The organism is Janibacter massiliensis (assembly GCF_900289115.1).
GTDB lineage: Bacteria > Actinomycetota > Actinomycetes > Actinomycetales > Dermatophilaceae > Janibacter_A > Janibacter_A massiliensis.
Map to the genome: position 1 here is coordinate 2066649 of NZ_LT985196.1, position 113831 is coordinate 2180479.

A 113831-nucleotide genomic window follows, 5' to 3' on the forward strand; every position below is an offset into this window, starting at 1 on the left:
GCGGCGCCTGCGGATGCCCCGGCCGATGGTCGAGCGCGGCGCCGCCGTCGACTGATCGTCGTCGCCGCGCGCCGCTAGGGTGACGGCCATGAGCGAGCGCTACACGTGGGACTACCTGGATGCCGGCGGCGACCTCGTCACGGGGGCCGAGGGCCCCTCGCACGCGGCCTTCCCCACCCAGGCCGACGCGGAGGCGTGGTTCTCGGAGAACTGGCAGGCGTGCGTCGACGCCGGGGTCGCGGAGGTCACCCTCCGTCGGGACGGCGAGGTGGTGTACGGCCCGATGAGCCTGGCCGCCCCGGAGTGACCTCGCCCTGACGGCCGGGTCGGGACGGCCTCCCACCTCAGGCCTCGCGGACGCCCACCTCGACGAAAGGCGGCCGGACCACCTCGGCCTCGACGGAGCGACCCCGCACGTCGACGCTCACCGTGTCCCCGAGCGACACCGACCGGTCGAGCAGGGCGAGCGCGATCCCCTGCCGTCGGGTGGGCGAGAAGGTGCCCGACGTGACCACGCCGACCTCTGCGCCGTCGACGTCGACGCGGCAGCGGCTGCGCGGGATGCCCCGGCCGGTGACGACGAGCCCCCGCATGACACGACACTCCTTGGCAGCCCGCTGAGCCGCGAGCGCGTCCTTGCCCCAGAACGTCGGCTTGTCCCACCCGACCGCCCAGGACGAGCCGGCCATCACCGGCGTGATCTCCGGTCCGAGGTCGTTGCCGTGGAGCGGGTATCCCATCTCGGTGCGGAGGGTGTCCCGGGCGCCGAGCCCGCACGGCAGGCCCTCGAGCTGCGCGCCCGCGGCCATGAGCGCGTCCCACAGCGCGCCCGCGCCGTCCCAGGCGGGCACGAGCTCGTACCCCTTCTCCCCCGTGTAGCCCGTCCGGCAGACGATGAGCGGCGCGCCCTCGTGGTCCACCTCGACGAACGACATGTAGTCGTGGTCGGCCGGCAGGCCGAGGGCGCGCAGCAGCTCGTCGCTGCGCGGGCCCTGGACGGCGACGACCCCGTACCGGTCGTGGAGGTTCTCCACGGTGATGCCCTGCGGCGCCGCCGCGGCGAGGAGCTCGACGACGCGGGAGGTGTTCGCGGCGTTGGGCACGAGGAAGACGTCTTCCTCGGACCGGAGGTAGGCGATGAGGTCGTCGACGACGCCACCGTCCTCGCTGCAGCACAGCGTGTACTGGGCCTTGCCGGGGGTGATCCGTCGCAGGTCGTTCGTCAGGCACGCGTTGACGAAGTCGGCCGCTCCCGGTCCGGAGATGCGCGCCTTGCCGAGGTGGGAGACGTCGAAGACCCCCACCCGCTCCCGGACCGCGGTGTGCTCGGCGACGACGCCCCCGCCCGGGTACTCGATCGGCATCTCCCAGCCTCCGAAGTCGGCCATCTTCGCGCCGAGCGTGACGTGCCGGTCGTGGAGGGGCGAGGTCTTGAGGGTGCCGGTGCTGTCGGTCATGCCGCGAGGCTATCCCCCCGCCGCGCGCGCCCTGTGCGCCCGGTCACAAGGGGCGTTAGGGTGCGCTGACACCCCGGACCGACCCCCTCAGGAGCGCTCGCGTGACCCTCGTGACCTACACCCCGAAGCCCGACCTCGACGGCGCGACCGACGTCCTCGTCCTCGGGGTGGCACCGGACGGTGACGGGGCCCGACTGGTCCTCGGTCACGCCCTCTCCCGGCGTCCCGCGGCCGCGCTGCTGGCCGCTGCCGCCACCGTCGGCGCGACGGGCCGGGCCGGGCAGGTGCACGTCGTCCCGGCGACGGCAGGCCTCCGGGCGAGCGCCGTCGTTCTCGTCGGTCTGGGCGAGGCGCCCTCGCCCGCGACCCTGCGCGAGGCGGCCGGTGCTGCGCTGCGTGCCGCGACGGCCCTGCCGGCGTCCTCCAGCGTCCTCGTCGACCTCCCGGCCGCCGACGCGGACGCGCTCGAGGCCGTGACCGAGGGCGCGCTGCTCGGGGCCTACACCTTCACGGCCCACAAGGGCGACCGTCGCGGGGGCGGTGGCATGAACGACCGCGGTCCGGCCGGGGTCGCCGAAATCACCATCGGGGGCGGCCTGCGGGTGCGCGAGGGGCGTGACCGGGTCGAGACGGCGCGGGTGGCGGCCGAGTCCGTCGCCTGGGCGCGGGACCTCGTCAACACGGCGCCGAACGTCCTCTACCCGCAGTCCTTCGTCGACCGGGTCCGGGAGCGGATCGCTGCGGACGACGCCCCGGTCGAGCTGCGGGTCATCGACGAGAAGGAGCTCGAGGAGCTCGGGTGCGGGGGCATCATCGGTGTCGGCCGCGGGTCCGCCCGCCCGCCGCGCATCGCGGTCCTCAGCTACCGGCCGCGTCGGTCCACCGGCCACGTGGCGCTCGTCGGCAAGGGCATCACCTTCGACACCGGCGGCATCTGCATCAAGCCCTCGGCGGACATGTGGCAGATGAAGTCGGACATGGGTGGCGCCGCGGCGGTCGCCGGGGCCGTCCTCGCTGCCGCGCGCACGGGGCTGCCGGTCGCGGTGACGGGCTACCTCTGCCTCGCCGAGAACATGCCCGACGGGAACGCGCAGCGGCCGGGCGACATCGTGACGATGCGTGACGGGATGACCGTCGAGGTCCTCGACACCGACGCCGAGGGACGGATGGTCCTCGCCGACGGCATCTGCCTCGCTGCGGAGGAGAACCCCGACGCGATCATCGACATCGCGACCCTCACGGGTGCGTGCATGGTCGCCCTCGGGTCCCGCACCACCGGGGTCATGGGCGCGGCGCCGGTCACCTCCGACATCCTCGAGGCGGCCGGGCGCGCGGGCGAGGACGCGTGGGAGCTCCCGCTGCCCGCCCACCTGCGCCCGAGCCTGGACTCCCCCGTCGCCGACATCGCCCACAAGGCCGGACGGATGGGTGGGGCGCTCACCGCCGGCCTCTTCCTCAAGGAGTTCGCGGTCACCCCGGACGACCGCACGCCGATCCCGTGGGCGCACCTCGACATCGCCGGACCGTCGTTCAACGCGGACGCGCCGTGGGGTCACGTCGGCAAGGGCGGCACGGGCGCCGGGGTGACGACGCTCGTGCGGTACCTGCGCGACCGGGCCTGACGCGCGAGCCGCCCACCCGACGTCGGCGCCCACCCCTAGGGTGGCCGCGTGACCGGAACCGATGACGACATGAGCGACCGTCCCACCTCGGGCATCGTCGAGCGCGGCGCGGCCAGCGCCCGCCGCCGGCTGCGCGCGGCGGCCAACGTCCTGCCGGACCCCCTCAGCCCCGCCGTGCACGACCAGCTCCGGCGAGCCCTCGACGCGGAACGGGAGCGCACCGCCAAGCTGGAGCGCACGGTCCGACAGCTCGAGGACAAGGTCGGGCGCCGGGATCGGGCGCTCGCCGCAGAGGCCGATCGACGACGCTTCAACGGCGAGCGCGTGATCCGGTACGCGCGTGCCTACCGGGGCCTGCGTGCCGCCGGTCTCGACGTCGAACCGGCCACCCTCGGCGAGCCCTCCCCGGACGCGCCCGACCCGAAGGAGCGGGCCGTCGCCGAGCGCTCGGTCCGGGATACCGTCCGGCTGAGCGCCTTCCTGCACGTCCTCGCCCGCGGTGAGGGCCTCGAAGCCGCGATCGCCGACCTCGTCCGTCTTGTGCCCGGTTCGACCGAGTCCGGCACCATCCGACGCGTCGCCGAGTGGATGCACGCCAACGAGGCCACCCGGACGGCCGGTCTGCTCGGCACGGGCCTGCTCGCCCACCGCAGCGGGTTGCCGCAGTTTGCGTGGGAGCGGCTGACCGAGCTGCCCGATGAGGTCTGGCTCGCCCACGCCGTCGACGAGTACGTCCTCCTCGCCGGCGAGTTCGACCGGGACGAGCTCGTCCGTGCCGTCGGACTCCTCACCGCCGCCGAGGCATCCCCGCTGCCTGCACGCACGTGGAACAACGTCCTGCGGCGCTGCATCGGGTACGACCTCGTCGAGCCGGTGCCGACGCTCCTGGCACGTCTGTCCGAGGCCGTCGCGCTCGCCGAGGCCTCCTCGGGCGTGGACGCCGACGCGCTCGCCCGCGATCGGGCCGACCTGGAATGGGCCCGCCGCTGGGTCCCGCGAGTCGTCGCTGGCGCCCCGCCCGAGCCCGAGCTCGCAGAGGGCGCTGTCGCGTTCGGCGTCATGGGGTACGACCAGCCCGACCTGCGCAGCACCTCGACCAACATCGGTGACTACGTCCAGACCATCGCCTCCCTCGCGCACCTGGCGCGCCAGACCGGCGTCCGCTTCGGCGACGACGAACTGGGCCGGTTCGCCGCCAGGCTGCAGCAGAGGGTTTCTCGTGCCCTGCGGGTCGAAGGGCCCGAGCGCGAGGTCGCCCTCTTCCAGGTCGACCGGGACGCCTCGCACTGGTCGGCGGTCCCAGACGGGACGTGGCTGCTGGCCTTCGGCTGGTACGCCCACCGCATCGGCGGGGTCCGGCACGACTTCCCGTTCACCGACCGAGTCCGACCGATCTTCGTCTCGTTCCACGTCAACCGTCGCACCATGCTCGACGAGACGTCGATCGAGTACCTGCGGAAGCACGCGCCCATCGGCTGCCGGGACTGGACGACGGTCGACATCCTGCTCGGGCTCGGCATCCCGGCGTTCTTCTCCGGATGCCTCACGACGACCGTCCGGTACGTCAAGCCGGACGACGCTCCCCGTCCGGCGCCGGACGCCCCCGACCTCTACGTCGACGCGCCGGCACCGAAGGGCGCGGAGACCGTCCGCAACGAGCGCCCGGAGGTGGCCACCGCCTCGCTCGCGGAGAACTTGGACGTCGCGCTGGCGAGCCTCGACCGCTACACCTCCGAGGTGGGCAGGGTCATCACCAAGCGCCTGCACTCCTACCTGCCCGCCCGGGCGCTCGGCCGCGAGGTCGACTTCGTGCCCGGCAACCCCGCGGACATCCGGTTCCACGGGCTGGCGCCCCTCACCGATGCCGAGGTCCACGCGATGGGTGCCGGCATCGCCGAGATCCTCGAGCCGCCCATGTGGGCGATCCTCGCCGGGGAGCCGGAGGAGGAGGTGCGGCGCCGGTGGGCGGAGGCCGTCGAGCCCCTCGTCGTCGCCGCCAAGGAGCGGCACGAGGCAGACGTCGAGCTCCCCTCGATGCTCGACACCGCAGCCGCGGCCGCGGCGATCCGCGCCCGCCGGGTCCGCGTCGAGCGCACCGCTGCCGGCCCCCAGGGCGAGGAGCTGCACGTCGTCCTGGCGCTCGATGGCAACCTCAAGGCGCAGTTCCGGGTCGTCGTCGACGCCATGGTCCGCAACACCACGCGCCCGCTCGTCCTGCACGTCCTCTGCCGCGACCACGACCAGACCGACATCGACGCGCTGGCGCGTCTCTTCCCGACGATCACCTTCGACTGGCTGCCGTGCGATGCGGTCCAGTACGGCGAGATCCGGTCGATGATCCCCCACATCACCGTGTCGACGATGGATCGGCTCCTGCTGCCCGAGGTCCTCGACGACGTGCCGCGGGTGATCTACCACGACATCGACACGCTCCCGCTCGGGGACCTCGCCGAGCTCGACGAGGCCGACCTCGAGGGCCACCCCCTCGCCGGACGGGACTCCGAGGTCTCGCAGATGCGCTCCGGGTACGAGGCGATCTTCGGCCCGGCCTCGCGCACGGGCCTGGACCCCGAGGTCGCCGCGGACCTCATCCGCCGGGAGACGGCGCGCCACCCGTTCGACTTCGTCGGGTTCAACGCCGGGATCCTCGTCATGGACCTGGACCGGATGCGCGCCGACGACTTCTGCCGACGATTCGTCCCCTACGCCTCGTGCTTCGGGATGCACGACCAGCAGATCCTCAACCTCTACACCGGGGCGAACCGAGCCTCCCTCGAGCCGAAGTGGAACGCGCGCCCCACCCAGGAGACGGTCGTCGATCCCGCGATCATCCACTGGGCTGGTGCGCGCAAGCCGTGGACGCCCGACTACGTCCCCCTCAAAGAGCTGTGGACCGCGCAGGAGGCGATGCTCGAGGAGCGGGAGCGAGCCGCCGGTGTGGCGCCCGCGTGCGCGGAGCAGTCGACAGAGGCGGGGGTGTCCCACGACACACCCGCACGTGAGAGGGTGGACTCCGAGGCCGTCGCTCCCGGTGCTCCGGGGTACGACGTCGACCCGAGCGACCGAGGAGAATGAAGTTCATGTCTGAGCGCGTGACCATGCCGGCCCTGGGCGAGTCCGTCACCGAGGGCACCGTGACCCGCTGGCTGAAGTCCGTCGGGGACGAGGTCGCCGTCGACGAGCCGCTCCTCGAGGTCTCCACCGACAAGGTCGACACCGAGATCCCCTCGCCCGTCGCGGGGACGCTCCAGGAGATCCTCGTCGAGGAGGACGAGACCGTCGAGGTCGGCGCCGATCTCGCCGTCATCGGGGACGGCCCCGCGGCCGACTCGGGGTCGTCGGACTCCGCGGACGCGGAGGCCGCCCCGGCCCAGCAGGCGGCCGACGCCGCGCAGGACGAGGCGCCCGGCGAGCCCGCCCAGGAGCAGAGCGCCGACGAGCCCGACGAGGCGCCCTCGACCGAGCGCGCGGAGCCCGCCGAGAAGCCGACCGCCGACACCGGCGACGCCGGTGGCGAGGGCACGACCGTCCAGATGCCCGCCCTCGGCGAGTCCGTCACGGAGGGCACCGTCACCCGCTGGCTCAAGGCCGAGGGCGACGAGGTCGCCGTCGACGAGCCCCTCCTCGAGGTCTCCACGGACAAGGTCGACACCGAGATCCCGTCCCCGGTCGCGGGGACGCTCCGCACGATCCTCGTGCAGGAGGACGAGACCGTCGAGGTCGGTGCCGACCTCGCGGTCATCGGCGGCGGCGACTCGGCGCCCGCGGCGCAGGCGTCGGAGGCCCAGGCGTCGGAGGCCCAGGCGCCGCAGGCCGCCGAGGAGACGGCCGAGCAGCCCGCCGAGCCGCAGGGTTCGGACGAGGACAGCGCCGCCGAGGCGCTCCCGGCCGACGGCGAGGCGGGCGACCCCGACGACTCGCCAGCCGGCGACGCCGACCCGGAGCAGGACTCCTCCCGCGAGGGCGGCCCCGCCGACCCCACTGAGCGGAAGCAGTCCCAGCCCCAGGCCCCGGCACCGCAGGCGCAGTCCACGCCCAACACCCCGCAGGAGTCTGCGGACCGGAGCGATGCGTCGGCCTACGTCACGCCGCTGGTCCGCAAGCTCGCGGCCGACAAGGGCGTCGACCTCGCCTCCGTCGAGGGCACGGGCGTCGGTGGCCGCATCCGCAAGCAGGACGTCCTCGACGCGGCCGAGAAGGCGAAGGCGGCGAGCGCCCCGGCGCCGGCCGCGCAGCAGGCGGCCCCGGCCCAGGAGTCGGCCGCGCAGCAGGCGGCCTCGACCGGCGACCGCAACCGCTCCACGGTCGACCCGGCCAAGCGCGGGTCGCGGGAGAAGATGAGCCGGCTGCGGAAGGTCATCGCGCAGCGGATGGTCGAGTCGCTCCAGGTCTCGGCGCAGCTGACGACGGTCGTCGAGGTCGACATGACGAAGGTCGCTCGCGTCCGGGACCGGGCGAAGGCCGAGTTCGAGCGCCGCGAGGGCACCAAGCTGTCGTTCCTGCCGTTCATCGCGCTGGCGACGGCCGAGGCGCTCAAGGCGCACCCGGGCATCAACGCCAGCGTCGAGGGCGACGAGATCGTGTACCACGGGGAGGAGAACCTCTCCATCGCCGTCGACACCGAGCGCGGGCTGCTCACGCCGGTCGTCAAGCACGCGGGCGACCTCAACATCGCCGGCCTCGCACGCGCGATCGCCGATGTCGCCGACCGCACCCGGACGAACAAGATCACCCCCGACGACCTCTCGGGGGGAACGTTCACGATCACCAACACCGGCAGCCGCGGCGCCCTCTTCGACACCCCGATCCTCAACCAGCCGCAGGTCGGCATGCTGGGGACGGGCGCGATCGTCAAGCGCCCCGTCGTCGTCACCGACGCCGACGGCGGCGAGACCATCGCCGTCCGGTCGATGATGTACCTCGCGATGTCGTACGACCACCGGGTCGTCGACGGTGCGGACGCCGCCAGGTTCCTCGGGACGGTCAAGGACCGCCTCGAGGGTGGTGCGTTCGAGGTCTGATGCACGTCGTCGTCGCCGGCGCGTCCGGCCTCATCGGTTCCGCCCTCGTCGATGCGCTGCGGGCCCGCGGCGACGAGGTCACCCGCCTCGTCCGGCGCGAGCCGACGAGGGCGGACGAGCGCCAGTGGGACCCGAGCGAGGGCGCCCTGGACCCGGCGCACCTCGGCGACGCGGACGCAGTCGTCAACCTGTGCGGGGTCGGCGTCGGCGACCATCGCTGGACGTCGTCGTACAAGGAGCTGATCCGTTCCTCCCGGGTCGAGAGCACGACGCTCCTCGCGCGGACGCTCGCGGCCCTCGCGGCGCAGGACCAGGGGCCCACCCGGTGGCTCAACGCCTCGGCCGTCGGCTACTACGGCGACCGTGGCGACTCGGTCCTGTCGGAGACGTCGGGACCGGGCGACGGCTTCCTCGCCGACGTCTGCCGGGACTGGGAGGCAGCGACCGCCGAGGCCGCGGACGCGGGGGTGTCGGTCGCCGTCCTGCGGACCGGGATCGTCCTCGCACCCGACGGCGGCGCGCTCGCCAAGCTGCGTCGCCTCACGCGGGCGGGTCTCGGTGGCCCGCTGGGGTCCGGCAAGCAGTGGTGGCCCACGATCAGCCTCGTCGACGAGGTGGGGGCGATCCTCCACCTGCTCGACCGGCCCGAGATCACCGGCCCCGTCAACGTCGTCGGCCCCGCCCCGATCCCCCAGCGGGACCTCGCGCACATGATCGGGCAGCGGCTCCACCGCCCGACCCTCATCCCGGCTCCCTCCCCCGCCATGCGACTCGTCGCGGGCGAGTTCGCCGATGATCTCCTCGCGAGCCAACGGGCCATCCCGTCGGTGCTCCTGGGCAGCGGTTTCACGTTCGAGCACGGAACACTCTCCGACGCCCTCACATGGGCCCTCGAGCTGGAGCAGCCGCCCCAGGAGGAGCCCGAGACGCCGGCCGACGACTCCGGCAGCTCCGAGGCGTGACCGGCCTCAGCGGATCGCGCTGATCCGCCAGGCTCCGTCGTCGAACCGCAGTTCGAACGTGAGCCGGCGGCCCGGTTCCGCGCGGACTGCCTCCCGCGTGCCGTCCGCGCCGAGCCGCGCGTGCTGCGCCGTCGCGACGACGGCGGTGACCGTGGCCCGTCCACCGGCCGGTCCCCGGATCGCCCGCGACGCGTCGACCGTGAAGGCCACCCCGGAGTAGCGGGTGCCCGTGCGGTCCAGGCGGCGCAGCAGCGCGCGGTCGGTCCGTGCCGCCGGAGAGCCGTCGACGGTCGTCCGAGCCAGCATCTCGGGGCTCCCTGCGTTCATCGCCTCCGCCCGCAGCCGGGCCAGGGCCGCGATGACGGCTCCCGGCCGACGTCGTGGCGCGGAGCGGTCGGACAGGGCAGGCACCGTGCCGCGAGGCTGCGCGGACGACCGTCCCGTCGAGGGCGGGCCGGACGCCGGCGGGCTCGCTGGGGACGGCGCCTCCGCGGACGCTGCTCCCGGCGGGGCCACGGCCGGGGTCGCCTCGGCTCGCGAGGCGACCCGGTCCCACGGCACCGCCGCGGCGCCGACGAGCATCACGGACGCCACCAGGATCGCGGCCCTGCCCGACACCACCCGGCGCGCAGCCGACGGGGGCCCGCTGCTCTCGGCGCGGCGGGTGCGGGCGCGTTCGGCCCTCCGTCGCTCGCGACGAGTCATCGGGACCTCGACCGTCGGGACAGGGTCGTCCCACCACCGACCCGGCCCGGCCGGCTCCCCGCGGGAGCCCTCCCGGATGCGCCGCGTCAGGCCTCGGACCGCACTCTCCCCCACGACGAGGCGGATGGGCTCGGGCTCGGCGGCGTCGAAGACCGCGGTCGCGACGTCGGCCGCCGACGGACGGTCGGCGGGGTCGGCCGCGAGGCACCGCCGGATCACCTCGACGAGCGGGACCGGGACGGGCGCGTGGATGAGCTCGGCCAGGTCCTTGCGGGCGGGTGCGAGGGCGGGGATCGCGCCGGTGAGGCAGTACCACCCGAGCACCCCGAGGGCGTGCACGTCCGACGCCGCCACGGGGTCTCCCCCGGCCTCCACCTCGGGAGGGGTCCACCCGTCGGTCCCGAACGTCGGGCCGGGGGCCTCGCCGACGAGCCGGGGCACGCCGAGGTCGGCGACCACCGGCCGGCCTGACAGGTCGAGCAGGACGTTTCCCGGGGTGAGGTCGCCGTGCACGATCCCCGTGGCGTGGAGCCCGGCGACGGCGCGGGCGACCGGCGCGAGGACCGTCACCGTCTCCCCGGCGGACAGGTGGCCCCGGGCGCTCACGGTGTCCGCGAGGCTGCCGCCCTCGGCGAGATCGAGCACGAGCGCGATCCGCCCGCCGGGGAGACTGATCGTCTCGTGCAGCCGGACGACGTGGTCGACGGCGAGGTCCTGGAGCACGGCGAACTCCCGTATCGCGTGCTCGCTCGCGTCGGCCGCGACGATCTTGATCGCGCGGGCGCCCCCGTCCGCGGAGCAGCACCCCGCCCAGACGTGGCTGGTGCCGCCGCCGCCGATGTACCGGTCGATCTCGTACCCGGGCACCTCCGGCGGCTCGTGGCCGTCCGGTCGCCCCGGCGTCGTCCTCGTTCCCTCTTCGCGTCGCACGTCTCCACGGTGCCGGACCTGACCCGTCCTGCCGGGCGGTTGTCCACAGGCCCGGCCGGCGGCAGCCAGCGCTATGACCTGCGTCACGCACACCTAGGATGCCGGTCATGCGGATCGAGCACCTTGGCTTCTCGCCGGACACCGTCGACTACACGCAGGCGTGGGACGAGCAGCGTCGGATCCACGCGGAGGTCGCCGACGGGCTGCGGGAGGACACCGTGCTGCTGCTCGAGCACAGGGCCGTCTACACCGCCGGCAAGCGGACCGAGCCGCACGAGCGGCCGTTCGACGGGACCACGGTCATCGACGTCGATCGCGGGGGGAAGGTGACGTGGCACGGTCCCGGCCAGATCACGGGGTACCCGATCGTGCGGCTGCCGTCACCGGTCGACGTCGTCGCGCACGTCCGGCGCCTCGAGGAGGTGATGGTCCGCACGTGCACCGAGATCGGCGTCGCGGTCGACCGCGTCGAGGGCCGCAGCGGCGTCTGGGTGCTCGCCGACGACCGGGGGCCGGACCGGAAGGTCGGGGCCATCGGCATCCGGGTGAGCCGGGACGTGACGATGCACGGGTTCGCGCTCAACTGCGACCCAGACCTGTCGTGGGCCGACAACGTCATCGCGTGCGGGATCGCCGACGCCGGGGTGACCTCGCTCAGCCGGGAGCTCGGTCGGGACGTCCCCGTCGCGGAGGTGCTGCCGGTGCTCGAGCGGCACCTCGTCGACGTCCTCGCCTGAGGGGTTCGGGGTCGCAGCGGGGCACGCTCGCGCCTGGTCAGTGCAGGTGCGTCCACGGCTTGTCGAGCCGGAACCGGCGGCCGCTCAGCTCCGTCGGCTCGATCTCGACGACGACGTTCTTCACGGTCGGCACCCACGGTCGCAGCGGCAGCGACTCGGCACGGTAGACCTCGTCGCCCTCGAGGACGCGGGCACGGCCGCGGACGATGACGCTGGCCGCGGTGTCGTCCGTGTAGTCGTCGATCTCGAACGCGACGTCGGCGTTCATGACGACCCCGAGCAGCTTGTTGCCCTCCGCCGTCCGGAAGAGCATCGTCCGGTTGTCGACCGCGTAGTTGATCGGCGTGATGTGGACCTCGCCGGCCAGGTGGAAGGCGAGACGGCCGAACTCGTTCTCCTTGAGCATCTGCCAGCACTCGTCGGCGGTCATCACGCCGATGGGCTCGTCCACCGTCAGCTCGGCGTTCCTGGGGTTCTCGCTCATGTGGCGTCCTTCCCACGGGCGCGGCCGACCCGGCGTCGGCACGCGGGCTCCGGCCGGGCTTCCGGCCTCGGGTCCAATCTAGCGCTCCCGCCCGGTGCCGTGGGGGCGGCCCGACGGCCCCGCCCGCGGCCCCGGCGCGTAGGCTGGAGTCCCTGTCCGGCGACCCCGGACCGCCCCCGAGTTCCGCAGGAGAGCACGTGACCGTCGCCCCCGAGGGCCGTCGTCTGCTCCGTGTCGAGGCCCGCAACGCGCAGACCCCGATCGAGCGCAAGCCGAGCTGGATCCGCACGACCGCGAAGATGGGCCCGGAGTACACGCAGATCCGCTCGCTCGTGAAGGGCGGCGGGCTCCACACGGTGTGCGAGGAGGCGGGCTGCCCGAACATCTTCGAGTGCTGGGAGGACCGCGAGGCGACCTTCCTCATCGGCGGTGACGTCTGCACGCGGCGGTGCGACTTCTGCGACATCGCGACGGGCCGGCCTGCGGCGCTCGACCTCGACGAGCCCCGACGGGTCGCCGAGTCGGTCCGCCAGATGGGGCTGCGGTACTCGACCGTGACGGGCGTGGCCCGCGACGACCAGCCGGACGGTGCGGCGAGGCTGTACGCGGACACGATCCGGGAGATCCACGCGATGAATCCGACCACCGGCGTCGAGATCCTGCCGCCGGACTTCGGCGCGCGGCCGGAGCTCGTGGGCCAGGTGTTCGACGCCCGGCCCGAGGTCTTCGCCCACAACCTCGAGACCGTGCCGCGGATCTTCAAGCGGATCCGCCCGGCGTTCACCTACGAGAAGTCGCTGCGCGTGCTGACGATGGCGCGCGATGCGGAGCTGGTGACGAAGTCGAACCTCATCCTCGGCATGGGTGAGCGCGAGGACGAGATCGAGGCCGCGATCCGCGACCTGCACGACGCCGGCTGCGACATCCTCACGATCACGCAGTACCTGCGGCCGTCGCCGACGCACCACCCGATCGACCGGTGGGTCAAGCCCGAGGAGTTCCTCCACTGGAGCGACCTGGCCGAGGAGGTCGGGTTCAAGGGCGTCATGGCCGGGCCGCTCGTGCGTTCGTCGTACCGTGCCGGTCGGCTGTGGGCGCAGGCGATGCGCCGCTGGGGCCGACCCGTGCCCGAGCACCTGGCCCACCTGGCCGAGAACTCCTCCCCCGCCCGACAGGAGGCCGCGTCCCTCGTCGCGGCCGGATCGACAGAGAGCTGAGCCGACCCACGATGGCACGCAAGGACACGAAGGCCCCGAAGAGCACGGGCGCGACGGCCGCCACCAAGGGCGCGAGGAAGCCACCGGCAGCGGAGGGGACCGACGGCGCGGGCAAGAAGCAGAACCCGCTCAAGCAGATGGTGACGGTCTACCGGACGATCAAGCCGGTCGATCCGCAGATCGGCCTGTGGATGGTCGGCGCCGCCGTCGTCGTCCTCCTGCTCGGCACGCTCATCGGATCCTTCTTCGGGCCCTGGTGGGTCGGGCTGCTCATCGCTCTGCCGTTCGCGGTCGTCGCCGCGATCGTCGTCCTCGGCCGCCGCGGTGAGAAGGCGGCGTACAAGCAGATCGAGGGCCAGCCGGGGGCGACCTCCGGGGCGATGGGCTCGCTGCGCGGGTGGTACACCGACCAGGAGCCCGTCGCGGCCGAGGCCCAGCGCGGCGGCGACCTCGCGAGCACCGCGCTGGTCTTCCGCGCGCTCGGCCGGCCGGGTGTCGTGCTGCTCGCCGAGGGTCCGCGTGGTCGGGCGGAGAAGCTGCTGGCCAAGGAGAAGAAGAAGGTCGAGCGCGTCGCGCCCGGCGTCGCGGTCCACACCTTCCACGTCGGCACCGGCGAGGACGACCTGCCGGTCTCGAAGATCACCCGCACCCTGACGCGGCTCAAGCCCGTGCTGAGCAAGGACGAGATGGCCGTGGTCAACAAGCGGCTGCGGTCGATCCCCGGGATGCGGCAGAACATCCCCGCGGGCGTCGACCCGACCCGTGCCCGGATGGACCGACGGGCGCTGCGAGGCCGCTGACCCCGCAGCGCCGCGTCGGGTCCACCACCGGGGTCAGGTGGTCGGCCCGACGGGTCGGTCGCCCCTGATCGTCACGCGGGCCATGACCCTGGGCTGGGTGTAGTCCCTGTTCGCATAGTGGGCCGTCGAGCGGTTGTCCCACACCCCGACGTCCCCGACCGCCCAGCGGTGCCGGATGGTGTGCTCGGGCTTGGTCAGGTGTGCGTAGAGCAGGTCAAGGATCCCCCGGCTCTCGGCGTCCGAGACGCCGACGATGTGCGAGGTGAACCCCGGGTTGACGAAGAGCCCGCGCCGCCCGCTCACGGGGTGCACGCGCACGACGGGATGCTCGACCGGCGTCAGGCCGGTGACCGTCCGGCCGTCCCACTCGTTGCCGCGCCCGCCATGGCGGCGCAGGTAGGCCCCCCACTCCCGGTTCCCGTCGTGGACGGCGGTCAGCCCGTCGACGAGGCGGCGCACGGGCTCCGAGAGGGACTCGTAGGCCAGCTGCGAGTCGGCCCAGCTCGTGTCGCCGCCGGTGTCCGGCAGCCGCACCGCCCGCAGCACGGAGGCCGCCGGAGGGGTCTGCATGAAGGTCACGTCGGTGTGCCACTCGTCGGAGAACGAGAACTCCGGGTCCGTGCTGTCGATCGGGTAGATCTCGGCGTGGGCCGCGGCGGTCGCGGCGACCGGGTGGCCTGCGGTGGGCTTCCCGAGCCGGGAGGCGAACGCGACCTGGTCGGCGTCGGCGAGGTCCTGCCCGCGGAAGAAGAGGACCTTGTGCTCCACGAGGGCGCCGCGGAGCTGCTCCATCTGGACCTCGGTCGGACGCCGAAGGTCGATCCCGTGCACGATGGCGCCGAAGCCTGGCCCGAGCCGTTCGAGCTCCAGCCCGGCTCGGAGGCTCGGGGTCGCGGGCGCGGTGGCGATGGTGGTCATGGCGGTCCTTTCGTCGAGGCTGGTCTGATCAGGCGGCGGCGGCGCGCAGCTCGGCGCTGACGATCTGCCGGAGGGCTGCGAACTGCGGGTGGGAACGGACGGCGAGCGGGTCGGTACCGTCGCGCGGGAGCGGGACCGGGACGTCGAGGGCGATCCGACCCGGTGAGCGGGACAGCACGACGATGCGGCTCCCGAGGAAGACCGCCTCGTCGACGCTGTGCGTCACGAAGATCGACGTCCGGTCCCGGCTGGCGCTCGAGCCGCGCAGGTCCTCCTGCAGGCGCTCGCGGGTCAACGCGTCGAGCGCGGCGAACGGCTCGTCGAGGAGCAGCAGGTCCGAGGGCACCGCGAGCGCGCGGGCGATGGCGACCCGCTGCTGCTGACCGCCCGACAGCTCCCACGTCCTCCGGTGCGACACGCCCGGCAGACCGACCTGCTCGAGGAGGGCCTCCCGCTGGGCGGTGCGCTCGTCCGCCGGGACTCCCCCGGTGGCGAGAGCGAGGTCGATGTTTCCACCGACGGTGCGCCACGGCAGGAGCCTCGGCTGCTGGAAGACGATGCCCGAGCGGCCCGGTCGAGCGGCCGCGCCATCCACGAGGACCGTCCCTTCGGTGGGGTCCTCGAAGCCGGCCACGAGGCGCAGCAGCGTGCTCTTCCCACATCCGGACGCCCCGACGACGACGACGAACTCGCCCCGCCGGATGGTCAGGTCGACCGGTCCGAGCGCCGTCGTCGCGGTCCGGCCGGAGCCGTACCGATGGACGACCCCGCGCGCCTCGAGCACGGGCGCGTCGTCGTCACTTGCCGAGGACACCGGGGAGGCCCTTCGTGTAGATCGCCTTGCGGAAGACGTCCTCGGCTGGGGCTGCCGGGATCTTGTCCAGTCCGGCGAGGAACGTGGCGGCGTCGTGGAGGTTCTTCGCGACCGCACCCGGCGCGCCGTCCGTGCCGAGCCACGTGGCGCTGGTCTGCTCCTGCGGCGAGAGGAACACTCCCTGGGACAGCTGGCCCGAGGCTTCCTCCGGGGTGACGCCCAGCTCGGCGGCCACCGCCTTCGCGGCCTGATCCGACTTCTCCCGGATGAGCGTCGTGGCCTCGGTCTGGACCTTCCGCCACGCGTCGATGACCTCTGGGCGCTCGGCGGCCAGCGTGTTGCTCACGACCCCGAGGTCGAGGGTGGGCTTGCCGCCCTTGGCCAGCTCGGCGCTGGTGACGAGAGTCTTGCCGTCCTTGCGCAGCGTCTCCAGGACCGGCAGCCACACGTACGCGGCGTCGATGTCTCCCCGCTTCCAGGCCGCGAGGATGTCCTGGGGCTGGAGGTCGACGAGCGTGACGTCCGTGTCGGACAGGCCCTCGCGATCGAGCGCGGCGAGGAGGCTGTAGTGCGCCGTCGAGGCGAACGGGGTGGCGATGCGCTTGCCCCGCAGGTCCTTCACTGACGACACCCCGGCTGCGTTCCGCGCGACGAGTGCCTCGTTCTTGCCGGCCACGTCGAGGATGTAGGCGACCGAGTACGGGATGTTCAGCGGCTCGGACAGACCTCGGGCGACCGGGCTGGAGCCGATCGCCCCGATGTCGACCGCCTCGGCGATGAACGCGGTGTTGATGCTGGCGCCGGAGTCGAAGGCCTTCCACTCGATCGTGTAGTCCGGGAGGGCCTTCTCGAGCAGCTTCTGGTTCTTCACGATGAGGTCCCCGCTGGGGAACTTCTGGTACGCGATCCGGATGACCGTCTTGCTGCCCTTGCCCTTGCTCGAGCTCGTGGAGGAGGTGGAGCAGCCGGCGGCACCCAGCCCCAGAGTGAGGACCGCGGCGGTGAGGGCCGAGCGGCGGGTGAGCTGGGGCGAGGGCGTGGTGGACACGGTGTTTCCTTTCGGTGGATGGATCTTGGAGGTCATGGGTCAGGAGTTGCCGCGCCACGGCGCGACGCGGTCGGCGACGGCGGCGATGGCACTGTCGATGAGCAGGCCGGAGAAGCCGATGGCGAGGATGCCGACGACGACGACGGCGGTGTTGTTGTAGGCCTGCGCGTCACGCACCATCCCGCCGATGCCCGGCAGCCCGTTGACGGTCTCCGCGGCGACGAGGGACGAGTAGGCGATCGCCACCGAGAGCCGGATGCCGGTGAGCACCTCCGGCAGCGCCGACGGGATGACGACGTGCCGTACGACGCCCGCGCGCCCGAGGCCGATCGATCGGCCCGCCTCGAGGAGCGAGCGGGGAGCCCCCAGGACCGCGCCCGCGGTGACGACGGCGACCGGCGGGAGGGCGGCGATGGCCAGCAGGATGACCTTGGGGGTCTCGTCGATGCCGAACCAGATGACGACGAGGCTGAAGTACGCCAGGGGCGGGAGGTTGCGGACGAAGGTGAGCAGGGGTTCGACGGCGATCCGCAGCGGTGCGACGACACCCATGAGCAGTCCGAGGATGAGGCCCCCCGCGATGCCGAACCCGGCGCCGAGTCCGACCCGCTGCAGACTCACCTCGAGGTGCTGCCACCAGGTGAGGCCGTTGTATCCGCCGCTGGCCGGGCTGGAGAGGTCGACGAGCGTCTGCCAGACGAGCCCGGGCGATGGCCGGAGGGTTGGATCCGGCTCGCCGGCGGCAGAGACCGCCCACCACAGGAGCACGAGGATCGCTGCCGACAGCAGGCGCAGCCCGATCCGTCCGAGGAGCGGCGGAACACCGAACCGGGGTCGGGACGCCGACGGGGACGCGGGCCGGCGCGTGGGGCGGTGCGGCTCGACACCGGCGGGCGTGGCCAGCTCGACGACGGTGGTCCCGCGCGTGGATGGCGTCGTGGACATCTGGGCTCCTCGGAGGTCGCAGGTGGTGGCCGCGTGCACTTGCCGGTGCGGGCACCGGCCTGGTCGTCGTCCCGGTGCACCCCGCTGCATCAGAGGGTTGCCGCCCAGCCAGCCGGGTCTTGACGCTGGGGCTCGTGACCGATGCATAACGTAATACATGGTCAGCGATAACGCCACCTTATCCCTATGGGCGTGTTCGACGTCGCTCGCGGAGCGAAGGTGAAGGGTGGGGCCGCGACCGGCCCGCAGTTCTCGCCCGGTAGGTCCGGGGCCGACGCCTCAGGCCTGGCCGGACTCCTGGGTCCTGCGGAGGATCGTCCCCGCGGCCATGTCGTGCAGCCCTCGGCCGTTGCCGTCCATGACGACTGCCGGGACGAGCAGGCACAGGAGCACGGCGCGGATCGTCGACTGGACCAGGGTGGGCCGAGCGCGACCGGGCGCCACCACGCCGAGCCCGATCAGTCGATGGCCGAGCGTCCCGCCGGCAAGGGCGACCAGCACCGCGTTCTCCACCAGCAGGACGACCAGCGGACCTAAGGAGCGCCACTCCGGTGGCATGTCCCACACCCGCGCGACGAGCCCGAAGGCGATGAGGTTGCACGCGGCCCAGTCGATGGCGAGGGCCAGCACCCGACGCCCGAGCTGCGCGTGGCCGGGGTCGGTCGGCGCGGCGGCGTCGGAGTCGTCGGTCGTCACGGATGAGGACCCTAGCCCGCCGACCGACGATCTCACCCTCCGACCGCGGGGTTCTGGAATGTGAGACGGCTCGCGCCTGTAACACGGCCGAAACACGCGGGTCACGGCGGAGACACGGCCCGAACGTAAGGTGGACACCGACCACGACGACCCACCCCAGGAGGATGGTGTGTTCACCGACGCCGCCGAGGTGCTGGCCTACATCAAGGACGAGGATGTCAAGTTCGTCGACATCCGCTTCTGCGACCTGCCCGGCATCATGCAGCACTTCAACGTCCCGGCCGAGACGCTCGACGAGGACTTCTTCACCGAGGGCCAGATGTTCGACGGTTCCTCGATCCGCGGCTTCCAGGCCATCCACGAGTCGGACATGAAGCTCGTGCCGGACCCGAAGAGCGCCTACCTCGACCCGTTCCGGGAAGAGAAGACGCTCATCATGAACTTCTCGATCGTCGACCCGTTCACCGGGGAGCCCTACTCGCGCGACCCGCGCAACATCGCGGCGAAGGCCGAGGCGTACCTGAAGTCCACCGGGATCGCCGACACCGCGTTCTTCGGCGCCGAGGCCGAGTTCTACGCCTTCGACGACGTCCGGTTCGAGACGAAGGCGCAGAGCAGCTACTACCACATCGACTCCATCGAGGCCGCGTGGAACTCCGGCCGCGAGGAGGAGGGCGGCAACAAGGGGTACAAGACGCGGTTCAAGGGCGGGTACTTCCCCGTGCCGCCGGTGGACCACTTCGCCGACATCCGCGACAAGATGTGCCTCAACCTGAACAAGGTCGGAATCACCGTCGAGCGCAGCCACCACGAGGTCGGCACGGCCGGGCAGCAGGAGATCAACTACCGGTTCAACACGCTGCTCCAGGCCGGCGACGACGTCATGAAGTTCAAGTACGTCATCAAGAACACGGCGTGGGAGCTGGGCAAGACGGTGACGTTCATGCCCAAGCCGATCTTCGGTGACAACGGCTCGGGCATGCACACCCACCAGTCGCTGTGGAAGGACGGTGAGCCGCTGTTCTACGACGAGCAGGGCTACGGCGGCCTGTCGGACATCGCGCGCTGGTACATCGGTGGCCTGCTCAAGCACGCCCCCGCGCTGCTCGCGTTCACCAACCCGACGGCCAACAGCTACCACCGCCTGGTCCCGGGCTTCGAGGCCCCGATCAACCTCGTGTACTCGGCCCGCAACCGCTCGGCGTGCATCCGCATCCCGATCACGGGCAACAACCCGAAGGCCAAGCGCGTCGAGTTCCGCATCCCCGACCCGTCGGCCAACCCCTACCTGTGCTTCGCGGCGCAGATGATGGCGGGCATCGACGGCATCAAGAACCGCATCGAGCCGCCGGAGCCGATCGACAAGGACCTCTACGAGCTGCCCCCCGAGGAGCACGACGCGATCGAGCAGGTCCCGACGACGCTGCCCGAGGTGCTCAAGGCCCTGGAGGCCGACCACGAGTTCCTGCTCGAGGGCGACGTCTTCACCCAGGACCTCATCGACACGTGGATCGCGTGGAAGCGCGAGAACGAGGTCGCGCCCCTGCAGCTCCGTCCGCACCCGCACGAGTTCGAGATGTACTTCGACATCTGATCGAGCGGTGAACGCGAGAGGGTCGGTGCCACGGAGTGGCGCCGGCCCTCTCGCGTGGTCAGCGCCTGACATGTGCATCACCTGCTGAGGGCAGGCCGAACGTCCGTGTGTGCGAAGTCCTCACCCTTGTACAGGAGCGGCTCGTCGGCGGTGATGGCGGCGGCATAGCTGAAACAATCGCCAAGGTTCAGGCCAGCCGGGTGCCCGCTGCCCCGTCCGAAGTCTCGATAGGCCGCCCGCGCGACGCGGGCTTCCTCCGCAGCGACGTCCCGCACCCTGACCCCCAGGACGCGCAGGAGCTCGTCGAACCGACGGCGACCGGCCGGGCTGGCTCGCCGGTCGACGACGATCCCGCACTCGACGTACGTAGCGGCGGAGATGGACAGTGACGTCGCACCGAGGAGGGTCTCCACCAGGAGGTCTGCGTCGGACTCGCCCATGACGATCGCCACCAGGGCCGACGTGTCGACGATCATCGAGGCAGTCCGTCCGAGTCATACAGGTCGGCCAGATCGGCGTGCGCCCCAGCGAGGTCCTCGGGACCGAACTCGGCCTGGAGCTGCGCGATGAGGGTGCGCGCCCGGTCGTTGGCGTCGGTGGTACGCACCTGCGTGGCCCCGGCGAGGAACCGCTCGAGAGCCTCCTCCATCACCGACACCTGGGTGCGGCCGGTCGCCTCGGCAGCCCGCCGCGCGAGCTCCTGCACCTTGGGATTCTTGATGTTCAGCGCCATGCACCCACGATACACCCGTGATACACCTCTACACCCTCCTCGTGCCCGTTGTCAGGATCGAGCGGAGACGGCCGCTGGCGGGACGGGATTGGTCACCGCGGCGCGCCGGTACCAGTCGAGGCAGAGCAGGGCGATGAGCACGACGTCGATGTAGTCGCCGCCGTAGTACATGAGCTGCGCACCGGCCTGCGCCTCGCCCGTGGGAACCCCCGCGGGCGGGTGGGCGTAGATGCGCTTGGCGAGGATCGAGTGGAGCGCGAGGAAGCCGATGAGCACCCCGGCGCGCAACCGATGGCTCGTCGGGTGCGCGACCGGGTCGACCTGGAGGATGGCCGCGGTGAAGACCCATCCGGCGAGCAGAACGTGCGCGTGGATGACGAGGTGCCACACGTTCGAGGTGTGCATCCAGCCGTGCAGCGAAGTCGTGTAGAGCAACCAGAGGCCACCGACGTTGAGCGTCGCCGCCGTCACCGGGTGTGCGATGGTGCGGACGTACGGGCTGGCGAGCACCGCCGAGAGCGAACGGGCCGCCCGCACGGGCAGCCCGCGCAGCGCGACCGTGACGGGTGCGGACAGGACGAGCAGCAGCGGCCCGGCCATCCCGAGCAGCAGGTGCCCCCACATGTGGGCGACGAAGTCGTGGGGCGCGGCGGAGCCCAGCGGCCCGACCGCGACCAGGCCGCACACCACCCCGGCGACGCGCACCCGGTGCGCCACACCGGCCATCGTCGACCCCGCCGGGCGCCCGCCACGACCGCGGCCAGGTAGGCACCGAGCAGGACGAGCAGCGCCCCGCCCAGGACGACCGCGGTCAGCGGGATCGACGACCCCGCCGCGTGCTCATGCACGGGCCGCCCCGCGACCGCGCGACCCCGACCGCCACAGCCAGGTTCCGACGACGATGAGCGCGATGGCGACGATCAACCACACGACGTCATAGACGACGAGGTTGTCGACCGGCTCGTACGGGCCACCACCGGGGGTGGTGATCGGGATCGGTTCGTACCGCAGCTGATGGACGCGGAGCAGCTTGTGGTTGATCGTGCCGTCGAACAGCTGGAAACCGCCGGCCCCGATCGCGACCGCGGGCCACCACCGCGGCAGCCGGGGACCCCCGCGCCGCCGGACGTCGGCGAGGAGGAACAGCCCGGCGACCGCCGTGAACCAGCCGAAGGCGTGGAACAGGCCGTCCGAGACGAGACCCACCCGGGTGGTCGACCGGTCGTAGAAGTGGTGCCAGTGGAGCAGCTGGTGGAAGACCGTCTCGTCGACGAAGGCGGCGACCCCGATGCCGAAGAGCACCCCGGACGTCAGCAGGCGGCGGGCGAGGGCGTCGGAGCGGGCGGGCGGGGCCGTCATGACGTCGACGGTAGTGAGGCGTGGAGCGGGCCATCACCCTCCGTAGGGTGGGTCGACGGCGTGGGCGTTCGGCGCACTCGCGGCCCGGCCCGGTTCGCCGGAGACGGTCATCGTCGCCGATGATGGGCGCGCACGCGGCTCGAGACGGAGGGTGGCGGATGAACCGCAGGGAGATGGTGGGGGCGTTCCTGGCCATCGTCCTTCTCGTTCCCTGCCTGCTCGCGGGTTGTGCCCGCTCGGACGACCCCGGTCCCCGGCCGGTGCGCGAGACCCAGACCGCCACGCAGAAGCCCGCCCGGTCCGTCTCCCGCGACCGCGCGCCGCGCCGCCAGGCACCACGCCCTCGGTACAACCGTTGGGCTGGCAACCCGGCGATCAGGCCCGCGATCGAGGCCGCGGTGGACGATGTCGCCTCCATCTACCCTTCGCAGGACCACCGGCTCGCGGAGGCGGCAGAACCCTCGACACGATCCTTCGGCGAGGGTCCGGTCAAGGTGTACCTCGTCGGCGACTCGATGATGGCCCAGTGGTGGACGCCGCTGTCCACGATCGGGAGCAGGCACGGATGGCGCCTCTACCCGCGCACGAGGTCCGGCACGGCGTTCGCCTTCCTCCGGGAAGGGACCACGCGCTCGTCGAGGGCGTACTCGGCGAAGGTGCTCGCGCACGTCAGGCGTGACCGCCCGGACCTCGTGCTCATGTCGACGACCTCCCGGGTGTCGGCCGAGGGCATCCGTGATGCGAACCGCAGGCTGCGGAAGGCCGGGGCGGGGAAGGTCATCCTCGTCGCCGACACCCCGAAGCCCGATCCCTCCGAGGCCCGCCTCGCCGATGGGGTCCCGGCATGCCTCGCGACCGCGCGGCGGGAGAAGCTCAACGCCCGCACCTACTGCGGTTTCGGCCGCCGCGGGACGAAGGACTGGGACGGCAGCACCACCCCCGCGATGCGGGAGGCGGTCAAGGGCACCGACATGGAGCTCGTCTCGATGAACGACCTCATCAACCGCGCCACCGTTCACGGGGGCACGTCGGCGCCCATCATCGACAACACCATCGTGCTGCGGGACAAGACACACCTGACGAACACCTTCGCCGTTCGCACGGAGAAGTCCCTCGAGGCCCGTCTCCGGCGGGCCGGCGCGTTCGGCATCGACGGCGACCGCGCCGGCTGACCGCCTGCCCGGGCTCGAGCACCGGCCCCCGGGCTACGGCCGGAGCGTTGTCGGACCTCGCCGGTAGGCATGTCCTTGTGATGACGACCACCCGCGACGCGCACGTCGCAGACGCCTCGGAAGTCGCCGCCGACGCCCGGCTCACCGACGCCACCTTCGCCTCGATCGTCGAGCACACGTTCCGTGAGGGTGCACGCCTCGTCCCGGCGGCCCCAACGAGCGACCCAGCCGAGGACCCGACGCCGTGGGTCGCCGGTCCGACGGCGGACGACGAGTGGAAGGACTCGCCGTCGATCGGCGCCAGCGCGTTCCAGCAGCGGTGCCGGCAGGTCGCGCTCCTCACCGCCGAGGACGAGGTGATGCTCGCCAAGCGGATCGAGGCCGGCGTCCTCGCCCGAGCGGCCCTGGATGAGCCGGTCGAGCGGAAGCGAACCGAGCGACGAGCCCTGGAGCACGTGGTGCGCGAGGGTGACGAGGCGTTCGAGCGCATGGTCCTCGCCAACACCCGGCTCGTCGCCAGCCTCGCTGCGAAGTACCTGCTCCGCGCGCACGGGGGCATGACCTTTGACGACCTGCAGCAGGCGGGCATGTTCGGCCTGATCCGGGCGGTGCAGAAGTTCGACTACACGGCAGGAACCAAGTTCTCCACGTATGCCACGTGGTGGATCCGGCAGGCGATCGGTCGGGCCGCGGACGACGAGGGTCGCCTCATCCGCTTCCCGGTCCACGTGCTCGACACGGCTCGAGCCATCGACGCTGCGCGCCGGAACGCGGGGCTCACGTGGGACGAGGCAGTGCGGACGCCCGAGGCGCTCGGTGGAGCGAGCGCGCGCGAGGTTGCCACTGCGGCGACGACCCGCCACCGGCATGTCAGCCTCGAGACGCTCGTGGAGGACCTGGACGTCGAGGACGACGCCGACAACCCGGTCGACCTGCTGGTCTCCCGCCTCGGGGCGGAGACGCTCCTAGCTGCGGCGTTCGAGCATCTCGAGGGCACCCCCGGTCTTGGCGTCAGGGCCGTCGAGGTGCTCCAGATGCGGTTCGGGATCACGACGGGTGAGCCGATGACGCTCGAGGCCATCGGCCAGCACTTCGGCGTGACGCGCGAGCGCATCCGTCAGATCGAGAAGAAGGCACGTGAGGTCCTCGTCGAGTGGGCCGAATGCCAAGGGTGGTCCGAGGTCGCGTGAACGAGCGGGCGGCCCAGCCCTCTCGTCGTCGGGCGGAGCCGCGCCTCGGACGGGTGTCCTGATCTGTGGGGCAGCGAGGCGCCGCCGACCCTGCGCTCGCCGCCGGACCTCACGCCAGCGGGGGGCGTTCGTCGTGCGTGCCGACGTGCCACAGCTCGACCTCGCCTCCGGGTAGCACCCAGTAGTGCAGCCGCCGGGCCGATGCGCTGTTCGTCTGGAGGTTGACGCGCCACATGACGGCGTCGTCCGTGGAGCGACGGACCCCGGGCGCGTTCCCGCCGTCCGCCTCGCGGTACTGGTGCAACTCCCGCCCGGGCAGATCCTTCGCGCGGTCGGTCACGACCTCGACGACGACATCGGCGACCTTCGCCTGCTTGATGCCCTGCAGTCGCTGGAGCGCATCGATGAAGTACGGACCGATCCGGAAGTCCGGCAGCGGCAGCGATCCCTGCTCCCCCACGGGCGTCCGCGACGCCCAGGACGTGAGCACGTCGTACCGGAAACCCTGCTCGGCATCGGCGAACTGGGGGCCGGCCGCTGCGCTCGGAGAGCCCTTGGCCTTGCGAAGCATCGTCCGCTGAGCCTGCAGCTGCTCCTTCTGCCGTTCCACCTGCACGCTCAGTCGCGATCGTTCAGCCCCAAGAAGCGCGATCTCCGCCGCCAAGGCGGCGTTCTCCTGCCGCAGGGCGGCAACCTGCGCCTCGAGCGCGGCCGTGGCGGCGTCAGGCCGTGGAGCAGGCACCCCGGGCTGGTCGGCGGGGATCGGAGCCACGGGCGCGGCATCGGCCGCAGGGACGGACGACGGGGCGGGGTTCACCGTCTCGGGCGGGGGCGGAACGGCGTCGTCGTACCGCCCTGACCGGTCGAGCAACCGCGGGGTCGGCGCAGGTCGCGCGAGGGCCGTCGGCACCACGGGCTCGGGGTGCACCACGGCGGGCGCGGCTGGGTTCGGCGGCACGGACGCGTCGGTCTCCGTCGTCGCTGTCTCCACCGCGGGAGGTGCGTCGACCGGCGCCGGCTCGTCCTCCACCTGCTCGACCGCAAGGAGGCTCGCCTCGTCCGTCGGCGGCATCAGCCACGGCGGGCCACCGGGCAGCAGGCTGGCCGCGGGCACGGGCTCCTCGTCGTCGTCGACGTCCAGCATCGACAACGACCACCGCGCCCCGGCGGTCGTCACCCGCGCGACGACAACCTCTCCTCTCGACAACAGCGCACGCAGGTCGTCGAGGTCGTTCCCGGTGATGGCGTCACGCGTGACCGTGACCGCCTGCCGCGGATGGAGGAACAGCTCGGCCTCCGCTTCTACGACCTCGCCCACCTCCGCGAGGACGACGTCCCCCACGCCGTAGCCGTCGAGCGCATCCCGCGGCGCCAGCACCGCCCTGCGCACGTCGAGCCAGCCCGTGCGGGAGTCGTGCAAGCCAGCCACCGCCTGGCCTACCCGGAACTGTCGCTCGATGGCGACCGCTTCCACCGCGAGCGCCGGTGCGATGGAGGCGACGCCCCCGGAACCCAGCTCGATAATCGCCCTCCCCGCGATGATGCCCTTGACGACACCCGTGACCTCACGGCGCCGCGCGGGCGGCCCACCCCCGATGAGCCCCGCCTGTGCAGCCATCCCCACCGCGTCGTCGATGAGCAGCTCGGTCGCACGTGCGCCCTCAGCCTCGCTGAAGGCGAACCGCAGGGGTGACAGGCTCGGCCTCGACGCCCACTCCAGCCCGATCGGATAGACCCTGCCGGCGCCGCCGTACACCTGCGTCATGGGTGGCATCGCGGCGGAGAAGGACCACGTGAACGGGCCGGTCGGCATGAGGACGACCTCGGCCAGGCCGTCGAGCTCACGTTCGATCATGCTGACGTCGATCCACGGCTCGGTGCGTCCCGAAGAGGTCGTCACCACGACGATCGGCTTCTTGCGGTCGACCCCGTTCAGGCGGGCGGCCAGCGCACTCGCCGCGGCGTCGTCCTCGACCCTCTTCATGGGTGCGAACCTAGCGGTGACCCCCGACAACGAGCGTCCGAGCCCGGCCGGCCGCGCTGCTCACGCCAGGCGGCGTAGGGCCCGGCGGAACTCGCTGTTCGGGCGTGCGTCCGGGAGGACTGCGCAGACCTCCCGCAGCGCCCGGTCGGGCTCGACGCCACGGAGCATCGCGTACGCCGCGGCGACCGTCGGCGTCCTGCTCTGCCCGGCAACGCAGTGCAGGAACACGACGTGGCCCTCGTCGCGCAGGTCGGCCACCGTCCGCGCCGCGTCCCGCAGCACGAAGTCGAGGTTGGGGTTCGCCTCGGGGTCGGCGCTGTCGACGAGGCGGAAGCCGACGCCGGTGAGGTCCTGCCGGATCTGCTGCGTCCCGATCCGGCACAGGCTCACGACCGCCGTCACCTCCGGCGCGAGGCCGTCGAGCGCCACCGCGTTCCCCAGCCACACCCCCTCGTCGAACGGGTGCTGCACGATCGTCGGCCGGTCACCCCAGGACGAGTAGTCGATCCGGTCGGTCCCCGGCCATCCCTGCGAGACCGGACCCCCAGCCGCCAGGTGCGCGAGCTCGACGAGCCGCTCCCCCGTCAGCCCCGGGTACCCGTGCAGGATCCGCCGCCACCGCGCCGGCACGGCCGACGCCCCCCACCGAGCGCCCAGGAGGGCCCCGGCGATCGCCGCGACCGTGTCCGTGTCGTGCCCGATCCCGATCGCCCGGGCCAGCGCGTCCTCGAGGTGGGCCCGCGGGTCGTCCTCGGGCACGGGCGTGTGGTGGATCGCCGACCACGCGGCCTGGAACGCCGTGACCACCCAGCCGTTCGGCGTGAACCGCTCGGGCTGCTCGTCCTCGGCCTCGTCGATCCGCTCGCCCCAGTACGCGGCCGCCTCCGCGTCGAGCTGCTCGAGCCCGGCCCGGACGTCGAGGTCGCCGCGCAGCACCGCGCGGCGGATCGCGTGGCACCACAGCACGCACGCCTCGCCGGCCCGCGGATCGGTGTGCGTCAGGGCGCTGACGGCGCGTGCTGCCTCGGTGAGCCCCTCCGGGTCGTCGAGGAACGGCGGTGCGACCGCGGCGGTCCGCATGAGCGACCCGTTGCCGGCCGTGCGCCCCGTCCGCTCGTGGAGTCGAGCGGCGGCCGACGTGAGGTCGGCGCCGGTCGGGTTCCTGCCGACCGCCCCCAGCACCGACCGCGTCTGGATGCCGATGTCCGGCGGGTGCGACCCGGCCCACTCGGCGAAGCGGGCCGCCACCGCGTCGAGCCCCTCGGCGCTGCGCAGGTCCACCCCGCTCGCCGCGACGTCGAGGACGCACCACGTCATCGACGTGTCGTCCGTCCACTCCCCCGGCTCGAAGTCGCCGAGCCCGCCGCCGATCATCCGTGGACCCTCCGGTCCGACGGTGGCGCAGCCGAACTCGTACCCCGCGCCGAGCGCGTCGCCCGCGGCCGAGCCGAGGACGGCGCCGCACGCGCGGTCCATCTGTGCAGTGGTCAGCTTCATGCTCATCCCTCCCGCCCGCGCACTCGCAGCGCGAGGTCGGCTCGGTTCCGGTCGATCGCCGCGAACACCCCGGCCAGCGCCCCGACGAGGTGGTCGGGCACGAAGGGCGACGACGGCAGGTCCACGGCGAGCCAGACGTCCCGCCCGCGCAGGTCGAAGCGAACGAGCGAGTGGTCCCGGTTGAGGATCGCGATCTCGGTCGCGGCCGCCCTGCGGGAGTACACCCCGTGGACGACGCGGGCGAAGACCCGCACGACCAACGAGTCGCCGATCGGCCCGACCCAGACCCTCTGTCCCGCGTGGTGGAGCACCACGTCCCCGTCGTCATCGACCTCCGGCTCCGTCTCGTAGAGCTCGCGGACGATGTCGACGAGCCGCGCGCGCAGATCCGCGGTCGTGAGGACGTCGTGAACCACGGTCGCGTCCTGCTGGTGCTCGACCGTCACCGTCTCGGTCGCCTGGATGCCGAGGTCCTGCGCCTCGTCGGCGACCGGCCCCCACGCGCGGTAGGTCAGCAGGCCCGGGTCGGGGATGCCGTACCCGTCGCGGAGCGCCAGGAGCATCTCCCGGACGATCGGGCTGTGGTCGTCGGCCGCGCGGAAGGTGGTCCATGTGTGCGCACCGTCGCTCATCCAGCCGAGCGTGGGGAGCATCTTGGCCACCTCGGGTGCCAGGCCGCCACCGCGGATGTCGCCGCGCAGGCCCTTGACCGACGGGTTCGTCGCGAGGACGACCGAGGCGTGCCGACCGCCGCCGGGCAGCTCGACGACGAGTCGGCTGGGCTCGTCGTGACCGACGGCGGACATGAGCCACCCGACGAGGTCGTGCTCGAGGTGGATCCAGTCGTACGACACCGGGGCGTCGTGATCGGCCGTGGGCCGATCGGGAGTGGAACGGGTCATGCCGCACCTCCGTGCTCGTGCGGTGCATCCCAGCACCGATCTTTTGGACGTGTCCCACGCTAAAGTAGAGGTGTGACAACGCTCCGCGGACTGGACGACTACCCCCGTCCCGGGCTGGCGGTGGACCTCGCGATCCTCACCGTGACGCGCCCCTCGGCCGACCCCGTCCTGCGCCTGCTCGTGCAGGACCGCGACGGCCCGGCCGGTCGTGCGCTCCCCGGCGGATTCGTCCGCGAACGGGCGACGATCGCCGAGACCACCGCCGACGTGCTGCGGCGCAAGGTGGGGATCGAGGCCGGATCTGCGGTCCGCCCCCGGCTGCTGCGACTCTTCGACGATCCCGGCCGGGACGACCGCAGCTGGGTGATGTCGGCCGCCCATGCCCTCACGCTTCCCGAGCAGGCGGTCGCGGGCGCCCGGGGCGACCTGGTCCGGGTCGAGCCCGATGGGACGCTCGAGGGCGAGACCGGGCTGCTGTTCGACCACGACGAGATCGTGCGCGCCGCCGTCGACGACCTGCGCGCACGCTACGAGATCCGCCAGCGCCTCATCGGTGTCCGCCCGGACCCGGACGGGTTCCTCCCGGAGCCGTTCACGCTGCTCCAGCTGCGACGCGTCCACGAGGCCGTCGTCGGGGACCGTCTCCACAAGGACAACTTCGCGCGCCGGATGAAGGAGTGGCTCGTGCCCGAGGTCAAGGGCGGCCGGGTCCAGTCCACCTCCGGTCTGCGCGGCCGCCCCGCCGCGCTGTTCCGCCGGGCACCACAGCCCGCCGGACATGCAGAAGATCGCCGAGCAGGCACAACCGGCCCCATCAAGCCCTTCTGCATGCCCGGCGGGTGAGGAACAGCCCTCGAGGCCTCAGGCGATGTGCTCGTCGGCGACGCTGAGCGCCGCGTCGAGGATCTCCAGACCGCGTCGCAGCTCGTCCTCGCTCGTCGTGCACGGCGGCACGACGTGGGTGCGGTTGAAGTGGACGAACGGCCACAGCCCGCGCTCCCGGCACGCCGCCGCGAACGCCGTCATCGGCGCGGCCGCCGGACCCGCGGCGTTGAAGGGCACGAGCGGCTCCCGGGTCTCGCGGTCCCGGACGAGCTCCACCGCCCAGAACATCCCCAGGCCGCGGACCTCGCCGACGCTGCGGTGCCGCTGCGCGATCTCGCGCAGCGACGGGCCGATGACCCGCTCGCCCATGTCGCGGACGTGCTCGAGGACACCCTCGTCCTCCATGATCCGGATGCTTGCGACCGCGCTGGCGCACGCGAGCGGGTGACCGGAGTACGTCAGGCCGCCGGGGAACGCCCGATCGGTGAAGGTGTCCGCGACCGCCCGGCTGATGACCACGCCGCCGAGCGGGACGTAGCCGGAGTTCACACCCTTGGCGAAGGTGATGAGGTCCGGCGTGACGTCCCAGTGCTGGATGGCGAACCACTCGCCGCAGCGTCCGAACCCGGCCATGACCTCGTCGGCGATCATCACGATGCCGAACTCGTCGCACAGCGCGCGCACGCCCGCGAGGTACCCCGGCGGCGGGACGAGGATCCCGTTCGTGCCGACGACCGTCTCGAGAAGGATCGCGGCGATCGCCTGCGGCCCCTCGACCATGATCGTGTCCCGCAGGTGGGCCAGCGCCCGCTCGCACTCCTGCTGCTCGTCGGCCGCGTGGAAGGCAGAACGGTAGGCGTACGGGCCCCAGTACCGGACGATGCCCGGGACGCCCGGCTCGTTCGGCCAGCGACGCGGGTCACCGGTGACGGCGATCGCCCCTGCCGTCGCGCCGTGGTAGCTCCGGTACGCGGCCATGACCTTCTGCCGGCCGGTGTGCAGCCGCGCCATCCGCAGCGCGTTCTCCGTCGCCTCGGCCCCGCCGTTGGTGAAGAACACCATCCCGTCGTCGAACGGGCTCTTCTCGACGATGAGCCGTGCGGCCTCGGACCGGGCGTCGTTGGCGAACGCCGGGCTGATCGTCGTCAGGCGGCCGGCCTGCTCCTGGATCGCCTCGATGAGCCGGGGGTGGTTGTACCCGATGTTGACGTTCACCAGCTGGCTCGAGAAGTCGAGGTAGCGGTTGCCGTCGTAGTCGGTGAAGGAGGAGCCCTCGGCGCTCGCGATGGGCAGCGGGTCGATCGATCCCTGCGCCGACCACGAGTGGAAGACGTGGGCGCGATCGTCACGGCGGACACGGGCCTGGTCGGCCTCACGGACGTCCTTGAGGTACGGGGACTCGGTCATCGCGATCACCGGGTCCGCGGGAAGCCGAGGTCGATCGTCGAGGTCGCCGGGTCGGGCCAGCGCTGCGTGACGACCTTGCCGCGGGTGTAGAAGTTGATGCCCTCTGGCCCGTACATGTGGGTGTCGCCGAAGAGGCTGTCCTTCCACCCGCCGAACGAGTAGTAGGCGACGGGGACGGGGATCGGCACGTTGATGCCGACCATTCCGACGTGGACGTCGTGCTGGAACGCGCGGGCGGCACCCCCGTCGCGGGTGAAGATCGCCGTGCCGTTCGCGTACTGGTTGGAGTTGATGAGCTCCAGGCCCTCCTCGTACGTCTCGACGCGCACGACCGACAGCACCGGGCCGAAGATCTCGTCGGTGTAGACGGTCATCTCGGGCGTGACGTGGTCGAGCAGGGTCGTCCCGAGGAAGTAGCCCCCCTGCGGGTGGTCGCCCGTCCGCCCGTCCGCGACGAGCGTCGCGCCCGCGGCCTCGCCGGCGTCGATGTACCCGCGCACCTTGTCGCGGTGCTCGGCGGTGATGAGGGGCCCCATGTCGGTGCCCTCGGCGGCGCCGTCGCCGACCCGCAGGCCCGGCAGGCGCTGGGCGACCTTCGCGACGAGCTCGTCGCCGATGTCCCCGACGGCGACCGCGACGGACAGCGCCATGCACCGCTCCCCCGCCGCGCCGTACGCCGCGGACACGAGGGCGTCGGCGGCCATGTCGAGGTCGGCGTCGGGCAGGACGAGCGCGTGGTTCTTCGCGCCGCCGAGCGCCTGGACGCGCTTGCCGTGGCTCGTGCCGGTCTCGTAGATGTACTTCGCGATCGGGGTGGAGCCGACGAAGCTGATCGCGGAGACGTCGGGGTGGGTCAGGAGCGCGTCGACCGCCTCCTTGTCGCCGTGGACGACGGTGAAGACGCCGTCGGGGAGCCCGGCCTCCTGCCAGAGCCTGGCGATCCAGTTCGCGGCGCTCGGGTCCTTCTCGCTCGGCTTGAGGACGAAGGCGTTGCCGCAGGCGATGGCGTTCGCGCACATCCACAGCGGGACCATCGCGGGGAAGTTGAACGGGGTGATGCCGGCGACGACGCCGAGCGGCTGGCGCATCGAGTACACGTCGACGCCGGTCGATGCCTGCTCGGAGAACCCGCCCTTGAGGAGGTTCGGGACGCCCGTGGCGAACTCGACGTTCTCCAGCCCCCGGGCGATCTCGCCGGCGGCGTCGGAGAGAACCTTGCCGTGCTCGGCCGTGATGATCGCGGCGAGCTCGTCCGTGCGCTCGTGCAGCAGCTGCCGGAACGCGAAGAGGACGGCGCTGCGTCGGCTGAGGCTCGACTCGCGCCAGGCGATCGCCGCCTCCTTCGCCGAGGCGACGGCGGTCGCGACGTCGTCGGTGCTGGCGAGGGCGACCTCGGCGGTCTGCTCGCCGGTGGCGGGGTTGTGGACGGGGGCGGTGCGGCCGGAGGTACCGGAGGCCTCAGCGCCGCGGATCCAGTGCGGGATGAGCGTCGTCATGGGGCGACCATAGGGGTGGACGGGGGATGTTCGCCACAACGGAATCCGTCGAATTGGCGCGCACTTGCACGGTTCTCCAGCATGATCCTCCGCTGGAGCGACGGACTTCGGCGGATTTCGGGCCGGTGGCCACGTGTTCCCAACCGAGCGCCCGGTACCGTCGGGGCATGAGCGACGAGGGCCAGACCGCGGGCACCGATGACGACCGGCTCGCGGCACTGCGGGAAGCCGAGGCGAAGGCGTTCGCGATCTTCGACGCGGTGGAGTCGCGGGGGTTGATCCGCGGGGGCCGGTCGGAGCGGGAGATGTCCGACGAGATCCGTGACATCGCCAAGGGCGAGCTCGGCACGCGCCGGTTCTGGCACAAGCGGATCCTGCGTGGCGGTCCGAACACGGTCCACCCGTACTCCGTGAACCCGCCCGAGCACGTCCTGGGCGAGAACGACATCTGCTTCGTCGACCTGGGGCCGGTCTTCGCCGAGTGGGAGGCCGACATCGGACGGACGTACGTCGTCGGCGACGACCCGGAGATGCACGCGATCGCGGAGGCGGCCGAGCGGATCTGGGTGGAGTCACACTCCGCGTTCCTCGCGGCGCCGGGCATGACCGGGGCCGAGCTGTTCGCCGACGTCCGTGCGCGGATCGCGGAGGCGGGCTACGAGCACGCGGAGAAGCACGTCGGACACCTCATCGGGTCATTCCCGCACGCGCGGATTCCGGACGACGCGAAAGCGAACTATCTCGCCCCGGGCAACGACCGACCCCTGCGGGGCGCCGGCCCCGACGGACGCCGGCTGTTCTGGATCCTCGAGGTCCACCTGCGGCACCGCTCCGGCGCGTACGGCGCGTTCGTCGAGCGTCTGCTCGACGACCGCGGACGATGACGAGATCCCACTCGCTCTGCTCGAGCTGGGCGCGCAGGTCCTCGTTGCGGGAGAGCTGGTCCATCCGGGCGATGAGGAGCGGGTGCTTCTCGAAGACGGAGGTGTGCATCGCCGCGGTGACGGACTCACGGGTGAGGATGTCGAAGGAGAGCCCGAACTTGAGGAACAGCTCGTCCTGCCACTGCTCGACGAGCCCGCCAGGCGCGACGACGAGGCAGCGCTTCACGTCGTCGCGGAGCAGGAGCTCCTTGATGTAGAGGCCGGCCATGATCGTCTTGCCCGCGCCGGGGTCGTCGGCGAGGAGGAATCGCAGCGGGGTGCGGGGGAAGAGCTCGCCGTAGACGGCCCGGATCTGGTGCGGGAGGGGCTCGATGTTGCTCGTCGCGACGGCGAGCATCGGGTCGTAGAGGCCGGCGAGCTGGATCCGCTGGGCCTCTGCGGCGAGCTTGAACTTCTCCGGGTCTGCGTCGAAAGGCGCACCGGCGGCGTGGACATGCGCGAGGGCCGCCTCGTCGGAACGGAAGAGCACTCGCTGAGCGAGGCTCCCCTGCGGATCGGTGTACGTCAGGCGGACGGCATCGGGGCCGTACGACTGCGCTGCGACGACGGTCACCAGGCCGCCGGGGACGACCCCTGCCACCCGCATGTCGGGCCGAATGTCTTCCAACCGCACTCGTCGTCCTCCCTGATTCTGACACCGGACACGCTCTCGTTACCGCACCTCAAAAGCGAAACCCAGCCGATCGATGAGCTCGCCGTAGTTCTTTTCGAGATACTTCTTTGCGGATCCCAGGTAGGTGAACTGGGTGATGACGTCGAAAAAGATCAGCTCAAAACCGAGCCCCTCGAGAAACTCCACCGGTTTGGTGAACCCGCTGACCGCCCTGCAATGAAACGCGTCAAGGATCTCTTCGCTCCTTCCTTCGCCCCTGAGGACTGAGCAACCGCTGAAGTGAATCGTCTTCTCCGCGAGACCCCGGCCGCTCAGCTCGTCAGCGAGCTTCACGAGGTCGATGTCATCCTTCCCGATGGAGATGCCCCCGGGATAGCCGTGCATACCGAAGTACCCGATCTCGAACTGGCCGTGCTTCTTCAGGCTCCACTTGCGGAGGGCCTCGACGAGGTCCGCGCGTCGGTTGATCTGCAGTCGGACGAAGTTCGCCGCCTGCGACTGGCCTAAGGCCTCGAACAGCGGGAGGACCGTACGCCGGTCGGCGACATCCGATGACCACGGCGCCTCCATCGCCCAGATTCCGGGCACCTGACGCTTCACGTTCCATCACCCCTGGGACTCCAACCGCGGACAGCGGACGTCCCGAACCTAAACCCTCCGGGATTCATCCGCCGTCGGCTGCGGATCGCTTTCCGCGCTCTAGTCCAACGGTGTGGCCGCAGTCGCGGCAGCGGGAGTCCCACGTCGCGGGGGTGATGACGCAGCCGCCGAGCTCGAGGTTCGGGTCGCGCTCGACCGCCTCGGCGGTCTCGACGGTCGGCAGGCCGAGCACGCACCGGACGACGGTCTCCGAGCCGCACTCCTCGCAGGTGACCGTCATCGGGCGTCGCCGTCCTCGACGAGGCGCACCAGCTCGGTCAGCCCGGCCCGGAGCTCCCGCGCCAGCCCGGCGAGGCCCGGGTCGTCGGCGGCTCGCGCCTCGTACGTCTCGACGAGGGACCGGTAGTACCAGAGGTGGTCCTGCGGGTCCGAGGTGCGGAAGCGCTGCCAGAACACGGGCCCCTCGGTGCGGAGGTCGGCGATCGTCGCGCGCAGGTTGTTCAGCTTGTCCGCGGCGCTGACGAGCTGAACGTCGACGGGCTCGTCCCCGAGCGAAGCGACGTACGCCCGCTTCCGCTCGTGCCAGGGCGGCTTGGCCTCCCCCGCCGCCGGCATCGCATCGGACAGCGCCCGGACGATCCCGGCGACCTCGCCACCGAACTCCGCCTCGACCCGCGCGAGAGTCTCCTCACCACCCTGGTCCTCGGCCGTGTCGTGCAGGAGCGCCGCGCCCACGTGCTCGGTCCGACCGCCGTGCTCGAGGACGAGCGCCGCGACGCCCCACAGGTGCGCCATGTACGGGATGTCGGTGCCCTTGCGGGCTTGGTCTCCGTGCTCGCCCAGGGCGAAGGTGAAGGCCGACTGGACCGTGTCCCAGTCGATGTGCCGCGGTGCCGTCATGCCACTCCCTCCCGGAGCGGGACCCTGCGCCCCGTCCTCGATCTCGAACCTACGGGGCAGGTCCGACAACGGTGATGCCTCAGCGCCCCAGACCGACCGAGGCGAGGGCGACGAGCCAGCTGACGAAGCTGCCGACGAGGAAGTACTGGGTCAGGGCATGGATGCGCATGTCCGGCGCCGCGCCGTCGTCATCGGCCCGGCTGCTGGACTGCAGCTCGGGGAAGCGGATGAGGCCCTTGGCCGCGATGACCAGGCTCGCCGCCGTCACCTGCCCCGCCAGCCCCAGCCCGAGGATGAGCACCCGCTCGAGCGGACCGAGCAGACGCCCGCCGCGGATCTCCTCCGACGGCTCGGTCCCCGGCGGCCGCAGCGCACCGATGCTGCGCAGGACGAGCCGGACGACGAGGTTGCCGGTGCTCAGCTGGACCAGCAAGAGACCGGCGACGAGCAGCGCCTTCGTCGGCGTCGGCACGTGCGCTCCGGGCCACTGCACCCCCTGCAGCCACCGCGCCAACGGCCCACCGAGGGGCGACGCCCCGCCGGACAGGGCGAGCAGGAGCAGGAGCGTCCCGCCGAGGACCCCGAGAGCCGCACCCGCCGGGACCCGGTCCTCCCGGGCACCGGCCGATGTCACCCGCCACGCGACGACGCCGACGACGGTGATCGCCAGCGCGAGCAGATCTCGTGGGTGGACGAGCCCGCCGGTGAGGTGCAGGACGATCGCGACGGCCACCCCGGTCGCCGCGCTCGCGCTGGTGACGAGCGTCGCCGGACGCGGGTGCCGGTCGTCCGACAGGACGGACCCGACGAGGTCGGCCAGCCCGATCGCGACGAGCGCCACGGCGAACCAGGTCACGGCAGCCCCGCGAGATCGGTCGCGACGACGCGCAGCACGTCGACGTCCGCGCGGGTGGCGCGCTGCGACACCGCCGACTGGCTGATGCCGAGCCGGTCAGCGATGTCCTGCTGCCGTTCGCCACGCATGAGACCTCCCAGGACCGATCGTGCGGTGTCGGGAAGTGATCCCACCACGGCGTCCCGACAACGGACGGCGACGTCGGCCGCCCATGCGACGGGATCGTCCTGCGCGGCTCGTACCCCGGTCCGCACGCCGCTCGACCCGGGGCGCGTGGCCGTCTCCTCCGCGGCCTGGAGCGCCTCTCGCGCGGCCCACCACGCGGGCCCGTCCTGGACGTTCGTCGCGGCGTCGAGCACCTCGAGGGTCCCGACGCCGATGCCGGCCCGGGCGTCGTGCTCCGGCAGGAGCAGCAGCCGCACCCGCCACGCGGCGTCGATGGCCCCACCGAGGGTCGCGTAGACCCCTTGGGCCTCGTCCCCGACGACGACCGCCAGCGGCTGGATCGCGCCCACCTCCTCGTTGACCTGGTTCAGTGCCGCAGCGAACCGGTCGTGAAGATCCTTCCGGTCCGACGCCTGGCGCGAGCGGACGAGATCGAGGATGACGGCGACGCGTCGCTCGGGGGTGGCCACGAGCAAACCGTACCTGATACGGGCATAGATATCAGGTCATCGCTGATATCGGGCGGGGAATCATGCCAACGCTCATATCGGGGACGCCATCAGGCGCTGAGCCCCAGCTGGTCGAGGACGAACGCCCACTCCCACGCAAGCTGGTGCCAGGCGTCGTACCGGCCGCTGCGCCCGCCGTGCCCGGCCTCCATCTCGGTCCGCAGAAGGATCGGCCGCTGCACCGGGTCGTTCGTCACCGTCTCCCGCAGCCGGGCGATCCACTTCGCCGGCTCGGTGAAGAACACCCGGGTGTCGTTGAGCGAGGTGGTCGCGAGGATGGCGGGGTACTCGACCGGTCGGACGTTCTCGTACGGCGCGTACCCCTTCATCACCGCGTACACGGCCGCGTCCTCGAGCGGGTTGCCCCACTCCTCCCACTCCCCCACGGTGAGCGGCAGCTCCGGCCGGAGGATCGTCGTCAAGGCGTCGACGAAGGGCACCGCGGCATGGACCACGCGGAAGAGTCCCGGGTCGAGGTTGACCGCCGCGCCGATGAGGAGACCGCCCGCGGACCCGCCCTCGGCGGCGAGGCGGTCGCGGGCGACCCACCCGGCGTCGACGAGGTGACGCCCGCAAGCGACGAAGTCGGAGAAGGTCGTCGGCTTGGCGTTCAGCCGGCCCTGCTCGTACCAGGCGCGGCCCATCTCGCCGCCGCCACGCACGTGCGCGATGGCGAAGACGACCCCGCGGTCGAGCAGGCTGAGCCGGGCGACCGAGAAGTAGGGGTCGGAGGAGATCTCGTACGAGCCGTACCCGGTGAGCAGACCGGGCGCGGTCCCGTCGGGCTCGACATCCCGCCGCCGGATGACCGACAGGGGCACCTGCGCGCCGTCCTCGGCGGTGACCCACTCGCGGGTCGCCACATAACGCTCGGGATCCCAGTCGCCGCGCACGGGCTGGCGGCGCAGCAGCGTCGACCCACCCGTCGTCAGGTCGACGTCGTGCACCGACCGCGGCCCGACCCACGACTCGTGGACGACGCGCACGACGGGCGAGGCCGCGTCCGGGGTGTCCGAGGCGCTCGTCGAGGCCAGCGGGTCGCCGAGGTCGACGATCCGCACCTCGTCCGGCGCGATGGCGCGATCGGTCACCGTGGGCAGCAGCGCGAGGGCGGGCACACCGTCGTGCCGCAGCCCGAGGACGAGCGCCCGGTCGAACGCGTCGACGCCGGTGAACCGCTGGCCGGGCTCCGACGACAGGAGCGGCACCCACGCCTGCGGGCCGGTCGCGTCGATCGGCGCCCACGCGAGGTCGCCGTCGGGCCGGTCGGCGGTGTGGATGACGTAGAGCCCGTCGTGGTGCGGCTCGATGTCGTACTCGACGCCCTCGCGGCGGGGGGCGACGCAGCGGAAGGGCGCCTCGGCGTCCTGCGAGTCGAGCAGCCACACCTCGCTCGTGTCCTTCGAGCCGAGCGACAGCACGACCCACCGCTCGTCGCGCGAGCTGCCCAGGCCCATCCAGAACCGCTCGTCGCTCTCGTGGAAGACCTCGACGTCGGCCGCACGGTCCGTACCGACCCGGTGCCGGTGCACCCGGTGCGGCCGCCACGCGTCGTCGACCTCGACGTGGAAGAGGTGCTCCCCGTCGCCGGAGAACGCGAGCCCGTACCCCGCGCCGGTGATCGCCGTGTCGAGGACGTCACCGGTGGCGAGGTCGACGACGGTGACGTCGAACCGCTCGTCCCCGGAGAGGTCGACGGCGTACGCGAGCCGCCCGTGGTCCCGGCTGACGACGAGACCACCGAGCGAGAAGAAGTCGTGGCCCTCGGCGAGCGCGTTGCCGTCGACGAGGACGACCTCGCCCGGCAGCCCCTGACCGTCGGCGGGCACGGGGACCGGGTCGCCCTCCGTCCGGGGCGCGCGGCAGTGCACCGCGTACTGCTGACCCTCGACGGTGCGCGAGTAGTACCACCACGGCCCGTCGGCGACAGGGACGGCGACGTCGGTCTCCTGCACCCGGGAGCGGATCTCCTCGAAGATCGCCTCGCGCAGCGGAGCGAGGTGGGCCGTGCGGGCCTCCGACCACGTGTTCTCGGCCTCGAGATGGGCGAGGACCGCGGGATCGTCCTTGTCCCGAAGCCACTCGTACGGGTCGTCGACGACGTCGCCGTGGTGCTCCCGGCGGTGCTCGCCGCGCGCCGCGACCGGCGGGGTTGGCCCGGCCGTCACGCGGACACCCCCCGCGGGCCGAGCAGCGCCTTGAGGTCACCGAAGAGGGCCTCGGTCGCGTCGACGTTGTAGTCGGTGCTCAGCCGCAGCAGCACCGACCGGCCGTTCTGGACGAGCCGCACGTGGACCTCCGTCGACCCGGGATGCTGGGCGAGGATCGACCGCAGCTCCGCGATCCGCTCCTCGGTCGCGCGGTGGGTGTCCATCGTCAGGACGATCGGTGGCCTGGGCCCGTCGCTCACGTCGAGGACGGTCAGGTCCTGCGCGTGCAGGGCCACCGAGTCCTCGTCCCGCTTCACCCGTCCCCGGATGGAGCAGACGAGATCGGCCTGCAGGATCGTCGAGACCGTGAGGTAGGAGCTGGGGAAGAAGAGGCACTCGATCGAGCCCTCGAGGTCCTCGAGCGTGACGATCGCCCAGAGGTCGCCCTTCTTCGTTCGCTTCAGCTGCAGCCCCGTGACCAGGCCCGCCACGGTGACCGTCGACCCGTCCGGCCTGCCGGCCTCGGGATCGGTGAGGGCCGCGACCGTGAGGTCGGCCGCCCGGTGGATGACGTGCTCGATGCCGAACAGGGGGTGGTCCGAGACGTACAGCCCGAGCATGTCCCGTTCGTGGGCGAGCTTCGTCGCCTTGTCCCACTCGAGGTCGGGGATCGGCGGCAGACCAGCGAGCGAGTCGGTCCCGGAGTCGTCGTCCCCGCCGAACATGTCCCACAGCGAGTCCTGGCCGATCGCCTCCTGCTTCTTCACGGCGACGAAGTGGTCGACGTACTCCTCGTGCCGGATCGTCACGCCCTGGCGGGGATGCCCGAGCCCGTCGAACGCCCCGCCCTTGATGAGCGACTCGATCGTCCGCTTGTTGCACACGACCGCCGGGCACTTGGAGAGGAAGTCGAGGAAGGAGGTGAACGGCCCCTGCTCCTCGCGGGCGGTGACGATCGCGTCGACGACGTTGCGCCCGACGTTGCGGATCGCCTCGAGCCCGAAGCGGATGTCGGAGCCGACGGCGGTGAAGTTCGCGACCGACTCGTTGACGTCCGGCGGGAGGACCTTGATCCCCATCCGTCGGCACTCCCCCAGGTACAGGGCCGACTTGTCCTTGTCGTCCCGCACGCTCGTCAGCAGCGCGGCCATGTACTCGGCCTGGTAGTTCGCCTTGAGGTAGCCGGTCCAGTACGAGACGACGCCGTACGCCGCGGTGTGGGCCTTGTTGAACGCGTAGTCCGAGAACGGCAGGAGGATGTCCCACAGGGTCTTCACCGCGTCCGCGGAGTAGCCGTTGTCCAGCATCCCCTTCTCGAAGTTGACGTACTCCGCGTCGAGGACCTCCTTCTTCTTCTTGCCCATGGCGCGCCGGAGGAGGTCGGCGTTGCCGAGGGTGTACCCGGCGAGCTTCTGGGCGATCTCCATGACCTGCTCCTGATAGATGATCAGGCCGTAGGTCATGCCGAGGATCGGCGTCAGCGCCTCGGTGAGCTCGGGGTGGATGTAGTCGACCGGCTGCTTGCCGTTCTTGCGCAGCGCGAAGTTCGTGTGCGCGTTCGCGCCCATCGGGCCCGGACGGTAGAGCGCGAGCGCCGCGGAGATGTCCTCGAAGTTGTCCGGCTGCATGAGCCGCAGCAGGGTCCGCATGCCGCCGCCGTCGAGCTGGAAGACGCCGAGGGTGTCACCCCGACCCAGGAGCCGGTAGGTCGCCGGGTCGGTCATGTCCTTGCTCAGCGCGTCGAGGTCGATCTCCTCGCCGCGGTTCTGGCGGACGTTGTCGATCGCGTCGTCGAGGATCGTCAGGTTCCGCAGACCGAGGAAGTCCATCTTGACCAGCCCGAGCTCCTCGCAGCTGGGGTAGTCGAACTGCGTGATGACCTGCCCGTCCTGCAGCCGCCGCATGATCGGGATGACGTCGATGAGCGGCTCGCTCGACATGATGACGCCGGCAGCGTGGACGCCCCACTGGCGCTTCAGGCCCTCGAGACCCTTCGCCGTCTCGATGACCTCGGCCGCCCCCGGCTCGCTCTCGACGAGCGCGCGGAAGTCGACGCCCTCGCCGTAGCGCGGGTGGCTCTCGTCCCAGATCTTCGACAGCGGGACGCCCTTGCCCATGACGTCCGGCGGCATCGCCTTCGTCAGCTTCTCGCCCATGGCGAAGGGGTGCCCGAGGACGCGCCCGGCGTCCTTGACGGCCTGCTTCGCCTTGATCGTGCCGTAGGTGACGATCTGCGCGACCCGCTCGGAGCCGTACTTCTCCGTGACGTAGTGGATGACCTCGCCCCGCCGGCGCTCGTCGAAGTCGACGTCGAAGTCGGGCATCGACTTCCGCTCGGGGTTGAGGAACCGCTCGAAGATGAGGCCGTGGGGCACGGGGTCGAGGTCGGTGATGCCCATCGCGTACGCGCACATCGACCCGGCACCGGAACCGCGTCCCGGGCCCACCCGGATGCCGTTCGTCTTCGCCCAGTTGATGAAGTCGGCGACGACGAGGAAGTAGCCCGGGTACCCCTTGCCGACGATGACGTCGATCTCGAAGTCCGCCTGCTTCTGGGCGTAGTCCGGGACGCCGTCGGGGAAGCGCCGCCGCAGGCCGGCGTTGACCTCCTTGATGAACCAGCTGCGCTCGTCCTCACCCTCGGGGCAGGGGAAGCGCGGCATGTACCGCCCCTCCCCCTCGGTGAAGGAGACCTCGCACATGTCGGCCACGAGCAGGGTGTTGTCGCACGCCTCCGGCAGCTCGCGCCAGATCTCGCGCATCTCCGCGGGCGACTTCACGTAGTACCCGTCGCCCTCGAAGCGGAAGCGGCCCTGGTCCAGCAGCGTCGAGCCCGAGTTGATGCACAGCAGCGCGTCGTGGGCCACCGCGTCGCCCTTGCGGGCGTAGTGCAGGTCGTTCGTCGCGAGCAGCGGCAGGTTGAGGTCCTTGGCGAGCCGGAGCAGGTCCTCCCGGACGCGCCGCTCGATCTCCACCCCGTGGTCCATGAGCTCGCAGAAGTAGTGCTCCGCGCCGAAGATGTCCCGGAACTCGGCGGCGGCCGCGAGGGCCTTGTCGTACTGCCCCAGGCGGATCCGGGTCTGGATCTCCCCCGACGGGCACCCGGTCGTCGCGATGAGCCCGTCGCCGTAGGTCGAGAGCAGCTCGCGGTCCAGCCGCGGCCACTTGGCGTACACCTGGTCGAGCGAGGCGATCGAGCCCATCTTGAACAGGTTGTGCATGCCCTGGTTGTTCCGGGCGAGCAGGGTCATGTGGGTGTACGCGCCACCGCCGGAGACGTCGTCGCCCGGACGGGTCCGCTCGTCCCCCCACTTCACCCGGGTCCGGTCGCTGCGGTGGGTACCGGGCGCGACGTACGCCTCGAGCCCGATGATCGGCTTGACGTCGTACTTGCGGGACTTGGACCAGAACTCGTACGCGCCGAAGAGGTACCCGTGGTCGGTCGTCGCGATCGCCGGCATGCCCATCTCCTGGGCGATGGAGAACATGTCGTCGATCCGCGCCGCACCGTCGAGCATCGAGTACTCGGTGTGGTTGTGGAGGTGGACGAAGTTCTTCTCGCGGGGCAGCTGATCGGACATCGGGCCGATCCTACGGCGACCCCTCCGACAACCGGTCGATCGCCGTCTGGAGGTCCTCGGGGTACGTGCTCTCGAACTCGACGTACCGTCCCGTCCCCGGGTGGACGAAGCCCAGACCCATCGCGTGGAGCCACTGGCGCTCGAGGCCGAGGCGGGCGCCGAGCGTCGGGTCCGCCCCGTACAGCGGGTCGCCGACGCAGGGGTGACGCAGAGCCGCCATGTGGACGCGGATCTGGTGGGTGCGTCCGGTCTCGAGGTGGACCTCGAGCAGACTAGCGTGGCGGTAGGCCTCGAGCAGCTCGTAGTGGGTCACGGCGTGCTTGCCGGAGTCCATGACGGCGAACTTGTAGTCGTGCCCCGGGTGGCGGCCGATGGGCGCGTCGACGGTCCCGACGTGCGGGTCGGGCAGTCCCTGGACGAGCGCGTGGTACGTCTTGTCGACCGTCCGCTCCTTGAAGGCCCGCTTGAGGACGCTGTAGGCGAGCTCGCTCTTGCACACGACCATGAGGCCCGATGTGCCGACGTCGAGCCGGGAGACGATCCCCTGGCGCTCGCTCGCGCCGCTCGTGCTGATCCGGTAGCCGGCCGCGGCGAGCCCGCCGAGCACCGTCGGACCGGTCCAGCCGACGCTCGGGTGGGCGGCGACCCCGACGGGCTTGTCGACGACGACGATGTCGTCGTCGTCGTGGACGATCCGCATGCCGGGGACCGGTTCGGCGACGACCTCGAGGGTCGGGCTCGTCGGCGCGCTCGGCAGCTCGACCTCGAGCATCGCCCCGGCCACCGCCCGGGCGGACTTGCCGACGACAGCGCCGTCGAGACTCACGCGGCCGTCGGCGGCCAGGGTCGCGGCCTGCGTGCGGGACAGCCCGAAGACCCGCGCGAGGGTCGCGTCGATCCGCTCGCCGTCGAGGCCGTCCGGGACGAGAACGGTGCGGTGGTCACCCATGCCGATCCCCCGTCGCGGTGGTCTCGTCGGCGGCCTGCCAGCGCCAGGCGACGTACGCACCGGCGAGGACGATCGCGATGTCCGCGAGGTTGCCGACGAAGAGGCCGCCGTAGTCGAGGAAGTCGACGACGTGCCCGCGCCCGGGGCCGGGCGCCCGGAACAGGCGGTCGAGGAGATTGCCGAGCGCGCCCCCCAGGACCGCGCCGAGCCCGACCGCCAGGGAGCGGTCCGTCGTCCTGCGCAGGACGACGACGAGCGCGACGGTGATCGCGGCCGCGATCAGGGTCATGAGAAGCGTCGATCCGGCCCCGAGGCTGAAGGCCGCCCCGGGGTTGCGGATGAGCCGGAGCATGACGAGATCCCCCAGGAGCGGGCGCGCCCGCTCGTCGAGCGCGGTGAGCGCCCACGCCTTCGACCCCTGGTCGAGAACGAGGACGAGCAGCGCGCAGGCGAGGGCGGCGCCGAGGGGGGACCGGGCGCTGGAAGGACGAGACGCGCTGCGGTCGGTGCCGGGGGTCGCGGCAGAGCTCGCCGGGCGGTCGGTGGTCAGTGGCGTTCCTGCTTCGTCTTGCATGGCACGCACAGGGTCGCACGCGGGTTGGCCTGCAGCCGCATCTTGCCCACGGCACCGCCGCACGCCTCGCACCGACCGTACGTCCCGGCCTCGATGCTCTCCAGCGCCCGGGTCGCCTGGTCGTGGAGGGCCCGCGCGTTGTTGGCGAGCGAGATCTCCTGCTCGCGCTCGAAGGTCTTCGCGCCGGCGTCGGCCTGGTCGTCTCCCGCGCCGTCCCCGGTGTCGCTCATGAGGACGAGGATGTCGCGGTCGTGGTCACGGATCTCCGTCTCGAGCCGGTCGAGCTCGGCCACGAGCTGGGTCTTGACCTCGGCGAGCTCGGTCCTGGTCCACGGGTCCTCCCCCTCGCGCACCAGGAGAGACGTGGCCGTCGTCTTCGACGGCTTCGCCACCGACGCCCTCGCCGTCTTCTTGGCGGTGGTCGACTTCTTGGTGGTCGACTTCTTCGCAGTGGCCGGCTTCTTAGCGGCCGACTTCTTCGCGGTGGTCGGCTTCTTGGCGGCCGACTTCTTCGCGGTGGTCGGCTTCTTGGCGGTCGGCTTCTTGGCGGCCGACTTCTTCGCGGCCGACTTCTTCGCGGTGGTCGGCTTCTTCGCCGCCGGCTTCTCGGCGGCTGACTTCTTCGCGGTCGTCTTCTTCGTCGCCGACTTCTTCTCGCTCGACGCCTTCGCCACCGCAGTCTCCTCCTGGTTCGCGTCCGTCGGCTCCGCTGTCCGACGCGATCGGACGAGCGAGGCCGCGGCCCCCACGAGTGACGACACGGACGTCCGCCTGATGGCCATCGGTGCCGCCTCTCCTCTGATCCCGCGTACCGCGGGCGTTGGGGCCCGAGGATAGGGCACGAGGCGGAGGTCGGGGCGCCTGACGTCCGGCGAGTCCGGCATCGGCGCGGCCAGCATGACGAGAGGGGCCGATCCGTGGTCGGATCGGCCCCTCTCAGGACGGCGGCGCCGGGCCGCGACGACGTCAGCCGTTCTGGCGGCTGTCCTCGGGTGCGGCGTCGAGAACCCGCAGCTGACCCGTGATGAACTCCTTGAGACGGCCGCGGTAGTCCTGCTCGAAGCTGCGCAGGTCGTCGATCTTCGACTGCAGACCGTCCCGCTCGCGGGTCATCTCCCCGACGATGCGCTGCTTCTGCGTCTCGGCGTCCTTCACGAGCGTCTGCGAGGTGCGCTGAGCCTCCGACACGAGCTGGTCCCGCTTGGTCGTGCCCTCGGTGACGAGCTGGTCCCGCTTGGTCGTGCCCTCGGCGACGAGCTGGTCGCGGTTGGTCGTGCCCTCGGCGATGAGCTGGTCGCGCTTCGAGGTCGCCTCGGAGAGCATCTGGGAGCTCTGGGTCTTCGCCTCGGCGATGAGCTGGTCGTGCCGGGCCTGGCCCTCGGCGACGTGCTCGTCGTGCAGGCGCTGCGCAAGGGCGATGAGGCTGTTCGCCTCTCCGCTGGGGGCCGGCGCGGCTGCGGGCGCGGCGAGGGCGGCGGGCTGCTCGGGCTGCGACTCCCGAGCGCGGCGGGCCTCGACCTCGGCGGCCTCCGCGTCCTGCTTCGCCTTGGCGATCCGCGCCTGCGACTCCTGCTCGGCCTCCTGCGCACGGGCCTGGACGACGCGCATGCGCTCCTGGGCCGCACGCTCGGCCTCCTCCGCACGGCGGTTGATCTCGGCGATCCGGGCCTGGGCGTCGCGATCGGCCCCGGCGACGGCGCCCTGGGCCTGCGAGCGGGCCTGCTCCCCCTCCTCGGTCGAACGGAGCCGCGCCTCGAGCTCCTTCACCCGGGCCTCGGCCGCCTCAGCGCGGCTCTCGGCGGCGTCCGCGCGGCGGACCGCGTCATCGATGGTCCGCTGACCGTCGGCGAGTCGCTTCTCGGCCTCGGCCCGGCCGGCGCGCTCCTTGTCGAGCACACCGCGGAGGTCGTCGAACTTGGCCTGCAGGTCGGTGTGCGACTGGCGGAGGGCGTCGAGCTCGCGGGTGTCGGCGACGGCGGCTGCGGCGGGAACGGCACTGGCGGCCCCACCCCGTCCGACGCCCGATCGGAGCTCGTCGCTCTCCTTCATCATCCGACGCATCTCGGCGACGATCTCGTCGAGGAAGTCGTCGACCTCGCGCTCGTCGTACCCGCGACGGAACTGGGTCTGGGTGAAGGTCTTGTTGAGGACATCCTCGGGCGTCAGCGCCATGTCGTCTCCTCGAGGCTCAGGTGGGACGGCCCGTCGAGGTGGGGTCCCGAGATTGGTGATGCAGGTGTGGTTCGTACAAACATTAGGTCATCCGGGCAGCCGGGGGACGGTCGGGCCGCGAGAAGGGTCACAGACCGACGAGGAACCACAGCACGAACGTCAGGAGCAAGAAGCTCAGGTCGAGCTGGACGGAACCGATCCGCAGGGGCGGGATGACCTTGCGCAGGGCGCGCAGCGGCGGATCGGTCGCCGTGTAGACGCCCTCGGCCAGGACGAGGACGACGCCGCGAGGGCGCCAGTCGCGCGCGAACACCTGGATCCACTCGAGCACGAGCCGGATCAGGAGCAGCACGAGGTAGAGGTACAGGACGAGACGGACGACCGCCCACACCTCAGCCACGACGGACCCCGGGACCGTGATCCGCGGTCAGCTCTGGTTAAAGATCGTGCGGTCGGCCCGGACGGCGCCCGGCTCCTCGGCGGCGACCTCGATGTGGGCCGGCGAGAGCAGGAACACCTTGCTCGTCACCCGCTCGATCGACCCGTGGAGACCGAAGACGAGCCCGGCGGCGAAGTCGACGAGACGCTTGGCGTCGGCGTCGTCCATGTCCGTGAGGTTCATGATGACCGGGGTGTTGTCGCGGAACGACTCGCCGATCGTCTTCGCCTCGTTGTACGTGCGCGGGTGGATCGTCGTGATGCGGTTGAGCCCGCCGACCTCGACGTCGCGCACGACCGCGCTCACCGGCGTGCGCCGCAGCTGGGTCACCTCGGCGGTGTGGCCATGGTCGTCGTCCTCGTGGCGGTACGCCCCGTGGCCGCGGTCGTCCGCCTCGGCGTGGGTGTCGTACTCGTCGTCGTAGTAGTCCTCGCGGTCGCGCTCGTCCTCGGCGAAGCCGAGCCAGACCATCGTGTTGCGCAGTGCTCCGGCCATCGTCCTGACTCCTTGGGCCATGTCGTCTCGGTGCGGTCTCCGTCTCGGCCGCACCGCCACCCGTGCGCGAGCGACGTTACGCGTGAGGCGGACGGGAACCGAGGATTGCGCTGCCGACACGCAGGTGTGTCGCACCGGCGTCGATCGCGGCCTCGAGGTCGCCGCTCATGCCCGCGGAGATCCACGACGCTCCGGGGTGGTCCCGGCGGACCCGCTCGGCCAGGGCGTGGAGGCGCTCGAAGGCCGGACGGGGATCGACCCCCAGGGGGGCGACGGCCATGAGACCGCGCAGCTCGAGCGAGGATCCGGCGACCGTCTCGCACAGCGCGGGGACGTCGGTCGGTGCCGCGCCGCCGCGCCCGGCCGCGGCGTCCTCGTCGAGGTTCACCTGCACGAGGCCGGCCAGCCGACGGCCGGCACGGTGCGCGCCGCGCTCGAGCGCCGGGACGAGCTTGGGACGGTCGATCGAGTGGACGACGTCCGCGTACGAGGCGACGGACCCGGCCTTGTTCGACTGGAGCTGGCCGATGAAGTGGACGGTGAGATCGGCCGGCCGGTCCCGCGGGTCGAGCTTCTCGGCCGCCTCCTGGTCGCGGTTCTCCCCCACGTCCCGCACCCCGAGCTCGTGGAGCACGTCGACGTCGGTGCGGGGGAAGAACTTCGTCACGACGACGAGGGTGACCTCCGCCGGGTCCCGGCCGGCTGCGGCGCACGCGGCGTCGATCCGGCCCCGGACGGCGTCCAGCCCGGCACGCAGCTCCTCGCGGCGCCCGGTCATGCCGAGCGCCGCACGATCACGCCCGCGGTCCGACCGGTCCGCCCGTCGCGGCGGTAGGAGAAGAGGTCGTCGTCCTCCCGGGTGCATCCCGGCACCCAGCGGACGGGGACATCGAGATCGGCGAGCTGCTCGACGACGCCCGCGGCGACGTCGATCGCCGGGGTGCCCGCCCACGTCACGGCGCGCGAGGCCGGGCTGCGCTCTGCGGCGACGTCTCGCATCTGCGCCGGGACCTCGTAGCAGCGCCCGCACACGGACGGCCCGACGACCGCGTGGATGCGCCGCGCCCCGAGCTCGCGCATGGCCTCGACCGTGGCGGGGACGACGCCGGCCACCATCCCCGGCCGCCCGGCGTGGGCCGCGCCGACGACTCCCGCCTCGGCGTCGGCCAGGAGGACGGGCGTGCAGTCCGCGACGAGAACCATGAGCGCCAGATCCGCCACGTCGGTGACGAGCGCGTCGGCGGTCGGCGCGACCGCGGGCTTCTCGCGCACGTGCGCGACCTCCGCACCGTGCACCTGGTCCAGCCCGACGAGCCGATCGCCGGCGACGCCGACCGCCTCGGCCAGCCGCGCGCGGTTCTCGGCCACCGCCGCAGGGTCGTCCTCCACGTGCCCCCCGAGGTTGAACGAGTCCCACGGCGCACGCGAGACGCCGCCCCGACGATCGGTGAAGACCATCGTCAGAGCGGCGTCGTCCTCGCGCCAGCGGATCATGCGACCTCGTGCGGGTCGATCACTTGAGGAAGTCGGGGACGTCGAGGTCGTCCTCGCGCCCCGTCTCGACCTGACGCGGGGGGACGGGGACGTCCGGGCGCGGGGCGCGGACGACCACCGGCGGCTGCACCGGTTGGCTCGGCTCGTTCGACGCCGTCTGCGCCTGCTGCGCCGTGGCCTCGTCGTCGACCGACGTCGGGCGCTGCTGCGGCGCGGGCTGCGCGGCCGGCGCCGGCTGCGGCTGCGCCGGGGTGGTGGGGACCTGGTGCCCGGGCTGCGGCCGGCCCTGGATGCTGCCCAGGGCGCGGTCGTCCTTGCGCTGCTGCGGCGAGCCACCGTCGAACCCGGCGGCGATGACGGTGACGCGCACCTCGTCGCCGAGCGCGTCGTCGATGACCGCGCCGAAGATGATGTTCGCCTCGGGGTGCGCGGCCTCCTGGACCAGGCGGGCCGCCTCGTTGATCTCGAACAGCCCGAGGTCCGAGCCGCCCTGGACCGACAGCAGGACGCCGTGGGCCCCGTCGATGCTCGCCTCGAGCAGGGGCGAGGAGATGGCGAGCTCGGCGGCCTGGATCGCCCGGTCCTCGCCGCGCGCGGACCCGATGCCCATGAGCGCCGACCCGGCGCCCTGCATGACGGACTTGACGTCCGCGAAGTCGAGGTTGATCAGGCCCGGCGTGGTGATGAGGTCGGTGATCCCCTGGACGCCGGAGAGGAGGACCTGGTCGGCGCTGTGGAAGGCGTCGATCATGCTGACGTTCCGGTCGCTGATCGACAGGAGCCGGTCGTTCGGGATGACGATGAGGGTGTCGACCTCGTCCCGCAGGGCGGCGATCCCGCTCTCGGCCTGGTTGGCCCGCCGGCGTCCCTCGAAGGTGAACGGGCGCGTGACGACGCCGATGGTCAGGGCACCCAGGCTCTTGGCGATCTTCGCGACGACCGGCGCGCCACCCGTGCCCGTGCCGCCGCCCTCGCCGGCGGTGACGAAGACCATGTCGGCCCCCTTGAGGACCTCCTCGATCTCCTCGGCGTGGTCCTCGGCCGCCTTGCGCCCGACCTCCGGGTCGGCCCCTGCGCCGAGGCCCCGGGTGAGCTCGCGGCCGACGTCGAGCTTGACGTCCGCGTCGCTCATGAGGAGCGCCTGGGCGTCGGTGTTCACCGCGATGAACTCGACGCCCTTGAGACCCACGTCGATCATCCGGTTGATGGCGTTGACACCGCCCCCGCCGATGCCGACGACCTTGATGACGGCCAGGTAGTTCTGCGGTGCTGCCACGAGGGGGCCTTTCGGTGGTGGGTCCTGCGGGCGCTCCCGGTCCGAACTCTCAACCTCAGGTTCAGGGTTACGGTTTGGTCACGCCCGGTGTGGTGCCGACGTTAGGCAGCCGCCCGCCGACCTGCAACGACCTCGTGCGCGTGTCGCGCCTCGACCTCGACCAGAGCGTGAGTCCCAGGCGCGTGGCCCGACCTCAGCGCGTCACCGGCGTCCGGGGCGCGCTGACGTCGATGACCTTCGGGCGGCCCCGGAGAAGGGTGCGCACCACGTCGCTCTTGAGCGCCGCGTCGTCGCCGGTCCCCCAGATCACCGTCGTCGGCCCGACGGTGAAGGACACCTGGTCCGCCGTGCCGAGGGTGATCTCCCCGACCCGGGCGGTGATGGACGGCGGCAGGGACTCGATGACCGACAGCGCTGCCTTCACGCTCCGTGCGGAGAGCTCGTCGGACCTGCGGTCGGCCGCCACCGTCGGAAGGCCCTTCGGCGCCCGCCGCTCCGTCCGCACCACGGCGCCCGAGCCGTCGACGAGGTCGACCGCTGCCTTCCCGGCGACGACGCGCCGGACGGCGAGGACCGGCTCCCGGGGCGTGACGACGACGCGCAGGCCGTGGGGCCACGCGCGGGAGACCTCGGCACGGGCCACCGTCGGCTCCGCCTCGAGCGCGTCGACGAGGTCCGACCGGTCGACGAGCGCCATCGGGCGGCCGATCTGGTCGTCGACGACGGCACGCACCTGCGGCACGTCCCGCTGCTGCGCCCCGAGGACCTCGACCCGCTCGACCCGGAGGAACGGAGAGGCGAGCAGGAGCCACGCCACGCCGAGCAGCACGAGGACCGCGGTCAGCCCGCCGCCGATCTGCAGTCGGCGGCGGCGGCGCACCGCGTCGGCACGCTCCTCGAACCGCTCGCGGGTGGAGCGGGCCGCGGCCAGCCGCTCCCTCGTCGCCCGGCTCGCGGTCCCCCGGCTCACGGGCGCGCGTCCTCGAGGGCGGTGAGGATCAGCGGGCCGAGGCGGGTGACGTCCCCGGCGCCGACCGTCATGAGCAGGTCACCGGCCCCGAGACGCCCGGCCGCCCGCTGCGCGGCGGCCCACGCCGGAACCTCCTCGTCCTCGAGGACGTGGACCGAGCGCCCCCCGTCCCGCAGGGGCGCCGCGATCAGCTCCGGGCCGACGCCCTCGACCGGCTCCTCCCGCGCGCCGTACACCGGCAGGAGGACGACCTCGTCGGCGGGGGCGAGCGCGTCGGCGAACCCCGGCGCGAAGTCGCGCGTGCGGGAGAAGAGGTGGGGCTGGAAGACGACGACGAGCCGGTGGTCGGGCCCGACGATGTCCTTCGCGGTGCGCACGACGGCCTCGACCTTGCCGACGTTGTGCGCGTAGTCGTCGACGACGGCGATCCCGTCGACGACGCCGCGGCGCTCGAAGCGTCGTCGGGTGCCACCGAACTCCGCCAGGCCGCGCAGCACCCCGTCGCCGTCCGCCCCGACCCCGAGGACGGCAGCGGCCCAGGCAGCCGCGGCGTTGCGGACGTTGTGCTCCCCCGGGACGGTGAGGACGAGCTCGTGGGTCTGCTCGACACCGTCCGCGCGCACGACGAGCACCGCGCGGCTCCCCTTCGGCCCGAGGTCGATGTCCGCGATGTGCACGTCCGCCTCGGGGGCGGTCCCGTAGGTGATGACACGGGCCCCGGCGCCGGGGCCCTCCCCGGAGCGGACGGCCCGGGCCAGGGCCGCCGACCCCGCGTCGTCGGCGCAGGCGACGAGCATCCCGCCGGGGCGGATCGTGCGGACGAAGTCCCGGTAGGCGGCCTCGACGTGCGCGAGGTCCCCGTAGAAGTCGAGGTGGTCGGGCTGGACGTTGGTCACGACGGCGACCTCGGGGCGGTAGCAGAGGAACGACCCGTCCGACTCGTCGGCCTCGACGACGAACGCCTCGCCATCGCGCAGACGCGCGTTCGTGCCCTCGGCCCGCAGCTCGCCGCCGAGCGCGAACGACGGCTCGGCCCCCGCGGCGGTGAGCGCGACGGTCAGCAGCGAGGAGGTCGTCGTCTTCCCGTTGGCGCCGGCGACGGCCAGGACCCGTCGACCGGCGGTGCACGCGGCGAGCGCCTGGGCCCGGTGGAGCACGGGGATGCCGCGGTCGCGGGCGGCGACGACCTCGACGTTCGTCTCCGGGATGGCCGAGGAGATGACGAGGGCGCGGGCGCCGTCGACGTGCGCCGGATCGTGCCCCACGTGGACCTCGGCGCCCCGCTCGGCGAGGTCCGCGAGGGCCGGGGAGTCCTTGGCGTCGGACCCGCTCACGGCGACGCCGCGCTCGAGCAGCGGGCGCGCGCCCGCCGACACCCCGGCCCCGCCGATGGCGACGAGATGGACCCGGCCGGGGGCGTCGGGGTCGGCCACGTCCGCCGGGACGGAGGCGATGAAGTCGAAGCGGGGGTTCACGCCGAGCACGGTCGCTCCTGGGGTGCGGGGAGGGGCGGCACGGTCAGCGCACGGCCGCGCGGACGAGATCGGCGAGGCGGGCATCGCCGTGCCGCTCCCCCATCGCCGCGGCACGCCGCGCCATGTCGGTCGTCGCCTCCCGGTCCAGGAGCAGGGGCACCACCGCGCTGCGCACCCAGTCGGGGGTCACGAGCGCGTCCTCGACGAGCCGGCCGCCGCCCGCGGCGACGACGTCCGCTGCGTTGAGCCGCTGCTCCCCGTTGCCGATGGGCAGCGGGACGTAGATCGCGGGCAGGCCGACCGCCGTGAGCTCGCACACCGTGTTCGCGCCCGCCCGGCCGACGACGAGGTCGGCGGCGGCGTAGGCGAGGTCCATCCGGTCGGTGTAGGCCCGCACGACGTAACGGGCGGCTCCGGGCGTGTCCTCCGGCGGGACGACCTCCTTGCCGGCGCCGGTGAGGTGCAGGACCTGGATCCCCGCGGCCGTGAGGTCGGCGGCGGCACCGGCGAACGCCTCGTTGAGCCGCTGCGCGCCGAGCGATCCGCCCGTGACGAGGAGGGTCGGGCGGTCCGGCTCGAGACCGAAGTGCTCGATCGCCTCCGGTCGGCGGGCGGGACGGTCGAGGTCGGCGATCTCCCGGCGCAACGGCATTCCGACGCGCGTGCCGCCGCGCAGATCGGTCGAGGCGAAGGTGACGCCCACGTGCCGGGTGAGCCGGGCACCGAGCCGGTTGGCGATCCCGGCCCGGGCGTTCTGCTCGTGGACGACGATCGGGGTCCGGGTCCGGCGCGCGGCGAGGTAGGCGGGGGTCGCGACGTAGCCGCCGAAGCCGACGACGACCTCTGCGTCGTTCTCGCGGATCGCCCGGGTCGCGACGTTGACCGCGACCGCGAGGAGCTGCGGGAAGCGCGCGGCGACCACCGACGGGCGGCGCGGCATGGGGACCTTCGGCACGACGACGAGCTCGAGGCCGCGCTCGGGGACGAGCCGGGACTCCAGGCCCTCGGCCGTCCCCAGGACCCGGATCCGGATGTCGGGGCGCTGCTCGCGCAGGTGCTCGGCGAGGGCGAGCAGCGGGGAGACGTGGCCGGCCGTGCCCCCACCGGCGAGGAGGACGGAGCCGGGCAGGCCGGACGGGTGGGGCGCAGCGGCCATCGGGTCAGCGCCTCCTCTTCTTCGGGTCGCGGTTCTTCGACGGGGTGGGCAGGGATGCCGTACGACGGCGAGGGACGGGGACGACGGCGAGGGTGCGCCGCAGCATGCCCCGGCGGACGGCGAGCGCCTCGGCGCAGCCCGGCTCCGCCCGCGCGAAGGACAGGAGGATCCCGGCGGCCAGCATCGTCGTCACGAGGGCGGAACCACCGGACGAGACGAGGGGCAGCGGGACGCCGATGACGGGCAGCAGGCCGATGACCGCCCCGATGTTGACGATGGCCTGCACCGTCACCCACGCAAGGATGCCCGCGGTCGCGATGCGGACGAACTGGTCCTGCGTCCGGCTGACGATCCGGTAGGAGACGAGCGCGAACGCGGCGAACAGCCCCAGGACGAGGAGCGAGCCGAAGAGGCCGAGCTCCTCGCCGATGATCGCGAAGATGAAGTCGTTGTGCGGCTCGGACAACCAGCCCCACTTCTCGCGGCTCTGGCCGAGGCCCACGCCCCACCAGCCGCCGTCGGCCAGCGCGTAGCGACCGTGCAGGGGCTGGCGGCAGGCGCCGAAGGGGTCGCAGCTGCTCGGGTCGAGCCACACGCGGATGCGGGTCATCCGGTTCTCGCTCGTCACCGTCACGAGCGTGATGAGGACCGCGGCGAGCGCGCCCCCGGCGGCGAAGTAGCGACCCGGGACGCCCGCGGCGAAGAGGACCGCGGCGACGATGGCGCACAGGACGAGCGCCGTCCCGAGGTCGTGGCCGAGCATGACGCCGAGCAGGACGCCCGCGGCACCGGGGATGACGAAGGGCACGAGGGCGTCCGTGAGGTTCCCGGCCCGGGATCGCCGACGGGTGAGCATCGTCGCGCCGTAGAGGACCAGCGCGATCTTCCCCAGCTCGCTCGGCTGCGCCATGACGACGCCGAGGTCGAGCCAGTTGCGGTTGCCGTTGACCTCGGCGCCGAACGGGGTGAAGAGGACGAGGGCCTGCAGGAGGATCGTCGCCAGGAGCGCCGGTGGCGCGACCCGCCGCCAGAAGGCCGGCGTGCGGCGGCAGGCCCACGCGATGACGACGGTGCCGAGGGCGGCGAACAGGAGCTGCTTGAGGAAGGTGCCGAACGACGATCCGGACTCCTTGGCCGCGACGACCATGGACGCGGACAGGACCATGACGAGCCCGATCCCGACGAGGAGGGAGACCACGGCGACGACGAGGTAGTAGGACGTCGTCGGCGCGTCCATCCGGGAGGCGACCCGGCCGGCGGGGGCGTCGAGGGTAGCCGAGGGACGGTCACGACGGATGCCGCTGGCGGTCGCGCTGCTCACCGGTCCTCCTCGCTCGTGCCGTCACCTGCCCCGGATGCTCGCGCCACGGCCGCGACGAACGCGTCGCCGCGGGCGCCGTAGTCGCGGAACATGTCCATCGACGCCGCGGCCGGGGCCAGGAGCACCACGTCACCCGGACGCGCGGCACCGATCGCGGCGTCGACCGCGAGGTCCATGCCAGCAGTGTCGGTGGCATCGATGTCGATGACCGGGACATCGGGCGCGTGTCGGGAAAGTGCCGCGGCGATCTGCGCCCGGTCGGCGCCGATGAGGACGGCCGCGCGCAGCCGGGCGCCGTGGGCCTCGACGAGGGGATCGACGTCCGCGCCCTTGAGCAGACCGCCGGCGATCCACACGACGCTCTCGTGCGCCGCGAGGGAGGCGGCGGCCGCGTGCGGGTTCGTCGCCTTCGAGTCGTCGACGAAGGTGACGCCGTCGACCGTGGCGACGAGCGCGGCGCGGTGCGGCTCGGGCCGGAACGCACGCAGGCCGTCCCGGACGGCCGAGGCGGGCACGCCGTGGGCGCGAGCGAGGGCGGCGGCGGTGAGGGCGTCGGCCAGCAGGTGGGGCGCGACGGCCGAGGGGTCGGTGCCCGGCGGCGCGAGGTCGGCGAGCGTCCCCAGCTCCGCGGCGCTCGTGCGGCGATCCTCCACGAACGCGCGGTCGGCGAGGACGTCCTCGACGACACCGACCATCGACAACCCCGGCACGCCGCGGGTGACACCGATAGCGCGGCACCCCTCGACGACCTCGGCCTGCTCGACCATCGCCATCGTCTCGGGCTCGTCGACCGCGTACACGCACGCGACTTCGGTGTTCTCGTAGATCTTCGCCTTCGCGTCCCGGTACGCCTCGAACGAGCCGTGCCAGTCGACGTGGTCCGGGGCGATGTTCAGGCAGGCCGAGGCCCGCGGGCGGAGGCTGTGGCTCCAGTGCAGCTGGAAGGACGAGAGCTCGACGGCGATGACGTCGTAGGGCTCGGGGTCGAGGACGGCGTCGAGGATCGGCGTGCCGACGTTCCCCGCGCTTGTCGCCCGCAGACCGGCCGCCCGGAGGATCGAGGCGAGCATCTGGACCGTCGTCGTCTTGCCGTTCGTCCCCGTGAGCGTGAGCCACGGGGCGGCGCCGGTCTCCGGTCGCATGCGCCACGCGAGCTCGACCTCGCCCCACACCGGAACCCCCGCCTCCGCGGCGGCGGCCAGCAGGGGCTGGTCGGGACGCCAGCCGGGCGAGGTGACGACGAGGTCGAGGTCGTCGGGCAGGGCCGTCGTCGCACCGGGCCCGAAGTCGAGGCGGGCACCGAGGACCCCGAGGATCTCGACGAGCTCGTGCCCGCGGGACCCCGGGGCGGGCTCCTTCGCGTCGACGACGCGCACGTCCGCATCGACCTGGAGCAGCGCGTCGGCGGCCGCCTGGCCGCTGACGCCGAAGCCGGCGACGAGGACCCGCAGACCCGCCCACGGCCCGTCGCGGTGCGTGAGGTCGGTGGTGCGTGTCCTCACCCGCCGACGACCCACTCGGCGTAGAAGAGCCCGAGACCGAGGGCGACGAAGAGGCCGGCGATGATCCAGAACCGGATGACGATCGTCACCTCCTGCCAGCCGAGGAGCTCGAAGTGGTGCTGCAGCGGCGCCATCCGGAAGACCCGCTTGCCCGTCGACTTGAACGAGGCGACCTGGATGATCACCGACATCGTGATGATGACGAAGAGCCCGCCGAGGACGACGATGAGCAGCTCGGTGCGGGACACGATCGCCAGGCCGGCGAGGGCGCCGCCGAGGGCCAGCGAGCCGGTGTCACCCATGAAGATCTTCGCCGGGGAGGCGTTCCACCACAGGAAGCCGAAGCAGGCCCCCATGCCGCACGCCGCGACGACGGCGAGGTCGTGGGCGTCTCGGACGTCGTAGCAGCGGGCGTCGACGGTCAGGGCGCAGTTCTGGTTGAACGTCCAGATCCCGATGAGGACGTAGGCGGCGAAGACCATCGTCGAGGCGCCCGTGGCGAGCCCGTCGAGCCCGTCGGTGAGGTTCACCCCGTTGGAGGTCCCGGCGATCATGAGGTTGGCCCACAGCACGAAGAGCACCAGGCCGACGAAGCCACCGGCCGCGGCGAGGTCGAACCCGGTGTCCCGGACGAAGGAGATCGCCGTGGATGCCGGGGTGATGCCCCGCTCGTCGGGGAAGCGCAGCGCGAGGACGGAGAAGATCACCGCGACGAGGATCTGGCCGGCGAGCTTCTGCTTGCTGTTGAGCCCGAGGCTGCGCTGCTTGGAGATCTTGATGTAGTCGTCGAGTAACCCGACGATGCCCAGGCCGGTCATGAGGAAGAGGACGAGCAGGCCGCTCGGGGTCACCGGGCTCCACACCGCCAGGTGGGCGAGGGCGTAGGCGAGCAGCGAGGCGCCGATGATGACGAGACCGCCCATCGTCGGGGTCCCACGCTTCGTGTGGTGGCTCGTCGGGCCGTCGTCGCGGATGAACTGGCCGTACCCCCGCTTGACGAGGAGCCGGATGAGCATCGGCGTCCCCAGCAGCGCGAGGATGAGCGAGAACGTCGCTGCGAACAGCACGACTAGCACGAGGGAGCCTCCGTGGGGGCGGTGTCGGTCCGGCCGGTCACCCGGTCTCCGAGGAACCGTAGCCCGGCGTCCCTGCTCGACTTGAGCAGGACGACGTCTCCCGGGCGCGTGTCGCGGCGGATGAGCTCCTCGGCGGCGTCGACGTCCGGGACCCAGGTCGTCTCCGTCCCTCCCCCGGCCGCGCCGTCGGCGACCGGGCGGGCGGTCTCGCCGACGGCGACGACCCGGTGGACCCCGAGGTCGCGGGCGAGCGCGCCGGTGCGGGCGTGCTCGGCGTCCGACTCGTCACCCAGCTCGAGCATCGCCCCCAGGACCGCCCACGTGCGGCGGCCGGCGCTCATCGCGACGAGCGCCTCGAGGGCGGCGGCCGCGGAGTCCGGGTTGGCGTTGTACGCGTCGTTCACGACGGTGACCCCGCCCGGCGTCGTCGACACCTCCATGCGCCAGCGGCTCTCCGGCACCGCGTCACGCAGACGGGCGGCGGCCTCCGCGAGGTCCACCCCGCAGGCGCGGGCGACCGCCAGGACGGTGAGGGCGTTGGCCACGTGGTGGACGCCGTGGAGCGGGAGGACCACGGGGACCTGCTCGGTCCCGGCGACGACGGTGAACGAGGGGCGGGCGGCGTCGTCGAGCCGGACGTCGATCGCGCGCAGGTCCGCGTCCGCCGCCCGCCCGACGAGGACGACCTCGGCCGGGGTGAGCGCGCTCATGGCCCGCACCGCGTCGTCGTCGGCGGTGAGGACCGCCACGCCGCCGTCGGCCGCGCTCGGCAGCGCGGCGACGATCTCGCTCTTGGCACGGGCGATGTTCGCGCGGGAGCCGAACTCGCCGACGTGGGCGGTGCCGACGTTGAGCACGGCGGCGATGCGCGGCGGGGCGATCCGGGTGAGGTACTCGATGTGACCGATCCCCCGGGCGCCCATCTCGACGACGAGGAACCGGGTGGCCCCCGTGACCCGGCAGACGGTCAACGGCACGCCGACCTCGGAGTTGAGCGAGCCGACCGGCGCGACGGTCTCGCCCGAGCCGCGCAGCACGTGTGCCAGGAGGTCCTTCGTGCTCGTCTTCCCCGAAGAGCCGGTGATGCCGACGACCACGAGCGCCTCGCTCCCGCGCTCCGGCGCCGCGAGGGTGTCGACGACGTGCCTCGAGAGCGCGACGAAGGCCTCCTGGACGTCGTCGACGACGAGGCACACCGCGCCCTTGACCGGCCGGGTGGTCAGCGACGCCACGGCACCCGCGTCCCGCGCCGCGGGGACGAACCGGTGACCGTCGGTGGTCTCGCCGACGCGGGCGACGTACAGCGCGCCGGGGGTCACCTCGCGCGAGTCGGTGACGACGGGGGCGTCGACGACGAGCTCGCCCTCCTCGGGACGAGCGTCGCCGCCATCGGGTCCGACGATCCGCGCGCCGACGACCTCGGCGATCTCGGTGAGGGTCATGGGGATCACGCGGTGGCCTCCTCGAGGGCGCTGCGGGCGACGGTGCGGTCGTCGTGGTCGTGGACGACACCCGCGACCTCCTGGCCGGTCTCGTGCCCCTTGCCGAGGACGACGACGACCGACCCCGCGCGACGGCGCCCGAGGTCGAGCACGGCGGTGCGGACGGCCTCGGCCCGGTCGGCGATCTCGACGATCTCGGCCCCGTCCTCGACCGACCGCGCGCCGTCGAGGACCGCCGCCCGGATCGACGCGGGGTCCTCGCTGCGGGGGTTGTCGTCGGTGACGACGAGGACGTCGGCACCGGCGGCACCGGCGGCACCCATGCCGGGTCGCTTGCCGCGGTCGCGGTCTCCCCCGGCGCCCAGGACGCAGACGAGGTCACCCCGGGCGCGCGGCCGGAGCGCTGCCAGCGCGCTCGCCACGGCGTCCGGCGTGTGGGCGAAGTCGACGACGACCTCGGGCAGGTCGTCGTCGTCGGCGCTGGTGGTGACCCGCTCCATCCGGCCGGGCACGACCGGCGGGACGAGGATCGCCGGGGCGATCGCGTCGATCGGGGTGCCCAGGACGTGCAGGGCCACCGCGGCCAGCGCCGTGTTGGCGACGTTGAAGTCTCCCGGGAGACCGGACCGGAGATCCAGGGCGGTCCCGGCCCCCTCGAGGACGAAGCCGCCCTCGTCGTCGGTCGGCCGCGCCCGCCAGTCGGCGTCGACGCCGTCGACGGTCGCGACGGTCGTGACCGAGACGGAAGCCGTCGTCGCGAGCCGGCGCCCCCACTCGTCGTCGACGCAGACGACCCCGCGGTGGGACCGCGCGGGGGTGAACAGCGAGGCCTTAGCGGCGAAGTACTCCTCCATCGACCCGTGGAAGTCGAGGTGGTCCTGGGAGAGGTTTGTGAAGAGCGCGACGTCGAAGACGATGCCGTCGACCCGGTGGAGGGTCAGCGCGTGGCTCGAGACCTCCATGACGCAGTCGGCGATGCCCTCCTGCGCCATGACGGCCAGGAGCGCGTGGACGTCCGGGGCCTCCGGGGTGGTCCGGACGCTGCGTACCCGGCGCTCCCCGATGCGGGTCTCGATCGTGCCGATGACCCCCGTGGACCGACCGAGCGCCTCGAGCGCGGAGGCGACGAGGTAGGCGCACGTCGTCTTGCCGTTCGTCCCGGTGATCCCGACCGCGCGCGGACGGTGGGTCGCGGTGCCGTAGACGCGCGCGGCCACCTCGGCGAGGCGGGAGCGCGGGTCGTCGACGACGAGGACCGGCACCGGGGCCCCACCGATGATCTGCGCGCCAGCGGGGTCGGTGAGGACGGCGACGGCACCGGCCTCGACGCCTCCTGCGGCGTACGTCGCGCCGTGCGCGTTCGCCCCGGGCAGGGCCGCGAGCAGGTCCCCCGGGACGACGCCGAGGGAGGACAGGGTCACCCCGGTGACTGCGGTGGCGGCGAGCTGCTCCGCGTCGCTCCCGGCGGCAGGCAGCGCACCGAGATCCGCGGCGATGTCGGCGAGGCGGGCCGGGCTGACGTGGTCCGGGCGCAGGGGTCGGTCTCCGGTCGGCACGAGGGGCAACCCTAGCCGCGGTCCGGGTTGCCCCGGTCGCGCAGCACCTTCGGGTCGTTCGGCGAGGGCGCGCTCGGCAGGACCGTGCGGATGCGAGGCGACCGCGTCCCGGGGGTCGGCGCGATCTGCTCCCGGTGCAGCGCGGCGGTCATCACGTCCCGGAAGACGGGGCCCGCGACGAGACCGCCGTAGTACCCCTTGACGGGGCGCTGGATGATGACCGACACGACGAGCTGCGGGTCCTCGGCGGGCGCGAAGCCGATGAAGCTGGCAGTCTTGCCGGCGTACCCACCGCTCGCCTGGTCGTACCGGTCGGCCGTTCCCGTCTTGCCCGCCACGCGATAGCCGGGGACCCGCGCCTCGGGGGCGGTGCCCTCCGCAGACACGACACCCTCGAGCATGCGGTTGGTCTCCCGGGCCGCCTTGGTCGAGACGACGCGGACGCCCGTCGGCCGCGGCGCCTGCACCCACTCGCCGCCAGGGGCGCGGGAGGCGGACACGAGGGTCGGGGGGAGGCGGACCCCGTCGTTGGCGATGGTCTGGAAGACACCGGCCGCCTGGACGGCGGTCACCGACAGGCCCTGGCCGAACATCACGGTGTACCGCTGGGTGCCGTTCATCTCGTCGACGGGCGTGAGGATGCCGGCGGTCTCCCCGGGGAATCCCGTCCCGCTGGGCGACCCCAGGCCGAACCGTCGGTAGTAGTCGTCGAGGGTCTTCGCCGACATCTTCTCGCCGGCGAGGATCATCCCCATGTTGCTCGACTGGGCGAGCGCCCCCGCGAACGTGAGGTGGAGGGTCCCGTGGGGGTGGCTGTCGCGGAACGAGGTGTCCGAGCGCGGCAGTGTCGGCGGGATGATCATCGGCGTCGACGGTGTGACGACGCCCTCCTCGACGGCCGCGGCGGCGAGCATGACCTTCGCGGTCGAGCCCGGCTCGAAGGTGTCGGTGAAGGCGAGGTTGTCCAGCCGACCCGAGGACGAGCCGACGTGGTTGGGATCGAAGGTCGGGTACGAGGCGAGCGCGAGGATCTCCCCGGTCCTGGCCCGCTGGACGACGACGGTGCCCGAGAGCGCGTCGGTCTCGCGGACCTTCTTGGCGAGCGCGTTCTGGGCGTACCACTGGATGTCGTTGTCGATCGTCAGCCGCAGGTCGCTCCCGCGGCGGCCGTCGACGACCTCGTGGATGCCGGTGGGCAGCCGGTCGCCGTCCTGGCCGATCTCGTACGTCTCGGTGCCGGCCTCCCCCTTGAGGTCGGCGTCCTTCCACAGCTCGACGCCGCCGCCCGGCTTGCCGCCGTCGATGACGAACCCGACGAGGGAGGCCGCGGTCGTCCCCTGGGGGTACTTCCGCTCGCTCTCGCGGGTGCTCGAGATGCCGGGGATGCCGAGCGCGCGGATCTTTCGCCACGTCAGCGGCGAGACGTTCTTCGACAGGATCCGGTAGCGGCTGTCCCCCGTGAGCGCACGTCGCAGGGTGACCTCGTCGATGCGGAGCAGGGGTGCGAGGTCCTTGGCGGCGCCGGCGACGCCGACCGTCCGAAGGCGGTCGTTGACCGTCTTCTCGTACTCGGGCACCGCGGTCTGGTCGGCGGCGACGACCCGTCGCTCGACGCTCTGGGCGAGGACCGTGCCCCGCCCGTCGTAGATCGTGCCGCGCACCGCGGGGATCGCCTGGGTCGCGGTCCGGCCCTGGATGGCCTGCGCGGAGACCGCGGCCGAGTCGAACCCCTGGATCCGGACGAGCTGCGCGGCGAAGATGGACAGGACGAACAGGAGCCCGACGAGCATCCCGCCGATCCGGCGGCGGGTCGGCCGGGGCCGGGCGGCCGAGGGGGACCGTCGCGGGATCGGGCGGCCGCGCGTCGAGCCCGCCCGCGTCGCGGTGGCGCCCTTCGGGACCGTCCGTCGCGGCGCGGCGCGCCCCCGGGCGGGCTTGGCGGACGCCGTCGACCGCCGCACCGGGGTGGCCGGGCGGCGGGCGGTGGGGCGCTTCTGCGTCACGGGACCTCGCGGGTCGAGGGCGGCTGGGTGCTGGTCAGCGGGCGTCGGGGCTCGACGAGCCCGGCTTCGTCACCACGCTAAAGCGGCGGTCGTCGGTCGACGCCTTCGCCACGCCGACGACCGAGTGGTCGGACAGGCGGATGTACGCGGTGGACGTCGCGGGGACCATCCCCATGCCGTGCGCCCGCTCGGCCAGGCGCGCGGGCGCGCTCTGCTCGTCGATCTCCTGGGTGAGCGCCTCCTGCCGGTCGGACAGCTCCGCCGAGCGCGCCTCGAGCTCGTTGTGGCGGAACGAGCCCTGGACGAGGGCCGTGTTGAGCAGGAGGACGGCGAGCAGGCCGGCGACGAGGAGCCCCCCGCACAGCCACCGGAACCACCCGCCGTCGGCAGCGCCGGTCGCGTCGACGACGCGCAGATCACGCCGCGGCCGGGTCCGGCTCGTCCCGGATGGCAGCGGCGCCGGTCGGGCGACGGTCAGCTGGCTCATCGTGCGGTTCCCTTCGTATCGCGCACCCGCTCGGCGGCCCGGAGGCGCGCCGACGCGGAGCGGGGATTGTCGAGCTGTTCGGACTGGGAGGGCGCCTCGGCGCCCCGGGTGAGCAGCCGCAGGTACGGCGCGTGCTCCGGGAGCTCGACGGGCAGGTCCGGCGGGGCGGTGCTCGTGGCGCCGGCGGACAGGACGCGCTTGGTGATGCGGTCCTCGAGCGAGTGGTAGGACAGGACGGCGATGCGACCCCCGGTGCGCAGCCGGCCGACGGCCGCCGGGAGCGCGTCCGCCCAGCCCGACAGCTCGGCGTTGACCTCGATGCGCAGCGCCTGGAAGGTCCGCTTGGCAGGGTGCCCGCCCGAGCGTTGGGAGGCCGCGGGGACGGCCGCCCGGCAGATCTCGACGAGCTCGTGGGTGCGGGTCAGGGGCGCGGTCTCGCGCGCCCGGACGATCCCCTGGGCCACCCGTCGGGCGAAGCGCTCCTCGCCGTGCTCGCGGATGATCCGGGTCAGCTCGTCGACGTCCGCCTCCGCGAGCAGCTCGGCGGCGCTGCGGCCGGTGCTCTGGTCCATGCGCATGTCGAGGGGGGCGTCCTGCGCGTAGGCGAACCCGCGGTCGGCCTCGTCGAGCTGGAGGGAGGAGACGCCGAGGTCGAAGAGCGCGCCGTCGACCTCGGGGATCGCGAGGTCGTCGAGGACGTCGGCGACCTCGTCGTAGGTGGCGTGGACGAGGTCGACGCGGTCGGCGTGGGCGGAGAGCCGCTCCCGAGCGACGTCGAGCGCCTGGGGGTCACGGTCGATCCCGACGAGGCGCGCCTGCGGGAAGGCCTCGAGGACGGCCAGCGCGTGCCCGGCCATCCCGAGCGTCCCGTCGACGTGCACCGCCCCGGGCCGGGAGAGCGCCGGGGCGAGGAGGTCGACGATGCGGTCGCGCAGGACCGGGACGTGCAGCTCGTCGATCGGACGGTCGGTCGGTGCCATCGGTGCTCCTCCTTCGGTCTCTCGTCGGTAGGTGGTCGGGGGTGTGGGCGGTCGTGCGGCCTTCGGTGGCCCCGGCCCTGCCGCGTGGTCCCCATCCGTCCGGTCCGACGCGGGGGAAGACGCGTCGGCGACGAACGGCTGGAGGCCGCACGGCAGGGCCGTGACGATCAGAGGAGTCCGGGCACGACCTCCTCGGACTGGTCGGCGAACGCCTGCTCGGTCGACTCGAGGTAGTCGCCCCAGGCGCCGGAGTCCCACAGCTCGACACGGTTGCCCGCGCCGATGACCGTGAGCTCCTTCGTCAGGCCGGCGTAGGTCCGCAGGGTCGGCGGCACGGTGACGCGCCCCTGCTTGTCGGGGATCTCGTCGAAGGCGCCGGAGAGGAAGACGCGCATGTAGTCCCGGACGGCCTTGGACGTGGTCGGGGCCTGCTGCATCTGCGTCGCGACCCGCTCGAACTCGTCCATCGGGAAGACGTAGACGCAGCGCTCCTGGCCGCGGGTCATGACGAGGCCGCCGGCGAGCCGGTCGCGGAACTTGGCGGGGAGGATCAGCCGCCCCTTGTCGTCGAGCCGGGGCGTGTGGGTCCCGAGGAACACGGTGACCACCTCCCCTTCGACCCGCACCGACACCTCGCTCCGATGTCCTCCACTTTACTCCACTTCTCCCCCGAAGGCACCCAAACAGGGCTCTGATCCCCCACTCATTTGCCCGTCCACCCCCGTCCAGCCGCGAAACGCCGGGCGCGGCAGCCGGTGGAGGACGGTGGAGGGCTCTGCCACAGGTCAGGGGGTTGCAGGCGACGTGGAGGGAAGTGGGGCAGGATGCGGCCCCATGCCGGAGCACGACGCGGAAGGGGACGCGGTGGCCCAGGGGACGGACCCGACCGTGCGGCCTGGCCGGGGTGCATCGCGCCCCGACCGCGAGGAGCGAGCGCAGCGGCTCGGCGAGCTCGCCGATGTCGCCCGACGTCTGCAGGACGCGGTGAACGCCGTCGTCGAGGGGAAGCCGGAGGTCGTGAGGACCGCGGTCACGGTCCTGCTCGCCGGCGGGCACCTGCTGCTCGAGGACGTCCCCGGGGTCGGCAAGACCGTGCTGGCCAAGACGCTCGGGCAGGCCATGGGTGCGACGACGCGACGGATCCAGTTCACCCCCGACCTCCTGCCGAGCGATGTCACCGGCGTCTCGGTCTTCCACCAGGAGCGCCACGAGTTCGAGTTCCGGCCCGGCGCGATCTTCGCCAACGTCGTCATCGGGGACGAGATCAACCGCGCGTCGCCGAAGACCCAGTCCGCGCTGCTGGAATGCATGGAGGAGGGGCAGGTCTCGGTCGACGGCCGCACCCACCTGCTCCCCCGCCCGTTCATCGTCGTCGCGACGCAGAACCCGGTCGAGATGGAGGGGACCTACCCCCTGCCAGAGGCCCAGCGCGACCGCTTCATGGCACGGGTGTCGATCGGCTACCCGTCCCAGCGCAGCGAGGTGGCGATGCTGGAGCACCACGGCGGACGCTCGCCGCTGGCGGACCTGCGCCCCGTGACCGACGCGACGACGGTGGCGCGCCTCGTCGAGACCACGACCTGGGTCCACGCCGCGCCGGCCCTGCGCCAGTACGTCGTCGACCTCGCGACGGCCACGCGCACGAGCAACGAGATCGCGCTCGGCGCCTCCCCCCGGGCGACCCTCCACCTGCTGCGCGCGGCTCGAGCCCGCGCGGCCGTGCTCGGTCGTCCGCACGTCCTGCCGGAGGACGTCCAGGGCGTCGCGGTGCCGGTCCTGGCGCACCGGATCCTGCTGTCGCCCGAGGGGCGGATCGCCGGCCACTCCGCCGAGACGATCGTCGAGGACCTCCTGCGCCGCGTCCCCGTGCCGGCACCGGCCCGCTGACGGCACGTGGGTGCCGTCAGCCGCAGCCTCACCCAGCGAGGCAGGACCGTGCTCGCGTGCGGGGTGGCCCTCGTCCCGTGCGGGTTCGCGCTCGGATCGATCGACCTCGTCCGCATCGGCACGCTCCTGGGCGGGGTGGTCCTCGTGGCAGCGGCGTTCGCCGCGCGGCGGACGCTCGACCTGACCGTCGAGCGTGTCGTCCGCCCGGCACGGGTGCAGGTGGACGAGCCGACGACCGTCACCCTCGTCGTCGCGGCGCCGCGGGGGGGCGCCTCGCCCGCCGTCCGCGCGGAGGAGACGCTCGGTTACGCGCTGGGCGACCGTCCCCGGTTCGTCGTCCCGGGCCTGCGGGGTGACGCGTCGTGCCGGCTGACGTACGGCGTCCGTCCCACCGCCCGGGGCCGGCACCGGCTCGGGCCGCTCGCGGTCGCCCAGGCCGACCCGCTCGGGCTCACCCAGCGCCGCGCGCTCGTCGGGGGCGAGGCGGAGCTCGTCGCGCTCCCCCGGCTGGTCCGCCTCGACGGGCTGCCCGCCGCGGGGGCGATGGCCGTCGGCGAGGGCGCCGCGCGGCACCGGTCCGCGGCGCACGGCCACGACGACGTCACCGTCCGGGAGTACCGGGAGGGCGACGAGCTGCGCCGGGTCCACTGGCCGGCGACGGCGCGCACGGGCGAGGTCATGGTCCGTCAGGAGGATCTGCCGAGCCGACGGTCGGCGACCGTCGTGCTCGACCCCCGCCCGGACCGCCACCTCGGGTCGGGCGCGGTCGGGACGTTCGAGTGGGCGGTGAGCGCGGCGGCCTCGGTGGCGACGCACCTCGCCGGGCGTGGGTTCGACGTCGACCTCGTGGTCGACGACCCTGCCGACGGACCCGGGACGCCCGAGACGATCGTCGACCGGCTCGCTCTCCTCCAGCCCCACGGCGCACGGCTGCCCGAGCTCGTCCGACGGGCGTCGGGACCCCGCTCCGACACCGGTCTCGTCGTGCTCGTCGGTGGCCTCGTCGACGCCGACGACATCCGCGCGCTGCAGCCGCTCGCGACCGCTGGCCGGCGCGCCGTCGCGCTCCTGCCCGACCCGGCCGCGTGGCGGGTCGACGACGCGGAGTCGGCGTCGGGCGGCGAGGCCCTCTCGGCGCTCGCCCGGGCGGGGTGGGTGGTCGCCCGGACCGGGCCGGCGACCGCGGTCGCAGCGGCGTGGGCGGACGCGACCGAGGCCGGGGAGCTCGCGTGATCGCCCGCGCCCGGCCCGGGTCGGCCCTCGTGGCCCTGGTCCTCTCGCTCGCGGCCACCGCGGCGCTCCTGCCGGTGTTCGACGGCCGGGGCTGGTTCAGCCGGTCGATCGGTCTGGCGGTGCTGGTGACGATCACCGGCGTCGCCGCACGCGCGGTGACCCGGCGGTGGTGGGCGGTGCTCGCCGTGCAGCTCCTGGGTCTCGTCGTGGCGTGGGCGTGGACGACGACCGGGTCGCTGTCCCCGGTCGCCGTCGCCGAGAGCGTGGGCGGGCTGATCCGCGACGCCCGGCACACCCTGATGACGTACGCCGCGCCTGCGCCGACCACTCCGGGCGTCGTCGCGGGGCTCTGCCTCGTCACGGGCCTGATCACCCTGCTCGTCGACGGGTTGTCCGTCACCTGCCGGATGCCGGTGCTCGCCGGCGTCCCCGTGCTCGTCGTCCATCTCGCGGGCGCGGCGAACTCGCCCGGCGGCGCACCGGTGCTCGCGTTCGCCGGGGCCGCCGCCGCGTGGCTGACCCTCCTCGCCCTCGACGGCACGATCGAGCTGCGCCGCTGGTCCACCTCGGTGCCGCTCGGCTCCGACGGACGGCGGCGGGACGGGGCCGGGAGCATCACGGCCGCCGGTGCGCTCGTCGCCGCCCTCGCGCTGGCCCTCTCGGTCGCGCTCCCGGCCCTGGCGCCGGAGATGACGCCCCGGTCCGTCACGGACGGTCTCGCGCGTCGCGCTGGCGGGCCCGGGTCCGCAGACGGACCGGTGCGGCTCGAGGACGAGACCGACCTCGCACGCAACCTCACGGCCCGGTCCGAGCGCGTCGTGCTCCGCTACCGCACGAACGACCCGACCCCGGACCCGTTGGCCGTGTCGGTGGCCGCGCTGAACACGTGGGAAGGGGCCTCGTGGTTCGACGGCTTCCGTCCCGGTTCGACCGACGGCCCGACCTCCCCGGCCGGGGCGGGGCTCCCGCCGACCGAGGTCACCCGGCGGCGGGCCGAGGTCCTCGAGAACCACCTCGCTCCTCCTCAGGTCGCAGCGCCCTCCGGGGTGGTCGCGGCGACCGGCCCCGCGCGGATGCGGGTCAGCCCCGCGGGCATCGTCACGACCGCTGGTCGCCTCGACCGGTACGTCCTCACCGTCCGCGACGTCACTCCCTCCCGCTCCCGCCTCGCCAGCCGTGGGACCGGGGACGAGGCCGCGCTCGAGCCGTGGCTGCAGCTCGACCCGGCGTCCGCCACCCGCGTCACCGAGGAGGCCGACGCGGCCGCCGGCGACCGGAGCGACCCGCTCGACGTCGCGACGGCGATCCAGGACCACCTGCGCGGCCCGCCGTTCCGGTACAGCCTCGTGCTGGCGCCGCCGCGCTCCGGCCCCGGGGGCGCGCCGCTCGACCCGGTCTCCCACTTCCTGGAGACCCGGCAGGGGTACTGCCAGCAGTTCGCGGCGGCGATGGTGCTCATGGCCCGGTCCCGCGGCATCCCGGCCCGCATGGTCGTCGGCTTCCTGCCGGGGCGCCCCGACGAGAACGGGGTCCGCACCGTCCTCACCACGGACGCCCACGCGTGGCCCGAGCTGTGGTTCGAGGGTGTCGGGTGGGTGCGCTTCGAGCCGACGCCCGGCGCCTCGGGCAGCTCTCTGCCCCCGTGGGCCGTGCGCGACCGCCGCGCCGACTCGGAAACCCCCTCGTCGAGCCCGACGTCCAGCGACGTCGTCGACCGACCCGAGTCGAGCGCGCCCTCCCGGCGGACCACCGGGCCGGAGGTCGCTGCCGGCACCGCACCCCCCGGCGAGGAGGTCACATCTCCCCGCTCCCCCTCGTGGCCGTGGCTCGGCCTGCTGCTGCCCGTCGCTCTCGTGACCGGGCCGGCGCTGCGACGGGTCGGTGAGCGGCGCGCCCGCTCCCGCGCCGCTGACGCAGCGATGGCGGTCGAGGTCGAGTGGCGCCGTCTCCTGGCACGCCTCGCCGACCTCGGTGTCGTGTCGGACGCGCGGCTCTCCCCCCGGGATCGGGCCGCGGACCTCGCGGGGCGGGCCACCCTGCGCGAGGCGGGGCGCGCACCGCTCGGACGGGTGGTCGCAGCCGTCGAGGAGGCGCGCTACGCGGACCCCGACGAGACGACGATCGACGCCGGGGCGGTCCGGAGGGACGTCGACGCGACGATCGAGGCGGTCACGGCGAACCGGCGCTCGGGCCCGCGCCGCGCTGTGGCCCGGATCCTCGATCGCGACCTGGTGGACCGCTCAGTCGAGGTAGTCGCGCACTAGGGACTGCCCGAACACTGTGCACCGGAACGGATTTCGCCGGATTCTGGACCGGGGTCAGGAGCGCTGTAGTGCGTAATATCCCCGACTAGGGGTGACCCCCGCGACGCGGGAACGTCCGGGGGTCCGACGACAGACATAGGAGGTCTGCCGTGCCCATCACCGTACCCAACTCCGCCCCGTTCGACTGCCCGTCGTGGTGCCGTCGTCACACCGACCCCGAGCAGGACGCTCCGGCTCACGTCGGAAGCGTCACGGTCTGCGGGTTCACCCTCGACGTCGAGCAGCCGCTCGAGGGACCCGGCCGCATCTTCCTGCCCGACGACCTGGTGGACGATCCGGTGCTCTCGTCGCAGGACGCCCTCCGTCTGGTCCCCGCGCTCGTCGCGGCCGCTCTCGCGGTCTCCGGGGGTGCCTCGTGGACGCTCTGACCTGGTACCTCTCCCACGGCTCGCAGGTCGCCAGCATCGGCGCGGTGACCCTGCTGGGGATGCTCGTCGTCGCGATGACGTTCGGGGACCAGCGATGACGCCGCGGGTGAATCTCACCGAGGAGGCCAGGCGAGGCCGGTGCTCGTCCTGCTCCCGACGGGTGAAGAACGACCCCGAGGCGAACGTCGTGTTCGACGCCGGCCGGTTCGCCGGCTTCCTCTGCTCGCGGTGCCAGACGCCCGAGCAGCACCTCGAGGCGACCGTGAACGAGGCGACGGTCGACTACGCGGCCATGACGACGGACGCCTTCGGGCGAGCGATCGCACATGGGAAGGGCGAGCGGCCGTGAGCCCGTCGAGCACTGCGGCCAGGTCTGCTCCGGCGACCTCGACGCTCGTCCCCGTCCCGTGCGCCGGTGACGTCCGGTTCGACCCGTGGGAGCACGTCCGGGCCGCGGGCATCATCGTCTCGGTCCGCGACGACCTGCCCAACGGGTTCTGGGGCGCGACCGACGGGCAGCACATCTGGCTCAACGCCCGCCTCGGGCAGCTCGAGGCGCGCTGCACCCTGACCCATGAGCTCGTCCACCTGTACGCGGGACACTCCACCCGCCAGCCGAAGGCGGTCGAGGATCAGGTACGGCTCACGGCCGCGCTGTGGCTCCTGCCGGACGTCGAGGAGGTGCTCGAGGCGGCCCGGTGGGCTCGGTCGTGGGCCGAATGGGCGCAGGAGTGCTCGGTCGACGAGCCGACGATCCGGTGGCGGATGCGGGCGATGAGCGCCCCCGAGCGGAAGGCGGCCCGAGCAGCGGCACGGGTCGGCTTCTCCGCCTGACCCTCACCCCCGCGCGGCTCTCGACAGGGCATCGGCCGCGCGCGTCACCCCGACACGACAACGGGGACCAGGACGCGAACCAACTCGAACGCCCCCGGTGATTGACCTCTAGGCCTGCGAACCGGCGCAGGTCGCTCGACGCCCTCGGCTGTGCACGGCCGGCGTCGGGTCAGCGGACAGCCTGCTCTCGAATCGAGGGCGGGCTAGACGGCGTGGGCGCGAACAACGCGGGGTCGGTCCTTTGGGGGGGTTCGCCAGTAGTGCGCCCCGGCTCCGGCGGGCGAGCCGTTGACCGTAGCGGCCGCAGGGCCACTCGGCTACCACTCGAGTTCGAGGAGACCGAGCAAGTAATCGTCAACCGCTTCGTCCTCGTTGTCCAAGGCGAATCCGGCCCGTTCGCACCATTTGCGACTGGGCTCATTGTTCGGGTGAACCAGAGCGCTCACCACGACTCGCCGAGACCCGGCCTCTTGAGTCTCCTGCGCGATTCTCTCTAGTGCAAAGTCCATCAGAGCATCGGCGATACGTAGCTGAGGATGCTCCCGACGTGCCTGCAACGACACCCCGCCCACCTGCACGTGTACCGCGTCGATAGCTTCACGCCTCCACGCGATAACCCCGACGAGCCGCCCGTCCAGCTCGGCAAGCAACACCCGTGGGCGCTTCCCTCGCCCGCCGGGCGGACGGAGGGCGCGAATCATGGCTTGTGCCTCCGCCGCCCACGGCTGGTCATACACGCTCCTCCAGCAGGTTTCCGCACTTGGAGAGGGCGCCACAGGGGCGCAGCGAGAACCCTGCAACGCGCCGGTATCCCCTCGCTTCGCGAAACGGAAGGTGAGGGAGACTCCGGTCAACGAGGGAGGTGAAGCGCCCGCTTCGGAGTGCCAACGGACGCCTTGCCGTCGGCCAGCAGTCGCGCTGCTGTCTTTGCGGCTGCATCCTGTCGGCGTCCGTACTCGCGCGCCATGGCGCGATCCTCGCTGCGTTGCGCCGCACGACGCATGAGGGGAGAGGCCCAGCCGGTCGCCCCGGCGGTTCCGATCGCATGACTGGTCACAACTCTCACTCCTTACTCTGTCGTGTAGCGCGTCCATCCGGGCAACGGCCAGATGTCCGTCCCACAAGTGTGGCACACACGCACCACGACCGATACCCGGTGCGCCGGATCAGCCGGAAAGTCGGTCGCGGCAGGGTCAGGCTCCAGGCGGGGAGTCGTAGTAGGCGACGAGCTCTGAGCCAAGGTGCTGCCAGTCGGACCAGCGGGTCTCGGTCCAGCCGCAGAACATCTGCCCCGACTCATCGATGCCCCACCCCTCGTTCGTCAGGTACGGCTGCCACCCGCGATCGACCGGTGCCCACGCGGCCACGATCGGACCGCGGCGGCTCTCGCTCCTGCGGAGCATGTAGATCGGGTCAGGACGTGAGGGACCGAGGAGGCTCGGGAACCGACGGTGCAGGTTCGGGGTCTCCCGCCACGCGTGGCTCAGACCGAACTCGAACCGGAGCTTGTCGGCGGAGATCCAGTCGGTACCAGCGCTCAGTACGCCCAGGGCGAGCCCTTGGGCGAAGTCCTTAGCTTGGTTGTCCGGGGTGCGTCTAGTCATACCTCGACGCTATCGGGCGGTCTCGACAGCGTGTGGAAAAAACCCTCGGGGAGAGATCGGCCCTATGCCGGGAAGTGTCCGGGCCGGGCTGATGGGGGGTCTCCCCCCTGGGGCCTGACGAGCGGCGCGCCCCAGCCGTTGACGATCAACGACCATCGGCTGCCGCCCGGTGCACGGGGCGCGATGGTCTCGACGGCATGAGGCACCCACGGCAGGAACGCCGTGACGCTGCCCCGCTCGCGGGGTGCTCGCAGGACGGTCGTGCGCTCCGGTCCTGGGCCGGGCGGGCAGACGAGCAGGTCCCCGCCTGCGTACTCGTCGGGGTCGGACAGCTGCACCGACAGGGCGAGGAGTCGGGTCGCTGCCGTGGGGTCGACCGACCAGTCGATGTGCCAGTCGTGCTCTGCCCACGGGTCGTACCGCTTCACGATGAGGGACAGTGCATCGAGGTCGAGCCGCCAGTGCAGCGCGTTGATCGTGGTGACGAGCTCGGCCGCGACAGCGACGACCTCGGCCGGGGCGGGCAGCGCGTTGCGGTGCAGCGCGTCGAGCGCGGGGCACCACGACCGGACCGAGCCGATGCCGTCCCCGGTGAGGGCGTGGACCCCTAGCGACCAGGTGGAGACGAACGCCCCCGCGGTCGGGGCACCGGGTTGCCGGTCGAGGCTGGGCTCGTCGGTGACGGCTGAGACGGTGGCGGTGCACACCTCGGGCGGGACGGTCATCGGCCCGTGCGCCCACGCGTCGGCGGCGGTGGCTCCGGTCCTCGAGGACAGTCCGGCCCGTTGCCAGGCGTCCGACGCTGCCAGCCCGTGCAGCTGGGGCAGGGGGCTCATCCGAGCGCACCTGAGTTGCGGCCGACGGTTCCGTCGGGTCCGTCGCTGCGGGTGCGGTTGCACCGGAAGTGAGCAGGGCGCAGCTGCTCGTAGTCATCGGTCCCGCCTCGGTTCGTCGGCACGACGTGATCGACGGTGAACGACAGCGGGTCGGGGTAGCGCAGGCTCAGGTCGATGGGCTCGCGGCACAGGGCGCACGGTTCCCCGGCTCGAACTCGCACGGCTACACGCCGGCGGGCGCGCTCTCGGATGGTCGAGGTTGCAAAGGGCATGGAAGGTGTCTCCGTCCGGGGTGGGGTTCGCGGTACGCCTCTCGGCCAGCGCTGGTCCATCGGGGTCAGCCCGCCACGTCGGCGGTGATCGCAGCGGGGCGGGTGAACGCCTCCACCAGTGCGAGGGCGACGACGCGGTGACCATCGGGGCGGTCCAGCTCGGCGGCCACGGCCTCGGTGACCAGGTACTCGCGCAGGGGAACCCCACGGTGCATCTCGATCTCCACGAGCAGGTCCCGTGCGCGCTCGGCCACGTCCGTCTCGGCCGACTCGTCGTACAGCCTCACCACGACGCACCGATCACAGCGAAGCTGCTCGGCGTGCGTGCGGCGTCCTCGAGAGCGTCCGCGCGCTGCCCCTCGATGAGCGCCCGGTAGTCCTCCCACGCCTGCGACTCCGAACGCGCCAGCCTCGGGGTACCACCGATCTGCACGGCCAGGGCCAGCGGGTTCGGGCCGCGGTGCGTGGCGTTGGGGCCGGTCCGGTCGAGGATCTCGCTCCACTCCGCGCGGGTCCAGGTGTGCGTCCTCCACCACGTCCACGAAGGGATGTCGTTCGTGGTCCGTCCGCCGCCGGCGAGCATCAGACGCCCGTGGGCCTTGGTGAAGTTCAGCAGCGCGGCGTTCCGGCCCGCCACGGTGCCGTAGGTGTTCGCCGGCTCGGGCTCGAGGTCGGCGCGGGCCAGCTCGGCCAGGTTGTCGACGAACCACCGCTCCAGCTCGTCACCCACCGCCCCGAGCCCATCAGCGCAGGCCGCTCCGAGCGCGGCGTGCGCCCCCCGGACTGCTTCGTCGACGAGCTTCTGCGCTTCGGGTGTCCGAGCGCGGGCCGTGGCCGACCTGTCGAGCCTGTCTCGCCAGTCGTCGGCCGCCAGGTCCTCTGCGGTGAACTCCACCGCCGGGGTGCGGGTGAGCTCGGCGGCGCGGTCGCTCACCACCAGCAGGCGCGCAGCCGCTTCGTGGATCGGCTCGGGCACCCGCACGCCCAGCGGGATGACGGCCTTCACGGCCTTCGCGGCGGACGCCCCGATCAGCAGGGTCGCCGACCGCAGACGGTCCAGCGTCTCTGCGAGGGCGATGTGGCGCTCGTCGGGCGCGCTGTCGATCGTGTACGGCTTCGTCTTGCTCATTGGGTGTTCCCTTCCATCTCCGGCGGCTCCGTGCCGTCCGTGGTCATGTGTTCTGCCGCGCGCCTCTCGCGCTCGGCCTCCAGCTCGGCGAAGGTGGGTCGCCACCCGTGCCGCTGGCACCAGTCGACGAGCGCCAGCGCGCGGCGTCGACGGGCAAGGTCGCTGCGGTCCCTGACCCACAGCAGCTCGTCGGGAATCTGGGTCGCCAGGGGTTTGGTCACTTGGCCGCCCCCTTCTTCCTCGAGGTGCCCTTCGTCCGGTCGATCCCGGCCCAGACACCGAACTTGTGGTCCTCCTCGACCGCCACGGCGTGGCACAGGTCCAGCACCGGGCAGGGCTTGCACGCGGTGACGGCCTCGGCGCGGACCTCCGGGTCGTCGTCGGTCCAGGCATCTCCCGATCCCCGCAGGCACGGGACCCTCGTCCCGCCGTCGAACAGCGCGTTGAGGACGTCGGTCAGACGCTCGCGGGCGGTCACGACGCGATCCCTTCGCACGTCACGCACGCGTCGGGCTTGAGATCACTCCCGTGCAGGCGGCACCGGGTTTCTCCGGTTTCGCTCGTTTCGGACTTCCGGGGGGAGGGGAGAGGCTCCGGCAGGTACCGGGACCACGCATCGTGCAGGTCGTCTCGCCGGTACCCCTTCCGGTTGATCGCCTTGATCTGCTTCGGTGCGACGTCGTACTTCTTCAGCCGCCATGCCAGACCGCGGGCATCCAACCCGCGCCCCTTCAGGTCGGCCCACGGGGACTCCTCGAGGGCGGACAGGGCATCGAGGATCTCGTCGGTCCCCATGTAGTCCCGGTCCTCGAACACGGTGCGCAGGTCGGCCAGGAGCTTCACGCCCAGTCCTCCCCGCTCCCCCTGGGATTGCGAAACCAGCGAAACCGCCGCAACCCGAGCCAGGTCGGGCCACCGTCCGCCGGCCGCGTCGGCGATCGCCAGCAGCGGTTCCCACACGTCGGCGTCCCGGTCCTGGACCGACGCCGGAAGCTCGGGCCATGCGTCGGACAGGTCGAGGAACCGGCTTCCGGCCCAGGACCCGAGGCGATCCCGGACCTCGTGCCCCTCGACCTCGTGAAGCCGACGCCGGAACGGCGCGACCCGCTCCGAAGGTGCCCGTCGGCGCATCCTGACGATGACCGACCGGGTGCCGATCGTGTCGGGCAGGTCGTCCAGGCCGGCCAGGGCCACGGCGGCGAACGAGGGGAACTCCTCGATCTCCACGCTGTTGCGCTTCACGACGCACCGGCCCGAGGTCGCCCCGCGCCGGTACCCGCTGTTCAGCAGCCCGCGGACGTCCTCGTTGTCCTTCTTCGCCTTCGGCCCGAACACCGTGTCGATCTCGTCGAACAGCAGGGTCGGACGGTCCTCGTCGGCCAGCCGGCGGATGAGGTAGGCGGGGGAAGCGTTGACCGTCAGCACCGGCCTCGGCACCAGCAGCTCGACGATCTCCAGCGCGCGCGTCTTGCCCGACCCCGGCTCCGGCGACAGGAACGCCAGGCGCGGGGTCGTCTCGAACGCGTCGAGGACGTGAGCATGGGCGCACCACAGGGCCACCGCGTGCCGGGCCTCCTCGCTGGGGAACACGACGAACCGCGTCAGCAGCGCGTCCACCTCGTCCAGCACCGCAGCACCGTCCTGCGGCGCGAACGGATCGATGTCGGGCACGTCGGGGTAGTCCTTCCCGATCAACGCGACCACCGCCGCTCGCGCTCGGCCGCGATCTCCGCGTCTCGGGCAGCGTCACGGGCCGGACGGCTCGCCAGGCCGTGGACGACCCGCATCGCCTCCCGCTGGAAAGTCGCCAGGTCCTCGCGCTCGAGCTCCCGGCCGCGGTCGATCCCCGCCCGGTACCCCTCGAGGTAGACCCGCCAGTCGTGCTCGTCGAGGAGCCGCGGCGGGACGTTCGTGTGGGTCGTGGTCGTCATCGGACCACCCCCTCGATGCCCGAGCGGACAGACCGGCCGCAGGCCGGGCACAGGTCCGCATGCATCCGCCATGTCCCCGAGGGGCGCTCGAGGAGGATCGTCGCCACCGGCCGGACCATCCCGCCCGGCAGGACCACCCGGCACAGGTGACAGCGGGTCGGGCAGTCACACTCCCCGTCGCCGCCGTGCCTGCTGGACTCCTCGCAGGAGGACGACCACAGCTCCATCCCCTCGAAGCCGGCCCTCTCGTGCCGGACCACGACGTCGGTCAGGTCGCGCTCGATCTGCGCGCGAAGCTCCAGGTAGGTGCTCACTCGGCCACCGCCTCGGGCAGCGCGAGCAGGGCGGCCAGGTCCCCGCGGACCGGCGTCACCCTCACCAGGGTCAGCGTCGCGTCCAGCCCGCGCTCACGGGTGCGGGTGACCTTGCGCTCGGCAGCGGGGAGGTTGGTGTAGAAGCTCGAGACGACCGTCCCGTCCACCCGCTCGGCCAGGACGAGGATCGCGTACTCGTGTCGACGCGCCCGAGCCCGAAGATCGGTAGCATTGCCAGTGGATCGCTCGCCCGCGTTCTGGATCGCCGTCCCGTTGCCCGCGGGGCGGCGTTCGTTTGTCGTGGAGCTCATGCGGCACCACCCCCGGCCGCCTCGAGCTCGGCCTCGGCGGCCTGCGCGGCGGCGATCGCCTCGCGGGCGCGGCGGCGGGACTGCGCCGACTTCAGGGCCAGGCGCTGGAAGTAGGCGCGGCGCAGGTGCTCCGCCCGCTTGGGGTCTCCCCCGGCCTCGGCGAGGAACTTCTCCTCGAGCGCGCGACGGGCAGGGGCGGTGCGACCGGATCGGTCGGTGGTGTTCGCCCAAGACGTGTGAGCCGCGATCGACGCCGCAAGACGGCGTCCGGTGTCGTCATTCTGAACTGGCATGACAGCCTGACCCCTTTCGGGTCTACGCCGGGATGCCACTTCCGGGGGCTGTCATTCCATGACGGGCTCAACGTGACGAGAACAGTGTACGGGGCAACCTCGCACCCCGCACCAACCTCCGCGCTACGGCGTGTCGGAGGACTGTCGACGCTTGGCGTTCCTCCGCGCGGCGAGGGACTCGTCCGCCATCCTGCGCAGGTCGTCCTTCGTGAGAATGACCTCGCGCAGGCCCTCGGCGATGTCCTGCTCAATCCGGCTCTTCGGCACGGTCGGCAGGTTCGGCGGGTGGTGGCCGCAGCGGGGAGACAGTCCGAGCACCTCGTCGTCCAGCAGCAGGTGGCGACGCCAGTGGCGGGCGTCCGTCGAGTTGTTCTGCGAGGGCGTCGCGGGGTCCGACGGGTTGAACTCGTTGGAGTAGGAGGCCGCACCCTCTACGAACACGCGACCGATCGGCGCGGGGAACGCGAGGACGTCGATCATGGCGCACCTCCGCTCGCACCGATAGACGATCACGCGGTAGTCCTTGAGCACCTTCGCGGCCCGGACGCGGGCGTAACCGGCGGCGGCCTCACGGTGCAGCGGGCTGTCAGCATGGGTTGCAGGTCGCTCGTTCACAGGTCCCCCAGGTTCAGCCGCTTGGCCTCCTCGGCGGCGCGCTCGGCCGCCTGCGCCTTCGTGTAGCGCATGAGCATGTCGGGGCGGGTCCACCCGGCCACGGCCATGAGCCCCGACTCCGAGCCGCCGGCGCGCAGCCAACGGTGGGCGGCGGTGTGGCGCATCCGGTGGGGATGGAAGCCCTGGACCCCCGCGGCCTCGGCGCGCGCCTTGAGGCTCTTGTGGAGCCCGTCGTACGCCAGCTGCTTGCCGCGATCCCCCAGCCACAGGTCCGGGCTGTCTGCGAGGCGGTGGGCGCGCCGCAGCCGTAGGTAGCGGTCGATCGCCTGGACCGCGTGCGGCCCCAGCGGGACGGTCCGACCCTTGCCGCCCTTGCCCCGCTGGATCGTGGCCACCCCGGCGAGCAGGTCGACGTCGGCAGTCGTCATGGCGACGACCTCCCCGGCCCGTGCGCCGGTCTCGAGCATGACGCGCAGGATCGCCTCGTCCCGGCGGTGGCGCAGCTGCTCGGAGCGGGTGGCGTCCTTCGGCGGCTGGCAGGAGCGCAGCAGGGCGCGCAGCTCGTCCTCGCTGAGCGGGTTGACGACCTTGGAGTCGAGCTTCGGGGCGGTGATCCCGACGAAGGGGTCGGCGGGGACCTCCCCCTCGTCCTCGAGCAGGGCGGTGAACCGACGCACCGCCAGCTGCCTCGAGCGGGCCGTCGAGGCCGCCGCGCCGCCGTCGAGCAGGTCGGCTACCCACGCGCGCAGGGTGCCCCGCTGCAGGGCGTCGTGACCGCCGGCCTCGCACCAGTCGAGGTAGAACCGCACCCCGTCGCCGTACGCCTTGAGCGTCTGCGGCGACTTGCGATCCGCGCGCAGCGACAACGCCCACGACACCGCCAGGGATCGCAGGTCCGCCACGCTCAGGGTCTCCGACACGCCCCCAGCCTAAGCGATATCTCGACTAGGAGCGGTGTGCGGTGCTAGCGTGTCGCTCGTCAGGCACGAAAGCCCCGTGATTCCGGGCCAGACCGCCCGATCCGGCCCGATGCTCAGTCGAGGTAGTCGCGCAGGACCTGCGAGCGGCTGGGGTGGCGCAGCTTGCTCATCGTCTTGCTCTCGATCTGACGGATCCGCTCGCGCGTGACGCCGTAGACCTTCCCGATCTCGTCGAGCGTCTTCGGCTGACCGTCGGTGAGGCCGAACCGCATCTGGACGACACCCGCCTCCCGCTCGGACAGCGTGTCGAGGACGGAGTGCAGCTGCTCCTGCAGGAGCGTGAAGCTCACCGCGTCGGCCGGGACGACCGCCTCGGAGTCCTCGATGAGATCACCGAACTCGGAGTCGCCGTCCTCGCCGAGCGGGGTGTGCAGCGAGATCGGCTCCCGGCCGTACTTCTGGACCTCGACGACCTTCTCCGGGGTCATGTCGAGCTCCTTGGCGAGCTCCTCCGGCGTGGGCTCGCGACCGAGGTCCTGGAGCATCTGCCGCTGGACGCGCGCGAGCTTGTTGATGACCTCGACCATGTGGACGGGGATGCGGATCGTGCGCGCCTGGTCGGCCATCGCGCGGGTGATCGCCTGGCGGATCCACCACGTCGCGTAGGTCGAGAACTTGTAGCCCTTGGTGTAGTCGAACTTCTCGACCGCACGGATGAGGCCGAGGTTGCCCTCCTGGATGAGGTCGAGGAAGAGCATGCCGCGCCCGGTGTACCGCTTGGCGAGCGAGACGACGAGCCGCAGGTTCGCCTCGAGAAGGTGGTTCTTCGCGTTCTTGCCGTCCTGGGCGATCCACCACAGCTCACGCTTGAGCTTGGCGTCGACCTTCTCCCCGGAGTTCAGCTTCTCCTCGGCGAAGAGCCCGGCCTCGATCCGCTTGGCGAGCTCGACCTCCTGCTCGGCGTTGAGGAGCGCGACCTTGCCGATCTGCTTGAGGTAGTCCTTGACCGGGTCGGCGGTGGCACCGGCCGTGACGACCTGCTGCGCCGGCGCGTCCTCCTCGTCGTCGTTGCGCAGGGTGAAGCCAGCGCTCTCCGAGGCCTCCGACTCCGTCGAGTCCTTCGGCTCCTTCACCGTCTCCGACCCCTGGGCCGTGGCCTTCGCCTCCGGGGTCGCCACCTCGGCGTCGAGCGCGGCGAGCTCCTCGGCGGAGACCTCAGCCGACTCATCCGTCTCCGCAGCCTTCGCGGTCTTCGTGGCGGCAGCCTTCTTCGCCGCGGACTTCGTGGCCGCGGTCTTCTTCGCCGCGGACTTCGTGGCCGCGGTCTTCTTCGCTGTGGTCTTCTTGGCAGCCGCCTTCGTGGCCGTCGTCTTCTTGGCCGTCGTCTTCTTGGCCGTCGTCTTCTTGGCCGTCGTCTTCTCTGCCGTGGTCTTCTCTGCGGCCGAGGGCTCGTCGACGGCGGCGGGATCCGTGACGTCCGGCTCCACGGTCACCTGCGCGTCGGCGGTACTCCTCGCCGTCGTCTTCTTGGCGGTCGTCTTCGCGGCCGTCGTCTTCGTGGCCGCCGCTCCGCTCGTAGCCGTCTTCTTCGCGGTCGTCTTGGTGGCCGCGGTCTTCTTGGCCGTCGACTTCGTGGCCGCCGTCTTCTTGGCCGCCGTCTTCTTGGCCGCGGTCGTCTTGGTGGCCGCGGTCTTCCTGGTCGCCGTCTTCTTGGTCGGCTTCATCGCCTCGGCGGACCGGTCCTCCGACGGAGGCAGGACGGTGACGCCCTGCTCCTGCACCGCCGCCATCACGGCGCGGAGCCGAGCGGGCTCCTTGACGCCGGCGGCCTCGGCGGCCGCGCGCAGCTCGTCTCCGGACACCGAGCCCGCCGCGACCCCGTGGCGCATGAGGTCCTGCAGCGCTGCGTGGGCGAATTCCTTCGGGAGGGCCGGGGGGGTCGAACGGTCAGACACTGGCGTCACGGGACCTCTCGTGCAGGGAACGTCCCACCGGCGGCGGCTCCCCGAGGGAACACCACGGCCGACGGGTCACGTCGTGGGGTGCGGCGCCGAACCGGGGATGCCGCCCCCGTGCGCCGCGGTCTCCCACCATTATAAATCTCGTGCCCGCGCGAGGGCACGGCGGGCGTCAGGACTTGACCGCGAGAACGGGGCAGGACGCGTCGAGAAGGATGCGCTGGGCGTTCGACCCGAGGATGAGCTTGCCGACCGGGGTCCGGCGGCGCAGCCCGATGACGATGAGCTCCGCGTCCTCCCGGGCGGCGACGTCGAGCAGGTCCTCCGCGGCCTCGTGCCCCGAGTCCATGCGGACGATCTCGTGCGCGACGCCGCTCGCGGACAGCTTCTCCTCGGCGGCACGCAGCCCCTCGGGGTGGTCGTCCCGGTCCGAACCCCGCAGGACGCCCGGCCCGGACTTGATCGAGCTGACGACGACCAGCCGCGCGTCGCGTCGCTGCGCCTCCTCGATCGCCTTGTCGAAGGCGGCCCGGCCCTCGTTGGTCTCGACGTAGCCGACGACGATGGTCACGGTTCCTCCTGCAGTCGGTCCGGGGACCCCGCCTGGGAGCCCACCTCCGCGACGCTACCGGAGATCGCCCCGCCGGTGGCCCCGGCTCGCGGCCCGGTGCGAGGGACGTGGCGACGGAGGATCGCGTCCAGCTGCGCCGTCTCGGCGAGGAACCCGTCGTGGCCGCGTGCGCTGTGGATCGTCTCCAGCACGCCCCGCTCCCCCGCCGCCGCCGCGATCTGCGCGGACAGGTGCGCCGGGTAGAGACGGTCGCTGTCGACCGCGACAGCCACGACCGGGCCGGTCGCGCCGGCGACGACCGACGCCAGATCCCCGCGACCACGAGTGACGTCGTGCGTGCTGAGCACCTCGGTGAGCAGGACGTAGGTGGCCGCGTCGAACCGCTCCACCAGCCGGGCGCCGTGGTGCTCGAGGTAGCTCTCCACCTGGAACGGCGGACGCCGGCCGGCAGCCGCGCTGTCCGCCGGGCGCGTCGCGTTGGCGAAACGGTCCTCGAGCTCGGCCGCCGTCCGGTACGTCGTGTGCGCGATGGCCCGCGCGATCGCCAGACCGCGCGAGGGATCGGTCCCCTCCCGGAGGTAGTCGCCGTCGCGGTACCCCGGGTCGAGCCGGATCGCGGCCAGCTGGGCGTGTGCCCACGCGATCTGGTCGGCAGTCGCGCGGGCACCGCTCGCCAGGACGATCGCCGTGCCGACGCGCTCGGGATGCATCGCGACCCACTCGAGCACCCGCGTGCCGCCGAGAGAACCACCGAGGACCGCTGCCCACCGGTCGATCCCGAGCCGGTCCGACAGGAGCGCCTCGGCCTCGACCTGGTCGCGCACCGTCAGCGCCGGGAAGCGCCCGCCCCACGGCTGCCCGTCGGGCCCCGTCGACGTCGGGCCGGTCGAGCCGCTGCACCCGCCGAGGACGTTCGCGCAGACGACGAAGTGCTCCCGGGTGTCGACCGGCCCGCCGGGTCCGACGACGCCGGGCCACCACCCGGGCGCGTCGTCGGGTCCGGCGGGGGCGACGTGGCTGTCCCCCGTGAGGGCGTGCTCGACGAGGACCGCGTTCGACCCGTCGGCGGCGAGCGAACCCCACGTCTCGACGGCGAGCCGCACGTCCGGCAGGACGACGCCCGAGGTGAGGCGCAGGTCCCCCAGGCACACGACGTCACGGGTGTGCGGCTCGACGACGCGGGACCCGCGCCGCGGCTGTCCGGGAACCATGTCACTCCTGGGCGCTCGCGTTGCCCGACCACCACGGCCGGGCCAGGTCATCACCCGGGGCACCCCATCGCGAGGAGGGTTGCCGTCCAGCAAGCCGGGGCTGTGCGCTGGAACTCATGACCTGCGCGGGAGTATACGGCGGACGCCGTCGGTGGGCAGCGGTCGACCCGGTGGCGGACGGTCACGCGGCCCGGCTGCGCCCGGCCTCCCGTCGGACCCCGAGGCTGACGAGCTGATCGAGGAGCACGGCGAGCCGGTACCCCGGGTCCACCCGCAGCGCCCGCGCCAGCGCGACCGCGGCCAGCGTCCCGTCGCCGACCCACCACGCGGTGTTCGCGAGCACCGTGAGCACCGGCGCGGCCCAGCGGTCCGGGGTTCGCGCCGCGACGGAGCGCAGCCGCTCGAGAAGGAGCCGGCGTTCGGCGGCCGTGTCCTCCCCGAGCCACGGCCGGTCCGGGACCGCGGCGGAGAAGGCGGGCCGCCACCCCCCGCACGAGGGGTCCTCCCCGCCCACCGGGCAGAGATGCAGCATGAGACCGTCGCGGACCATCGGGTCGACCAGCGCGGCCACCGCGGTCGCGAGGACCTGCGGCGGCACCGCCTCGACCGGCCGGTCGAGCAGCTGGGCCCAAGCCTCGCAGATCGCGGTCCTGCCCTCGTCCGGGACGGCGGCCCCGGTCTCCACGGCACGCTCGTCGGCCTCGACCGCCGCCTCGAGGGCCGCACGCGTCGGACGTGGGTGGACTCCCGCAGCGACGTGGTCGGCGACGGCGGGCACCTCGGCAGGGGTCGGCAGGGGCACCGGCGCGCCGGGGCGGTCCAGACGGTGCAGGTGGTCCCCGTCGACGACCGCGACCGCGCCGACGAGCACCCCCGCGTCTCGCAGGACACGGGCGGCCTCTCGAGCAGCATGGTCGTGCAGCGGCCTCGCACCGACCGGCGCCCCGAGGGCGAGGATGACGACCTCGTCGGGGATCTCGCGCCCGACGACGTCGACGACGGGCGCCATGGCCGTGGCGACGGACGCGTCGGGATCCAGGTCGAACCGGGCGACGAGGTCCATCCGGCCGTCGACGAGGCAGACGACGACGAGGCTGCACCCCGGGTCGTACCCGAGGGCGAAGGGAAGAAGGACGGCGAGCTCGGCGAGCCCGCGAACGGTGGTGCCGACGACGGGGTCGTGCCCCGGGGAGTGAGGTGTCATGCCTCGAAGATTCGGGCCTGCCGGGCCCACCGGGCAGCCCCGGCGAGCGCCCTGTGCACAACGCGGCTCGGGCGGGCCCGCCTGGGTACGACGCGGCCGCGTCAGCGCACGACGTGCGAGCGGACCGTCTCGTCCTTGGGGTCGGCCGATCCCCCGCCCTTGCCCCCGTGCGTCTTCTCCCACTCGAGGAAGGCACCCGTCTCCTCGACGAGCGCGGCGGCGACCCACGACAGGACCATGGCGTCGTCGGCGAGGCCGGCGACGAGCAGGAGGCCCTCCGGCACGACGTCGACCGGTGAGACGACGTAGGCGACGCCGGCCGCGATGAGACCGAGCCGTCCCATGCCCACGCCGCGGTAGCGACCGGACCGGACCGCGGCGACCATCCGCGGCAGCGCGGCGAGCCGCTCGGAGACCCCGGGGCTGCCGGGCTGGGCGAGGTCCTTCACGGCGGCCGCCAGGGTGCGCAGGGCACCGACCTTGGCCATCGTCTTGCGCACGGCGGTCTCCTCTCAGCCCCGACGCGGGAACTCGACCCGCGACTGGTCGGCGATCTTGTTCAGCAGGTAGGCGTCCGTCCCGGCGCCCACGGCACCACCGAGGACCGGGACGGCCCGGCCGAAGCGCTTGAGGACGCCGGTGCCCGTGCGGGACAGCAGACGGAAGCCGACGGCCTTGTTGACCATCATCAGGGCCGGGCCGGGCAGGCGCTGGGCGGCGAGGTTGGTCAACCGGCCCGCGGGGGCGACGACGCCGGCCTTCTTCAGCAGGTCGCTCGAGTCGGCGCCGACGAGGCTGAGCAGGACGGCGGTGCGGATCTGCTCGTTCGTGATGTCGTACCCGCGGATCGCGGCGACCGCGGCGGTCATCCGCGTCGCTACGAGGTAGAACCCGAGGACGTTCGCCGGGAGCGCGACGGGCATCGTGATGAACCCGCCGAGGCTCGTGAGGAAGCCGTTGCCCGCAGCCAGGGTGATGTGCTTGCGGACGATCGCGTCGATCGCCTTCTCGGCGTCCCCGCCGTTCGCGCGCAGCGCCTCGTCGGCGACCTGACGGGCCGGGTCGAACGGACCCCTGCCGTCGATGCCGGCGTCGAGGAGGGTGTCGACGAACTTCGTCAGCGAGCCACCGACGACGCCCGGGTCGTTCGTGGTCTGCGCCCGCTCGAGCGCGGAGCGGGTGTCCTGGACCGGCGTCCGGCCGCGCCCCGTGATCCTGTCGATGATGCCCATGTCAGCTCTCCTGGCGGGCGTGGACGCCGCGCGTCGCACACCCTGCGGTCGGGAACGGATGTCTGGACGATCCTTGCACGGCGAGCCTCAGCGCGGCAGCGGGCCGCCGTCCGTGGGCCCCTCCTGCTCGCCCTCGTCGGCGACCGTGCGGAGGAAGTCCTCGAACTCCGCCCCGAGCTCGTCGGCCGAGGGCAGCGGGCTCGTCTCCGTCCCGAGGAGGTTCTTGCCCGCGCCCTCGACGAAGCGGTCGTACTGCCGCTCGAGAGCACCGACGGCCTCGGCCACCTCGGGGTTCTCCCCCATCTCGGCCGTGATCGCGGCGCGGTTCTCCCCCGCCGCCGTGACGAGGTCGTCGTTGGGGAGGTTGAGCCCGCTCACGTCGACGATCGCGTTGAGCGCCGTCAGCGCCGCGTCGTGGAACTCGGCCTGTGCCAGGTAGTGCGGGACGTGGACGGAGAAACCGACGGCGTCGCGCCCGGCCTCGCCGAAGCGCAGCTCGAGGAGCGCAGCGACGCTCGCGGGCACCTGGACCTTGCCGAAGACCGGCTTGAGGTCCCCGACCAGCCGCTCGTTCGTCGTGTGGGTCGTCATCCCGACGGGCCGGGTGTGCGGCACCGCCATGGGGATCCCGTGGGCCTGGACGACGAGGGTCACGCCGAGGCGGTCGGCCAGCTGGCGGACGGCCTCGATGAACCGCTCCCACTGGTAGTCCGGCTCGGGGCCGTGGAGGAGGAGGTAGGGCTGGCCGTCGCGGTCGCGCAGGCGGTGCAGCACGAGCGAGGGGTCCTGGTAGGCGGCGTAGCGGGTCTCCTCGAAGACCATCGCCGGACGACGGCCGCGGTAGTCGAGGAGCTGGTCGACGTCGAACGAGGCGACGACGGTCACGTCGTCGGACAGCAGGTGGTCGACGAGGATCCGCTGGGTCTGCCCGGCGTCGAGGAAGCCTTCGAGCGCGACGATCATCGTCGTCGCGGCGGGTTCCTCCGCGGGCCGCGGGGTCGCCTGCCCGCTGAAGCCGATCCGGGGCAGCCACGACGACGGCCGGACGTCGGCCTCGAGCCGGAAGAGGTCGGCGGGGTCGAGCACGATGTGCCTCCTGGGGTGTTCGCCGGGGTCTGGTCGGTCAACGGTCGGGTGGCAGCGACCATTCCCCGCGCACGGCGTCGATCGCCTTGAGGACCCGCTTCTCCGACACGGGCCCGTTCGTCCCCAGGTGCTGCGCGAAGAGGGACACCCGCAGCTCCTCGATCGCCGTCGCGATGGCGCGGACCTCGTCGGTGGCAGCGGCCGTGGCCGGCAGCGCGTCGAGGAGGTCGGCGTACCGCTCCTCGACGCGGTCCACGGTCGCCTGGAGGACGTCCTCGCGCGGGTTGGCGGCCGCGCGGGTCAGGCGGTGCTCCATCGCGGCGAGGTACCGCTCGAGGTCGGGCAGACGGGACAGGCCCGTGGCCGCGACGAAACCTGGCCGGACGAGGGACCCGAGCTGGGCGCGCACGTCCGCCGCCGTCGCGCGCAGGACCGCGTTGTCGGTGCGCCGCCCCATCGCGTCGAGGGCGAGGGTGACCCGTCCCGCCGCCGCGAGCACGGGCTGCACGCCGCGCACCACGGCCAGGACGCGGGCCGCGGCGTGCGTGCGCACCGCCGACAGCGCCGCGGCGAAGGCCTGATCGTCGCGCACCTCCCGCTCGGCGTCGGGGCCGACGATGTCGTCGACGGCGGCCTCGAGGCAGTCCTGGAGCAGGGCCGGGACGCTGCCGTGCGGGTTGTGGGCCAGCGCCGCCTTCTGCGCGTTGTCCAGGTGGGAGAGGACCCGCTTCCACGGCGGGGTCGTACCGAGGACGAGCAGCCGCCGCACGCCCCGGCGGTGAGCGGCGACGGCCTCGCTCTCATGGGCCAGGACCCGTACCGCGACGCTCTCCCCCTCGTCGACGAGCGCCGGGTACCCGACGACCTCGTGGCCGCCGGTCCGGGAGGCGAAGGTCCTCGGCAGCTCGCCCATGGTCCACGAGGTCAGCCCGGCCCGCTCGAGGGCCCGCCCCGCCCGGGACACCCGGTTCTGGAGGTGCCCGCCGAGGCTCTGGCGCAGCGCTGCGAGATCCTTGCCGCTGCCGAGCACGCGCCCCCCGCCGTCCTCGACGGCGTAGGTCATCCGCAGGTGGGCCGGCAGCCGCTCGGGGTCGAGGTCGTGCGGCGAGACCGGCACCCCCGCACGCTGCGTGAGGATGCGGGCGAGCTCGACGACGAGGGGTTCGTCGTCGGCGTGGTCGGGGCCGTCCGGGCCCGTCGGCCGTGCGGCCTCGGCGCGGGCGATCTCGGCGCACGCGGCGCGGGCATGGTCGGGCGCCGGGACGACGTGGCGGCGGATCGGCTTCGGGAGCGTCTTGATGAGGGCCGTGAGGAGGTCCTCACGCACCCCCGGGACGAGCCTGTCGAAGCCGGTGTCCGGCACCTGGTTGAGGACGGCGACGGGGATGTGGACGGTGACCCCGTCGTCCGGCGCGCTCGGGTCGAAGCGGTAGGTCAGGGACAGCTCGAGCTCGCCGGTGCGCCACGTGCGGGGGAAGTCGCTGCCGGAGATCTCGCCGGCAGCGTCGGTGAGGAGGACGTCCTCGGTGAGGGTGAGCAGGTCGGGGGCGGTGCGGCGGGCGGTCTTCCACCAGCTGTCGAAGTGGCGCCCGGACACGACGGACGCGGGGATGCGCGTGTCGTAGAAGGCCATGATCGCCTCGTCGTCCGCGACGAGCCCGCGCCGTCGGCTGCGCTCCTCGAGCTCCGCGGCGTCCTCGACGAGTGCCCGGTTGTGGGCGATCACCTCGTGGCGGGTGTCCCAGTCGCCCACGACGAGCGCGTGCCGGATGAACAGCTCCCGTGCGAGGGCGGGGTCGATCCGGGCGAGCTGCACCGTGCGATCGGTCGCGAGCGGGACGCCGTACAGGGTGACCCGCTCCGTGGCGACGGCGGCGGCCTGGCGCCGGGACCAACGCGGCTCGGAGTGCTGGCGCTTGACGACGTGCGCCCCGAGGCGCTCGGCCCAGGCGGGGTCGATGCGGGCGTTGGTCCGGGCCCAGACCTTCGTCGTCTCGACGAGCTCCGCCGAGACGACGAACGCCGGCTGACGCCGGAAGAGGGCCGAGCCGGGCTGGATCGAGAAGCGCGCGCCGCGGGCGCCCAGGTAGTCCCGCCGCTGCTCGTCGCGCACCCCGACGTGGCTGAGCAGACCGGACAGCAGGGCCTGGTGGATGCGGTCCCAGTCCGGCTCGGCGTCGCGCTCCGCGGTCGCGGCGCTCGGGTCGATCCCGTGCTCCTCGCACGCCGCCCGCAGCTGGGTGTGCAGATCCTGCCACTCGCGCACCCGTAGGTAGTGCAGGTACTCGCGCTGGCACATCCGCCGGAACGCGCTGCCCGACAGCGCCCGCTGCTGCTGGCGCAGGTATCGCCACAGCGCGAGGTACGAGGCGAAGTCGGAGTGCTCCCGGGCGAACCGCGCGTGGGCCTGGTCGGCCTGCTCCTTCTTGTCGACCGGGCGCTCGCGCGGGTCCTGGATGGACAACGCGGCGACGATGACGAGGACCTCCGCGACGCAGCCGAGGCGGTCGGCCTCGACGAGCATCCGCCCCATCCGCGGGTCGAGCGGCAGCCGGGCCAGCGCGCGCCCGACGTCGGTGAGGCGACGGCCGCCGCGACGCTCGTCGGTCTCCCCGACCGCCTGGAGCTCCTCGAGGAGGCGCAGGCCGTCGGCGACCTGACGGGAGTCCGGGGGGTCGACGAACGGGAACCGGGCGACGTCGCCGAGACCGAGCGCCGTCATCTGCAGGATGACGCTCGCGAGGGAGGTGCGCTGGATCTCCGGATCGGTGAACTCCGGCCGGGCCGCGAAGTCGTCCTGCGAGTACAGCCGGATGCAGATGCCGTCGGCGACGCGGCCGCAGCGCCCGGCGCGCTGGTTCGCGCTCGCCTGCGAGACCGGCTCGATGGGCAGTCGCTGGACCTTCGTCCGGGCCGACCAGCGGGAGATGCGCGCAGTGCCCGTGTCGACGACGTAGCGGATGCCCGGGACGGTGAGGGAGGTCTCCGCGACGTTCGTCGCCAGGACGATGCGGCGTCCGGTGTGCGGGGCGAACACGCGGTGCTGCTCGGCAGCCGACAGCCGGGCGTACAGCGGGAGGACCTCCGTGCCCGGGAGGTTCGCGCCCGCGAGCGCGTCGGCGGCGTCGCGGATCTCCCGTTCGCCGGAGAGGAACACCAGGACGTCCCGGGGCCCGCCGGTGTCGGGCTCGGTCCACAGCTCGGAGACCGCGTCGACGATCCCGGCGACCTGGTCGTGCGGCTCGCCGGCCGCGTCGTCCGCGGTGTCCTCGCCCGCCAGCGGCCGGTACCGGATCTCGACGGGGAAGGTCCGGCCGCTCACCTCGATGATCGGCGCCGGGGTGCCGTCGGGGGCCGCGAAGTGCGCGGCGAACCGCTGCGGGTCGATCGTGGCGGAGGTGACGATCACCTTGAGGTCGGGCCGGCGCGGCAGCAGCCGCTTGAGGTATCCGAGGATGAAGTCGATGTTGAGGGAGCGCTCGTGCGCCTCGTCGATGATGATCGTGTCGTACCGCCGCAGGTCCCGGTCGCGCTGCATCTCCGACAGGAGGATCCCGTCGGTCATCACCTTCACGGCGGTCGCGCGCGTGGCCTTCGCGGTGAACCGGACCTGGTAGCCGACGTCGGCGCCGATCTCGACGTCGAGCTCCTGCGCCAGCCGTTCGGCGACGGACCGCGCCGCGATCCGGCGCGGCTGGGTGTGGCCGATCTGCCCGGTGCGGCCCCGGCCCAGCTCGAGGCACATCTTCGGGATCTGCGTGGTCTTGCCCGACCCGGTCTCCCCGGCGATGACGACGACCTGATGATCGCGGATCGCCGCGAGGATGTCGTCACGCCGCTCGACGACCGGCAGCTCCGCGGGGTAGCGGAGCAGCTGCGGATCGGTCCAGTCGCGGGTGGGCTGCGGCGGCCGGACCGGCGGCTGGCCCCCACGCCCGCGGCCCCTCCCCCGGCCGCGGGCGCGCGTCGGGGTCGGTTCGGGCATGGCGAGCAGGATACGGCCGGCTCAGGGACGGCGCTCCGGCACGCGGTCGACCTGGCGGCGGGCCGTCGCCAGAAGCGGCTGCTCCTTCCCGACGAGGTCGCGGCGGGCGACCCGCTCGTCCCGTTCGCGAACCGTCCGTGCCTGCGCCGTCTCGGTGCCTCGCAGCCGGGCCAGACGGTCTTGCGTCGACTCGATCCGCGCGTTCGCCGTCTCCGCCGCCGTGGTCCCCACGTGCACGGTCGCGATCCCCCGCGCGACCGTCCGGCGGGCCCCCGGCGTCGCGCCCGCCGCGATGGCGAAGTCCTCCCGGTAGGCCGCGACGAGCTCGAGCTCGGGGGTCTTGCGGACCTTGTTCGCGACCTTCGCCGGGACGGTCACCCGGCGCCCGCGGTGGACGATGTCGACGTCCTTCTCCGTGTCGAAGAGGCGGGTGTCCTTGTTCACCGCCTTCCCCCTCGCGACGGCGTCGGCGCCTGCCACCTTCTTCAGCAGCCGGAGGGAGCCCGCACCGACCAGCCCGACCCCGGCCCAGGCGATCTCCTCCGTGCTCGGCAGGTCGGCCTCCCCCTCGAACACCCGGCGGTAGGTCCACGTGACGCCCTTCGCCGCGCTCGCTGCGCTGGAGACCCCCGACCCGATGACCGGCACCGACTCGAGCCACCCGGTCACCCGCTCGACGCCGGCATCGAAGACCTGGCTGGCGTGGTACCCCTCGGGGTCGGGCTCCCCCGCTGCGGACAGCTCGCTCATCTGGTCGACGAAACGCCGTTCGGCGGCGAGCAGATCGTCCTGGCAGCACACCTGCTCCTCGTTGACCCTCCCGACGGCCAGGTCCGCGTCCTCGACCCGACGCTGCCAGTCCTCGATCGACTCCCCGGGCCGCTGGCCCGCCGACTCGATCTCGTTCTTGGCGTCGACCGCCCGCTGCCACCGGTCCGCGACCCGCTTCTCGGCCTCTTTCACGTCGTCGAGCGCCCGTGCGAAGGCCCGCAGCGGGCCGGGCGTGCCCCCGAGACGGTCTCGGACACCCTCGAGGAAGAGGGCGATCCCCTCGAGCCGCCCGGCGAGCGCCTCGGCCGAGGGCGAGGACCACCCCGCCCCGTCGAGTCCCCGCAGGACGCGGGCCATCGCGTCGAGGTCGTCGTGGAGCCCCGCCATCCGGGTCGCCTCGAGGCGGAGGGCGTGCGCATCGCCCCCCGGCGGATCGTCGAGGGGGATGCTCACGACCGGCCTCCCAGCGAGCGGGCCGCCGACGTCTCCGCCCTCACGTACGCCGTCCCCGCCCGGTCGAGGAGGTCGGCCGTCTCGGTCATCCGGTCCTGCATCCGGCGGCGGTGGCGGTCCCAGTCGAGCTGGACGTGGCCGTAGGCGTCGGCGGTCTGGTCGCTGGGGAACCACGGGCGGAACCGTTCCCCGGCGGCCGCGCGGTCGCCGCACAGGTCCTCGAGCACGCCGGCGATGTCGCGCAGCCGTGTGGCGAGGAGGGCGATGACCTCCGTGTCGATGACGTGGATCGTCTCGGTCATGCCATCGACGCTACGAAGGATCGGGCCCGGCGCCGGTGGGTTCTCCACAGGCGCCGGGCCCGGCCGGGCTCCGGGGATCAGCCGCGGGCGGCCGCGAAGCCCTTCTCGAGATCGGCGACGATGTCGTCGATGTGCTCGATGCCGACCGCGAGCCGCACGAGCCCGGCGGTGACGCCCGCGGCGATCCGCTCCTCGTCGCTGCCCTGGGAGTGCGTCGTCGTCCACGGGTGGATCGCGAGCGAACGCACGTCGCCGATGTTCGCCACGTGGCTGTGCAGCTCCAGGCCCTCGACGAACCGGCGGCCCGCCTCGGCCCCGCCCGCGATCTCGAAGCCGAGGACGGCGCCGGCCCCGCGCGGCGCGTACCGCTGCGCGACCTCGTGGTAGTCGTCCCCCGGCAGCGAGGCCCAGCGCACGGCCTCGACCTGCTCGTGGCCCTCGAGGAAGCGCGCGACGGCGTGGGTGTTCTCGAGGTGGCGCTCCATGCGCAGGCTCAGGGTCTCGATGCCCTGGGCGATGAGGAAGGCGTTGAACGGCGAGGCGGCCGGGCCGAGGTCCCGCAGCAGCTGCACGCGCGCCTTGAGGATGAACGACAGGTTGGCGCCGAACGCCGATCCGACGCCGAGGTCCGGGCCGTACCGCAGCCCGTGGTAGCTCTCGTCCGGGGTGTTGTAGCTCGGGAAGCGCTCGGGGTCGGTCGTGTAGTCGAAGGTCCCCGCGTCGACGATGACGCCGGCGATCGACGTCCCGTGCCCGCCGAGGTACTTCGTCGCCGAGTGGACGACGACGTCGGCGCCGTGCTCGATGGGCCGGAGCACCCACGGGGTCGCGATCGTGTTGTCGACGACGAGCGGCACGCCGGCCTCGTGAGCAGCGTCGGCCACCGCACGGACGTCGAGGACGGCCGAGCGGGGGTTGCTGATCGTCTCCGCGAAGAAGAGCTTGGTGTTCGGCCGGACGGCATCGCGCCACGCCTGGACGTCGTTGACGTCCTCGACGAAGGTCGCCTCGATGCCGTATCGGGGCAGCGTCCGCTTGATGAGGTTGAACGTCCCGCCGTAGAGCGGCGCCGCGGCGACGATGTGGTCCCCGGCCTCGGCGATGTTGATGATCGCGAGGGTCTCGGCCGCCTGCCCGGAGGCGACGAGCAGGGCGCCGACGCCGCCCTCGAGCGCCGCGATGCGCTGCTCGACGACGTCGTTCGTCGGGTTCATCAGCCGCGTGTAGATGTTGCCCATCTCCGACAGCCCGAACAGGGCCGCCGCGTGCTCGGTGTCCCGGAACTGGTAGCTGGTCGTCTGGTAGATCGGCAGCGCACGGGCCCCGGTCGTCGGGTCGGGCACCTGGCCGGCGTGGACCTGGCGGGTCTCGAAGGCCCACTGGCTCGGGTCGGTCGTCATCGGTTCACCTCTCGATCGGCGGCGCGAACCCGCGCCGTGTGGACGGACGCGTCGGGGGCCGATGGGGCAGGTGGCTCCCGCGCTTGCAGGCGGACGCCTGCCAGGTCCTCACCCGGGGCACCCCACCGCGGTTGGAGGGTTGCCGGCCAGCGAGCCGGGGCTTCGCGCTGGCGCTCATGACCTTGGTCGACGGTAAGCCACGACCGGTCCGTGCGACAAGGCGGAGCCGCATCGTGGACCTGATCGGTGCGCGGCGATCAGGGCGCGCGGGAGGCGCCTCTCAGCAGCCACCACAGCCCGAGGATGGGCAGGACGAGCGGCAGGTAGCCGTACCCGGCCCCCAGGTGGGACCACACCGTCTTGTCCGGGAAGCGCTCGGGCACGAGGTACGACGCGAGCCCCACGAGGACGACACCCGCGAGCTCGACGGAGATGGCGGCGATCGCCACCCGCCTCGAGGTGCGGTCGCCGCGGGCGAGGCAGACCGTGGCCACGACGTAGATGACGGCGGCGAGCGCCGAGAGCACGTAGGACAACGGCGCGCGGTCGAAGTACTCCGAGATCTGCAGGATGCTCCGCCCCGTCGCCGCGAGGGCCAGCAGCCCGTACAGGCCGACGAGGACGAGGCCCGGACCGCGGGCCCGGAACGGACGCGAACCGGGCTCAGCCACCGAGGCCCCAGATCTGGTCGAGCCGGACCGTCATGACGGCGACCGCGAGCGCCCCGCCGACGACGGTCCCCATCGCCCACCGGCTCTTCTCCTTGAGCGCGAGGAAGGCGACCGCTGGCGGCACGAACGGCAGCGTGAGGGCGTACGCGACGAAGGTCGCCCGCTCGGCGGACGAGACCACGTGCCCCGAGCGGGCCGTGGCGAGCACGGCCTGGACGATCAGGAGGAGCTCGAGGACGGCGGCGACGAGCAGGAGCCCGTCGTCGACGATGCGGTCCCGCACGAGGTACCAGCCGGCAACCACCACGAGGACCCCGACCGCGACGTGCACGGCGATGGTCAGGGGCTCGATCACCCCGACAGGCTAGTGCCCGTCTTGGCGGCACCCGCGCGGCGGCTGGGAGGATGGAGCGCATGGCACCTCGCGCGACCTCGGCCGAGCTCTTGGCGACCCTCCTCGACCCCGGGACGTGGATCTCGTGGGACTCCCCCGCGGACGAGTCGGGTCTTGCGGAGTCCTACCGGGACGACCTCGCGCGGTCCCGGGAGCGCGCCGGCACCGACGACTCCGTCATCACGGGACGCGGCCGGATCGACGGGACCGACGTGGCGGTCGTGTGCGGCGAGTTCCGCTTCCTCGGGGGCTCGATCGGGGCCGCCACCGCGGACCGCATCGTCGCGGTGGTCGAGCGGGCGCGTGAGGAGCGCCTGCCGCTCGTCGGGCTGCCCGCGAGCGGCGGGACCCGGATGCAGGAGGGCACGCCGGCGTTCGTCCGCATGGCCGACATCGCCCGCGCCGTGCACGCCCACTCGGGCGCCGGCCTGGCGTACGTCGCCTGGCTGCGGCACCCCACGACGGGTGGCGTGCTCGCCTCGTGGGCGTCGCTGGCGCAGGTGACCTGGGCCGAGCCGGACGCGCTCGTCGGGTTCCTCGGCCCGGCGGTGTACGAGGTCCTCCACGGGGCGCCCTTCCCGGCCGGGGTGCAGACCTCGGAGCACCTCGCCGAGGTGGGCGTCATCGACGGCGTCGTCCCCCTCGAGGAGCTGCGGGACCGGATCGCCGCGACGCTGCGGGGCCTGACCCCGTCCGGTCCGGCCGCGCCGCCGGCGGTCGCGGCCAGCGCCGCGGGGCCGTCGGTCCCGGTCGACGAGGCGGAGACGTGGGAGCGGGTGCAGCGCACCCGATCGGGGCAGCGGCCGGGCGCTCGCGACCTCCTCGCAGCGATCGCGAGCGACGTCGTCCCGCTCTCGGGCACCGGCGCGGGCGAACGGGACGCGGCGCTCGTCCTCGCGCTGGCGTCCGTCGGCGGGATCCGGTGCGTCGTCGCCGCCCAGGACCGCGACGCCCCGGCCCCGATCGGTCCCGGTGGCCTGCGGACGGCCCGGCGGGGCATGGCCCTGGCGCAGCAGCTGCGGCTGCCCCTGCTCACCGTCGTCGACACCCCGGGCGCCGAGCTCTCCGCCACCGCCGAGCAGGGCGCGCTCGCCGGCGAGATCGCCCGGTGCCTCGCCGACCTCACCTCGCTCACTGTGCCGACCGCCGCCGTCCTGCTCGGCCAGGGCACCGGGGGTGGCGCGCTCGCCCTCCTCCCGGCTGCGACCCGGATCGCCGCGGGCGACGCCTGGCTCTCACCGCTCCCGCCGGAGGGTGCGAGCGCCATCGTCCACAAGGACGCCGCCCACGCCGCAGAGATGGCCCACGTCCAGCGCGTGAGCGCGGCCGCGATGCACGCGGACGGGTCTATCGATGTCGTCATCCCCGAGGGCGAGGGCATGCTCGAGGAGATCGGCAGGCACGTGGCCCGCGCCCTCGCGCCGTCCTCCTGAGGTCGGGCGACCGGCCCCGCGTAGGGTGGGCCGACGCCGCACGGTGACCACCGTCACAGCGGCGGACCCCGCCACCGACCCCGTGGAGCACCGACATGGCCCTCAGCGTCTTCGACCTCTTCTCCGTCGGGATCGGTCCGTCGAGCTCGCACACCGTCGGCCCGATGCGCGCCGCGCTCATGTTCGTCGAGCGGCTGCGCGATGAGGGTCTCCTGCAGCAGACGTCGGCGGTCCGGGCCGAGCTCTTCGGGTCGCTCGGGGCGACCGGGCACGGCCACGGCACCGCGAAGGCCGTCATCCTCGGCCTGGCCGGCGAGCGCCCCGAGGAGTGCGACCCCAGGCAGGTGGAGCATCTCGTCGACGACGTCCGCGCTGGCCGGCGGATCCGGCTCCTGGGGAGCCACGAGATCGACTTCGACCCGGAGACCGACCTCGTCCTCCACCGCCGCCGCTCCCTCCCCCTGCACCCCAACGGGATGACGTTCACCGCCTCCGACAGGACGGGGACGGTCCGCGCCGAGCACACGTACTACTCGGTCGGTGGCGGCTTCGTCGTCCGGGAGGACGCCGACGGCTCGACCCGCATCGTCGAGGACGACACCCCGGTCCCCCACCCCTTCACGACCGGCGACCAGCTCCTGGCCGTGTGCGAGGACACGGGGATGTCGATCGCGTGGGTCATGCTCGAGAACGAGAAGGCGTGGCGCTCGGAGGAGGAGGTGCGGGCCGGGCTCCTGCACCTGTGGGGGGTCATGGACGAGTGCATCGCGAACGGGATGGAGACCGAGGGGGTGCTCCCGGGAGGCCTGAGGGTGAAGCGCCGCGCACCCCAGCTGGCCCAGAAGCTGCGCGTCGAGGCCGACACGAGCGACCCGCTGCGCGGGATGGACTGGATCACCCTCTACGCCCTGGCGGTCAACGAGGAGAACGCCGCCGGCGGGCGCGTCGTCACGGCACCGACGAACGGCGCGGCGGGCATCATCCCGGCCGTCCTCAAGTACTGCACGGAGTTCGTCCCCGGGACCGACGATCGCGCCATCGTCCGCTTCCTCCTCACCGCGGGCGCCATCGGCGTCATCTACAAGGAGAACGCCTCCATCTCCGGCGCCGAGGTCGGTTGCCAGGGGGAGGTGGGCTCGGCGTGCTCGATGGCCGCCGGCGCGATGGCCGCCGTCCTCGGAGGGTCCCCCGCGCAGGTCGAGGACGCCGCGGAGATCGGGATGGAGCACAACCTCGGCCTCACCTGCGACCCCGTCGGGGGGCTCGTGCAGATCCCGTGCATCGAGCGCAACGCCGTCGCCTCCGTGAAGGCGGTCACCGCCGCGCGCACCGCGCTGCGCGGCACCGGGTCGGGTGTCGTCTCGCTGGACAAGGTCGTCCGGACGATGCGCGAGACCGGGCGCGACATGAAGGTGAAGTACAAGGAGACGGCGCGGGGTGGGCTCGCCGTCAACGTCATCGAGTGCTGAGGGTCAGGGCTGGGTGATCTTCCAGAAACCCTCGCCCTTGACGATGAGCAGGGAGGTCTCGGCCGGGACCCGCAACGGCTGGCTCGTGTCGGAGTACAGCGAGGTGACCTGCTCGACCTTCTCGCCCCTGGTCGAGTAGAGGTCGATCCGGTCGTCGGCCTCGACGACGAGCGTCGCACCGGCGCGGGCGTCGAAGACCCGGTTCCCGTCGCCCTCCGCGGGAAGGGTCAGGGGGTCGGCCTGCGTGATGGGCTCGAGCCGGAGGGTCCAGCTGCCGTCCGCGACGACCTGCACCTTCCGTGCCGGCTCGCCGCCCTCGCTCAGCCCGAAGTAGCTCGAGCCGTCACGGACGCGCGACGTGGCGAAGGCGACGCTCTCCCCGGCCAGACCGGACCCGTCGAGCAGGTCGATCCGGAGGGTGTCGCTGCCGTCGTAGGTGTATCGGACCTGTCCGTAGGTGGCGCCGGCCGGGAGGTCGAACGAGGCTCGTCCCGTCCCGGACCTCTCGAGGGGCTCGAAAGTCGGCACGTCCGGTGGGACGGTCTGGGACGGCTCGTCCTCCCCACCGAGCACGGTCACGGCCACCGCGCCGCCGCCGAGAAGGAGGAACAGACCGCTCGCCCCAGCCGCGGCGAGCACCTCGCGCCGGTCCCGCAGCCGGGGCCGGGCGGACGGGGCCGCGGTCGCACCTCCCAGGCCCGGTCCGGGGGTGTAGGTGCCCGAGCTGCCGCTCGACGGCATCGGGCCGGAGACTCCCGCCGGCGGGCGCGGGGTGGGCGAGGCCGGCGCCCCGAGCGATGATCCGGGCGCGGGCATCGGGGTCGGCGGGCCCGAGGGCGGGCTCAGCAGCGCGGCCGCGTCGTCCGTCGCCCGCTCCGAGCTGACCGGTGGCTCTCCCGGGTCGAGCCCCATGGCGCGGCCGGCGGCGGCGATCTCCCGGCCGAGCTCGAGCGCCGTCTGGGGCCGCTGTGCGGGGTCCTTCGCCATCGCGCGGTGGATGACGTCGGCGAGCGGGACGGGCACGCCGAGGGCGCGCAGGTCCGGCGGCTCCTCGGAGACGATCCGCGCGACGAGCGGCGCGAGGCTGTCCTCCTCCGGGCGGAGGAAGGGCGGCAGGCCGCGCAGGAGCTGGTGGAGGACCGACGCGAAGGAGTAGACGTCCGTGACCGGCCCGGCCTGCTGGCCGGAGATGATCTCGGGCGGGGCGTGGTTGAGCGTCGCGGTGATGTACCCCGACCGCGTCTCGTAGGCGCTCCGCATCCGGGCGATGCCGAAGTCCACGAGCTTCGGCGTGCCGTAGTCCGAGAAGAGGACGTTGTCCGGCTTGAGGTCGCGGTGCACGACCCCGGCCCGGTGGGCGGTCTCGAGCGCGCCGCACAGCGGGACGCCCCACGCGACGACGTCCTCGGGGCGGACGGTCCCTCGCCGACGCATCGCATCGGCGAGGGAGCCGCCGCCGAGGAGCTCCATCGAGAGGTAGAGGTCGCCGTCCGCGGTGGTTCCGGCGTCGTGGATGGCGACGATGTTCGGGTGGCCGGACAGCCGTCCGAGGGCCAGGCACTCCCGCTCGAACCGAGCCTTGACGTTCAGGCCCACGCCGGTGTCGCGGATGACCTTCACCGCGACGCGGCGACTGAACCGTTCCTCGGTCGCGCGGTAGACGGTGCCGAACCCGCCCCGGCCGATCTCGACGAGGTCGACCAGACCGGGGATGGACGGCTGGGCGGTCACGACTTCTTCATGCGCCAGGCTCCGCCGTCCTCGACGCTGATGACGATGTACTTCGTACCGTCGGGGACGGCCTGGCGGGCGGTGTTCTTGCCCCTGCCGGAGGCGATGGGACCGCCCGGATCACCGACGCCCTCGACGCGGAACATCCCCTTGCCCGAGTGGGTGAACGAGACGTTGCCGCCCTTGGTGTACTTGAACACCTTGGACTTCGTTCCCGTCGCCGGGAGCTTCAGTGTCGGGGCGCTGGCGACGGGCTTGAGGGTGAGCTTCCACGGCCCGTCGGCCTGGACCTTCAGCTTCACCGGCTTGTCGCCGTAGCTCTTCATGCCGTAGATGCTCTCGGCGGAGGTGACCTTGCCGATCTCGTTGTAGACGAGGTCGCCGGTGATCGTGCCGGTGTCGTCGACGCCGTTGACGATGAAGTTGCTCGACCCCGAGTGGGTGCCGACGACGATCGCCGAGGAGAACTGCGAGGGGATGTCGATGACCGCGTCACCGGTCCCCGAGAAGGTGTTGCCCGACTTCTTCACCGAGCCGCCGGCCGGCGAGCTGCTCGAGCTAGAGACCGGGGTGCTCGGGCTGGTCGAGGACGAGGACGAGCCGGGGCTGGTCGAGGATGACGAGCTCGACGACGGGGGGTCGGACGGGGTGTCGTCGTCCTTCATGAGCAACCAGGCGAGGGCGCCGCCGCAGAGCAGGAGCAGGAGCAGCGAGCCGCCGATGATCGCGGGGATGAGCCAGCCGGGCCGCTTCTTCGGCTCGCCGACGGCGGTCGACCCGGAGGGCGTCGCGGGCGAGGAGTACGCCGGGCCGGGGGTGTACCCCGGGGTCGCGCCCTGCCCGTAGGACGAGCCCCCGTAGCCGCCCTGGTCGGAGCTCTGCCCGTAGGACGAGGACTGTCCGTAGGACGAGGACTGTCCGTAGGACGAGGCTTCGTAGCCCTGGTCCCCGCCGGCAGCGGTGGCGTCGTACCCGCTGTCCGACGTCGCCGAGGCGTCGCCGGTGGACCCGATCGGGTGGTTGCGCGCAACGGTGCGGTCCCCCGCCTCGCCGTCGGCCGGGGCGGTCGCCTCGGCGCCGCCCACGGCGTCGGATGTGCCGGTGGCGCTCTCGACGGGCTTGGCCTGACGGTGCTCGGTCCACGCCGTGCCGTCCCACCAGCGGATCATCTCGTCGTTCTCGGGGTCGGGGTACCAACCCTCTGCCCACTGGCTCATGATTCGACTCCTCCGTGCCGTCGGTCCGAACACGAGGTCCACTGGATGCGGCCCCCGTCCACAGGGGACGATATCCGACGCCGGTTCCCCCGCACCGACCGCCGCGGGGGAGCTCTCCCCCGTCAGGAGGTGCGCCGCGCCCGCACCTCGAGCGTCGACGTGGCGGCGGCAATCAGCTCCGAGCGGGGGTGGGCGCGCCGGTCCACCGTGACGGCGACGGCCACCCCCGGCCGGGTGAGCCAGAAGGCCTGGTCGTGACCCAGCCAGACGCGCCGGCCCGCGAGGGCGACACCTCGCACCCCGGCCTCCTCGAGGGGACGCTCCTGGTAGGCCACGAACCACCTCCGCAGGTCGGTCGACGAGCGCAGCGGTCGCCCGCGCAGCACGCTCGCCCGCACGTCGACCCGCCAGCCCCCGCGAATCTGCTCCTCCCAGATCCGGGACACGAAGCGCACGTCGTCGAACTCGTGCGTCGTCTCTACCTCGTCGCCGAGCGAGCAGGGGAACCGACGGATGACGTGCCCGTCGATGACGAGACGTCGGTACATCGGCGACGGGGTGAGCGCCCCGGCGGCCCCGGGGATCATCGTCGTGGTGGCGGCGGCGAGCGCGACGAGCGCGGCGCGCCGGGTCGGGCCGCCCGTGGGGCAGGTGCTGGTCATCGATGCGTCCTCCGGGAGGGTTCCTGGTCGAGGACCACGCTGCCGGGCCCCGGGAGTCCTCCTCGCGCCCTGACTGCCTTCTGTGGACGGGCACCACGCGCCCGGTCCGGGTGTGGACGGGCGGGCGGCGCGGGCCGGGACCGCGAGGGTCAGCGCCGACGGAGACCGAGCACGAGCGCGAGGGCGCCCGCGCCGAGGAAGACCGCCGGGCAGCAGAGCGAGTACGTGATGAGCCCCCAGGCGCGAGCGGGGTTCCAGTCGAGGTAGTAGCTGATCTCGTCCAACCGCGTGACGCCCATCCCGGCGCAGCACAGGCCGAGAAGGATGAGGACGGCCGCGACGACGAGCAGGACGACTCGGGTCGTGCCTCCCGTGGCCGGGGGCTGACCCGGGGCCGGCTGGTGAGGCGGGTACGGATCGGACGGGTACGGACCGGACGGCTACGGGCCGGTGCCGGGCGGCGGTGGGAAGCTCAAGCGCAGGACGCTATCCGTCCCTCGCCGGGGACGCACGACGGTGGCCCGGCGCTCTCGGGGAGAGCACCGGGCCACCGGTGGAGCGCCGGTCGCCCGCGGAGGGACGCGCGGCCGGCAGATGTGGTCAGCTGCAGCCGGAGGTAGAGCCGCAGCCCTCGCAGACGTAGCAGGAGCCGGCGGGGCGCATCTTCGTCCCGCACGTCATGCACATCGGGGCGTCCGCCGTCTTGCCCTGGAACTGCTCGAGGAGGTCCTGGCTCGAGTGGATGTCGTTCGAGACCTCCCGGGCCGACGCGGCGCCCGCGCCCGAGGTGACCTCGTCCGCGTGCTCCTCGGCCTTGCGCGGCTCGGCCTTGGGGGTGGTGACGGGCGACTGGCTGTAGCCCTCCATCTCCTCCTCGATCGACTCCGCGTCGTCGTCGGCCGTCGACGGCGCGTACGAGCCGGTCTCGAGCTGACGGGCGCGCTCCTGGGCGGTGTGGATGCCCATGTAGCTGCGGGTGTCGAAGTCGAGGTGGTCGAGCGCCAGGCGGCGGAAGACGTAGTCGACGAGGGACTGGCCCATCCGGATGTCCGGGTCGTCCGTCATGCCGGCCGGCTCGAAGCGCATGTTCGTGAACTTCTCGACGTACGTCTCGAGCGGGACGCCGTACTGCAGCGCGACGGACACCGCGATCGAGAAGGCGTCCATGACACCGGCGAGCGTCGAGCCCTGCTTGCCGAACTTGAGGAAGACCTCCCCGAGGCGGCCGTCGTCGTAGGTGCCGGCCGTGAGGTACCCCTCCGCCCCGCCGATGGCGAACGACGTCGTCCGGGAGTCACGACGCTTCGGGAGCCGCTCTCGCGTCGGGCGGTAGACGACCTTCTCGACGACCTTCTCCGCCTCAGCCTTCGCCTCGGCCTCGGCCTTGTCGTCCTTGGCCTTCGACCCGCCGTCGGACAGCGGCTGGCCGACCTTGCAGTTGTCGCGGTAGACGGCCAGCGCCTTCAGGCCCATCTTCCAGCCCTGGACGTAGACGTCCTCGATCTCCTCGACGGTCGCGGTCTCGGGCAGGTTCACCGTCTTGCTGATCGCCCCGGAGAGGAACGGCTGCACCGCCGCCATCATCCGCACGTGCCCCATCGGCGAGATCGCCCGCTGGCCCATCGCGGTGTCGAAGATCTCGTAGTGCTCCGGCTTCAGGCCGGGGGCGTCGACGACGTGACCCTTGTCGGCGATGTACTCGACGATCGCCTCGACCGTCTCCTGCGCGTACCCGAGCTTCTTCAGGGCACGAGGGATCGTGAGGTTGACGATCTGCATGGAGCCGCCGCCGACGAGCTTCTTGAACTTCACCAGCGAGAAGTCCGGCTCGATGCCCGTCGTGTCGCAGTCCATCATGAAGCCGATGGTCCCCGTGGGGGCCAGGACGGAGGCCTGCGCGTTGCGGTACCCGTTCTCCTCTCCCGTGCGGACGACCGCGTCCCACGCCCGGGTGGCGAACGCGTGGATCTCCTTGTCCATCGTGCCGACCGTGCGGACGGCGTCGTTGGCCGCCTGGTGCTTGCGCATGACGCGCTTGTGGGCATCGGCGTTGCGGGCGTAGCCGGCGTACGGGCCGACGATCCCGGCCAGCTCGGCCGAGCGCTTGTACGCCGCGCCGGTGAGCAGGGAGGTGATCGCGGCGGCCAGAGCGCGACCGCCGTCGGAGTCGTAGCCGTGGCCCGTCGCCATGAGGAGGGCACCGAGGTTGGCGTACCCGATACCGAGCTGGCGGTAGTCGCGGGTCGTCTTGCCGATCGGCTCCGTCGGGAAGTCGGCGAAGCAGATCGAGATGTCCATCGCGGTGATGACGAGCTCGGCGACCTTCTGGAAGGTCTCGGCGTCGAAGGTGTCGTCCTCGCGCAGGAACTTCAGGAGGTTGAGCGAGGCGAGGTTGCAGCTGGAGTTGTCGAGCGACATGTACTCGCTGCACGGGTTCGAGGCGGTGATCCGGCCGGTCTCGGGGTTGGTGTGCCAGTCGTTGATCGTGTCGTCGTACTGGATGCCCGGGTCGGCGCACTCCCACGCGGCCTTGGCGATCTTGCCCATGAGCTCGCGGGCGTCGACGGTCTCGATGACCGAGCCGTCCTTGCGGGAGGTGAGGCCGAACTGCGCACCCTCCTCGACCGCGCGCATGAACTCGTCGGTGACGCGGACGGAGTTGTTGGCGTTCTGGTACTGGACGGAGACGATGTCCTTGCCGCCCAGGTCCATGTCGAAACCGGCGTCGCGCAGGGCGCGGATCTTGTCCTCCTCGCGCGCCTTCGTCTCGACGAACTCCTCGATGTCCGGGTGGTCGACGTCGAGGACGACCATCTTCGCCGCCCGGCGGGTCGCGCCGCCCGACTTGATCGTGCCCGCGGAGGCGTCGGCGCCGCGCATGAAGGAGACGGGGCCGGAGGCCGTACCGCCGGAGGACAGCAGCTCCTTGCTCGAACGGATGCGGGAGAGGTTGAGGCCGGCGCCGGAGCCGCCCTTGAAGATGAACCCCTCCTCCTTGTACCAGTTGAGGATCGAGTCCATCGAGTCGTCGACGGAGAGGATGAAGCAGGCACTCACCTGCTGCGGCGACCGCGTCCCGACGTTGAACCACACCGGCGAGTTGAACGAGAACACCTGGTGCAGCAGGGCGTGGGTGAGCTCGTGCTCGAAGATCTCCGCGTCCTTGTCCGTCGCGAAGTAGCCGTGCTCCTGGCCCGCCCGGACGTACGTGAGGACGACGCGGTCGATCAGCTGCTTGAGGCCGGTCTCCCGCTCCGGGGTGCCGACCGCGCCGCGGAAGTACTTCGTCGTGACGATCGTGCTCGCGTTGACCGACCAGAAGTCGGGGAACTCGACGCCTCGCTGCTCGAAGATCGTCTCCCCGGTCTTCCAGTTCTGCTGGACGACGTCGCGCGACTCCCACGTGACGGCGTCGTACGGGTGGACGCCCTCCGTCGTGAAGATGCGCTCGATCGTCAGGCCCTTCGCGGGCCGGGTGGGTGCGGCCGTCTCGGCGGTCTCGGTCATCGTCCTACTCTCCTGGTGGGTCCGGGTGCAGCGTGCGGATGCGGTGTGTTCGGTGCTCGTGGGGTCAGGCGGTCGTGGGGGGTCAGGCGGTCGCGGGCTCGTCGACGGTCGGCTCGCGCTCGGCCCGCAGGAGCGCGATGGCGGCCTCGAAGTCCTCGAGGGAGTCGAAGCCCTGGTAGACGGAGGCGAACCGGAGGTAGGCGACCTCGTCGAGCTCGCGCAACGGCCCGAGGATCGCCATGCCGACCTCGTGCGCGTCGACCTCGGCGCTGCCGGCCAACCGGATCGTCTCCTCGACCTGCTGGGCGAGCACCGCGAGATCGTCCTCGCTCACCGGGCGCCCCTGGCAGGCCTTGCGGACGCCGACGAGGACCTTGCTCCGGCTGAACGGCTCGGTGACCCCGGACCGCTTGAGCACGGACAGGCTCGCCGTCTCGATGGTCGTGAACCGACGGTTGCACGCCGGGCACTGGCGCCGGCGCCGGATCTGGCCGCCGTCGTCCGCGGTGCGCGAGTCGACGACCCGGGAGTCGGTGTTGCGGCAGAACGGGCAGTGCACCGAGGGCTCCTCTCGCATGTCGGGGTCGTGCCTGGGATGGGGAGAACCTGTGGGTAGGACCGATCTCCTTGTGCACGAATGGTGCACAACATGTGGATGAATCACATCGGTGTAACCACTAGATGTAGTGCCATTACAACCCATCACCCACGAGGGCGCAAGCGTCGAGGTCGGGCGCGTCCCGCGCGCTCCCGAGAATCCGGGCGACACGCCGGGATGACGATCGCCGGCCACCGCGAGCGGCGACCGGCGATCCCCACCTCGGCGCCGGGTCGAAGTGCACCGAGGAGCTCTGGGGCTCACTCCGGGATGACGAGCTCCTGCCCCGCGGCGACTCCGTCGCCGGGCAGGTCGTTCGCGAGCCGGAGGGCCACGACGGCCTCGGCGACGGGGCGGCCGGGCATCTCGACGGCAGCGATCTCCGACAGGGTCTGGCCCGGCGCGACCGTCACCATGCGGCCTCCCCCGGCGGCCTCGCCGGCGCCGGCCAGGCCGACGAACAGGGCCAGCGCGACGACGGCCGTCACGAGGACCGTGAGGGCGAGCCGACCCCGGCGGGTGATCCGCACAGCGGGCTCACGAACGACGACGGCACCCCCGGTCGGGACCGGCACGAGGTGGCGGCGAGGGCGGGGCGAGCTCAGCTGCCAGTCGGCGAGTGCTGCGGTCATGCTGTCCTCCAGTCCTGCGCGACCGGCTGGTCCGGCCACGTTCGAAACCCTGTTCGATCGAACGTACGTCCAATGTGTAGCACGCGTGTTCGACACGGGGCAAGACACGCGTCGAACAGGTGTTTGAGTGCGGCACCGGCGATCCGTACGCTTGTTCCCACGAGAAGGAGCCAACCAGCGAGGTCCGACAACGGCCCCCGCCCGGCTCCGCGAGGGAAGGACTGATCGAGATGGCGCGCGAGTCGCGAGGCCGTGGCACGGGGTCCGACGACGCCCCCGGCACCCGGTCGGAGAACGTCACCGCGCTGCCGGACCGGGACACGGGCACCGCGCTGACGGTCCGCCAGCAGCGCATCCTCGAGGTCATCCGCACCCAGGTCGAGCGCCGCGGGTACCCGCCGAGCATCCGCGAGATCGGCGACGCGGTCGGGCTGACCAGCCCGTCGAGCGTCGCCCACCAGCTCTCCACCCTCGAGCGCAAGGGGTACCTGCGTCGGGACCCGCACCGTCCCCGGGCCATCGAGGTCGTCGACCCCGCGGCGTCGCAGGTGCGGCCGGAGGTGACCGACCCGGGCACGACGTCGGACCTCACCGGCTACCGCGGTGGCGCCAGCCCGGACGGCGTCGACCCGACGGGCTCGGGCGACGAGCGCCCGGAGGCGTCCTACGTCCCCGTCCTGGGGCGGATCGCCGCTGGCGTCCCGATCACGGCCGAGGAGTCCGTCGAGGACGTCTTCCCCCTCCCCCGGCAGATCGTCGGCGAGGGTCCGCTGTTCCTCCTCCAGGTCGTCGGTGACTCGATGATCGACGCGGCCATCTGCGACGGCGACTGGGTCGTCGTCCGGCAGCAGCCGACTGCCGACAACGGCGACATCGTCGCGGCGATGCTCGACAACGAGGCGACCGTGAAGACGTTCAAGCGCCGCGACGGCAAGGTGCGGCTGATGCCGCACAACCCGGCCTTCGACCCCATCGACGGGGACCACGCGACGATCCTCGGCAAGGTGACCGCGGTCCTGCGCCGCGTCTGACCGCGCTCAGCCGACGAGCTCGACGAGCCGCTCCAGCGCCGGCCGGAGCGGCTCGTCGACGTGCACGGTGTGCAGGTGCTCGTCGCGGGTCGCACGGCGGGTGATCGTCAGCACGGGGATGCCGCGGGCCGCGGCGCGCCGGACGAAGCGCAGCCCCGACATCACCCCGAGGCTCGTGCCGAGGACGAGGAGGGCGGGTGCGGCCTCCACCCGTGCGAACACCTCGTCGACGAGCGGTCGCGGGACGGACTCGCCGAAGAAGACGACGTCCGGCTTGAGGAGGTCGGCACCGCACGCGGCGCACCGTGGGACGACGAACCGCTCGACGTGTGCCGCCTCGAGCGAGACGTCCCCGTCGGGACGGATCTCGTCGGAGGTCGCCTCGAACCCGGGGTTGTCGGCACGTATCCGCACGTCGAGGTCGGTGCGGGAGGTCCGGGCACCGCAGCCGAGGCACACGACCGCCGACAGGGAGCCGTGGAGCTCGACGACGTCGGTGGCCCCCGCCCGCTGGTGCAGCCCGTCGACGTTCTGCGTGACGATCCCACCGACGACCCCCGCCCGCTGGAGGGCGGTGAGCGCGGTGTGGCACCCGTTCGGCCGCGCCGCGTCGAACCGCGCCCACCCGACGAACGAGCGAGCCCAGTACCGGCGGCGGGCCTCGGGCGAGCCGACGAACTCCGCGAGCTCCATCGGGGCGACGCGCCGCCGACCGTCCGGGCCGCGGTAGTCCGGGATCCCCGAGTCGGTGGACACCCCCGCGCCGGTGAGGGCGAGCGCGGGCGCACCGCGGGTCGCCGGGCGGAGGTTGTCGGCGATCTCCTCGACGGTGCCGGGTCGCGTCACGGTCACATCGAGCGGGCGAACGCTCGCCACCGTCCGCCGCACGGCCCCTGCCTCCATCTGCACGGCCCCATCCTCCCCGACCGTCGACGCCTATCCTGCCCCCATGCTCGACTCCACCGGCCTGCGCGTGATGAAGGCGATCGCCGACCACGGCAGCTTCACGGCCGCGGCGAACGCCCTCGGTTCCTCGCAACCGGCGATCTCGCAGATGGTGCGACGACTCGAGCAGCGCACGGGGACGGTCCTGGTCGAGCGCACCGGTCGCTCCGTCCGGCTCACCGAGGCCGGCGAGGCCCTCGCCCGGCACGCCGCACCCGTCATGGCCGCCCTCGACGAGGCAGAGGAAGAGGTCGCCGCCATCGTCGGCCTGCGTGCCGGGCGGGTGCGTCTCATGGCCTTCCCCAGCTCGTCGGCCACCCTCGTCCCCCGAGCGCTCGCGGCCGTCCGGAAGGCGCACCCCGACGTCACCGTGTCGTTCACCGAGGCCGAGCCGCCGCAGTCGATCGCGGCCCTGCGCGCCGGGGAGTGCGACATCGCCGTCGCGTTCTCCTACGCGGGCTCGACGGCCGCCGCCGAGGAGGACCTCGAGGGTCTCGTCGTCTCGCAGGTCATCGAGGACGAGGTGCGGGTCGCGCTGCCGACGAACCACCCGGCCGCACGGCAGCCGACGGTCGACCTCGCCGACCTGGCCGACGAGGAGTGGATCGCCGGCTGCCCGCGCTGCCGCGGTCACCTCCTGCAGCTGGCGAACGGTGCAGGCTTCGTGCCGAGCGTCATGTTCGAGACGGAGGACTTCGTCGCGGTCCAGGGGTTCGTCGCCGCCGGCCTGGGCGTCGCGCTCATCCCCGATCTCATCCGGGCGAGCCAGCCGAACGAGAACGTCGCCATACGCCCGCTGGCCCAGTCCTCCCGACGCACGATCAGCGTCGTGACCACCCCCGACCTGGAGCGCGTCCCAGCGGTCGAGGCCACCCTCAAGGCGCTGTGCGCGAGCGCCCGGCAGATCGAGGCGGGCCCGGGCGCCTGACGCTCACCGCGCGGTGACCAGGCGGAGCCCGCCGTCGCCGTCGACGAGGGCCACGTCACCGCACTCGTCGGTGCGGTGCACGCGCGACCCGGCACGCCCGAGGACCGCCAGGTGTCCCGGGGTCGGGTGGCCGTAGTCGTTGTCCTTGCCGACGCTGACGACCGCCTCGGGCGCGGCGACCGCCGTGAGGAACTCCTCGTCGAGGTTCGCGCTGCCGTGGTGGGGGGTCTTGAGCAGGTCGAGGTCGTCGAGCTCGGCCGCCATCGCCGGGTCACGGCGCATCCGCAGGACGATCGCGCGCCCGGCCTCGGCCTCGACGTCGCCCGTGAACATCGCGTGCGCCTCGCCGGTGCGGATCGACAGGACGACGCTCGCGTTGTTCGGCACCGACCCGTCGCCGATCCGGCGGGCGGGCCACCACACGGTCGCGCTCGCCTCCCCGAGCGAGAACCGGTCCCCCGCGACGAGGTCGGACACGGGGGTGTCGTGCTCCGCCGCGAGATCCTCGACGGCCCGGACCTGCTCGGCCGGTTCGCGGACGGGAGAGGTGAGGAGCCGCTCGACCCGGCGCCCGTCGTACGCCCCGGCGAGCCCACCGGCGTGGTCGGCGTGGAAGTGGCTGAGCACGACGGCGTCGAGGATGGCGACCCCGAGGCGGTCGAGGCAGGAGTCGACCGGCCCGGGGTCAGGCCCGGTGTCGACGAGGACGGCACGCTGCGGCCCGCTGCGCACGACGATCGCGTCCCCCTGCCCCACGTCGCAGACGACGACGCGCCACCGGTCCGGCGGCCACGTGACGACGGTGGTCGGCACGGCCGCGCCCGCGGCGGTCGCCACGAGCGCGGCGACCACCACGAGGTGATGGGTCACGTGGTGGGCCAGCCACGGCCACGCGAGCAGCACGAGCAGGCTCAGGCCGGCGAGGAGCCACGCGCCGAGCGGACCGTCCGGCCACGGGATCGCCCCGTACGGGACGTCGGCGAAGACGCGGGCCGTGCGGGCGATGATCTCGGCCGGCACCCCTCCCGTCCACGCGATCCACGACGCGACTCGGACGTCGACGAGGGCGACGAGGGCAGCGGCCACCCCGCCCAGGGTCGCCGGCTCGACGAGCGGCGCGACGACGAGGTTGGCGAGGATGCCGACGACGTTGACCTCCCCCTGCAGCAGGACGACGACCGGGGCGCACATGACGTGCGCGGCGACCGGCAGCGCGAGCCCCGGCCCGAGCCACGGGTGCCGTCGGCCCAGCCGCCACGGCAGGCGCCGGTTGACCGCGTCCCCCCACGGACGGACGAGGACGAGGAGGCCGAGCGTGGCGAGGCTGGAGAGAGCGAAGCCGTACGAGCGGCACAGCCACGGGTCGACGCACAGCAGCGCGATGATCGCGGCAGCGAGCACGGGGAGCCCGGCCGCCCTCGTCGACCGGCGCATCCCGACGAGCCCGATCGCCCCCATCGTCGCGGCCCGGATGACGCTCGGCTCGGGGCGGGCGAGCGCCACGAACCACAGCAGGAGCGCTCCGGCCACCCACGGCCGCCAGCGGCGGGGCAGGCCGAGCACCCGCGCCAGGCCGATCGCGCACGCGAGCACGACCGCCACGTTCGAGCCGGACACTGCACACGACACAGATGTATCGTCCCGGGTGTGAGAGCCCTGATCTACGCCCGTGTGTCCGTCGACGCCCGCGGCGGCCGCTCCGTCGCCGAGCAGGAGGCCGAGTGCCGCGCCTGGGCAGCCCGCGAGGGCTGGGACGTCGTCGACGTCATCACCGAGACAGGGTCCGCCTCGTCCTTCGCCCGCTCCACGGGCGCGCGCTCGCAGTGGGGTGCGATCACGTCGGCGGTCACATCGGGGCGGATCGACGTGCTGCTGACGTGGGAGGCGTCTCGCGCAACCCGCCGGCTCGCGGAGTACGCCGAGCTCGCGGACCTCTGCGCGGAGAACGGGGTCCTGTGGGGGTACTCCGGGGTCGTCCATGACCTGTCGACGCGGGACGCGCGGTTCCGCACGGGCCTCGACGCGCTCCTCGCGCAGGACGAGTCCGCCCGCACCTCGGAGCGGCTCCTACGGTCCGTCCGGTCCCGCGCGGTCGCCGGCGCCCCGCACGGGAAGCTCCCCTACGGGTACCGGCGCGAGTACGACAGCGGCACCGGCGCGCTGATCCGGCAGGTCCCGGACGAGGAGACGGCCCCGATCGTCCGGGAGATCGTCCGCCGCGTCATCGCTGGCGACACCCTCCGAGCGATCGCCCGGGACCTCGACTCCCGCGGCGTGCGACCACCGCGGCCACCGCGGTCCCGCCACCACTCCGGGTGGCTCAGCTCCACCGTCCGCCGCCTGGCGATCTCCCCCACCCACGCGGGCCTCCGCACCCACCGCGGTGAGATCGTCGGTGACGCGGCTTGGCCGGCGATCGTCTCCCGCGACGACCACGAGCGGGCCGTCGCGATCCTCACCGACCCCGCCCGAGCCAAGACGTCCGGGGACTCCACCGCCCGCTGGCTCCTGTCCGGGATCGCGACCTGCGGCCGCTGCGGCGCGCCAATGCGAGTCCTCATCAACCGCGGACGGCCGTCCTACTCCTGCAGTCCCCAGGGCGGGTGCATGCGCATCACCCGCGTCGTCTCCAAGGTCGATCCCTACGTCGAGCAGGTCGTCCTCGACCTGGCCACCGACCTCGCCCGCCGCTCCCCCGACACCACCACCGACACCCCCGCCCTCGCGGACGCCCGGGCCGAGCTCGCCGCGCTCGAGCAGCGACTCCACGGGTTCATCGACGCCGCGGCCGACGGTGACCTCTCCCCCACCGCGCTCGCCCGCGTCGAGGGCCGTCTCCGCCCGCAGATCCGCGCCGCCCGCGCCCGCATCACCGCGCTCGCCCGCCCCTCGAACGTCGACCCCGCGGTGTTCGACGACCCCAGCGCCTGGTGGGACGCCGCACCGATCGCGGACCGCCGGTCCCTCGTGCGGGAGCTCGTCGCCGTGCGGATCCTCCCCGCCGGCCGCGGCCGCCGCACCTTCGACCCCGAGACGGTCGAGGTCACCCCACTCTGGTGACCACGCCGGTCACGCAGACTGGCGGACCGTCTTCGACCGGGCGTGCGACGCCCGCACCCGCCGCAACCGCGAAACCGTCGTCGGCGCGTACTCCCACGCCTCCCGCCTGGACAGCAGCCCGTTGAGGCGCTGGTAGTACCGGGTGCTGGTCATGCCGAACCGGTCCTTGATCGCCTGCTCCTTCAACCCAGGCACGCGCCACGTCCCACCCTCGAGGTCCAGCATCGCCCGCTCCACATCGGTCAGCGGCTGCGCCTGCACGGTCTCGCTCGTCGGGTCGGTCATGCCCGCATCCTCACCACCGCCACCGACAACGCTCACGCCCACACCTCCACCCGCCCCAACCGCTCCACCAAGATCGCCCGCTCCGCCGGATGCAGATGCTCCAACCGCGCTCGCAGGAGTTGCTCGTCGACCCACAGCTCGTCGGCGGCCGTATCGAGGTGGCAGCCGGCCCACACGAGCGCATCCGCGATCTCCCGGATCTCCGGCAGCAGGTACCGCGCCGCGGCCGCCTCGACGGCCCGCTCGGTCGCCGGGTCCTGACACCCCGTGTGGCCCCGCCGCAGGTGCTCGAGCTCGTGCGCAAGCGTCGACCTGCGCTCGCGCTGGGTCAGGCCCTTGTCGAGCCAGATCCGGCGGGCGCCGTCTGTCGCGCCCCACACCCCGGGGCCGAGGTCAGCGGTGAGATGGAGCGTGACGTGCGCAAGGGCACGCAGATCACGCCAGGGGTGTGGTCGGGTCACCACGTAGACGGTGCCAGCGGAGTCCGACAACCCCGCGATCAAAGGTCGACGAACTTGCCGATCTCCCTATAGACGCTGTCGGGGTCGTCGAGGAATCGGACGACTGCGACCTCCTCAACCTCTGCGATGAGGAACGACTCCCACATCGAGTGGCTCCCAACGGCAACCACGAGGCGCCGTTCGCGCGGGAGCCGGGACGTCCCGAAGATGGAGTACGCGGTGTCGTGGCTCCTGTTGCGTAGCTCGCGGGTGCGTCCGGTCATCGCCTGAACGGCGACCCGAAGCTGGTCGTGTTCATCCATCACCCCCGCGGTCACCTGCCTCGTGCGGCCGGAGCGCATCGTGATCTTCGCGTTCCTCTGCACCCGCGGCGCGACGTCGGCCACCGCTTGGTACACCATCGAGCTCGCGTCACTACGACCAACGCTCTTGCTTGCGCAGTACGCGAGACCCTCCGCGCGAAGGCTTGCCTCAAGTACGCGGAAAACGACTCCCGCGAGATCGCTAGCCGGAGCCCAGGCGGCGATCTCAGGCCCTACCGAGTCAGCTGGCACATGGCCGTTACCCGGCCTCGCGAGCCGACCCCAGGACTCTTGGAACCTGTCGCGCTCGGAGAGCTCGCCGAAGGGGTCTAGCGCTGCCAACGTGGTGCCGTCGTCGGACACGAGCCACCCACCGCTCTCAGGCCGCACCGTTAGACTGACCCCATCACCGGACGAGTGAAACAGCGGCATCCAGATCAAGAAGCCACCGTCTCCGTAAGGCTCGACGCTGACCTCGTCGTTGAAGTAGCCGAGGAGCTGGCTCCGCAGTACGCTGCCGCTCACTTCCGTGCCGCGAGTATCCACGATGTCAGTGCCCCCCAATCACGGGGTCGATCCAGCAGCCGGGGTCTGCTTCGACGTTACATCGTTCTGCGAACGCGAAGAACGACTCGCGCCATAGTGCCAGATCGATGGTGTGCTGATTGGCGGGCGGAGCCGGGAAGTCGAGGAGCTTGGCTGCTGGTTCATCACCCGTTCGTGGGTCGTAGACGTGTTCGTGGGTGCAGATTCCCAAGGGCCGATGCGGGTGGTTGACGTCCACCCTCCGCAGCGGGATTCCACGCACCCGGTAGATGAGGTGGTACTGCGATGGCCGCTTGGGCACGACGCGCATGCAGAGTTGCGCGTCGGCTCGGTCGAGTCGGCACGCCACATCAACAACTCCCCGATGTGCCTTCCAAGACAGCACGCCAACCACCCGAGCCCGCCACGCCGACCGCTCCAGTTGTCCGATCTCGTGAAGGGTGAGGACTCCGCTCCCGTAGTTAGCCACGCGCTTTCCGTCGATTCATTGGTCCTCCTCTGCAGCGTACTGGCGGGCGTCGAGGCGGACCTCAAGCTTGTTCTTCCCCTCGTAGATCGAGGCTCGTGCGACGAGGAGTTCACCGCGGGACGCGGCCTGCTGGGCGCTCGCGAGGTACTTGGCGGTGGTGGTGGGGGTGAGCTCTCCGACCGGGTTCCCGTCGATGGTGACCTCGAGGACCTGCTTGACCTGGGTCTTCGTGGCGCGCTCGGTGAG

The 113831-nt window shown here is 72.6% G+C and carries 112 protein-coding genes, 1 pseudogene and 3 riboswitches (2 of these 116 cut by a window edge); of the genes and pseudogenes, 25 read left to right on the forward strand and 88 right to left on the reverse strand.

Annotation, left to right across the window (positions count from 1 at the left end; all coding sequences use genetic code 11):
- Together DAA34_RS10070 and DAA34_RS10075 are read left to right on the forward strand one after the other, a co-directional pair.
- A protein-coding gene (locus DAA34_RS10070; protein WP_234354206.1) for a DUF3043 domain-containing protein crosses the window boundary here: on the forward strand, positions 1–55 show its 3' portion. It extends 548 nt beyond the left edge of the window; the window shows 55 of its 603 coding nt (coding positions 549–603); the start codon falls outside the window, past its left edge; the stop codon is at positions 53–55.
- Between the two features lie 33 nt (positions 56–88).
- A complete protein-coding gene (locus DAA34_RS10075; RefSeq protein WP_106818994.1) occupies positions 89–307 on the forward strand; it encodes a hypothetical protein in 219 nt (72 codons plus the stop codon).
- Between the two features lie 37 nt (positions 308–344).
- Here DAA34_RS10075 and gcvT read toward each other — a convergent pair whose 3' ends face one another.
- Entirely contained in the window at positions 345–1457 is a 1113-nt protein-coding gene (gene gcvT / locus DAA34_RS10080; RefSeq protein WP_106818996.1) for a glycine cleavage system aminomethyltransferase GcvT, read from the reverse strand.
- 101 nt (positions 1458–1558) lie between these two features.
- On the opposite strand from gcvT, the gene DAA34_RS10085 reads away from it, so the two are divergent.
- Genes DAA34_RS10085 through DAA34_RS10100 form a run of 4 tightly spaced genes read left to right on the forward strand, consistent with a single transcriptional unit; the run spans position 1559 to position 9062 of the window.
- The gene (locus DAA34_RS10085; protein ID WP_234354207.1) at positions 1559–3079 is read left to right on the forward strand and encodes a leucyl aminopeptidase; all 1521 of its coding nucleotides are present in this window, start codon (positions 1559–1561) and stop codon (positions 3077–3079) included.
- Positions 3080–3127: 48 nt separating this feature from the next.
- The gene (locus tag DAA34_RS10090; protein WP_106818998.1) at positions 3128–6154 is read left to right on the forward strand and encodes a glycosyltransferase; all 3027 of its coding nucleotides are present in this window, start codon (positions 3128–3130) and stop codon (positions 6152–6154) included.
- 5 nt (positions 6155–6159) lie between these two features.
- Entirely contained in the window at positions 6160–8100 is a 1941-nt protein-coding gene (gene sucB / locus DAA34_RS10095; RefSeq protein ID WP_106820081.1) for a 2-oxoglutarate dehydrogenase, E2 component, dihydrolipoamide succinyltransferase, read from the forward strand.
- Positions 8100–9062 (forward strand): TIGR01777 family oxidoreductase, encoded by a 963-nt coding sequence (locus DAA34_RS10100; protein ID WP_106819000.1) that lies wholly within the window; start codon positions 8100–8102, stop codon positions 9060–9062. Before sucB ends, DAA34_RS10100 begins: the two co-directional genes overlap by 1 nt.
- Positions 9063–9068: 6 nt before the next feature.
- On the opposite strand, the gene DAA34_RS10105 is transcribed toward DAA34_RS10100, so the two are convergent.
- The gene (locus DAA34_RS10105) at positions 9069–10697 is read right to left on the reverse strand and encodes a serine/threonine-protein kinase (protein WP_158707698.1); all 1629 of its coding nucleotides are present in this window, start codon (positions 10695–10697) and stop codon (positions 9069–9071) included.
- A 107-nt stretch (positions 10698–10804) separates the two neighbouring features.
- Between DAA34_RS10105 and lipB the strand changes: the two genes are divergently transcribed.
- Positions 10805–11434, forward strand: coding sequence for a lipoyl(octanoyl) transferase LipB (gene lipB / locus DAA34_RS10110; RefSeq protein ID WP_106819004.1), 630 nt, complete (start codon positions 10805–10807; stop codon positions 11432–11434).
- 37 nt (positions 11435–11471) lie between these two features.
- Here lipB and DAA34_RS10115 read toward each other — a convergent pair whose 3' ends face one another.
- Positions 11472–11918: a pyridoxamine 5'-phosphate oxidase family protein gene (locus tag DAA34_RS10115; RefSeq protein ID WP_199847449.1), complete on the reverse strand. Its 447-nt coding sequence runs from the start codon at positions 11916–11918 to the stop codon at positions 11472–11474.
- A gap of 197 nt (positions 11919–12115) precedes the next feature.
- Here DAA34_RS10115 and lipA point away from each other — a divergent pair, with 197 nt between their 5' ends.
- A complete protein-coding gene (gene lipA / locus DAA34_RS10120; RefSeq protein WP_106819006.1) occupies positions 12116–13135 on the forward strand; it encodes a lipoyl synthase in 1020 nt (339 codons plus the stop codon).
- An 11-nt stretch (positions 13136–13146) separates the two neighbouring features.
- Positions 13147–13935, forward strand: coding sequence for a DUF4191 domain-containing protein (locus DAA34_RS10125; RefSeq protein WP_106819008.1), 789 nt, complete (start codon positions 13147–13149; stop codon positions 13933–13935).
- 33 nt (positions 13936–13968) lie between these two features.
- Here DAA34_RS10125 and DAA34_RS10130 read toward each other — a convergent pair whose 3' ends face one another.
- The 5 genes from DAA34_RS10130 to DAA34_RS10150 form a co-directional block, all read right to left on the reverse strand.
- Positions 13969–14853, reverse strand: a complete 885-nt coding sequence (locus DAA34_RS10130; protein WP_106819010.1) for a TauD/TfdA dioxygenase family protein — start codon at positions 14851–14853, stop codon at positions 13969–13971.
- Positions 14854–14881: 28 nt separating this feature from the next.
- Positions 14882–15667: an ABC transporter ATP-binding protein gene (locus tag DAA34_RS10135; protein WP_106819012.1), complete on the reverse strand. Its 786-nt coding sequence runs from the start codon at positions 15665–15667 to the stop codon at positions 14882–14884.
- A complete protein-coding gene (locus DAA34_RS10140) occupies positions 15651–16715 on the reverse strand; it encodes a taurine ABC transporter substrate-binding protein (RefSeq protein WP_234354208.1) in 1065 nt (354 codons plus the stop codon). Before DAA34_RS10140 ends, DAA34_RS10135 begins: the two co-directional genes overlap by 17 nt.
- Positions 16716–16754: 39 nt before the next feature.
- Entirely contained in the window at positions 16755–17660 is a 906-nt protein-coding gene (locus tag DAA34_RS10145; RefSeq protein WP_106819017.1) for an ABC transporter permease, read from the reverse strand.
- 30 nt (positions 17661–17690) lie between these two features.
- A riboswitch (SAM riboswitch) is annotated at positions 17691–17800 on the reverse strand.
- Positions 17801–17939: 139 nt separating this feature from the next.
- Positions 17940–18356 carry an RDD family protein gene (locus DAA34_RS10150; RefSeq protein WP_158707699.1) on the reverse strand — a complete coding sequence of 139 codons (417 nt, stop codon included), beginning with the start codon at positions 18354–18356 and terminating at the stop codon, positions 17940–17942.
- A 169-nt stretch (positions 18357–18525) separates the two neighbouring features.
- Here DAA34_RS10150 and glnA point away from each other — a divergent pair, with 169 nt between their 5' ends.
- A complete protein-coding gene (gene glnA / locus DAA34_RS10155) occupies positions 18526–19950 on the forward strand; it encodes a type I glutamate--ammonia ligase (protein ID WP_106819021.1) in 1425 nt (474 codons plus the stop codon).
- Between the two features lie 77 nt (positions 19951–20027).
- Here the strand turns inward: glnA and DAA34_RS10160 are convergent, their stop codons facing one another.
- The 4 genes from DAA34_RS10160 to DAA34_RS10175 all read right to left on the reverse strand — a co-directional run bounded on the left by DAA34_RS10160 (position 20028) and on the right by DAA34_RS10175 (position 22042).
- Positions 20028–20426, reverse strand: a complete 399-nt coding sequence (locus DAA34_RS10160; RefSeq protein ID WP_106819023.1) for a type II toxin-antitoxin system VapC family toxin — start codon at positions 20424–20426, stop codon at positions 20028–20030.
- The gene (locus DAA34_RS10165) at positions 20423–20683 is read right to left on the reverse strand and encodes a type II toxin-antitoxin system VapB family antitoxin (protein ID WP_106819025.1); all 261 of its coding nucleotides are present in this window, start codon (positions 20681–20683) and stop codon (positions 20423–20425) included. Before DAA34_RS10165 ends, DAA34_RS10160 begins: the two co-directional genes overlap by 4 nt.
- A gap of 51 nt (positions 20684–20734) precedes the next feature.
- Complete coding sequence (locus tag DAA34_RS10170) at positions 20735–21400, reverse strand: cytochrome c oxidase assembly protein (protein ID WP_234354209.1); 666 nt, start codon at positions 21398–21400, stop codon at positions 20735–20737.
- 123 nt (positions 21401–21523) lie between these two features.
- Complete coding sequence (locus DAA34_RS10175; protein WP_106819027.1) at positions 21524–22042, reverse strand: DUF2243 domain-containing protein; 519 nt, start codon at positions 22040–22042, stop codon at positions 21524–21526.
- Positions 22043–22200: 158 nt separating this feature from the next.
- Here DAA34_RS10175 and DAA34_RS12155 point away from each other — a divergent pair, with 158 nt between their 5' ends.
- The gene (locus DAA34_RS12155; RefSeq protein ID WP_158707700.1) at positions 22201–23214 is read left to right on the forward strand and encodes an SGNH hydrolase domain-containing protein; all 1014 of its coding nucleotides are present in this window, start codon (positions 22201–22203) and stop codon (positions 23212–23214) included.
- Positions 23215–23294: 80 nt separating this feature from the next.
- Positions 23295–24404, forward strand: a complete 1110-nt coding sequence (locus DAA34_RS10185; protein WP_158707701.1) for a sigma-70 family RNA polymerase sigma factor — start codon at positions 23295–23297, stop codon at positions 24402–24404.
- 109 nt (positions 24405–24513) lie between these two features.
- Here DAA34_RS10185 and DAA34_RS10190 read toward each other — a convergent pair whose 3' ends face one another.
- The 3 genes from DAA34_RS10190 to DAA34_RS12160 are packed head-to-tail and all read right to left on the reverse strand — an operon-like array spanning position 24514 to position 28787.
- Positions 24514–26388 (reverse strand): hypothetical protein, encoded by a 1875-nt coding sequence (locus DAA34_RS10190; RefSeq protein WP_106819033.1) that lies wholly within the window; start codon positions 26386–26388, stop codon positions 24514–24516.
- 60 nt (positions 26389–26448) lie between these two features.
- Positions 26449–27885 (reverse strand): ADP-ribosylglycohydrolase family protein, encoded by a 1437-nt coding sequence (locus tag DAA34_RS10195; RefSeq protein ID WP_106819035.1) that lies wholly within the window; start codon positions 27883–27885, stop codon positions 26449–26451.
- Positions 27886–27887: 2 nt separating this feature from the next.
- A complete protein-coding gene (locus DAA34_RS12160; RefSeq protein WP_158707702.1) occupies positions 27888–28787 on the reverse strand; it encodes a T3SS (YopN, CesT) and YbjN peptide-binding chaperone 1 in 900 nt (299 codons plus the stop codon).
- Between the two features lie 72 nt (positions 28788–28859).
- Here DAA34_RS12160 and DAA34_RS10205 point away from each other — a divergent pair, with 72 nt between their 5' ends.
- Complete coding sequence (locus DAA34_RS10205) at positions 28860–29630, forward strand: NUDIX hydrolase (RefSeq protein WP_199847450.1); 771 nt, start codon at positions 28860–28862, stop codon at positions 29628–29630.
- Positions 29631–29648: 18 nt separating this feature from the next.
- On the opposite strand, the gene DAA34_RS10210 is transcribed toward DAA34_RS10205, so the two are convergent.
- Together DAA34_RS10210 and DAA34_RS10215 are read right to left on the reverse strand one after the other, a co-directional pair.
- Positions 29649–31019, reverse strand: coding sequence for an aspartate aminotransferase family protein (locus tag DAA34_RS10210; protein WP_106820085.1), 1371 nt, complete (start codon positions 31017–31019; stop codon positions 29649–29651).
- 5 nt (positions 31020–31024) lie between these two features.
- Positions 31025–32515, reverse strand: coding sequence for a CoA-acylating methylmalonate-semialdehyde dehydrogenase (locus DAA34_RS10215; RefSeq protein ID WP_106819037.1), 1491 nt, complete (start codon positions 32513–32515; stop codon positions 31025–31027).
- 167 nt (positions 32516–32682) lie between these two features.
- On the opposite strand from DAA34_RS10215, the gene DAA34_RS10220 reads away from it, so the two are divergent.
- Positions 32683–33399, forward strand: a complete 717-nt coding sequence (locus DAA34_RS10220; protein WP_158707703.1) for a M24 family metallopeptidase — start codon at positions 32683–32685, stop codon at positions 33397–33399.
- Between the two features lie 52 nt (positions 33400–33451).
- Here the strand turns inward: DAA34_RS10220 and DAA34_RS12680 are convergent.
- The 29 genes and pseudogenes from DAA34_RS12680 to mraZ all read right to left on the reverse strand — a co-directional run.
- A pseudogene (locus DAA34_RS12680) lies at positions 33452–34045 on the reverse strand (DEAD/DEAH box helicase family protein); the annotation flags it as partial.
- Between the two features lie 66 nt (positions 34046–34111).
- Positions 34112–34660: a DUF6642 family protein gene (locus DAA34_RS10230; RefSeq protein ID WP_106819043.1), complete on the reverse strand. Its 549-nt coding sequence runs from the start codon at positions 34658–34660 to the stop codon at positions 34112–34114.
- 76 nt (positions 34661–34736) lie between these two features.
- Positions 34737–34952 (reverse strand): hypothetical protein, encoded by a 216-nt coding sequence (locus tag DAA34_RS10235; RefSeq protein WP_106819045.1) that lies wholly within the window; start codon positions 34950–34952, stop codon positions 34737–34739.
- Positions 34949–35572, reverse strand: coding sequence for an HD domain-containing protein (locus DAA34_RS10240; RefSeq protein WP_106819047.1), 624 nt, complete (start codon positions 35570–35572; stop codon positions 34949–34951). Before DAA34_RS10240 ends, DAA34_RS10235 begins: the two co-directional genes overlap by 4 nt.
- A 79-nt stretch (positions 35573–35651) precedes the next feature.
- Complete coding sequence (locus DAA34_RS10245; RefSeq protein WP_106819049.1) at positions 35652–36428, reverse strand: hypothetical protein; 777 nt, start codon at positions 36426–36428, stop codon at positions 35652–35654.
- The gene (locus tag DAA34_RS10250; RefSeq protein ID WP_106819051.1) at positions 36425–37063 is read right to left on the reverse strand and encodes a SatD family protein; all 639 of its coding nucleotides are present in this window, start codon (positions 37061–37063) and stop codon (positions 36425–36427) included. The genes DAA34_RS10245 and DAA34_RS10250 overlap by 4 nt, the downstream gene beginning before the upstream one ends.
- A gap of 89 nt (positions 37064–37152) precedes the next feature.
- The gene (locus tag DAA34_RS10255; protein WP_106819053.1) at positions 37153–39270 is read right to left on the reverse strand and encodes a S9 family peptidase; all 2118 of its coding nucleotides are present in this window, start codon (positions 39268–39270) and stop codon (positions 37153–37155) included.
- On the reverse strand, positions 39267–42833 hold the full coding sequence (gene dnaE / locus DAA34_RS10260) for a DNA polymerase III subunit alpha (RefSeq protein WP_106819055.1): 3567 nt from the start codon (positions 42831–42833) through the stop codon (positions 39267–39269). The genes DAA34_RS10255 and dnaE overlap by 4 nt, the downstream gene beginning before the upstream one ends.
- 10 nt (positions 42834–42843) lie before the next feature.
- Entirely contained in the window at positions 42844–43782 is a 939-nt protein-coding gene (locus DAA34_RS10265) for an RluA family pseudouridine synthase (protein ID WP_106819057.1), read from the reverse strand.
- Entirely contained in the window at positions 43775–44356 is a 582-nt protein-coding gene (gene lspA / locus DAA34_RS10270) for a signal peptidase II (RefSeq protein ID WP_106819059.1), read from the reverse strand. Before lspA ends, DAA34_RS10265 begins: the two co-directional genes overlap by 8 nt.
- Positions 44329–45255, reverse strand: a complete 927-nt coding sequence (locus DAA34_RS10275) for a TraR/DksA family transcriptional regulator (protein WP_325027633.1) — start codon at positions 45253–45255, stop codon at positions 44329–44331. Before DAA34_RS10275 ends, lspA begins: the two co-directional genes overlap by 28 nt.
- 67 nt (positions 45256–45322) lie before the next feature.
- Positions 45323–46528 carry a DivIVA domain-containing protein gene (locus tag DAA34_RS12315; RefSeq protein WP_199847451.1) on the reverse strand — a complete coding sequence of 402 codons (1206 nt, stop codon included), beginning with the start codon at positions 46526–46528 and terminating at the stop codon, positions 45323–45325.
- Between the two features lie 127 nt (positions 46529–46655).
- Entirely contained in the window at positions 46656–46928 is a 273-nt protein-coding gene (locus DAA34_RS10285; protein WP_106819063.1) for a YggT family protein, read from the reverse strand.
- Between the two features lie 27 nt (positions 46929–46955).
- Complete coding sequence (locus tag DAA34_RS10290) at positions 46956–47462, reverse strand: cell division protein SepF (protein WP_106819066.1); 507 nt, start codon at positions 47460–47462, stop codon at positions 46956–46958.
- 76 nt (positions 47463–47538) lie between these two features.
- Positions 47539–48240, reverse strand: coding sequence for a YggS family pyridoxal phosphate-dependent enzyme (locus DAA34_RS10295; protein ID WP_106819068.1), 702 nt, complete (start codon positions 48238–48240; stop codon positions 47539–47541).
- Positions 48237–48956, reverse strand: a complete 720-nt coding sequence (gene pgeF, locus DAA34_RS10300) for a peptidoglycan editing factor PgeF (protein WP_106819070.1) — start codon at positions 48954–48956, stop codon at positions 48237–48239. Before pgeF ends, DAA34_RS10295 begins: the two co-directional genes overlap by 4 nt.
- A gap of 19 nt (positions 48957–48975) precedes the next feature.
- Positions 48976–50232: a cell division protein FtsZ gene (ftsZ, locus tag DAA34_RS10305; RefSeq protein ID WP_106819072.1), complete on the reverse strand. Its 1257-nt coding sequence runs from the start codon at positions 50230–50232 to the stop codon at positions 48976–48978.
- 193 nt (positions 50233–50425) lie between these two features.
- On the reverse strand, positions 50426–51202 hold the full coding sequence (locus DAA34_RS10310; protein WP_106819074.1) for a cell division protein FtsQ/DivIB: 777 nt from the start codon (positions 51200–51202) through the stop codon (positions 50426–50428).
- Positions 51199–52677, reverse strand: coding sequence for a UDP-N-acetylmuramate--L-alanine ligase (gene murC / locus DAA34_RS10315; RefSeq protein WP_234354210.1), 1479 nt, complete (start codon positions 52675–52677; stop codon positions 51199–51201). Before murC ends, DAA34_RS10310 begins: the two co-directional genes overlap by 4 nt.
- A gap of 43 nt (positions 52678–52720) precedes the next feature.
- Positions 52721–53833, reverse strand: coding sequence for an undecaprenyldiphospho-muramoylpentapeptide beta-N-acetylglucosaminyltransferase (gene murG, locus DAA34_RS10320; RefSeq protein ID WP_106819076.1), 1113 nt, complete (start codon positions 53831–53833; stop codon positions 52721–52723).
- Between the two features lie 4 nt (positions 53834–53837).
- Positions 53838–55154, reverse strand: a complete 1317-nt coding sequence (gene ftsW, locus DAA34_RS10325) for a putative lipid II flippase FtsW (protein ID WP_234354211.1) — start codon at positions 55152–55154, stop codon at positions 53838–53840.
- Positions 55151–56656 carry a UDP-N-acetylmuramoyl-L-alanine--D-glutamate ligase gene (murD, locus tag DAA34_RS10330; protein ID WP_234354212.1) on the reverse strand — a complete coding sequence of 502 codons (1506 nt, stop codon included), beginning with the start codon at positions 56654–56656 and terminating at the stop codon, positions 55151–55153. The genes ftsW and murD overlap by 4 nt, the downstream gene beginning before the upstream one ends.
- Positions 56653–57732 carry a phospho-N-acetylmuramoyl-pentapeptide-transferase gene (gene mraY / locus DAA34_RS10335; RefSeq protein ID WP_106819080.1) on the reverse strand — a complete coding sequence of 360 codons (1080 nt, stop codon included), beginning with the start codon at positions 57730–57732 and terminating at the stop codon, positions 56653–56655. Before mraY ends, murD begins: the two co-directional genes overlap by 4 nt.
- Complete coding sequence (locus DAA34_RS10340; protein WP_325027848.1) at positions 57726–59174, reverse strand: UDP-N-acetylmuramoyl-tripeptide--D-alanyl-D-alanine ligase; 1449 nt, start codon at positions 59172–59174, stop codon at positions 57726–57728. Before DAA34_RS10340 ends, mraY begins: the two co-directional genes overlap by 7 nt.
- Before the next feature lie 5 nt (positions 59175–59179).
- Positions 59180–60730 (reverse strand): UDP-N-acetylmuramoyl-L-alanyl-D-glutamate--2,6-diaminopimelate ligase, encoded by a 1551-nt coding sequence (locus DAA34_RS10345; protein ID WP_234354213.1) that lies wholly within the window; start codon positions 60728–60730, stop codon positions 59180–59182.
- 11 nt (positions 60731–60741) lie between these two features.
- Positions 60742–62733 (reverse strand): peptidoglycan D,D-transpeptidase FtsI family protein, encoded by a 1992-nt coding sequence (locus tag DAA34_RS10350; protein ID WP_234354214.1) that lies wholly within the window; start codon positions 62731–62733, stop codon positions 60742–60744.
- Positions 62734–62767: 34 nt separating this feature from the next.
- On the reverse strand, positions 62768–63220 hold the full coding sequence (locus DAA34_RS10355; RefSeq protein WP_106819084.1) for an FtsB/FtsL family cell division protein: 453 nt from the start codon (positions 63218–63220) through the stop codon (positions 62768–62770).
- Complete coding sequence (gene rsmH, locus DAA34_RS10360) at positions 63217–64200, reverse strand: 16S rRNA (cytosine(1402)-N(4))-methyltransferase RsmH (protein ID WP_106819086.1); 984 nt, start codon at positions 64198–64200, stop codon at positions 63217–63219. The genes DAA34_RS10355 and rsmH overlap by 4 nt, the downstream gene beginning before the upstream one ends.
- A 167-nt stretch (positions 64201–64367) precedes the next feature.
- A complete protein-coding gene (gene mraZ / locus DAA34_RS10365) occupies positions 64368–64799 on the reverse strand; it encodes a division/cell wall cluster transcriptional repressor MraZ (RefSeq protein ID WP_106820095.1) in 432 nt (143 codons plus the stop codon).
- 235 nt (positions 64800–65034) lie between these two features.
- Between mraZ and DAA34_RS10370 the strand changes: the two genes are divergently transcribed.
- The 6 genes from DAA34_RS10370 (at position 65035) to DAA34_RS10395 (ending at position 70846) form a co-directional block, all read left to right on the forward strand.
- Entirely contained in the window at positions 65035–66087 is a 1053-nt protein-coding gene (locus DAA34_RS10370) for an AAA family ATPase (protein ID WP_106819088.1), read from the forward strand.
- Positions 66088–66093: 6 nt separating this feature from the next.
- On the forward strand, positions 66094–67320 hold the full coding sequence (locus DAA34_RS10375) for a DUF58 domain-containing protein (protein ID WP_106819090.1): 1227 nt from the start codon (positions 66094–66096) through the stop codon (positions 67318–67320).
- Positions 67317–69584, forward strand: coding sequence for a transglutaminase domain-containing protein (locus tag DAA34_RS10380; RefSeq protein ID WP_158707704.1), 2268 nt, complete (start codon positions 67317–67319; stop codon positions 69582–69584). Before DAA34_RS10375 ends, DAA34_RS10380 begins: the two co-directional genes overlap by 4 nt.
- A 149-nt stretch (positions 69585–69733) precedes the next feature.
- On the forward strand, positions 69734–70012 hold the full coding sequence (locus tag DAA34_RS10385; RefSeq protein ID WP_106819094.1) for a hypothetical protein: 279 nt from the start codon (positions 69734–69736) through the stop codon (positions 70010–70012).
- Between the two features lie 106 nt (positions 70013–70118).
- Positions 70119–70361 carry a hypothetical protein gene (locus DAA34_RS10390; RefSeq protein WP_158707705.1) on the forward strand — a complete coding sequence of 81 codons (243 nt, stop codon included), beginning with the start codon at positions 70119–70121 and terminating at the stop codon, positions 70359–70361.
- A complete protein-coding gene (locus tag DAA34_RS10395) occupies positions 70358–70846 on the forward strand; it encodes an ImmA/IrrE family metallo-endopeptidase (protein ID WP_106819098.1) in 489 nt (162 codons plus the stop codon). Before DAA34_RS10390 ends, DAA34_RS10395 begins: the two co-directional genes overlap by 4 nt.
- 317 nt (positions 70847–71163) lie before the next feature.
- On the opposite strand, the gene DAA34_RS12760 is transcribed toward DAA34_RS10395, so the two are convergent.
- From DAA34_RS12760 to DAA34_RS10530, 28 genes are all read right to left on the reverse strand, one after another.
- Positions 71164–71940 (reverse strand): GNAT family N-acetyltransferase, encoded by a 777-nt coding sequence (locus DAA34_RS12760; protein ID WP_407657025.1) that lies wholly within the window; start codon positions 71938–71940, stop codon positions 71164–71166.
- A gap of 99 nt (positions 71941–72039) precedes the next feature.
- On the reverse strand, positions 72040–72450 hold the full coding sequence (locus DAA34_RS10405) for a hypothetical protein (RefSeq protein WP_106819102.1): 411 nt from the start codon (positions 72448–72450) through the stop codon (positions 72040–72042).
- Positions 72451–72512: 62 nt separating this feature from the next.
- Positions 72513–73286, reverse strand: a complete 774-nt coding sequence (locus tag DAA34_RS10410; RefSeq protein WP_106819104.1) for a 2OG-Fe(II) oxygenase — start codon at positions 73284–73286, stop codon at positions 72513–72515.
- Entirely contained in the window at positions 73283–73618 is a 336-nt protein-coding gene (locus tag DAA34_RS12765; RefSeq protein ID WP_407657027.1) for an HNH endonuclease signature motif containing protein, read from the reverse strand. Before DAA34_RS12765 ends, DAA34_RS10410 begins: the two co-directional genes overlap by 4 nt.
- 5 nt (positions 73619–73623) lie before the next feature.
- The gene (locus DAA34_RS10420; RefSeq protein ID WP_158707706.1) at positions 73624–73845 is read right to left on the reverse strand and encodes a hypothetical protein; all 222 of its coding nucleotides are present in this window, start codon (positions 73843–73845) and stop codon (positions 73624–73626) included.
- Positions 73842–74687: a hypothetical protein gene (locus DAA34_RS10425; RefSeq protein ID WP_106819110.1), complete on the reverse strand. Its 846-nt coding sequence runs from the start codon at positions 74685–74687 to the stop codon at positions 73842–73844. Before DAA34_RS10425 ends, DAA34_RS10420 begins: the two co-directional genes overlap by 4 nt.
- Positions 74684–74908: a hypothetical protein gene (locus DAA34_RS10430; protein WP_106819112.1), complete on the reverse strand. Its 225-nt coding sequence runs from the start codon at positions 74906–74908 to the stop codon at positions 74684–74686. The genes DAA34_RS10425 and DAA34_RS10430 overlap by 4 nt, the downstream gene beginning before the upstream one ends.
- Positions 74905–75165 (reverse strand): WhiB family transcriptional regulator, encoded by a 261-nt coding sequence (locus tag DAA34_RS10435; RefSeq protein WP_158707707.1) that lies wholly within the window; start codon positions 75163–75165, stop codon positions 74905–74907. The genes DAA34_RS10430 and DAA34_RS10435 overlap by 4 nt, the downstream gene beginning before the upstream one ends.
- The gene (locus DAA34_RS10440; RefSeq protein WP_199847453.1) at positions 75162–76358 is read right to left on the reverse strand and encodes a DUF3631 domain-containing protein; all 1197 of its coding nucleotides are present in this window, start codon (positions 76356–76358) and stop codon (positions 75162–75164) included. The genes DAA34_RS10435 and DAA34_RS10440 overlap by 4 nt, the downstream gene beginning before the upstream one ends.
- A 20-nt stretch (positions 76359–76378) precedes the next feature.
- Positions 76379–76618, reverse strand: a complete 240-nt coding sequence (locus DAA34_RS10445; protein WP_106819116.1) for a hypothetical protein — start codon at positions 76616–76618, stop codon at positions 76379–76381.
- Positions 76615–76932: a hypothetical protein gene (locus DAA34_RS10450; protein WP_106819118.1), complete on the reverse strand. Its 318-nt coding sequence runs from the start codon at positions 76930–76932 to the stop codon at positions 76615–76617. The genes DAA34_RS10445 and DAA34_RS10450 overlap by 4 nt, the downstream gene beginning before the upstream one ends.
- Positions 76929–77243, reverse strand: coding sequence for a hypothetical protein (locus DAA34_RS12165; protein WP_158707708.1), 315 nt, complete (start codon positions 77241–77243; stop codon positions 76929–76931). The genes DAA34_RS10450 and DAA34_RS12165 overlap by 4 nt, the downstream gene beginning before the upstream one ends.
- Positions 77240–77536: a hypothetical protein gene (locus tag DAA34_RS10455; RefSeq protein WP_106819120.1), complete on the reverse strand. Its 297-nt coding sequence runs from the start codon at positions 77534–77536 to the stop codon at positions 77240–77242. The genes DAA34_RS12165 and DAA34_RS10455 overlap by 4 nt, the downstream gene beginning before the upstream one ends.
- A 123-nt stretch (positions 77537–77659) precedes the next feature.
- Entirely contained in the window at positions 77660–78151 is a 492-nt protein-coding gene (locus DAA34_RS10460) for a hypothetical protein (protein ID WP_106819122.1), read from the reverse strand.
- Entirely contained in the window at positions 78148–79071 is a 924-nt protein-coding gene (locus tag DAA34_RS10465; RefSeq protein ID WP_106819124.1) for a tyrosine-type recombinase/integrase, read from the reverse strand. Before DAA34_RS10465 ends, DAA34_RS10460 begins: the two co-directional genes overlap by 4 nt.
- Positions 79072–79184: 113 nt before the next feature.
- Positions 79185–81026, reverse strand: a complete 1842-nt coding sequence (locus DAA34_RS10470; protein ID WP_407657037.1) for an RNA polymerase sigma factor — start codon at positions 81024–81026, stop codon at positions 79185–79187.
- A gap of 175 nt (positions 81027–81201) precedes the next feature.
- A complete protein-coding gene (locus tag DAA34_RS10475) occupies positions 81202–81600 on the reverse strand; it encodes a universal stress protein (protein WP_106819126.1) in 399 nt (132 codons plus the stop codon).
- Positions 81597–82811, reverse strand: coding sequence for a homoserine O-acetyltransferase MetX (gene metX, locus DAA34_RS10480; protein ID WP_106819128.1), 1215 nt, complete (start codon positions 82809–82811; stop codon positions 81597–81599). The genes DAA34_RS10475 and metX overlap by 4 nt, the downstream gene beginning before the upstream one ends.
- A 12-nt stretch (positions 82812–82823) precedes the next feature.
- A riboswitch (SAM riboswitch) is annotated at positions 82824–82933 on the reverse strand.
- Positions 82934–82992: 59 nt separating this feature from the next.
- Positions 82993–84015: a DUF4192 family protein gene (locus DAA34_RS10485; RefSeq protein ID WP_106819130.1), complete on the reverse strand. Its 1023-nt coding sequence runs from the start codon at positions 84013–84015 to the stop codon at positions 82993–82995.
- A gap of 101 nt (positions 84016–84116) precedes the next feature.
- On the reverse strand, positions 84117–84515 hold the full coding sequence (locus DAA34_RS10490) for a YkvA family protein (protein ID WP_234354215.1): 399 nt from the start codon (positions 84513–84515) through the stop codon (positions 84117–84119).
- Positions 84516–84527: 12 nt separating this feature from the next.
- The gene (locus DAA34_RS10495) at positions 84528–85247 is read right to left on the reverse strand and encodes an EcsC family protein (RefSeq protein ID WP_106819132.1); all 720 of its coding nucleotides are present in this window, start codon (positions 85245–85247) and stop codon (positions 84528–84530) included.
- Positions 85248–85334: 87 nt separating this feature from the next.
- Complete coding sequence (locus tag DAA34_RS10500; RefSeq protein WP_234354216.1) at positions 85335–86333, reverse strand: PAC2 family protein; 999 nt, start codon at positions 86331–86333, stop codon at positions 85335–85337.
- Between the two features lie 37 nt (positions 86334–86370).
- The gene (gene hrpA, locus DAA34_RS10505) at positions 86371–90318 is read right to left on the reverse strand and encodes an ATP-dependent RNA helicase HrpA (RefSeq protein ID WP_106819134.1); all 3948 of its coding nucleotides are present in this window, start codon (positions 90316–90318) and stop codon (positions 86371–86373) included.
- Positions 90319–90339: 21 nt separating this feature from the next.
- The gene (locus DAA34_RS10510; RefSeq protein WP_106819136.1) at positions 90340–91542 is read right to left on the reverse strand and encodes a hypothetical protein; all 1203 of its coding nucleotides are present in this window, start codon (positions 91540–91542) and stop codon (positions 90340–90342) included.
- Complete coding sequence (locus DAA34_RS10515) at positions 91539–91844, reverse strand: WXG100 family type VII secretion target (protein WP_106819138.1); 306 nt, start codon at positions 91842–91844, stop codon at positions 91539–91541. Before DAA34_RS10515 ends, DAA34_RS10510 begins: the two co-directional genes overlap by 4 nt.
- A gap of 77 nt (positions 91845–91921) precedes the next feature.
- A complete protein-coding gene (locus tag DAA34_RS10520; protein WP_106819140.1) occupies positions 91922–93244 on the reverse strand; it encodes a bifunctional o-acetylhomoserine/o-acetylserine sulfhydrylase in 1323 nt (440 codons plus the stop codon).
- A 74-nt stretch (positions 93245–93318) separates the two neighbouring features.
- Positions 93319–93426, reverse strand: a riboswitch (SAM riboswitch).
- A gap of 75 nt (positions 93427–93501) precedes the next feature.
- Positions 93502–93915, reverse strand: coding sequence for a hypothetical protein (locus DAA34_RS10525; protein ID WP_106819142.1), 414 nt, complete (start codon positions 93913–93915; stop codon positions 93502–93504).
- Positions 93908–94270: a hypothetical protein gene (locus DAA34_RS10530; protein WP_106819144.1), complete on the reverse strand. Its 363-nt coding sequence runs from the start codon at positions 94268–94270 to the stop codon at positions 93908–93910. The genes DAA34_RS10525 and DAA34_RS10530 overlap by 8 nt, the downstream gene beginning before the upstream one ends.
- A gap of 59 nt (positions 94271–94329) precedes the next feature.
- Here DAA34_RS10530 and DAA34_RS10535 point away from each other — a divergent pair, with 59 nt between their 5' ends.
- Together DAA34_RS10535 and DAA34_RS10540 are read left to right on the forward strand one after the other, a co-directional pair.
- Complete coding sequence (locus DAA34_RS10535) at positions 94330–95742, forward strand: carboxyl transferase domain-containing protein (RefSeq protein WP_106819146.1); 1413 nt, start codon at positions 94330–94332, stop codon at positions 95740–95742.
- 95 nt (positions 95743–95837) lie between these two features.
- Entirely contained in the window at positions 95838–97211 is a 1374-nt protein-coding gene (locus tag DAA34_RS10540) for an L-serine ammonia-lyase (RefSeq protein ID WP_106819148.1), read from the forward strand.
- Positions 97212–97214: 3 nt separating this feature from the next.
- Here the strand turns inward: DAA34_RS10540 and DAA34_RS10545 are convergent, their stop codons facing one another.
- The 7 genes from DAA34_RS10545 to DAA34_RS10570 form a co-directional block, all read right to left on the reverse strand.
- Positions 97215–98942 carry a serine/threonine-protein kinase gene (locus tag DAA34_RS10545; RefSeq protein ID WP_158707709.1) on the reverse strand — a complete coding sequence of 576 codons (1728 nt, stop codon included), beginning with the start codon at positions 98940–98942 and terminating at the stop codon, positions 97215–97217.
- Positions 98939–100159: a DUF2510 domain-containing protein gene (locus DAA34_RS10550; RefSeq protein ID WP_106819152.1), complete on the reverse strand. Its 1221-nt coding sequence runs from the start codon at positions 100157–100159 to the stop codon at positions 98939–98941. The genes DAA34_RS10545 and DAA34_RS10550 overlap by 4 nt, the downstream gene beginning before the upstream one ends.
- 122 nt (positions 100160–100281) lie before the next feature.
- Positions 100282–100821 carry a hypothetical protein gene (locus DAA34_RS10555; protein ID WP_106819153.1) on the reverse strand — a complete coding sequence of 180 codons (540 nt, stop codon included), beginning with the start codon at positions 100819–100821 and terminating at the stop codon, positions 100282–100284.
- Between the two features lie 149 nt (positions 100822–100970).
- A complete protein-coding gene (locus DAA34_RS12170; RefSeq protein ID WP_158707710.1) occupies positions 100971–101120 on the reverse strand; it encodes a hypothetical protein in 150 nt (49 codons plus the stop codon).
- A gap of 301 nt (positions 101121–101421) precedes the next feature.
- Entirely contained in the window at positions 101422–104328 is a 2907-nt protein-coding gene (locus DAA34_RS10560) for a vitamin B12-dependent ribonucleotide reductase (RefSeq protein ID WP_106819155.1), read from the reverse strand.
- An 82-nt stretch (positions 104329–104410) separates the two neighbouring features.
- Positions 104411–104887: a transcriptional regulator NrdR gene (gene nrdR, locus DAA34_RS10565; protein ID WP_106819157.1), complete on the reverse strand. Its 477-nt coding sequence runs from the start codon at positions 104885–104887 to the stop codon at positions 104411–104413.
- Positions 104888–105186: 299 nt separating this feature from the next.
- Positions 105187–105558 (reverse strand): LysM peptidoglycan-binding domain-containing protein, encoded by a 372-nt coding sequence (locus DAA34_RS10570; RefSeq protein WP_106819159.1) that lies wholly within the window; start codon positions 105556–105558, stop codon positions 105187–105189.
- Between the two features lie 230 nt (positions 105559–105788).
- On the opposite strand from DAA34_RS10570, the gene lexA reads away from it, so the two are divergent.
- A complete protein-coding gene (lexA, locus tag DAA34_RS10575; RefSeq protein ID WP_106819161.1) occupies positions 105789–106589 on the forward strand; it encodes a transcriptional repressor LexA in 801 nt (266 codons plus the stop codon).
- A gap of 6 nt (positions 106590–106595) precedes the next feature.
- On the opposite strand, the gene DAA34_RS10580 is transcribed toward lexA, so the two are convergent.
- Positions 106596–107492 (reverse strand): NAD-dependent protein deacetylase, encoded by an 897-nt coding sequence (locus DAA34_RS10580; protein ID WP_106820106.1) that lies wholly within the window; start codon positions 107490–107492, stop codon positions 106596–106598.
- Between the two features lie 46 nt (positions 107493–107538).
- Here DAA34_RS10580 and DAA34_RS10585 point away from each other — a divergent pair, with 46 nt between their 5' ends.
- Positions 107539–108462: a LysR family transcriptional regulator gene (locus tag DAA34_RS10585; RefSeq protein WP_106819163.1), complete on the forward strand. Its 924-nt coding sequence runs from the start codon at positions 107539–107541 to the stop codon at positions 108460–108462.
- Positions 108463–108465: 3 nt separating this feature from the next.
- On the opposite strand, the gene DAA34_RS10590 is transcribed toward DAA34_RS10585, so the two are convergent.
- Positions 108466–110091: a ComEC/Rec2 family competence protein gene (locus DAA34_RS10590; protein ID WP_234354217.1), complete on the reverse strand. Its 1626-nt coding sequence runs from the start codon at positions 110089–110091 to the stop codon at positions 108466–108468.
- Between the two features lie 18 nt (positions 110092–110109).
- Here DAA34_RS10590 and DAA34_RS10595 point away from each other — a divergent pair, with 18 nt between their 5' ends.
- A complete protein-coding gene (locus DAA34_RS10595) occupies positions 110110–111522 on the forward strand; it encodes a recombinase family protein (RefSeq protein ID WP_106819166.1) in 1413 nt (470 codons plus the stop codon).
- A 9-nt stretch (positions 111523–111531) separates the two neighbouring features.
- Here DAA34_RS10595 and DAA34_RS10600 read toward each other — a convergent pair whose 3' ends face one another.
- The 5 genes in view from DAA34_RS10600 to DAA34_RS10615 are tightly spaced (at most 38 nt apart) and all read right to left on the reverse strand, a layout consistent with a single transcriptional unit that may run on beyond the window.
- Complete coding sequence (locus DAA34_RS10600; RefSeq protein ID WP_106819167.1) at positions 111532–111807, reverse strand: DUF3263 domain-containing protein; 276 nt, start codon at positions 111805–111807, stop codon at positions 111532–111534.
- Between the two features lie 32 nt (positions 111808–111839).
- Positions 111840–112268: an ImmA/IrrE family metallo-endopeptidase gene (locus DAA34_RS10605; RefSeq protein WP_158707711.1), complete on the reverse strand. Its 429-nt coding sequence runs from the start codon at positions 112266–112268 to the stop codon at positions 111840–111842.
- A 38-nt stretch (positions 112269–112306) separates the two neighbouring features.
- Positions 112307–113095 carry a hypothetical protein gene (locus DAA34_RS10610; protein WP_106819171.1) on the reverse strand — a complete coding sequence of 263 codons (789 nt, stop codon included), beginning with the start codon at positions 113093–113095 and terminating at the stop codon, positions 112307–112309.
- 25 nt (positions 113096–113120) lie between these two features.
- Positions 113121–113585 carry a hypothetical protein gene (locus DAA34_RS12175; protein WP_158707712.1) on the reverse strand — a complete coding sequence of 155 codons (465 nt, stop codon included), beginning with the start codon at positions 113583–113585 and terminating at the stop codon, positions 113121–113123.
- Positions 113586–113600: 15 nt separating this feature from the next.
- Positions 113601–113831 carry the 3' portion of an HIRAN domain-containing protein gene (locus DAA34_RS10615; protein ID WP_106819174.1) on the reverse strand. 639 nt of this gene lie beyond the right edge of the window, so 231 of the gene's 870 nt are visible here — the last part of the coding sequence; its start codon lies beyond the right edge, outside the window; its stop codon occupies positions 113601–113603.

Excerpts from the sequence above, each read along its gene's own strand:
- DAA34_RS12315 (WP_199847451.1), bottom strand. The coding sequence starts at position 46,528 with ATGGCGCTGACGCCCGAGGATGTCCTCAACAAGACCTTCACCCAGACC.
- DAA34_RS10560 (WP_106819155.1), bottom strand. The coding sequence starts at position 104,328 with ATGACCGAGACCGCCGAGACGGCCGCACCCACCCGGCCCGCGAAGGGC.
- DAA34_RS10520 (WP_106819140.1), bottom strand. The coding sequence starts at position 93,244 with ATGACGACCGACCCGAGCCAGTGGGCCTTCGAGACCCGCCAGGTCCAC.
- pgeF (WP_106819070.1), bottom strand. The coding sequence starts at position 48,956 with ATGATCCGCTGGCGCGAGGACGACGCCGCTCTGACGATGGTCTTCACC.
- DAA34_RS10535 (WP_106819146.1), top strand. The coding sequence starts at position 94,330 with ATGGCACCTCGCGCGACCTCGGCCGAGCTCTTGGCGACCCTCCTCGAC.
- DAA34_RS10370 (WP_106819088.1), top strand. The coding sequence starts at position 65,035 with ATGCCGGAGCACGACGCGGAAGGGGACGCGGTGGCCCAGGGGACGGAC.
- DAA34_RS12155 (WP_158707700.1), top strand. The coding sequence starts at position 22,201 with ATGAACCGCAGGGAGATGGTGGGGGCGTTCCTGGCCATCGTCCTTCTC.
- sucB (WP_106820081.1), top strand. The coding sequence starts at position 6,160 with ATGTCTGAGCGCGTGACCATGCCGGCCCTGGGCGAGTCCGTCACCGAG.
- DAA34_RS10295 (WP_106819068.1), bottom strand. The coding sequence starts at position 48,240 with ATGACCGGGCGCCGCGAGGAGCTGCGTGCCGGGCTGGACGCCGTCCGG.
- DAA34_RS10600 (WP_106819167.1), bottom strand. The coding sequence starts at position 111,807 with ATGACCGACCCGACGAGCGAGACCGTGCAGGCGCAGCCGCTGACCGAT.
- DAA34_RS10425 (WP_106819110.1), bottom strand. The coding sequence starts at position 74,687 with ATGAGCAAGACGAAGCCGTACACGATCGACAGCGCGCCCGACGAGCGC.
- gcvT (WP_106818996.1), bottom strand. The coding sequence starts at position 1,457 with ATGACCGACAGCACCGGCACCCTCAAGACCTCGCCCCTCCACGACCGG.
- DAA34_RS10215 (WP_106819037.1), bottom strand. The coding sequence starts at position 32,515 with ATGACGACGCTCATCCCGCACTGGATCCGCGGCGCTGAGGCCTCCGGT.
- murG (WP_106819076.1), bottom strand. The coding sequence starts at position 53,833 with ATGGCCGCTGCGCCCCACCCGTCCGGCCTGCCCGGCTCCGTCCTCCTC.
- DAA34_RS10290 (WP_106819066.1), bottom strand. The coding sequence starts at position 47,462 with ATGGCCGGAGCACTGCGCAACACGATGGTCTGGCTCGGCTTCGCCGAG.
- DAA34_RS10195 (WP_106819035.1), bottom strand. The coding sequence starts at position 27,885 with ATGAAGCTGACCACTGCACAGATGGACCGCGCGTGCGGCGCCGTCCTC.
- DAA34_RS10455 (WP_106819120.1), bottom strand. The coding sequence starts at position 77,536 with ATGCCAGTTCAGAATGACGACACCGGACGCCGTCTTGCGGCGTCGATC.
- DAA34_RS10115 (WP_199847449.1), bottom strand. The coding sequence starts at position 11,918 with ATGAGCGAGAACCCCAGGAACGCCGAGCTGACGGTGGACGAGCCCATC.
- DAA34_RS10220 (WP_158707703.1), top strand. The coding sequence starts at position 32,683 with ATGAGCGACGAGGGCCAGACCGCGGGCACCGATGACGACCGGCTCGCG.
- DAA34_RS10075 (WP_106818994.1), top strand. The coding sequence starts at position 89 with ATGAGCGAGCGCTACACGTGGGACTACCTGGATGCCGGCGGCGACCTC.
- hrpA (WP_106819134.1), bottom strand. The coding sequence starts at position 90,318 with ATGCCCGAACCGACCCCGACGCGCGCCCGCGGCCGGGGGAGGGGCCGC.
- DAA34_RS10585 (WP_106819163.1), top strand. The coding sequence starts at position 107,539 with ATGCTCGACTCCACCGGCCTGCGCGTGATGAAGGCGATCGCCGACCAC.
- lexA (WP_106819161.1), top strand. The coding sequence starts at position 105,789 with ATGGCGCGCGAGTCGCGAGGCCGTGGCACGGGGTCCGACGACGCCCCC.
- DAA34_RS10340 (WP_325027848.1), bottom strand. The coding sequence starts at position 59,174 with ATGACCCTCACCGAGATCGCCGAGGTCGTCGGCGCGCGGATCGTCGGA.
- DAA34_RS10275 (WP_325027633.1), bottom strand. The coding sequence starts at position 45,255 with ATGCTGGCCGCGCCGATGCCGGACTCGCCGGACGTCAGGCGCCCCGAC.
- DAA34_RS10580 (WP_106820106.1), bottom strand. The coding sequence starts at position 107,492 with ATGGAGGCAGGGGCCGTGCGGCGGACGGTGGCGAGCGTTCGCCCGCTC.
- DAA34_RS10555 (WP_106819153.1), bottom strand. The coding sequence starts at position 100,821 with ATGACCAGCACCTGCCCCACGGGCGGCCCGACCCGGCGCGCCGCGCTC.
- DAA34_RS10125 (WP_106819008.1), top strand. The coding sequence starts at position 13,147 with ATGGCACGCAAGGACACGAAGGCCCCGAAGAGCACGGGCGCGACGGCC.
- DAA34_RS10165 (WP_106819025.1), bottom strand. The coding sequence starts at position 20,683 with ATGGCGCTGAACATCAAGAATCCCAAGGTGCAGGAGCTCGCGCGGCGG.
- DAA34_RS10445 (WP_106819116.1), bottom strand. The coding sequence starts at position 76,618 with ATGACGACCACGACCCACACGAACGTCCCGCCGCGGCTCCTCGACGAG.
- DAA34_RS10145 (WP_106819017.1), bottom strand. The coding sequence starts at position 17,660 with ATGTCCACGACGCCATCCACGCGCGGGACCACCGTCGTCGAGCTGGCC.
- DAA34_RS12160 (WP_158707702.1), bottom strand. The coding sequence starts at position 28,787 with ATGACCCGTTCCACTCCCGATCGGCCCACGGCCGATCACGACGCCCCG.
- DAA34_RS12765 (WP_407657027.1), bottom strand. The coding sequence starts at position 73,618 with ATGGACCAGCGCTGGCCGAGAGGCGTACCGCGAACCCCACCCCGGACG.
- DAA34_RS10210 (WP_106820085.1), bottom strand. The coding sequence starts at position 31,019 with ATGACCGAGTCCCCGTACCTCAAGGACGTCCGTGAGGCCGACCAGGCC.
- DAA34_RS12165 (WP_158707708.1), bottom strand. The coding sequence starts at position 77,243 with ATGAGCTCCACGACAAACGAACGCCGCCCCGCGGGCAACGGGACGGCG.
- DAA34_RS10265 (WP_106819057.1), bottom strand. The coding sequence starts at position 43,782 with ATGGGTGACCACCGCACCGTTCTCGTCCCGGACGGCCTCGACGGCGAG.
- DAA34_RS10355 (WP_106819084.1), bottom strand. The coding sequence starts at position 63,220 with ATGAGCCAGCTGACCGTCGCCCGACCGGCGCCGCTGCCATCCGGGACG.
- DAA34_RS10185 (WP_158707701.1), top strand. The coding sequence starts at position 23,295 with ATGACGACCACCCGCGACGCGCACGTCGCAGACGCCTCGGAAGTCGCC.
- DAA34_RS10495 (WP_106819132.1), bottom strand. The coding sequence starts at position 85,247 with ATGGGCATCATCGACAGGATCACGGGGCGCGGCCGGACGCCGGTCCAG.
- DAA34_RS10410 (WP_106819104.1), bottom strand. The coding sequence starts at position 73,286 with ATGAGCCCCCTGCCCCAGCTGCACGGGCTGGCAGCGTCGGACGCCTGG.
- DAA34_RS10235 (WP_106819045.1), bottom strand. The coding sequence starts at position 34,952 with ATGACGGTCACCTGCGAGGAGTGCGGCTCGGAGACCGTCGTCCGGTGC.
- DAA34_RS10550 (WP_106819152.1), bottom strand. The coding sequence starts at position 100,159 with ATGAGCCAGTGGGCAGAGGGTTGGTACCCCGACCCCGAGAACGACGAG.
- DAA34_RS10190 (WP_106819033.1), bottom strand. The coding sequence starts at position 26,388 with ATGAAGAGGGTCGAGGACGACGCCGCGGCGAGTGCGCTGGCCGCCCGC.
- DAA34_RS10130 (WP_106819010.1), bottom strand. The coding sequence starts at position 14,853 with ATGACCACCATCGCCACCGCGCCCGCGACCCCGAGCCTCCGAGCCGGG.
- DAA34_RS10570 (WP_106819159.1), bottom strand. The coding sequence starts at position 105,558 with ATGACCGCAGCACTCGCCGACTGGCAGCTGAGCTCGCCCCGCCCTCGC.
- DAA34_RS10515 (WP_106819138.1), bottom strand. The coding sequence starts at position 91,844 with ATGACCGAGACGATCCACGTCATCGACACGGAGGTCATCGCCCTCCTC.
- DAA34_RS10160 (WP_106819023.1), bottom strand. The coding sequence starts at position 20,426 with ATGATCGTCGACACGTCGGCCCTGGTGGCGATCGTCATGGGCGAGTCC.
- metX (WP_106819128.1), bottom strand. The coding sequence starts at position 82,811 with ATGGTTCCCGGACAGCCGCGGCGCGGGTCCCGCGTCGTCGAGCCGCAC.
- DAA34_RS10405 (WP_106819102.1), bottom strand. The coding sequence starts at position 72,450 with ATGACTAGACGCACCCCGGACAACCAAGCTAAGGACTTCGCCCAAGGG.
- DAA34_RS12170 (WP_158707710.1), bottom strand. The coding sequence starts at position 101,120 with ATGGGCGTCACGCGGTTGGACGAGATCAGCTACTACCTCGACTGGAAC.
- DAA34_RS12760 (WP_407657025.1), bottom strand. The coding sequence starts at position 71,940 with ATGGACGCGCTACACGACAGAGTAAGGAGTGAGAGTTGTGACCAGTCA.
- rsmH (WP_106819086.1), bottom strand. The coding sequence starts at position 64,200 with ATGGCACCGACCGACCGTCCGATCGACGAGCTGCACGTCCCGGTCCTG.
- lipB (WP_106819004.1), top strand. The coding sequence starts at position 10,805 with ATGCGGATCGAGCACCTTGGCTTCTCGCCGGACACCGTCGACTACACG.
- lspA (WP_106819059.1), bottom strand. The coding sequence starts at position 44,356 with ATGCAAGACGAAGCAGGAACGCCACTGACCACCGACCGCCCGGCGAGC.
- DAA34_RS10485 (WP_106819130.1), bottom strand. The coding sequence starts at position 84,015 with ATGACACCTCACTCCCCGGGGCACGACCCCGTCGTCGGCACCACCGTT.
- DAA34_RS10175 (WP_106819027.1), bottom strand. The coding sequence starts at position 22,042 with ATGACGGCCCCGCCCGCCCGCTCCGACGCCCTCGCCCGCCGCCTGCTG.
- DAA34_RS10100 (WP_106819000.1), top strand. The coding sequence starts at position 8,100 with ATGCACGTCGTCGTCGCCGGCGCGTCCGGCCTCATCGGTTCCGCCCTC.
- dnaE (WP_106819055.1), bottom strand. The coding sequence starts at position 42,833 with ATGTCCGATCAGCTGCCCCGCGAGAAGAACTTCGTCCACCTCCACAAC.
- DAA34_RS10540 (WP_106819148.1), top strand. The coding sequence starts at position 95,838 with ATGGCCCTCAGCGTCTTCGACCTCTTCTCCGTCGGGATCGGTCCGTCG.
- DAA34_RS10240 (WP_106819047.1), bottom strand. The coding sequence starts at position 35,572 with ATGACGGCACCGCGGCACATCGACTGGGACACGGTCCAGTCGGCCTTC.